The sequence below is a fragment of the Curtobacterium phoenicis genome (genome assembly GCF_047238015.1).
In the GTDB taxonomy this organism is placed as follows: domain Bacteria; phylum Actinomycetota; class Actinomycetes; order Actinomycetales; family Microbacteriaceae; genus Curtobacterium.
Genome location: NZ_JBDFLZ010000002.1, coordinates 1,537,894 through 1,651,323, shown reverse-complemented (window position 1 = coordinate 1,651,323; position 113,430 = coordinate 1,537,894). Strand labels below are relative to the sequence as shown.

The following is a 113,430-nucleotide window of genomic DNA, read 5'->3' as shown; positions in this document are numbered from 1 at the left end:
ATCCCATCGCGATGTGGCAGGCGTCCGAGAACGGGTTCGAGCCGCGCAGGCCGTTCGTGAGGGCGATCCAGGTGTGGCCGTAGAGCATGGCGCGGGCGGCCTCACGGGGCACGCCGACGCCCGTGACGGTCTCCTCGAGCGCGTCGTTGAGGAAGTCGCCGATCATGCAGGCGATGGTCTCGACGAGGGTCGGCTCGAGCACGGCGAGCTGCTTCACGGTGACCCAGTGCACCTGGATGACCGGCGCGTACATGGTCGCGATGACGGCCTCGGCGACGGCCTGCGCGCTGCCGTCCGCGTCACCGAGCGACTCCGAGGCGTCGAAGGCGGCGATGACCTCCTGCGGCGCGGCGATGCCGCCGAAGGTGTCGTCCCACTCCTCCTTCGTGGTGCGCTCGAGGAAGACCGACGGGTGGCACGGGTGCGCCACGGCGTAGTGGACGTCCTCACGCTTCGCGAGCAGACCCGCGTACGCGGCGGCGGGGTCGAGGGTCAGGATCGTCGCGCCGGACTTCATGACCGGGACGAGCTGCTCCGAGATGCTGCCGAGCAGGACGTCCGGGACCGCGAGGATGACGACGTCGGCGGCCTTCGCGGCGTCGAGGCTGTCCGTCAGCGACCGGCCGAGCGCCTGGATGCGCTCCTGACCGACGGGCGAGGCCTCGCTGTAGAGCGTCGTGTACTCGCTCTTCGCGAAGTTGTTCGAGACGCGGGTGCCCATCTTGCCGCCGGCACCGATCACGGCGACGGTGACGTCGGCCGTGCCGGACCCGGCAGCGACGGTGTGCGTGGTGGTGGCGGTGTCGGTCATGATTCCTTGCTCCTGATGTGGTCGATGGTGTGCTGGGTCCACTCCGCCTCGGTGCGGGTGGTGGTCTCTGCGGGGGTCTCGTCGCCCTGGGCCTGCGCTCCGGCCGTGGCGTCCTGCCACGGGAGCCAGAACTCGACCACGCGGTTGATCCCCCGGGTGTGCGGGTCGATGACGGCTCGGACGCCCTCGTAGTCGAGGAGCCCGGTGCCCGTGCGGACGCCCGTGTACTGGAAACCGACCCAGCCCGGCGAGCGGGTGAACGCGGCGTCCTTGACGTGCCAGTTGCGGACGTAGGGCGCCGTCAGCGCGACGACCTCCGCGGGCCGTTCGAGCCGCGCGACGGAGTTCGCGGGGTCGAGGCAGATCCCGAGGTGCTCGGAACCGATCGTCTCGACGACGCCGACAAGCTCCGCAGTCCCGACGACCTCGTACGTCTCGAGAGCGAGGGTCACGCCCGCCCGTTCGTACGCGGGCAGCGCGGTCCGCAGCCGCCGCTCCGTCTCGGCGGCGTCGGGCTGGTCGTCGCCGCTCGTCCACATGCTCCGCACGAGGGTCGCGCCGAGCTGTTCGGCGACGTGCAGGTACCGCGCGAGGTGGTCCGGGTGCGTGCCGCGGGTGCCGACCTCGAGCGTGAGGCCGAGGTCGTCGGCCAGGGTCCCGATCGCCGCGAGCCGCTCGTCGGACGCGGTGTCGAGCGGGAGGTGGTCGCAGATCTGGAACAGGTCGACGCCGTCGTGGGCGGCTGCGTCGCGCATCGCGTCGTCGAGCGACATCGGGTCCGGGACGCGGTCGGACATGCGCCAGAAGAAGGCGTAGGTGGACAGGCCGAGCAGGGACGTCATGCGCGCACCCCCTGCTCCTGCAGGGCGAGCACCTCGTCGAGGATGGTGGCGATCGCGGCCGGGTCGTGGGCGAACCGTCCGAGGAACAGCCCGCCGATCCGGCCCCGCCCCCGGGTCAACAGGCCCGGTCCGGCGCTGCCGCCGTAGATCACCGTGCTGCCGGCGAGCTCCGGCCGCGTCGTCAGGTGCTCCTCGATGCCCGCGAGGACCTCGACGATGTGCTCGTCCGGCGCGGGCGCCGGCGCACCGATCGCCCACACGGGTTCGTAGGCCACGATCAGCGGGCCGGCGAGACCGTCTGCGGTCGCGGCGGCCAGCGACCGGTCCAGCTGCGCGGTCACCTCCACGATCGCGTCCGCACTGGAGGCACGGTGCGGCTCCCCGACGCAGACCAGCGGCCGCAGGTGGTTGCGGTACGCCGCGTGCACCTTCCCCGCGACCTCGTCGTCGGTCTCGTGGAACAGGGAGCGCCGCTCGGCGTGCCCGATCTCGACGAGGTCGACCCCGATCTCACGCAGCTCGGCTCCGGAGACCTCCCCGGTGAACGCGCCCTCGTCCGCCCACGACAGGTCCTGCGCGCCGAGCAGCAACGGGGCGTCGCCGATGACCTGCCGCACGGGGACCAGCGCCGGGAACGTCGGGACGACGAACAGCTCGACCGCTCCCGACCGCACCCCAGAATGCGTTCGTGCGAGTTCCACGACCGCGGCCGTCCACTCGAGGGTCCGGGCATGCGAGAAGTAGGTCTTGAGCGACACCCCGACGAGCGTCACGGTGCGTCGGTCCCGACCGGGGCGGATCCGTCGTACTCGCAGATCGCGGCGACCTTCTCGGCGCTCGCGCTCGAGGTGTCGAAGGTGTAGCCGAGCCACTCCTTCGCCATGCGTCGCGCAACCTCGACGCCGACGACCCGCTGCCCCATGCAGAGCACCTGCGCGTCGTTCGAGAGGATCGAGCGCTCGACGCTGAAGGAGTCGTGCGCGGTGACCGCCCGGATGCCGGGGACCTTGTTGGCGGCGATCGCGACCCCGAGCCCCGTTCCGCAGATCAGGATCGCGCGGTCGGCCTCGCCGTTCGCCACGAGCCGGGCCGCGGCGACGGCCACGTGCGGGTAGGCGGTGTGGCCGTCCGCGTCCACCCCGACGTCGACCACGGACACGACTCGGGGGTCGGCCTCGAGGTCGCGCTTGATCGTCTCCTTGTACTCGAGGCCGGCGTCGTCGGAGCCGACGACGAGACGGAACTGCTGCGCGGGCTGCTCGGTGTCAGGCATGCTGCTCTTCCTTCTGCGGGGTGAGGGTCGCGAGGACCGCTGCGGTGATGAGGGCGAACGAGATCGCACCGGCGTCCGGCGTGCCGACCGCGTCCTCGCCGTGTGTGCGGGCACGGCCCTTGCGCGGGAGGAGGTCGGCGGTCGCGCTGGCGGCCGCGGTGGCCGCTGCCGAGGCGGCCGACCAGGCGGTGACGAGGTCGTCCCCCGCCGCGACACGCGTGGACAGGACGTCGTCGAAGGGCACCAGGGCGTCCACCATCGTCTTGTCACCGACGACGGCGCCGAAGGCCAGGACCGCCTCGGTCGCGGCGTTCACCGCGTCCCGGACGGTGGCCGGTGACGGACGCGACTCGTCCCCGATGACGCGGCCCAGTGCCTCCAGGGCGGCTCCCCAGATCGCGCCGGACGTGCCGCCGGCCTTGTCCGACCAGGCGTCCCCGGCGATCGCGAGGACGCTGCCGGCACCGGCGCCGCGCTCGACGGCGTCGTTCGCGGCGGCGGCCGCTGCGGTGGAGCCGCGTTGCATCCCGATGCCGTGGTCGCCGTCGCCGGCGACGGCGTCGATGCGGCCGAGTTCGTCGACGTGGTCGTCGACGGTCGCCCGGACCGCGTCGATCGCGCGGGCCACGACCGCCGCCGAGCGGCGGGACTCCTCGGAGCCGACTGTGACCGGGGCCTCGGTGCCGGCGACGATCTCCTGCTCGGACACCGGCTCAGCGGGCACGGCGCCGCCCTTCCGGTAGGCGGGACTGTCAGCGGGTGCTGCCCAGAGGTCCTCGAGTTCGTCGTCGAGCCAGAGGAGGGTCAGCGAGACGCCGGCCATGTCGAAGCTCGTGACGAGTTCGCCGACCTCGGGCTCCACCACGACCGCGCCGGCCGCCACGAGCAGCCGGACGACGCTGCCGAAGACGACGAACAGCTCCTCGTACTTGACGCTCCCGAGGCCGTTGAGGATCGGCACCACCCGGGCTCCGGACGGCTCGACACCGGTGGGGAGCTCGGCGAGCAGGCGTTCGACGAGCAGCTCCGCGAGACCGGCTGCGCTCGGGACGTCCGCCTCCGCGATGCCCCGCTCGCCGTGGATGCCCATGCCGATCGCCATCCGTCCCTCCGGCACCGTGAAGAGCGGCTCGTCGGCCCCCGGGAGCCCGCAACCGGAGAAGGCGACACCGAAGCTCCGCGTCCGGTCGTTCGCGCGCGCTGCGAGGGTGGCGACCGCGTCGAGATCGTCCCCTCGCTCGGCTGCGGCACCGGCGACCTTGAACACGCAGAGGTCGCCGGCGATCCCGCGACGCTCGTCCGCCCGGTCCGCCGGTGCGCTGGCGACGTCGTCGGTCACCCGGACGGTGCGGACGGGGACGCCGCGGGCCTCGAGGGTCCGGGCGGCGGCGTCGAAGTTGAGCACGTCGCCGGCGTAGTTGCCGTAGGAGAGGAGGACTCCCCCACCGTGGTCGACAGCGGCCGCCACCGAGGTGACCTGTTGGGCGCTCGGGCTGGCGAAGAGGTTCCCCATCGCCGCGCCCGCCGCGAGGCCGTGCCCCACGAGGCCGCCGAACGCCGGGTAGTGCCCGGAGCCACCGCCGACGACGAGGGCGACGGTGCCGTCAGGGCTCGTGGTGGCGCGGGCGACCCCGCCGTGCACCTTCCGGACGCGTGCGCGGTTCGCGGCGACGAACCCGTCGACCATCTCGTCGGCGAAGTCCGCCGGGTCGTTGTACAGCCGGGTCATGCGCGGGTCTCCGCCCGCTCGGCCTCGACCGTGCGGATGCTGCCGGTCAGCTCGCCCTTGCTGCGGCGGGCGAGCACGACCATGAGGACGCTCGAGAGCAACATGAAGAACCCGACCACGAACATCGGGAGCTGGTAGCCGCCGGTGACGTCCTTGAGCGCGCCCGTGATGTACGGCGCGGCGAACCCGCCGAGGTTGCCGAGCGTGTTGATGAGCGCGACGCCCGCAGCGGCCGCAGCACCCGACAGGAACCGGGTCGGCATGGTCCAGAAGTTCGGGAGGGCGGCGAAGATCGCGCACGCCGTGACCGCGATCACGGCGACGGTGGCCGCCGGCGAGTTCATGTAGAGCGCGACCGGGATCGACAGGCCACCGACGAGGGCAGGGACCGCGATGTGCCAGACCTGCACCCCGCGACGGAACGCGTCACGTGACCAGAAGTAGAGGACCACCGCGGCGGGGACGTACGGGATGGCCGTGATGAGGCCCTTCTGGAACAGGTCGAACGTGGTGCCGAACTGCTGCTGGAAGCCGTCGATGATGGTCGGGAGGAAGAAGCTCAGCGCGTAGAGGCCGTAGATGAAGCCGAAGTAGACGCCGGCGAGCATCCAGACCCGGCCGGAGCCGAACGCCGCCTTGAGACCGCCCTTCGCACCGTGCCCGTCCCGCTTGTCCTTGTTCTCCGTGGCGAGCGCACCCTCGAGCCAGGTCTTCTCGTCCTCGTCGAGCCACTTCGCCTGGGACGGCTTGTCCTTGAGCACGAAGAGGCACAGGACACCGACGACGATCGCCGGGATCGAGACGCAGAGGAACATGAAGCGCCAGCCCTCGAGGCCGCCGAGGACGCCTTCGTGGGTCATGAGCCAGCCGGCGAGCGGCGAGCCGATGACGCTGGTGAGCGGCTGCGCCAAGTAGAACAGCGCGAGCATCTTGCCGCGGTGGCGTGCCGGCACCCAGGTGGAGAGGAACAGGATCGCGCCCGGGAAGAACCCAGCCTCGGCGACACCGAGCAGGAAGCGCAGACCGACCAGCTGCGGGTAGTTCTGCACCCAGGTGAAGAGCAGCGACACGATGCCCCACGTGATCATGATGCGGGCGAGCCACACGCGCGCACCGAACTTGTGGAGCGCCAGGTTCGACGGGACCTCGAGCACGAGGTAGCCGATGAAGAAGACCCCGGAGGCGAAGCCGAACTGCGCTGCGGTCAGGCCGAGATCGGCTTCGAGGCCGTTCGGCGCGGCGAACGAGATCGCGGTGCGGTCGAGGAAGTTGATGAAGAACATCAGTGCCACGAAGGGCACGATGCGTGTCGCGATCTTGCGGATGGCCGAACGTTCGACCGCCGAGGTCGGGATGCCTCGGGTCGCGGGGATGTCCACGGTGACTCCTGCTCTGGGGGATGGTCCGGCGCCGCTGCGCGCCGGTTCCCGGGGGCGCTGCTGTGCGCCGGTACCGGTGGGCGCTGCTGCGCGCCGAGTCCAGTGTGAGCGCTCGACACAAACTTGTCAACCGGTTGACCGTTCGGTATCGCAATTGGCCCGGCGTGCGGGATCGGGCACCGGTTGACCGACCGGTACGCTCGCCCCATGCCCGCGTTCAGTGAGAACGACCCGCTCAACATCCGCCTCGAGCTCGAGTCGGTGCCGGCTGGGTCTCCCGCCTCCGAGGTGGCGCGGCAGCTCGTGTCCCTGCTCACCGCCGGTGACCTCGCTCCCGGGTCTCGACTCCCGTCCGAACGGATCCTCGCCGAGCGCCTCGGCGTCGGACGGTCCGCCGTACGGGAGGCCCTCGCCGCGCTCGAGATCCTCGGCATCGTGCAGATCCGACCCGGATCCGGCACGTACCTGCGCGGCGGGACCTCGGACCTGCTGCCGACGACGCTCTCGTGGGGGCTCATGCTCGCGTCGAACCGGACCCGGGAACTGCTCGAGGTGCGGTCGTCGCTCGAGCGCACGGCGGCGATCCTCGCGGCGCAGCGGGCGACTCCGGAGCAGCTCGACGAACTGCAGACCTACCTCGACCGCCAACAGGAGTCGCTCGACGACCCCGATGCGTTCATCGACGCCGACGTCCGGTTCCACGTCCTCATGGCCCGCGCCGCGGGGAACGACGTGCTCGCGGACCTGCTGCAGAGCCTCCGGTCGATGCTGAGCGTCTGGGTCGGTCGACGGGTCCGCACCCGGCAGGCGACCGAGGCCGCGTACGACGAGCACCGGGCGATCCTCGACGCACTCCGGGCCGGTGACGTCGCCGCGACGCAGCGGGCGATGGACGACCACATGGCGACGGCGAGCGCCCGCATCGAGAACGCCGAACCGCTCCCGGCGGAGGCCGACGCCGCCAACTGATCCGGTGCGAGCGCGTTGCCGGACCGGCAATGCCGCTTGCGTCCGACGCCGACCGTCCGGTGGAGTGCTCTCGTGCACCTCCACGACGACCCCACGACCGACACCGATGCCCGCTCCTGGTGGGAGGCCCGGTACGCCGAGCGCGACGGCATCTGGTCCGGCCGGGTCAACGCCGTGCTCGCCTCGGTCGCGGCGGAGCTCCCCGTCGGTCGTGCGCTCGACCTCGGCTGCGGTGAGGGCGGTGACGTCGTGTGGCTCGCCGAGCGAGGGTGGTCCGTGGTCGGGATCGACCTGTCGGTCACGGCGCTGAACCGGGCCTCGGCGGCGGCCGTCGCAGCAGGGGTCGACGAGCGGACGGCGTTCGTCGCGGCGGACCTCGCGTCGTGGGAGACCGGTGCGCGGTTCGACCTCGTGACGGCGTCGTTCCTGCAGTCCTGGCCGGTCGAGATCCCGAGGGCGGCGATCCTCCGGCGTGCGGCGGGGTTCGTGGCCGCGGGTGGACACCTGCTCGTCACCGCGCACGCCGCTCCCCCGCACGGTGACCTGCCCGAGGAGCTCCGGGGGTACCGGTTCCCGTCGCCGTCGGAGGACCTCGCGACACTCCGCCTCGACGACGGGTGGGAGGTGGTCGAGGCCGCCGAACGTCCGCGCACCACGACCACGTCCGACGGTCACGAGCACCACACGGCGGACAGCGTCGTGCTCGTCCGGCGCCGTCGCTGAGCGCGGGAGCGCACGACGGCGCGCCACACGGCACCAGGTACGACGCCGTGCGTCAGCGGGAGCGCCCCCACGTCAGCGTGGCAGCGGCACCTCCGCGGCGAAGGCCCGGACCACCCGGTCCACGACTTCCCGCGCCGGCGCGTCCCACACGGCCTGGTTGAAGATCTCCACCTCGACGTCCCCGGTCCACCCGGCCGCCGACACGGCAGCGGTCACCGGCCCGAAGTCGACGTGCCCGTCGCCCATCACGCCGCGGGAGAGCAGCGGGTCGGCGGCGATCGGGGTCGTCCAGTCGCACACCTGGAACGACGCGATCCGTCCGGCAGCCCCGGCCCGGGCGACGGACGTCTCGAGCGCCGGGTCCCACCAGACGTGGAACGTGTCGACGACGACGCCGACCGCTGCAGCGGGGAACGGCGCGGCCAGGTCGAGTGCCTGTGCGAGCGTCGACACCACCGCACGGTCGGCGCAGTACATCGGGTGCAGCGGCTCGACGGCGAGCCGCACGCCGGCGTCGAGGGCGTGTGGCACGAGGTCGGCGAGCGCGTCCGACACCCGGGAACGAGCGCCGACGAGGTCCTTCGACCCGTCCGGCAGGCCGCCGGCGACGAGCACGAGGACCGCCTCGGAACCGGGCGCGCCGGCGGCGGCGAGCGCCGCGGTCTCGTCGATCGCTCGGCGGTTGTCGTCGAGCGCGGCGGTCCGCGCGGGGCCGTCCGGCAGCGTGAAGAACCCGCCGCGGCAGTGCGACGACACCCGGAGTCCGGAGTCGGCCACCACGCGCACCGCGTCGTCGAGGCCGACGGCGGCGACCGGCTCACGCCAGGTGCCGATCGCGCCGACGCCGGCGGACGACACCACGTCGAGCGCCTCGCCGAGGCTCGCGTACTTGATGGTGGCCTGGTTGATCGAGAGCCGCGGGTGCGGAGCCGGCATCGACGCGGTGTCGAGGGCGTGCACGGCCGGGGCGAGGCGGCCCCCGGTCGTCACGCGACCACCCCAGCGAGGTGCGCTGCGTCGGGGGCCGAGCCGCGCCTCCCGGCCGTCGCCGGAGCCGCGACCCCTGCCAGGGCGAGGAGGTCGTGCCAGCGCTGCGCGGCGAGCGGCGGGTCCTCGAGGGCACCGCAGGCGTTCGCGAGCCGGACGGTCTCGGACAGGTGCGGAAGCGAGCGTCCCGCGTGCAGGCCGCCGACCATCGTGAACGCGGGCTGGTGCCCGTTCAACCAGGCGAGGAAGGCGATGCCGGTCTTGTAGTGCCACACGGGCGCGCTGAAGACGTGGCGCGAGAGCGCTTCGGTCGGGCCGAGCAGCTCGCGGAACGCCACCTCGTCGGGAAGCGCCTGGACGGCGGCGGAGGCGACGGGGCCGAGGGCCGCGAACGCTCCGAGCAGGGCGTCCGAGTGGTGCGCGCCGTCACCGGCGATGAGGTCCACGTAGTGGTGGTCGTCGCCCGTGTACATGCGGACACCCTCGGGGAGCCGCGCGCGGAGGTCGGTCTCGGCGCGGGCGTCGAGGAGGCTCATCTTGATGCCACTGACGCGGTCGCCGGCGTCGCCCATGATGTCGAGGACGGTGGCCGCGCCGCGGCTGTTCGCGGCGGCCACGCCACGGCTGTTCGCGGCGGCGACGCCGCTGCGTCCGTCCCGCGCGGTGGCTCCGGCTCCCGCGCCGAAGTAGCCGGCGAGCGCCGGGTCGAACGCCTCGCCGAGCCAGTGCAGGACGACCGGCGCGGATGCCCGTGCGAGGACCGCGGCGTATACGCGGCGGTAGGTCGCGGCGGGGTCCGGCTCGCTGCGGGCGAGGCGGGCGAGGTGGCGGCTGGCCATGAGGACGACCCCGGCACCGGCGTCCTCCGCGTCGTGCAGCTGGCGGACGTAGGCGTCGACGACCTCCTGCTCGCTGGCGGCGGTGTCCGGGAGGTCGTCGGTGTTCACCCCGACGACGAGCCGGCCGCCGACGGACCGCGCCTCGTAGGCGCTGCGGGTGATCAGCTCACGCGTCGCCGCCGGGTCGAGACCCATGTTGCGCTGCGCGGTGTCCATGGCGTCGGCCACTCCCAGTCCCCACGACCAGAGGTGGTGGCGGAAGGCGAGGGTGGCGTCCCAGTCGAGGTCGGCCGGTGCTCCCGGGGTGTTGTCCGCGGCGGTGCGCGGGACGACGTGCGCGGCGGCGTACGCGACGCGCTCGGTGAGCGGCGCCGCCGGCTTCGTGACGGCGAGCGGCTCGCGCAGCGGCTCGGTGGTGACGGTGCCGTCGTCGGCGAGGAGCGTCAGCCCGTCGGGGCGGGCACTCATGCGCTGACCGGTTCGACGTCGGCGGTCTGCGCTGCAGCGGCCTGCGCCGCGCCCCTCTCGGCATCGGCCTGGAGGCGCGGCTCGGCCCGGCTGCGCAGGCGCAGCTCCGGCAGGTCGATGCGTCGACCCTCGGCGCTGGACCGCAGACCGGCTTCGGCGAGCGCGACGCCGCGGGCACCGGAGAGGAGGTCGTAGCGGTGCGGGCGGCCGGCGACGAGGTCGCGGACGAAGTCCTCCCACTGGGCGCGGAAGCCGTTGCCGTACTCCTCGTCGGGGACCTCGAGCCACTGCTGGCGGTAGTCGCGGTCGTCGCGGAGGTCCGGGTTCCACACCGGCTTCGGGGTCGCGGTACGCGGTTGGATCCGGCATCCGAACAGCCCGACGACGGAGCTGCCGAGCGTGCCGTCGACCTGGAACTCCACGAGTTCGTCGCGGTCGACGCGGACGGCCCAGCTCGAGTTGATCTGCGCGGTGATGCCCCCGGCGAGGTCGAACACGCCGTACGCGGCGTCGTCGGCGGTCGCGGTGTACGGGTGGCCCTGCTCGTCGGACCGCTGCTCGATGTGCGTGACGGCTCGGGCGTAGACGGACTCGACCCGGCCGAACAGCTGCTCGAGGACGTAGTTCCAGTGCGGGAACATGTCGACGACGATGCCGCCGCCGTCCTCCTTGCGGTAGTTCCAGCTCGGGCGCTGCGCGGCCTGCCAGTCGCCCTCGAACACCCAGTACCCGAACTCACCCCGGACGCTGAGGACGCGGCCGAAGAACCCGGAGTCGAGCAGCCGGCGGAGCTTCCGGAGGCCCGGGAGGTAGAGCTTGTCGTGCACGACGCCGTTCGGGACGCCGGCGTCCGCGGCGGCCTGGGCGAGCTCGAGGGCCTCGGTGGAGGTCTCGGCGGTCGGCTTCTCGGTGTAGACGGCCTTGCCCGCGGCGATGGCCTTGCGGATGGCCCCGGCACGTGCGCTCGTGACGGCGAAGTCGGCGAACACGTCCCAGCGGGCGTCGGCGAGCGCGGCGTCGAGGTCGGTCGTCCAGTGCTCGAGGCCGTGCCGGGCGGCGATCTCCTCGAGCTTGGCGGCGTTGCGTCCGACCAGGAGCGGTTCGAGCTGGACGCGGGTGCCGTCGGGCAGGAGGACGCCGCCCTCGTCGCGGATGGCGAGCACCGAGCGGACGAGGTGTTGGCGGTACCCCATGCGTCCCGTGACGCCGTGCATGATGATGCCGATCGTGCGTGTGGTCATCGCGTGCTCCCTTGCTCGCCGTGGCCGCCTCCGTCGGTGTGGAAAGCGCTTGCCAGGCACCGTACACCACGGGGCGAGCGGTCCGCAGCCCCTCGGACACGGTTCGCACACGGGTGACTCGACCCCCGCCCGCCCGCGCTGAGGTTCCAAAATTTTGGACTCGCGGAGTCCTGAGCGGCGCTCCGCGGAACCTCGGCACCGAGCACGCGGCGTGTTGTGGAACCTGGACGTGCGGGCACCGGTGCGTCGCAGCCAGCGCACGGTCCAGCCGGGACCCTGCGGCCCGGCGCCGCACCGCGGGCTACCGGGCCGTGCTCGCGCGCAGCACGACCTGGCCGTCGACCGCGCCGCCCGCGTCCGTGCCGAGCGCCCGCCGGACCGCACGCGCGCCGATCTCCTCGAGCGGCAAGCGCACGGTGCTGAGCGCCGGGACGACGTCGGCGAGCATCCGGACGTCGTCGAACCCGGCGACGCCGACGTCCACGCCCGGGACGAGTCCGCGCTCCCGGATCGCCGCGAGCGCCCCGACGGCCATGAGGTCCGTCACCGCGAACACGCAGCGCGGCAGCGGTGCCGCTCCCCCGGCGGCGGCGTCGAGCAGGGTCTCCATCGCCCGGTGTCCGCCGTCGCGGGTGAAGGCCGACGGCACGACCCACTCGTCCGGCACCGAGAGTCCGTGCGCGGCGAGTCCGGCCACGAACCCCTCGTACCGTGCGTGCGCGGTGGCGAGCGTCGGGTCGCCGGCGAGGACGGCGAAGGTGTCGTGGCCCTGCTCGACGAGGGCGCCCGCGAGCGCGGCGGCTCCGCTGAGGTTGCGGATGACGAGTCCCTCGACGCCGGGGACGGACCCGCCGTCGAGGTCGGACACGAGGGCGGCGACCACGGCTCCCCCGGCGACGAGTGCCTGCACCGCGGCCCCGGTGTCGGTGGCTGCACCGAGCCTGCGGCTGACGGCGAGCACCACGGCCCGCGGGCGGAGGCCGGCGACGACCGCGAGGACGTCCTGCTCGCGCGAGGCGTCCCCGCCGGTGGAGGTGATCGTCACGACGAGCCCGGCCTCGTCGGCGGCCCGGATCGCTCCGGCGGCGATCGCGGCGAAGTACGGGTCGGCGATGTCACCGACGACGAGGGCGAGGGTCGTGGTGGTCCCGCGGGCGACCGCCTGGGCCTGCACGTTGGCGGTGTAGCGGAGCTCCTGCGCGGCGGCGTGCACGCGGTCGAGCGACTCCTGCCGGACCTTCCGCGCGCTGCCGTTGAGCGCTCGTGAGGCGGTGGCGAGCGACACGCCTGCGCGCTCGGCCACGTCTGCCAGGGTGACCGTGCTCCGCTCCGGCATGTCGTGCCTCCAGTCCGGACCGCGACAGCGGTCTGTGCGCGAGGATAGCGATTTCCGCCCTGCTCCGCGCCGTGCAGAGGCGCAGGTCGCGTTGTCATCACATGATTTAGGAAAGCGCTTGCCAAGCGGTTCCTCCTCGTGTAGACCTGTGGCACTCGGCCGAGACCCCCTGAACGCTCGCCCGCGGCGCACGCCGTGGTCCCGAACGAAAGCAGTGACGATGAAGTCCTCCAAGAGAATGCTCGCCCTCGCCGGCGGCATCGCCGCGCTCGCACTCCTGAGCGGCTGCGCGTCCGGCGGCTCCGGCTCGGACGGCGGGAAGGTCGACCAGCTCACCTTCTGGCTGTCGACCTCCACAGCGCAGGAGAAGGGGTACCAGGACCTCGCCGACTCCTACGAGAAGAAGACCGGCGTCTCGGTCAAGATCGTGAACCTGCCCTACGACGGCCTCCAGACCAAGCTCCGCGAGTCGGCGCAGGCGAACTCGCTCCCGGACGTCGTCCGCGCCGCGGGCATCGACCCGATCTGGACCGGCAAGACCGTGGACCTGTCGTCCATCGTCGACGACGGCGCGAACAAGATCGACCAGGACATCATCGCGAAGGAGAAGGACGGCAAGATCACCTCGATCCCGTCCGACGTCACCGCGGCCGGACTGTTCGTCAACAAGTCGCTGTTCGACAAGGCCGGGGTGTCCTACCCGACCGACCCGGCCAAGGCGTGGACGTGGGACGAGTTCCTGCAGAAGGCCGACCAGGTCAAGGCGAAGACCGGCGCGAAGTACGACCTCGTGTTCGACTCGTCGCCCTCGCGGCTCCGCGCGTACATGTTCACCAAGGGCACCGACTTCATGCAGCAGGAGAAGGACGGGTCCTTCCCGACCGACTCGAAGACCGTCAAGGCCCTGCAGGACTTCGCCGACATGAACGACGACAAGACCATGCCGAAGTCCGTGTGGACGAGTGGGCAGGACCCGAACGCGCTGTTCAAGAGCGGTCAGGTCGTCGCGTACTTCTCCGGCGTCTGGCAGTCCTCTGACTTCGCGTCGAACATCACCGACTTCGAGTGGGCGAGCGCAGCGACCCCGGCCGACCCGACCCACGCGACGGAGATCAACTACGGCGGCAACATCGTCGGGTTCGAGAACTCCGACACCAGGGGCGCGGCGGCGAAGAAGTTCATCGCCTACATGTACGACCCGACGAACTACGCGAAGCTCGTGACGACCAACGGGTTCCTCCCCGTCGAGTCCGGCCTCGACATCACGTACCCGTTCGAGTCGCAGGCGGCGAAGGACTCGTTCGCGCTCTACCAGAAGGAGATCGAGGCGGCGGCGCCGATCTCGAGCTCCTACGCGAAGGAGAGCGCCCGCTGGGGTGTCGAGGGCAAGGAGCTCGGCACCGACCCGACGACGACCGAGGTGGGCAAGCTCATCAACGGTCAGCAGTCGGCGAAGCAGACGCTCGAGACGATCACGAAGTACTACGAGGACCACGTCGGCTGACGGACCGGGCCGGGCGCGCGAGCGCCCGGCCCGTCCGCCTCCCCCACCCACACCCGACGAAGGAAGAGGACCACCGTGAGCACCCAGACCGCCGTCCCCCGCGCGGTGCCGTCGAGCGACACCGTCCGCCCGCCCGGCTCCGGCCGCCGGAGCCGCCGCCGCTCCGGCGTCCGCAAGCCCGTCCTCGCGCCGATCCTGTTCGTCAGCGTCAACGTCGTCCTGTTCGCGGTGTTCTTCGTCTGGCCGGCTGTGATCGGCCTGGGCTACTCGTTCACCGACTACAACGGCGTGGTCTCCCCGAACGTCATCGGACTGCAGAACTACGTCGAGCTCTTCCAGGACGACACCTTCTACGCAGCCCTCCTCCGCACCGTGCTCTACGCGGTGGTCGCGGTCCCGCTCGGCTTCGTGCTGTCGCTGTCGATGGCGCTCATGCTCACGAGCCCCGCTGCCAAGGGCAAGTCCGTCGCTCGCATCGTGTTCTTCGTCCCGTGGCTCATCTCCCCGATCGTCACCGGTGTCATCTGGCGGTGGATGTTCGGCGAGAACTTCGGCCTGGCGAACTTCGTCATCGAATCGCTCGGCGGCACGGCCGTCCCGTGGCAGTCGAACGCGGACCTCTCGTTGCTCGTCGTCGTGCTCGCGAGTGCGTGGGCGGGGTCGGCGTTCAACATGCTCCTGTTCGTGGCGGCGATCCGGAACGTCCCGAAGTCGTACTACGAGGCGGCAGCGCTCGACGGGGCCGGTGCCTGGCACCAGTTCCGCTCCATCACGCTGCCGAGCATCGCGCCGACGTCGTTCATCGTCGTGCTGCTGTCCTCCCTCGGCGCGTTCAAGGAGTTCGCGACGATCCAGGCCCTCAACGGCGGCGGGCCCGGGACCGACAACAACCTGCTCGTGCAGTACATCTACACGAACGGGTTCCAGAACGCCCACATCGGCTACGCTTCGGCGGCGTCGATGGTGCTCATGCTCATCCTCATGGCCATCGCCCTGATCCAGCTGGCCCTGAACCGTCGGACGGAGAAGCGCCGATGACCACGACCCTCCCCGGAGCCGGTGCGCCCGGCGCCGCGAACCCGGACGCCGCCCGACCGGACGCGGACGACGCGACCCGTGCGGCGACGACCGCGAACGGGCGAGCGGCCCGTCGGGCTGCCCGGCGCGCCGCGAAGCGCGGCGCCACCCGCGGCGGCTTCGACCAGGTGCCGAAGCCCAGGGCGATCGCGGTCAGCGCGCTCCTCTGGGTGTTCATCATCGGCTTCGGGTTCCCCGTGCTCTGGTTCGTCCTCAGCGCGTTCAAGCCCGGCGGTGAGCTGTTCTCCTACCCGCTGACGCTCTTCCCGAAGCAGTGGTCAGTGTCCGGTTTCGTCGAGGCGTGGCAGAGCTTCGACTTCGCCCGCTACTTCGGCAACACGATCGTCGTCGCCCTCGTCACGACGGTCCTGACGGTGTTCGCGAGCGCCGCCACGGGCTACGCGCTCGCGAAGTACGACAACCGGTGGCTGAAGGTGTTCTTCGTGTGCATCCTCGCGACGACCATGCTCCCCACCGAGGTCATCCTCGCGCCGACGTTCATCGTCATCCGCGACCTCGGCATGTACGACTCGCTGGCGGGCATCATCGTGCCGTCGATCATCACCGCGACCGGCATCTTCATGTTCCGACAGTTCTTCCTGACCGTGCCGGACGACCTCGTCGAGGCCGCCCGCATCGACGGCGCGAGCGAGTTCGGCATCTTCTTCCGGATCATGCTGCCGATCTCGCGCCCGATCATGCTGACGCTCGCGATCTTCTCGTTCCAGTGGCGCTGGAACGACTACATCTGGCCGCTCCTCGTGCTCAACGACCCGCACCAGTTCACGATCCAGATCGCCCTGCAGAGCATCGTCGGCGCCGAGAACGTCAACTGGACCGTGCTGCTCGGCGCGTCGGTGATCTCGATCCTGCCGCTGCTGCTCATCTACCTGGTGTTCCAGAAGTACGTGAACGGTGCGGACCTCAATGCGGGACTCAAGGACTGATGGGGTTCCTCGACGCGGTCGGTCCCGCCGCCGAGGCCGAGCTCGCCGCCTGGCGGGCGTCGCCCGGTGACCCGGCGGCGCTGTCGCACCGCGAACTGATGGCGCGTGCCCTCGCCTTCGTGGGCGCCCGGGTCCGGCACGATCGGCCGGGAGGCACGGCTCGCCTCATCGACGACGACCTCGCCACCGCGCACGGGTACGTCCGGCACCTCGCCGCGCGGCAGTCAGCCGGCGGGACGTTCGTCGGCGGCGACAACGTGCTGTCGCCGCCGGACTCCGCGTTCACGGTGAACGACGTGTGCGACGCCCTCGAGCTGCTCGCGCCGCTGCGCGACGGCGACCCCGCCGCCGAGGCCCTCGCCGTCGACCTCGACCGGATCGTCGAGCGGGCGACGCCGGCGCTCCTGTCCGGGGGCGTGCACACGCCGAACCACCGGTGGGAGATCAGCGCGGCGCTCGCCCGCACCCACCGCCTCCACCCCTCGGCCGCCCTCGTCGAGCGCATCCACGAGTGGCTCGCCGAGGGGCCGGACATCGACGCCGACGGGCTGTGGTCCGAGCGGAGCCCCAACTACGCCGCCGCGGTCTCGTGCCCGTCGTTCCTCGTGCTCGCGGACGTGCTCGACCGGCCGGCGCTCCTCGACCCGGTCCGCCGGTCGCTCGACGCCACCCTCGCGCTGCTGCTCCGCGACGACACCGTCGAGACTGTTCAGTCCCGCCGACAGGACCAGTCCGAGCCGTTCGGGATCGGGCCGTTCGCCCCGTTGCTCTGGCACGTCGCGGTGCTCGACCAGCGCGGTGACCTCGCCGCCGTGGCCGCCCGCGCCGCCGTCGCGCCGATGTGGCAGCCCGCGGTGACGGCAGCGCGCGCGATGACCGACCCGCTGCTCGCCGAACCGCTGCCCGCACCGTCGCCGCTCCCCCTCGGCACCACCGTGTTCGACGATGCCCGGCTCGTCCACGTCCGCGAGGAGCTCCGGGACGTGGTGCTCTTCGCCGGCTCCGACGTGCCGGCGCAGGGCCACGTGCGGTCCGGGCTCGCGAACAGCCCGACGTTCCTGCGCGTGCTGTCCGGCGACGCCGTGCTCTCCGACGTCCGGCTCTCGCGGGAGTTCTTCGGCCTCGGGCCGTTCCGGCCGACCTCGCTGGAGGCGCTCGGGGACGGTCGGTGGCGACTGAGCGAGACGGTGTCCGCCGGGTACCACCAACCGCTCGCGCCCGACGACCGCCGAGCGGACGGTGCCTACGCTCTCACCGACGAGGGTCGGTTCTCCGGGTCGATGGCGTTCGGCGCACGCGCGGTCCACACCGTGTCCCTCCGCACGGTCGTCACGATCGCCGTCGAGTCCGAGCGGGTGGTCCTCGACCTGCAGACCGACGGCGCCGACGTGCCGTGGTCGCTGCAGCTGACGTTCCGCGACGGGGGTACGGTGACCGGTGTGAGCACCGACGCCGCGACCGGGGAGACCGTCCTCGTCGCGGGTACCGGCTCCCACCGCGCCGGGGACTCGTCGATCACCTTCGGCCCCGGAGGCGGGACCGGCCACGAGCAGCCGGCGTTCTACGCGCCCGGGCAGGACTACGCGTTCCTCGGCGGCACCGATCGTCCCGGAGGGCAGCACGTCCACATCACGGGCCGCGCTCCCGGACGTGCTCGTGTCGTCATCAGCACGCCAGCCCCGACCCGTCCGGCGACCACCGACGTCGCGACCACCGACCACGCGACGGCCGCGACCCGGTGACCGTGACCCACGGCGGACCGCGACCGGCGGGACGGGCCGGTGACGGGCCTCCCGGCATCGTCCTGGTCGGCGCCCGCGGGTACGGACTGCACCACCGTGCGACGATCGACCGGATGGTCGCCGCCGGCCGGTGCGTCCTGACCGCCGTCGTCGACCCGACCCTCGGCACGGACACCGACGGCGGCGTGCCCGTCGTCACGGACGTCACCGCCGCACGGGCACACGGCGCGGTCGACGTCGTCGTGGTCGCCGCGCCGATCGGCGCGCACCTCCCGCTCGCACTGGCCGCCCTCGAGGCGGGCGCCGACGTCCTGCTCGAGAAGCCGCCCGTGACGACCCGCGCCGCCCTCGCCGACCTGCTCGACGCCGAACGGCGCACCGGGCGGGTCGTGCAGGTCGGGTTCCAGAGCCTCGGCTCGGCCGCGCTCCCGGCGCTCCGCGACGGATCGGTCGTGGGTGCAGTGCGGTCGGCCGCCGCGGTCGGGACGTGGACGCGCGACCAGGCCTACTGGTCGCGGTCGGGCTGGGCCGGCAGGCGACGCGTGGCCGGGGTCGACGTCCTCGACGGCGTCGTGACGAATCCGCTCGCGCACGCCGTCGCGACCGCGCTCGCGCTCGTCGGGTGTCGACGAGCCGCCGACGTCGCCCGGGTCGAGGTCGAGCTGTACCGCGCGAACGCGATCGAGGGCGACGACACCTCGACCGTCCGGGTCACGACGACCGCGGGACGCGAGGCCACCGCCGCCCTCACGCTGTGCGCGCCGACCGAGGTGCTCCCCACGGTCCGGGTCACCGGGGCGACCGGTCGGGCCGTCCTCGGCTACACGACCGACGACGTGACGGTCGACGGGACGACCACGACGTACGAGCGGACCGAACTGCTGGAGAACCTGCTCGACCACCGGGCCACCGGAACGCCGCTCCTCGTGCCGCTCGCCTCCACCGGGGCGTTCGTCGAGGTCCTCGAGGCCGTCCGCGCCGCCGAACCCGTGCAGATCGACCACCCGTGGGTCACGTGGGAGGGCGAGGGGCCGACGCGCCGACCGCTCGTCGCCGACGTCGAGGCCATCGTCGAGCGTGCGGCGGACCGACTCGCGCTGTTCTCGGAGGTCGGCGCACCGTGGGCGCACCCCGTGCACGACGACGTGCTCGCGACGCTCCGGATCGACGGCGCCACGGTCGCCACCGTCCTCGACGGCTCGGGGACGATCCCGACGTCGTCGCCTCGGCCGTACCTGCACCCGGTCCGGACCCGTGCCGGCGTGACCGTGTCGGCGCACCACCCCGGCGACCACGACTGGCACTGCGGTCTCGGGGTCGCGATCCCCGACGTCGACGGCGTGAACTGCTGGGGCGGCCGGACCTACGTGCACGGCGACGGGTACGTGTGGCGCGACGACCACGGCCGTGTCGACGTCGTGCACGCCGAGCAGCGTCCGGGGTGGCTCGGCCACGAGCTGATCTGGCGCGGCCCGGACGGCGCGGTCGTCCTGCACGAGCACCGTGTGCTGACCTGGGCGGCGCAGGAGGACGGGTGGTCGCTCGACTGGTCGTCGTCGTTCCGGGCACCGGGGTCCGCGCCGGTCCGGCTCGGCGGCCCCGGGTCGAACGGGCGCGTCGGAGCCGGGTACGGCGGGCTCTTCTGGCGGTTCCCGACCTGTGACCGGGTGTCCGTCCGGACGGCCGACGCCACCGGCGAGGACGCGGTGCACGGGTCCGTGGCGCCGTGGATCGAGTGGGCCGCGGACTTCGACGGCGGTCCGGCGACGATCCGGGTGACCGCACTCGACCACCACGACCCGTGGTTCGTCCGCGTCGCCGAGTACCCCGCGGTCGGGTCGGCCCTGGCCTGGCGCTCCCCCGTGACGGTTAGGCCGGACGTGCCGCTGGTGCGGTCGTTCCGGGCGTCGATCCGCGACGGGCGCTGATCCGGCCCTGACCGGGCGCGGCCGTCACGCTACGGTCGTGGGATGACCGATGCGCAGTGGGAGCACGACGTCGCCGAGACCTGGGCGACGGACCTCGACGACGAGCACCTGGTGGCGCGGATGACGTCCCTCGCAGCCGCGGCGCCGCACCCGGCACTCGGGGCGTTCGAACTCGGTGGCGCGTACGACTCCACCGGCCGCGAGGCCGAGGCCGACGAGCAGTACGCCGCCGCCACCGACGCCGGCCTCGCCCAGGTCGACCCCGACCGCGCGGCACGCATGGTGGTGCAGCACGCGTCGACCCTCCGGAACCTCGGCCGGGTCGACGAGGCGATCGCGATGCTCCAGCACGCACCGGAGCACCCGGCGATCGGGGCCGCGCCGAGGGTCTTCCTCGCGCTCGCGCTGCACAGTGCCGGACGGGTCGACGAGGCACTCCGGGTGGCGATCGAGGCCGTCGAGCCGACGCTGCCGCGCTACCACCGGTCGGTGCGGGCGTACGCGGAGGCGCTCACCGCCTGACGCGGATCAGCGGGGGCGGTCGAGGGGCAGGGCGTCGCTCGTGGTCCGCAACGACTCCTGGCGGAGTTCGAGCTGCGCCACGGCGAGCGCCGCGAGGTCGCGGAGGTTCGCCAGGTCGGCCTCGGTCGCCTCCCGCGGCTTCGCGTCGAGCACCGCGAGGGTCCCGATCGTCGTGCCGTCGTGCTTCACGAGCGGAACGCTCACGAAGAACCGGATGCCGAGCGGCCCGGTGACGAGCGGACTCTCCCGCATCTCCGGGTGGGTGGCGCCGTCGGGGATGACGACCGGTTCCGGCACCGGTGCGAAGCCGTTGCGGAAGCTGATCTTGCGCGCGGACGGGTCGACGCCGTCGGCGATCCACGACTGCGACCACTCGCGGTCCTCGTCGAGGACCTCGACGAGCGCGATGGGCGCGTCGAAGAGCCGGGCGGCCATCGCGGTGGTGCGGTGCAGGGCCTCTTCGGGGAGTTCGTCGAGCGTGGCCGGCCGGTCGGTCGGTCCCGCCGGCGCTGCCGGTCCCGCCGGTGCTGCCGGTCCCGCCGGTGCTGCCGCAGCGTGCGCACCGGATGGTGCGACGGCTGCCGGAGCCGACCCGCCGGCGGACGGGGGCTGGGTGCCCTTGTCGTGCGTACTGTCGGGCGTGAGCTGCGTGACGGGGGCGGTGGGTGCCTCCAGGCCGTCCGGGTCGACCACGTGGTCGGGTGCCGAGGTGTCGGCGATGACGACGTCGCGGAGCATCGCGACGAGCTCCGCTCCGAGCGGCCGGTCGGCCGGGTCCTGCGCGGTCATCGCGCGGAGCGCGTCCTTCCAGTGCTCGGGCAGCGGCTCGGGCACGACCGGGTCGCGGGACAGCCGGGCGATCGCCGACTCGACGACGGATCCGGGGAACTCGCGTCGGCGCGTGAAGCACTGCAGGAGGACGAGACCGAGCGAGTAGACGTCGCTCGCCGGTCCGACCTCACCACCGCGCGCCTGCTCGGGGCTGAGGTAGGCGGCGGTTCCGGTCGTGACGCCGTCGGCGGTGAGCCGTTCGGCGCCCTCGGCGATGGCGATGCCGAAGTCGGTGAGCCGGGCCCGCGCGCGGTCGGCGTCGTGGCCGTAGTCGACGAGCAGGATGTTCGAGGGCTTGATGTCGCGGTGCACGACCCCGTGCGCGTGGATGTAGTGCAGCGCCTCGGCCATGTCGAACCCGACCTCGGCGATGTGCCGGACGGCGAGCGGGCCGACCTTCAGCCGCGCCTCGAGGTCCTGCCCGACGACGAGCGACATCACGAGGAAGCGCTGCTGCGCGCCGTCGGCGTTGGTGAGGACACCGGCGTCGAGGAGGCCGACGAGGTTGTGGTGCTCGAGGGACGCCAGCACCCCGAGTTCTGCGTCCTGCCGGGCGATGTCGACGGAGCCCGAGTGGAACACCTTGACGGCGACCGGTCGGCGGAGGACCTCGTCGGTGGCCCGGTAGACGACGGACATGCCGCCCTGACCGATCACCCCTTCGACCCGGTACCGGCCGTCGAGGAGCGGCGCTGCGTCGTCGTGCGTCATGGGGTCCTCGTGCTCGGTGGGTCTGACGTTGCATCCTCCCATCCCTGCCGGTCCGGTGCCCGGAACGCTCCGCGCAGGTTCGCGCAGCGGATCGCGGCTCGGCCCGGGTGGCTTCGCGCAGCGGACCGTGCCGCGGCCCGCGCGGCTTCGCGCACCGGACCGTGCCGCGGGCCGCGCGGCGTAGCATCGCGGCATCGCAGGTCCGCCGAGGGAGTCGCCATGCCCGCACGGTTCGTGTACTGGATGAACGTGTCCGTCGACGGATTCATCGAGCGGGCGCCCGGTGAGCACGACGGCCCGGACGGCCCGGAGTGGGTGAGCATCGACGACGAGCTGCACCGCGAGTTCAACCGGCGTGCAGCAGCGATGGTGCTCTCGGTGGAGGGCCGGGTGGTGCGGGACATGATGGACCCGTACTGGCCGGACGCCCGCTCCGACGAGTCCCTGACCGAGGTCGAGCGCGAGTACGGCGAGATCTGGACCGCGCAGCCGAAGGTCCTCGTCTCGCGGACCCGGACGACCGCGGACCACGGCACGCGCGTGATCGGTTCGGACGGCCGGGCGATCGAGGAGCTCGCCCGCATCCGACAGGAAACCGAGGGCGATGTCGGGGTCGGTGGGGCGGACCTCGCCTCGCAGCTCTTCGATGCCGGGCTCATCGACGAGCTGATGCTGTTCACGCACCCCGCGGTGCTCGGCGGCGGACGGCCGCTGTTCGACCCGCCGCGGTCCGGCGAGCGGGCTCCGGTGCGGCTCGCGCTGCTCGAGGAGCAGCGGTTCACGAACGGTGTGGTCCTGCGGCGGTGGGATGTGCTGCGCGCGCGGTGACATGTTGTACACAGATCGCTGGCGATCGGTTGCCCCCCTTGCGATATCGTGTCTGCGAGCACGGAGGGGGTCCGCGTGGGGGATCTACAGGTCGACACGGCGTCACTCGATGCCCTGACACACGCCATGGCGCCGTTGCCGTGGTCAGTGCGCATGGACCGCTCGATCGCCGACCCGCGCGAGGACGCCCTCGGCTCTCCCATGGTCGCAGCTGCGCTCGGCGAGGCAGGGTCGACGATCACCGACCGCGGCGAGGTCCTCGCGGAGTCGCTGACGTCCATCGGGAAGTACCCCGCCCAGGTCGCGTTCCAGATCTCGTCGACCGAGGGTGAACTCGCGGCACAGCTGGACGGTCGCTGATGGCCTGGACGAACACGGATCCGGGGCAGGGCGATCCCGCTGCCGTCTCAGCGATCGCGGCATCTCGACGAGACAAGGCCGACGACCTCCGCGACACGGCACGATCGCTGCGTGTGCTGGCGCACGACGGTCAGACCGCTGACTGGCGGGGTCGCGCGAAGGAACCGTTCCAGGCGAACGTCGGCGCGTTCACCACTGATGTCGGCACCCTCGCCGTCGCTCTCGACGAGCAAGCGAGCGCTCTCGAGACCTACGCGACCGCACTGACCGCGATCCAGGAAGACCAGCGCGATCTCGAGACACGCCGCGCGTCCGCTGCCCAGGCGCTGACGGACGCGCAGGCAGCTGCGAGCAGTGCCAGGTCGGAGGCACAGGACGCCGCACGCTCGTCCGACAGCACACCCGAGCAGATCGCGAGCGCGAGCAGCATCGCGAACCGACGCGCCGACGACGTCAGCGACGCGGTGACCGAGGTCCGCAGCATCGACCTCGAGTGGGACGCGCTCGTCGAACGCCGCCGGGCAGCCGACCGCGCCTGCGCCGATGCGCTCGACGCCCGGGCTGCCAACGGCCTGCCGAAACGACTGACCGACTCGGACATCGCGAGTGCCACGCCGCTGACACTCCTGGCTCTGCTGCAGAGCATGAGCGCGGACGACGCCGCTGAGTTCCTCCGGAAGCACCCCGACGTGGCGGCCCGGATCGAGACCGCCGACCCGGGTGCCGTCCGCGCGTGGTGGGAATCCCTCGGGGCCGGTGACGACACACGCCTCTCGGCGGAGCAGTCGGCTCTGGTCGCTGCAGTCCCAGCGATCATCGGGGCGCTGAACGGCGTGCCGGCGCAGGCGCGGGTCGCCGCGAACCGGAGCCTCGCCGCCGACCGGCTCGAGGACGCGAAGGCTCGACTCGCCGCGCTGCAGCTCACCGAGGGCATCCTCGGGCAGGCGCTCGGCCACGGTACGAAGGCGAACCGTGACGAGATCGCCGCGCTGCAGCAGGAGATTGACTACCTCGAGGGCGTGGTCAAGCAACCCCCCGAGCACCAGCTGTACCTCTACGATCCGTCCCAGAAGCGGATCATCGAGATGTACGGCACGCCGGCGCCCGACACCAAGCACGTCATCACGTACGTGCCCGGGACGTTCAGCAACATGGAGGGGTTCTACAACGGCGGCATCCAACAGGTCGGCAAGTGGCTCCACGACAACATCACCGACGGAACGGTCGTCTTCGTCGCGAAGGACGGTGTGTTCCCCGGAGAGCAGACCGCAGGCGTCGGAGGCATCCAGGAGGCGAACGACCCCCAGTTCGCGCTCGGGCCGGCAGAGCGGCTTCGACAGCTCGCCGCCGGCATCAGCACGGATCCGAACATGACGAACGCCCTCACCACAGCCATCGGTCACAGCTGGGGAACGGCCAACATCACCACCTCGGAGACGCTCGGGGCCATGTACAACCAGGTGGACTCGCTCTCCGGCGCCGGCATGCCGCAGGACTGGAAGCCGAACGCCCTCACCGAGTACAAGGACTACTCCTACGTCGACATCTTGCAGGTCGGGCAGGCGACACGCCACGTGTGGGACGGCAACAATCCTCGCTGGAATCCGGCGTTCGAGCACGACGCCTATTACGGTCCGAAGCCGGACGACATCAACCCGTACGATTACGGGTACCTACTCGATGAACACAATCGGGTTGCACGCATCAATGACAACCGCGCTGTTCTCGACGACCTGAGATTGGACATCGCCCGATGAGCGCGAGAAACGTGGCAACACTCATGCTGAGTGCGACCCTTCTGCTCGCCCTCACTGCCTGCGCCGGAGGTCCCACCGTGTCTGAACAGCCGACATCAAACGCTTCGGTCGATCGTCAAGAGGCCGAGGAGCGGGTTTCAGACGTCCAACGCAGGATCATCGAGGCGTTCCCTTCTGGATCTGTGGCCGAGACCAAGACCGGGAGCTGGACGTTGTTGTCGTGTTCCGAGGGTGAGGTGCAATCCTCGATCGGCGCCGACCTGATCCTCGCCAAGTCCGTACCGGTGGACGCGACCTACAGCAGCATGATGCGCGGCCTCGAAGGTGATGGATACACGGCGGAGCGAGGGGAAACCTCACACGGACCACGCCTCGTCGTCACGGGGAAAAGGAACGATCAGTACTTCGTCTCGATCCTGAACGACACGAAGCGCGTCCAAATCTCTTCCTTCTCGCAATGTTTCCGCGGCACGCTCACCGACGGCTGACGTCTCAACCGGGGTCATGGGTGCGGATGGCCTCAATCATCGCGTTGAGCACGATGGCCGTGCTCCCGGTGGCTGCGTGCGCCGGTAACCCCGCCGGTGTAGCCCCCACCTCGAGGATGCCCATGCTCGAGACGCGCACCGACGCGGAGCACCACACTGCTGCCACGCAGCGTCAGATCATCGATGCCTTTCCGAGTGGTGCTGTCAGTGACACGAGCACAGGCGGCTGGGCCTTGCTCGACTGCTCGGAGAACGAGATACAGTCCTCGATCAGCGCGACCATGACACTCGCCCGGGCCGTCCCGATCGACGAGACCTACGACGCGATCACGCATGAAGTCGAGGCAGAGGGGTACCGAGGAGAACAGAGCACGACCGCACGCGGGACGCAGCTCGTCATCACGGGCGAGGCGAACGACCAGTACTTCGTCGCGATCGAGAACGACAAGAGACGCGTGCTGATCTCCTCCTTCTCGCAGTGCTTCCCGGGCTCGCTCGCCGATGGCTGACACGGCTCGACGACGTCGTCCGCGGGACCGGCTCGTGGCACTGCCCATCGCCGTCCTCTCGCTCGGGGTACTCGCGGCGTGCTCGGGAACGCACGGCTCAGAGCGGGACAGGGAGTCGACACCCCCGGACACCCGAGCGCAGGCGGAGGCTCGGACCGGAGCGCTCCAGCACCGCATCGTCGAGGCCTTCCCGGCCGGCTCGGTCGCGGAGGAGAACGACCGCCGATGGGTGCTGCTCTCGTGCTCGCAGGACGAGGTCCAGACCGCGGGAGGGGTCCACGTCACCCTCGCCACGCCGGTGGACGTCGACCAGACGTACGACGCGATCCTGCACGCGGTCGAGCCCGACGGCTACTCCCGTGCGCGTGACCGGACGCCGAAGGGAGCGGCGCGCCTGACCGTCACAGGCCCGGACGACGACCAGTACCTGGTCACGATCTACCGCGAGGACCGGGACGTCCGGATCTCGTCCTTCTCGCCGTGCTTCCCAGGGTCGCTCACGGACGGCTGACCAACGAGCGGCCGCCCGCGGAGGCCGGCGCCCGGCTGCGTGTCCCCGGTCAGCACGCACCCGCACGGCTCCGTGTGTGGATCCCGCGCAGGCTGTCCCCTCCTGCGCCGCCGGTCGGGCCGGCCGCAGTACGTTCGGCCCCGACCGCACGACGACGGGAGGTCCGACTGATGACCGTGCTGCTCCGGGACCGCCCCGGCGAGTGGACGTGGGCCCGGCGGAACGGCCTGTTCCTCGCGAACGCCACGGTGTTCCTGCTGTGCTTCGTCGGCATGGTGCTCGCGGGGTGGCGGGTGTCCGTGCACGACGCGCTCCTGCACGGTGCGGCCGTCGAGTCGCTCTGGGGGTTCCTCGCGAGCGGCGACTTCGCGGAGGCGACGTTCGAGAACTGGGAGAGCGAGTTCCTCCAGATGGGGTCGTACGTGGTGCTCACGACGTTCCTCTTCCAGAAGGGGTCGAGCGAGTCGAAGCCCCTCGACGGCGACGCGGACCAGGACGCCGATCCACGCGATCGGTCGGACGACCGCCGCGCTCCGTGGCCGGTCCGTCGCGGCGGGGTGGCGCTCGTGCTGTACGAAAACTCGCTGCTGCTCCTCTTCGCCGTGCTCTTCCTCGGCAGCGTCGTCGGGCACGTCATCGGCGGTGCCGCGGCCTACAACGAGGAGCAGGTCGAGCACGGCGGCTCGGTGGTGACCGCGTGGCAGTACCTGGGGACGTCCCAGTTCTGGTTCGAGTCGATGCAGAACTGGCAGTCCGAGTTCCTCGTGATCACCGTGATGGTGGTCGCGACGGTCTGGCTGCGCCAGCGGGGTTCGAGCCAGTCCAAGCCGGTGGCGGCACCGGACAGCGAGACCGGCGACTGAGACCCGACTCGGCCCGCGGGGCGGGTGGTCGAGCGGGCGCGCTGTGCCCCGCACGACCCCACCCCGTCAGTTCGCCAGCAGGAACGCCGCGAACCGGTCGATCGTCCGGAGCGCCGCCGGACTGCCCTCGTCGTTGAGGTGCCCGTGGAACGTCCCCGGCTCGACCGCGTACGTCACCGGGACGCCGGCGGCTCGGAGCTCCTCGGCGAAGGCCGCACCGCTCGCCCGCAGGTCGTCCCGCTCGGAGTCGACGATGCAGGTCGGCGGGAAGCCGGTGAGGTCCGCTCCACCGGCGAACACCCCGTCGGTGGCACCGGCTGCGTGGTTGGCGTTCATCCTGCTGACGGACTCGGGCGTGAACCGGCGAGCCGGATCGACACCCTCCATCGCCGCCGCGAGCTCGTCGGACAGCGGCGGCAGCTCCGCGTGCACGGTCGGGTACGCGAGCAGCACCTGCCGCGGCGCTGCCCCGTCGGCGACGAGCCGGAGCGCGGCCGAGGCGGTGATGGAGGCCCCCGCGCTCGCTCCCCCGATCGCCCAGTCCCGGCCGCCGGTGTCAAGGGACGCATCGGCGCGGACGGCGGCGAGGACGTGCCGCACCTCGTCCTGCGGCACCGGGAAGTGGACGCCGTCCGGGCGCTCGTCGCTCGGTGCGAGGCGGTACTCGACCTCGACGGTCGTGACGCCGCGGGCAGCGAGCTCACGGGCGGTCTGCACGGACTCGGGCATGTCGAGGTCGCCGAACATGAAGCCGCCACCGTGCGACCAGACGAGCGCGGCGCGCGCGGGGCCGTCGGTCGTGTGGACCCGGATGCGCAGCGGCCCGTGGGGTCCGTCGAGGGTGCGTTCGGTCGTCGTCATGTCGTGTCGTCCTCGTCACGTCGGGCCGCGGGTCGGCGGCGGTGCGTGCCGTCACGGTACCGGACGACGACGGCGCGCTGCGCCGGCAGCGGGCGGTCTGGAGGCGCGGTGCAGGTGAGCAGGTCCGCGCACCGGCACCGCGTACCGGCGCCGCGTACCGGCCTGGAGGCGCGGTGCAGGTGAGCAGGTCCGCGCACCGGCACCGCGCCTTCAGGCCGTCACGCCGCGACGCGGCCGCTGCGCGCCCGCAGCAGACCGGCGACGACGATGCCGGCCGCGAGCGCCGTCAGGAGGATCCCGGAGACCGTGAGCCCGTCCTGGAAGGCGGCGTGCCGAGCCGCGGACCACGCGCCGGCCGTGATGCTCCCGGGGACGAGCGCGGCGAGGACCGTCCCGACGACCGCGGTGCCGGCGCCGGTCGCGACCTCGCTCGACGTGTCGACCAGGGCCGCGCCGATCGAGGTCCGGTCCGCCGGGAGGCCGTGCAGGACGTCGTTGCCGGCGACCGCTCCGACGACCCGCATGCCCGCACCGACGAGGACGAGGGCGACCGCGATCCACGCGTACCCGGCACGGCCGCCGAGCGCTGCGACCGCGAGCCCCGCGACGATCGCGCTGGAGCTCGTCCATGCGGCGGTGCCGGTGCCCACCCGCTCGACGAAGGGGCCGACGAACCGTCCCCCGACGAGCAGGACGACGATCATCGGGAGCATCGCGATCGCGGCGATGGACGGCGCCCAGCCCCACACGAACTGGAGCTGCAGGGTCGTCAGGTAGGTGAGGCCGGACACCGCGAGGCCCGCGGCGGCCTTGTACGCCAGGCCGCTCGCGACCAGGGGCCGGGCGAGCAGGGCGAGGTCGAGGAGCGGACGGGCCGCCGCCCGCTCCCGCCACACGAACGTCCCCGCGGCGACGATCGTGGCGACGAGGGCTGCGCTGCCGACGGCGGGCCCGGCCTCGACGTACGCGGTCGGGGTGAGGAGTGCCCCGACGAGCGTGACGGTGCCGAGGACGGCTCCGCCGACGTCGATGCGGTCGGGGTGGAGGTCCTCCGTGCGGTCGGCCGCGATGCCCGCGCGGATCCCCACGATCGCGAGCAGGGCGACCGGCACGTCGACGAGCAGCAGGGCCTGCCACGGCACAACCGCGAGGGCGAAGCCGCCCACGGTCGGACCGACCGCGTAGCCCACGAGTCCGGCCGTCGAGATGACGGTGAGGGCGCGGATGCGGAGGTCCTGTCGGTCGAACAGGCGGAACGCGAGCGCCATCGATCCGGGCGTCGTCATCGCGGCGGCGAGGCCGGTGACCGCGCGGACGGCGATGAGTTCGGCAGGGGTCTGCACGAGGGCGGAGGCGGCGCTCGCGACGGCGAGCAGGACGAGTCCCGCGAGCATCACCCGGCGGCGGCCGAAGCGGTCGGCCACGGCGCCGAAGAGGAGCATGGTGGCGCCGAACACGACCGAGTAGGCGCTGGTCACCCACTGGAGGCCGACGGTCGAGGCGTGGAGTTCGCGGCCGATGGTCGGCAGGGCGACGGTGAGGACGGCGTTGTCGAGCATCTCGAACAGGAACACCGCGGACAGGCCGGCGAGGGCGAGCCAGGCGTCACGGAGGCGGGCGGGTGCAGTGGGCCCAGTGTGGGCGGTGATGGTGGACTCGGGTGTGCTGGACACCGGTACTCCTTCGTCGTGAAGAAGTAGCGGCCCGTTCGGTGCCGTGTCCGTGCGCCCTTCCGGGCGGTTTTCCCTCTGGGGCGAGTGTCACACGCCGCTCGCCCCGGCGCAACCTTGGGGTCAGCGCAGCCTCCGGGTCAGGGGGTCGTCGTGGACTCCTTGCTGAACTGCTGCACGAGCTCGCGCTTGAGCACCTTGCCGCTCGGCCCCAGCGGCAGTGCGTCGAGGACGTGCACCACGCGTGGGTACTTGTAGGCGGCGATCTCCGCGGCCACCATGTCGATCAGCTCCTGCGGCGTGACCGTCGCGCCGGCACGGAGCACGACCGCGGCCTCGACCTCTTGTCCGTGCTGCTCGTGCGGCGTGCCGAACACGGCGGCCATCGCGACGTCGGGGTGCCGGGCGAGGACCTCCTCGACCTGACGCGGGTACACGTTGTACCCGTTGCGGATGATCATGTCCTTCGTGCGGTCGACGATCGTCAGGTAGCCGTCGTCGTCCTTCGTGCCGAGGTCACCGGTCCGGAACCAGCCGTCGACGATCGCGGCCGCGGTGTCCTCCGGGCGGTCGAGGTAGCCGTTCATGAGGTTGTGGCCGCGGATGACGAGCTCACCGATCTGCCCGTGCGGGAGCATCACGATGCGGTCCTGCGTCTCCGGGTCGGCGATCTCCACGTCGACGCCCCACACCGGGGTGCCGATCGTGCCGGGCCGCGGTGTCGTCCCGACGTGGTTGAACGACGCGACCGGCGAGGTCTCGGTGAGGCCGTAGCCCTCGTGCACGGGGGCGTCGAACACCTGCTGGAACTTCTCGAGTACGGCGAGCGGCAGGGACGCCCCACCCGAGATCGCGTACCGGAGCGGCGGCCGGGCGTCGTTTCGGGTGGCAGCGTCCAGGAGCGCCATGTACATCGTCGGCACGCCCATGAACACCCCGGTCCGGTGCTCGACCATCGCCGCGAGGGCGCCGTCGCCGTCGAACTTCGGGAGCAGGACGATCGTCGCGCCGACGCGGAAGCCCGTGTTCATCGTGCAGGTCTGGCCGAACGTGTGGAACAGCGGGAGCGCGCCGAGCAGGACGTCGCCGCGGTGCAGGTCGAACGTGCTGAGCAGGTTCGTGTTCGCCTGCTCGAGCAGGGCGAAGTGCGAGCCCTCTGCGCCCTTCGGGTGGCCGGTGGTACCGCTCGTGTAGAGGATCGTGGCGGTGTCGAACGGGTCACGGGGGACGTAGGTGTCGAGCGGTTCGGCGGCCTGCGCGAGGTCCTCGAGCCGGTCGGGCGCGTCGGTCGCGGCCTGCGCGTCGGCTCCCGCGGCCGGCGGAGCCAGGACCGTGACGACGTCGACCCCGGCGAGGGCCGCACCCGCCGCACCCTCACCGAGGAGCGGTGCCGCGCACACGAGCAGCGAGACGTCGGCGTCGCGCAGCACGTACTCGATCTCGCCGCGCTTCAGGAGCGCGTGCACCGGGACGACGACGGCGCCGAGGGCGAGGGTGGCGTAGTAGACGCGGGGGAAGTCCTCGACGTTGGGGACGAGCATCGCGACCCGCGAGCCCTCCCGGATGCCACGGGCCCGGAGTGCGCCCGCGTACCCGAGCGTCTGCGACCACAGGTCGGCGTAGGTGGTGCGCCGGTCACCGACCACCACGGCGACGTCGTCCGGGAACCGGTGCGCCGACTCGGCGAGGATCGCGGCGACCGAGGCGGTGGCCTGGGAACGGCGGGGGCTGTGCTGGGTGTCGGTCATGCCGGTCTCTCATCTCCGTCGACGCAACGTGTGGCCCGATCCTACGGCCGCTGCTCGGGCGGTGTTCCGCTGCCGGCACCTCCGCGGGCGCGTCGCAGGGTCTCGCTCGGCGACTCGCCGAACCGCTCGGCGTAGTTCGCGGCGAAGCGGCCGAAGTGGCCGAACCGCCACCGTCGGGCGACGTCCCGGACGTGCGTGCCCGGCTCGGCGAAGCGCAGGTCCGTCCGCGCACCGTCGAGCCGTTCAGCCCGGAGCCGTTCCATCGGGGTCTCGTCGAACCGCCGGCGGAACGCGCTCTGCAGCCCGCGTTCGCTCAGCCCGACCGCGGCCGCGATGTCGCGCAGGACGATCGCGTCCGCGGCGTGCTCGTGCATCCAGTGCGCGGCACGCAGTGCGGCCGAGGGCGGTTCCTCCGCGTCCGGGGCGACCAGCGGGAACGCGTCGACGACCGATGCGGCGATCTCGGCGTTCAGGGCGTCGCGGCGGGCTCCGTCGACCTGCTCGTCGGTCAGCGCGGCGGCGCGGCTGCGGAGGATCGCGCGGAGGGGACCGAGCGCGGACGCGATGTCCGGCTGCTGGCCGAACACGAGCGGCCCGTGCACGACCTGGGCACGCCGGGCGAGCGCCTGACGGAGGATCCGGTCGGACAGGTGGAGCATCGTGATCTTGCGGGTGTCCGCGGTGAACCGGTACGGCACGGACGCCGACAGCACCACGGGGTGTCCGGGCTCGGCCGTGAGCACCGCACCGTCGGTGCAGTCCTCGATGGTGGCGGTGCCGTCACCGATCCAGAAGACGATGTGGTCCGGGCGGGGGTCGAGCCGGCCGGAGCGCGTGCCCTCGACCTCGGCGCCACGCATCGACACGTCGGCGTCCCCGGCTCCGACGTACGTGTAGGCCTCGAGCGCGCCGCCGACGCCGCCGACGATCCCGTACGTGCGGTCGATCTCGGGGCTGCGGTTCTCGCTGATGGTCTCGACGCGGAAGCGGCGGAAGGACTGTGTGCCCTCCTCCGGTGCGGTCGATCCCATGTGGGCATCATGGCAGGTCGTCCACCGTCGGAGCGAGCGACGCCCCGACGCGGCGCGCACGCCTCGGGACGGCGATGCGCACCGAACCCGTCGCGTGCAACCGGTTGGCGTGACGCTGCCCGCGGCGGCGGGAGGTGGTCGGCCGGACGCTTCCGGCGGGCCGGAACGCGACCGGGCGACGGACGGGAGGCCCGTGACCGCGCCGCCACGCGCCTCCCGTCCGTCTCCGCTCGCGTGCTCAGCCGCCGCGACGAGGTGACCCGACTGCCAGCGGCGGCCCGGACGGTAGCGTCGTCCTGTGCGCGTCGATCCTCCCGTCCCCCCGTTCGGCACCACGATCCCCGGCGTGGAGCACCGCTCGGTCGAGGCGGGCGGACTGCGCTGGCACCTCGTGACGGCCGGGCACGGCCCGACGGTCGTGCTCGCCGCCGGCTACCCACAGAGCTGGTGGGCCTGGCGTCACGTGATCCCCCTGCTCGCGCCGCACCACACGGTGATCGCGATCGACCTGCCGGGTCAGGGGGACTCCGACGCGTCCCCCGTCGGGTACGACTCGTGGACCGTCGCAGGACTCGTCACCGAGCTGCTCGACGCCCTCGGCCTCGAGCGGGTCACCTACGTCGGGCACGACGTCGGCGCCTGGGTCGGCTTCGCGCTCGGTCACCGCAGTCCGGAACGGCTCGACGCGCTCGCACTCGTCGACGGGAACATCGCCGGAGTCAACCTCGACCTCGACGACGACGGCGGGTACGGCGGATGGCACTTCGTCTTCCAGCGCGTTCCCGAGCTCCCCGAAGCCATGCTCGTCGGCCACGAACGCCGCGTCATCGAGTGGTTCTCGACACGCATGACCCGCCACCGGAACGATGTCGTACACACCGAGGCCGACCTCGACGAGTACGAACGCGCATACTCGCGGCCGTCATCGCTGCGGGGGATGCTCGAGTACTACCGGGCGGTCCCGGTGAACGCCGAGTCCGCGACGACGCACGCCGGTCCGCTGGGCATGCCGGTCCTCGCGATCGTCGGCGACCGATCGGGGTCGACCGAGCTCCCCGAGGCGTTGGCGAGCCGTGCTGCCGACCTGACCTCCGTGGTCCTCGCCGACACCGGGCACTACGTCCCGGAGGAACGGCCCACCGAGGTGGCCGCGGCGATCACGGCGCTCGTCGCCCGTGCATCCGCCCCCGGAGCGGCCTGACCGACCAGCACCGGCTCCGGGCCGACGGCGCGGACCTCGTCAGGACCACGGGTGCCGTCCAGGGCACGATGCGCGTCCGCCGGCTGGCCGGCCGACGCGCCGGATCACCCGCGCCGAGGAATCTGCCACCTACGGCGCCGGCGCCAACCGGTAGAGCACCTGCGGACGCCCCCGGCGCCCGTACCGGTGCGCGAGGTCGATGGCGCCCGTAGCGACCAGGTGGTCGAGGTACCGACGGGCAGTCGCCCGTGAGGTGCCGGTCGCGGCCGCGACCTCGTCGGCCGACAGCGCGACCGCGGGGTCGAGCGCCGCGACGACCCGTTCGAGTGTCGGGGCGCTCACGCCCTTGGGCAGCCGCTGCCCGGACGGGTCCGAGGTGGAACGCGCGGGGACGGCGACGCGCACCGAACCCGTGGCGAGCAACCGGTCGACGTCACCCTGGCCCATCGGCACGTCCCGGTGCGCGGTGTCCCGACCGCGACGCTCCGCGGCGTAGGTGCCCAGCCGGTCCTGCAGGGCCTCGCGGTCGAACGGCTTCATGAGGTACCCGACCGGGTGCGCTGCGAGCGCCTGTCGGACGGTGACCTGGTCGCGCGACGAGCTGACGACGAGGACGTCGGTGGCCTCGACACCGGCGAGACGCATGCGGTGCAGGACCTCGACACCGCTGATGTCGGGCAGGCGCATGTCGAGCAGCACGAGGTCGACGCCGTGCTCGACGTGGGCCAGTGCGGCGCTGCCGGAGGCCGCCGCACCCACGACCTCGAACCCCTCGGTCGCGGCGACCCACCGGACGTGCAGTGCGCGGGCACCGGCGTCGTCGTCGACGACGAGCACCCGGATCGGCGGCGTCACCTTCGCACCGCCATCTCGACGTCCAGCCGTGCCCCGCCGAGCGATGCCGAGCGCCCGACCACCACCGAGCCTCCGCGGTCGGTCGCGGTGCGTCGCACGACCGCGAGGCCGACGCCGCGCCCGAGGCCGGTGTCGTCGACCTTCGACGACCACCCGTGCCCGAGCACCCGGTGGGCGTCCGTCGGGTCGATGCCGGGGCCGTCGTCCTCGACGGAGACCGCCACCACGTCGCCCCGGGTGCCGATCGTGCAGCGCACCCGTGCCGCGCCGGCCTCGGCGGCGTTCCGGCACAGGTTCGCCACCACGAGCAGCACCTCGTCGTCGAGCACGACGTCGTCGGCGACCCGCAGCTCGAGCGTGGCTCCGTGCGCTTCCACCTCGGACCGCACCGCCTCGATCGTGGCGGTCGCCACGGCACCCCGTCGTGGAGACCCGGCACCGCCCCCGCTCGTCAGCCCGGGCGCCACCGCGTCGATGTAGGCGAGCGCGTCCGGACCGTCTCCGTGCGCCACGAGCCCGCGCACGACGTGCAGACGGGTCCCGAACTCGTGCGCCTGCTCGCGGAGCGCGTCGGTCGTCCGCCGCACCTGCCGGCTCTCCGCATCGACGGCGTCCGCGCGCCGCAGCCGTCGTGCGATCCCGAGCGAGAGCAGCACGCTCGCGAGCGTCGCCACGACGAGGGCGCCCGTGCTCCACGGCAGCAGCGCGCCGAACGCCCGTGCACGGTCGGCAGCGATCGTCGACTCGAGGACGCCGACCGCGACGACCCCGACCACCTCGCCGTCGTCGACGATCGGCACCTTCGCGCGCAGGGTCGGGCCGGACGGTCCCGTCTCGGTGCCGACGAACCGATCGCCCGCGAGCACGGGCGCGATCGTCGTCTCGACGAGCGCACCGCGCTCCGACGGGTCGGGGTGCGTGATGCGCACGCCCTCGTCGTCCGTGACCACGACGTAGGACACTCCCGAGGCACCCTCGACGAGGGAGGCGATCGGCTGCAGCGACGCCGTCGCCGATGCAAGACCGTCGGCATCGGCGAGCGCACCGGGAGCCCCGGTGTCGACGACCGACGCGACGGCGGCACGGACCTCCGGCAGGTCGGCGAGGTTCGACGCGACACCGGACACCTGGTCGACGACGGACGCGCGGATGCTCTGCTCCTGCACGGCCGCGGCGACCCCGGTGGTCACGCCCGTCGCGGCCAGCACGATGATGCTCGGCAGTGCGAGCACGGCGATGCGCCCGGGTCGGGTGACGGGCGGTCTGCGCACCGTGGTCCCCTCTCCGGTCGTCGTGAGCGTCAATGAGCACAACTCCGCCGCCCGATCCCGCTCCGGACGGTGGCTGCCATCGTACTTCTCGACCTGCGCCACGACGACGTGTGCAGGAGGGAGTCATCCATGACAGAGCAGTCAGCACCGGCGGTGCCCGGACGGCCACAGGGCCGCCGCGTCGTCGCCCGCGCGGTCGGCGCGGCCGTCGCGGCCGTCTCCATCGGTGTCGCGGCCTTCGGGTCCATCACCTCAGCCGCGGCCGGCGGCGACCCCACCACCTCGGTCACGATCGTCGCGCCCGCTGCCGCTGGCGGCGGGTGGGACGGTGTCGCGCGGTCGATGCAGCAGGCGCAGCGCGCGAACGGCATCGTGAACTCGGTGCAGGTCGTCAACATGCCGGGCGCCGGCGGCACGATCGCGCTCGGCAACGTCGCGCGGCTCGAGGGCCAGACGGACACGCTGCTCGTGGGCGGGACCGGCCTGCTCGCCGCCGAGGTCCAGTTCGGGTCCGCCGTGACCCACGACGACATCACGCCCCTCGCGGTCACCGTCGAGGAGTACGACGTCATCGTCGTCCCCGCCGACTCCCCCTACGAGACACTCGACGACCTCGTCGAGGCCTGGCGCGCGCGGCCCGGCTCCGTTCCGTGGACGGGCGGCGGCTCGTTCGACCAGCTCGTCGTCACCGATCTCGCCGTCTCGGCCGGGCTCGACCCGGCCGACACGAACTACATCCCCTCGGACGGCGGCGGCGAGGCCATCCAGGCACTGCTGAACGGCACCGCCGCGGCGGCCTCCGGCGGCTACCCCGACAACATCGACCAGATCGAGACGGGCCGCCTGCGGGCACTCGCACTCGTGGCGCAGCAGCCGGTCCAGGGCATCGACATCCCCACCGCGGTCGACCAGGGGTACGACGTGACGCTGACCAACTGGCGCATGATCGCCGCTCCGGGCGGACTCGACGAGACCGAACGGACGCAGCTCACGGGCATCGTACGCGACACCCTGCGGACGCCCGAGTGGCGCGACGCGATGGACCGGTACCACTGGACGGAGCGGATCATCACGGGCGACGACCTCGATGCGTTCATCGTCGAGGAACGGCAACGCATCCAGGGGCTCTACGAGGAGTTGGGCCGATGACGCGTCCGAGCAACCCCACGTCGTCGTCCGCGGTCGTCGGACAGCGTCTCACGCTCCGCGCCGACCCCGGCCGTGTCGCCGAGGTGGCGAAGGAGCTCACGACGCCGGCGCTCTTCACAACCTTCGCGGTGTACCTGATCGTCGGGATCGTGACGATGGAGGTGCCCGCCGGCACCGCGTTCCCGGGGCCCGCGGTGTTCCCCGGGCTCGTCGCCGCGGCACTCCTGCTGCTGGCGGGCCTGCTCGTCGTCCGGTCCGTCCGACAGCTGCGGCACGGCCCGGACGGAACCCGAGCCGCGGCGAGCGCAGCAGCACCCGCCGTGGCTGCACCGGCCCCGGCCGCGCCCGCCGCCGCCGGCCCGGCGGACACCGTCGTCGCCGAACAGGCGGAGCCGGAGCGGTCGGTCCGCGTCGACTGGCGCTCACTGGCCTGGGTCGTGGTGTCGTTCGCCGCGTTCGCGCTGCTGTTGGACGTGCTCGGCTGGATCGTCGGCGCCGGCCTGCTGTTCCTCGGCGTCGCCAAGGGCCTCGGCGCCCCCGGTTGGCTCCGCCCGCTCGTCGTCGGCCTGACCGTGGCAGCGCTCAGCTACATCGCCTTCGACATGGTGCTCGACCTGTCGCTGCCCTCGGGCATCGTCGGATGGAGGTTCTGACATGGACGTGCTCGGTCTCCTCGGCGAGGGCTTCGCCGGCGCGCTGACACCCGCCAACCTGCTCTGGGTCGTCGTCGGCTGCCTCCTCGGCACCGCCGTCGGCGTGCTCCCCGGACTCGGGTCGTCGATGGCGGTGGCGCTGCTCCTGCCCGTGACGTTCTCGCTCGACCCGACGGCGGCGTTCATCATGTTCGCCGGCGTCTACTTCGGTGGCCTCTTCGGCGACTCGACGATGGGCATCCTGATGAACACGCCGGGGCAGGCCTCGGCCATCGCGTCGACGTTCGAGGGCCACAGGATGGCGCTGAACGGTCGGGCGGCACAGGCGCTCGCGACCGCGGCGATCGGCGCGTTCGTCGGCGGCATGGTCGCGTCGGTCCTCGTCGTGTTCCTCGCACCGGCGCTCGCGACGTTCTCGTCGAGCTTCGGACCGGCCGAGTTCTTCGCGCTCGCGCTCTTCGCGTTCGTGACGACGTCGTCGGTCGTGACCGACGACCCGCTCAAGGGCCTCGGGTCGCTGTGCCTCGGCCTCGGCATCGCGGTGATCGGCGTCGACGGCATCTCCGGCGCGCCCCGCTTCACGATGGGTGTGCCGGAGCTGTTCGACGGCATCTCGCTCGTCACCGTGACCGTCGCGATCCTCGCGCTCGGCGAGGTCATCCACGTCGCCTGCCTCGCCCGGCACCTGCAGGACGGGAAGATGGTGCAGGCCACCGGCCGCCCGTGGCTGTCGCGCAGGGAGCTGCGCGAAGCGGCACCCGCCTGGCTGCGCGGCACCGTGATCGGGCTGCCGTTCGGCGTCGTCCCCGCCGGCGGCTCCGAGATCCCGACGTTCCTCGCGTTCGGCCTGGAGAAGCGGCTCGACGCGCGACGGAAGGACCCGCAGTTCGGACGCGGGGCGATCCGGGGCCTCGCCGCTCCCGAGGCGGCCGGCAACTCGACGACGGGGATGGCGATGGGCGCGCTGCTGTCACTCGGCCTCCCGGTGTCGGCGACCGCCGCGATCATGCTCGCCGCCTTCCGGCAGTACGGTCTGCAGCCCGGCCCGCTGCTGTTCGACCGGTCCCCCGACCTCGTCTGGGCGCTGCTCGCGTCGTTCTTCATCGCGATGGTGGTGCTGCTCATCATCAACCTGCCGTTCGCGATGCTCTGGGCGAAGCTGCTCCGCATCCCGCGGGCGTACCTCTACGCCGGTATCGCGGTGTTCTGCGGCCTCGGCATCTACGCCACGAGCGGCTCGGTGTTCGACCTGCTCATGCTGCTCGGCATCGGCATCGTCGGCTTCCTGATGCGGGCGCTCGACGTGCCGCTCGCACCGCTCGTGATCGGCATGGTGCTCGGCCCGCTCGCGGAGACCAGCCTGCGTGACGCGGCGCTGAGCGCCGACGGCGACTTCTCGGTGCTCGTCGCGGGGCCGATCCCGATCGTGCTGTACGCCGTGCTCGCCGTCGTCCTCGCGCTCACGGTGCGGAGCCGCGTCATCGCGCGACGCGCGCGATGACGGGAGGCAGCGGTCCGGTGACGTGGGCGGGCCGCCCTCCAGGACACGTGACCGGATGACGGACGGGAGGCTCGTGGCGGCGCCGTCAACAGCCCCCCGTCCCCCGGTGCGGCGCCCTGCGCTGGCACTCCCCCGTTGCTGCCGCCCGAAACGGGCTCGGTACCCGGCGGGCGACGTGCTCGGCGGACGCCAGCGGCCGAGCCCCGGCGAGAAGAGCCCCGGCGAGAAGAGCCCCGACGAGAAGAGCCCCGACGGGATCCCGTCGGGGCTCTTCGATGCGGTGCGGTGGGCTGTCTTAAGAACCTCCAGAGCCTTGAGGGGACGCGGGCGTCCGTCGGTCGATAGGAGCCCGTATCCCCTCACGCGCACCTCGCTATCCTCTGACGCAGGCGGCTAGACGGGCGAAGCGGCTCTGATCGGGCATTCCTTTGCGGGAGAACCGTGCTGCCACGCGCGGCACAGCAGCCTGCGACAGGCAACGGCTCACCGTGGGACCGTCAGTGTTCGGCCGCCGCGGTCGCCCACGAACCGGCGTCCGCAGTGGCGCGAATCGGCGCTCTCCCGATGACGTTCGACCGCCACCGTCAGTGATGCTCGCGAGCGTGCACCCCATGGGGGGCTGAGGCTGAGCACCCGTCACCTCTAAGCTCGCAATATGGGGTTCTCAGTGAAGATGGCGCCCGGCGTTCGAGTTCGAGTGTCAAGCCGTGGGGTGCGCACGAGTGTCGGTCCGCGCGCTGCGCGACTTCACATCGGCGCTGGGGCAACCAGGTTCTCCTCCGGTGTGGGGCCCGTGACGTACTCGACGAGTCTGGGGGTAGGGCGGCGCAGTTCCTCCGGGAGCTTGACGCGATCTGTTGCGGCTTCGAGTCGTGCCGAAGCTGCCGAACAGCTCGTGGATGTCTACACGCGGATCGCCGCCCTGCACCATGAGACGTTTCGGCCTGCCGCGCGCCTGACCGAACCGCCCGCAGCTCCCGTGTACGAGGCAGATATCCTGAAGCGAATGCAGAAGGAGAAGCTGAAGGGCGTCAGCGTGTTCGCGCGCGCACGCCGGCGAGAGGCTCTTGCCGACGCCGCGGTCGAATCTCAACACGAGGTCACCGTGCGCCGGAACGAGAACGAACGACAGCAGCGAGCACGCCAGGCGCAGCTCGACGACGATTGGGCCCGACTCGTCGACAATGACTCCCAAACGGTCATGGCCACCCTCGCCGCTGCGTTCGAAGACAACGATGCGACAGCGGCGCCCCTCGGCATCTCCGGCGACGAAGCGACTCTGGTCGTCATCGTGCCCGCGGCGTCAGGAATGCCGCAGAAGAAATCAGACGTCACCCCAACGGGTCGGCCAACGATCAAGGCAGTGCCGAAGAAGGAGGCTGCCAATTGGCACAAGATCGCGGTCGCAGGCTGCGTTCTTGTCACGATGAAAGAAGCGTTCGCGGTCGCGCCTGGCCTGCGGAGCGTGCGCATCGTCGCAACGACGATGCCGACGCCTGACGCATACGGGAATCGGAAGCCAGAAGTGCTCGTCGCCGCACAGTTCGAGCGGAGCCGGCTGGACGGGGTGAAGTGGACGTCGGTCGACTCCATTCGCATCCTGAACGACGTGAGCAGCGAGCTGCAGCTCAAACAGGTCGGAGTGACAAAGGCCCTCGCGCCACTGATGATGGACGATGAGCCAGACCTGCAGGCCCTTCTCGCGGTCATCGACTTCGAGGAGCTGGGCAAATGAGCACGGCCCGTCCGCAACAGGTCGAGCCCAACCGTGGCGCGTCCGCCTTCGACCTGGACCTTGACGAAGCCAACTCGGAGATTGATCGCGCACGAGTGTCCGCAGCCGCGGTGCCCGCATTCGACTCCTATGACGAGGAGCTGAGCGACGAGGCTGGAGAGGTTCACAAGAGCCTCGACGGCGATGAAGTCGTCGTGACGTGGGAGCCTCGCAGCAGCGGCGACCGAATCGAAATGATGCGATTCAACCCAACCACTCACCTCGCTCGGATCTTTCCCCGAGCACGCGGAGGGGCGCTATACGAGAACCCCTTCGAACGCGTGTCCGAGCTGCAGTTGTTTATGCCGAAGTGGATGGACACGCCCCCGACTGAAGTAAGCGATCTCAACTTCCTCGTCCGCCTGCAGGGTCTGCCGCGCGGATTCAACCCCGTATTCGTGTATGGCCTCGGCATTAGCCGCCCCTACCGAGGGATCATTCAAGAAATCGAAACGGAATCTGCCTGCACCGTGGTGCGTCTCACCCTCGACGGTTCCGAAGGCGCGCATGGTGAACGATTCGACATCACGGTGGACCGATTCGAACGTTTCCGACAGGCGGTCGAACGAACGAAAGGTCGCGCGGCGACTGCGGCGAACCGCGTCATCGAAGCGGAGCAGCGTAACTCCGTCAACGATCTCTTCGGGAAGGTCGCCGCCACACCCAAGTTCGGGAACAATCCGACCATTCGCGCGTTCACCGAGGAGGCGGCAACAGGTTACGTCACCAACGCCGCTGATAGGTCTGCGCTCGTCGACGAGGTTGCCCGCCAAGCACCCGCCGTCGCACAGGAGAATCCCGAACGCTTCGGGAAGCTGCGCGAAGACATCGAGCTGGTGTCCCTCGAGACCCTCATCGAGCAGTACGGGAGGGGACTGACGGGCGCACGAGCGAAGGACGAAGCGCACTGGCAATCGTTCTTCATGACGAACCCGTTCTCACTGCAGCAGATCTTCTCCGCTCCGATCCTCATCGTCGGCGAGCAAATCCACGTGCAAGGAACGAATCCTCTCGGTGGCGAGAGCCGAATCACAGACTTCCTCTGCGTGAACGCCGTGACCCGCTCAGCGATCGCGGTCGAGATTAAGACGCCTGCCACGAAGCTGATGACAGCGACGCAATACCGCGGGGAGGGCGCTGCGCGCGTCTACCCGACGCACAAGGAGCTCAGCGGAGCAGTCGCGCAGGTGCAAGCGCAGATGGAATCCGTGATGCATGAGCTCAAGGATCATCCGAGTTTCGGCGCAATCGACAAGTGGCACGTGAGCGGTGCAGTCGTGATTGGAACGGTCAGCTCCCTGAGTTCCGAGCAGAATGAATCCTTCCTCCGGTTCCGGGAGGGCCTCGGAAAGGTTCAAGTCATAGGATTCGACGAGATCAGTGAACGACTCAAGCATCTACACACGCTTCTCTCAGACCCTGGCGCACGCAGCACAGCGTCGTAGCTGGCCAAGCCGTGACCGATGCATCATCCGGAGAATCGCGCTTTGAGCGCCGCGCTCGTCATCGTGTGGAACGTCGGACGCGCGTTCGCCCCCGAACCAGGGTTCCCGCGGCTCATGCCTCCCCTCGCCATTCGAGGGGAGGCTGCGGCACGCTCTGAGGCTGGAATGTCCGAGGCCGCAGGTATTCTGTTGCTGTGACAAACGCGGCAACCCCTTCGACTCCGAGCATGCTTGCGTCCGGACCGGATGACGGAGTTCCGACTCTCTCAACCCTCTCTGCCACTTATGAACCGCAGCACCATCAGCTCTACTACGACTTGCTCAACTCCGCGATCGAGCATCCGTCAAGCCGGAACATTGCGCTCACGGGCCCGTACGGTTCGGGCAAGAGCAGCGTGCTCGAGAAGCTCCGAGTCGACCACACCGACCGCATCGTCAGTATTTCGCTTTCCACGATCGCTCCTGACCTTTCCGATGAGAGCGACGAGCCCACGGTCTCCGCCAGATCGAACCTGATTCAGAAAGAGATAGTCAAGCAACTGCTGTACCGGCTCGCTCCTCAGCGTGTCCCCCGCTCCCGCTTCCGACGTGCAACAGTGCAGCCGCACCTGCTCGACTTCCTGAAAGCGACCGTCGTCGGCGGAGTCATCTTCCTCATCGCCGAGGTTCTCGGACTGGTCAGCACGGTGGCGGCGATGCTCGCGCCGGCGAACAGTATCCTCGCAGCCGCCGTAGCACGTGGGGTCATCGCAGCGTTCTGCATCGGCGCGACCTGGATCGTCTTCCGAGTAGCCCAGGCCCGGCCGCATCTTGATGCCGCATTGCGAGCCGGTCCCGCCACTGTCAACCTCTCCCGCACCTCGAACTACTTCGATGAGTACCTCGATGAAATCGTCTACTTCTTCGAATCCAGCAAACGCGATATCGTTGTCATTGAAGACATCGACCGCTTCGATGACGCTCGAGTATTCGACACGTTTCGAGCATTGAACAACCTTCTCAACGAGTCCGAACAAATCGGCAGGCGCATCGTTTTCGTGTATGCGATCCGGGACAGCATCTTCGAAACTATCGGCACCAGCGCCGCCCCGACCGGAACAAGAAGCGAAACGCATTCAGATGCAAAAGACCGGGCCGTGGCAACACTGGAACACGCAAGCCGGACGAAGTTCTTCGATGCCATCATTCCAATCGTGCCGTTCGTCAGCGGCGACAACGCACGTGATGTCATGACCGACGCGATGACCAGCCCCGACTTCGCCATCAACCCGGCACTCATCCGCGTCGCCGCCCGCCACGTCCCCGACATGCGCCTAATACGCAATCTGAGGAACGAGTTCGAGGTGTACCGCCGCCGTCTGATTCTCACTCCGGATCGCTTGCCGGGAATTGACGACGACCTCGTCTTCGCAATCGTAGTTTTCAAAAACACACATGCATCCGATTTCGAGGCCATTCAGAAAAAGGCAAGCAGTCTTGACACCCTGTACGCGGTATGGCGAGAACTCGTTCGACAAAACGTCCGCAAGCAGACAACGGTGATCAACAACCTGCGAAATCGGCAACGGAACGGGCCGCAGACCAGAGTCGTCGAACGCCTCGCACAAAAGTACGAAGAATTCATCGATGACCTTACCTCATCGGCCAATGTCGACGGCGGCCGCTACACAACGACAGTCGAGTCGGTTGGCCCGCTGACGACCGGTACCATTCTCGATGCAGCCGCATGGAGGGAGCTCACCTCCGGAACACCACAGAGGGTGACTCTCCGGAGTTCAAGAACAGGTTGGACCATCGACCTGCAATTCACAGCGGACCAATTGAGGAGCCGTCTGGGGCTGAACGTCGACCCCGACGCGGGAGTCAATGACGAGACGCTTGAGCAGTACCGCGCCGCGGAAGCGGACCTTGAGTTCCTCCACCACCACACCTGGGAGCAACTCAGCGCCCGGGATGACCTCACAGTCGACCTTTCCGCGCTCAAAATGGTACCCGCGGGCGCCAATGACCTCGGTCCGATGAGCTTCCGAACTGCCGTCAACACCATCCTCGAGTCTGAACTCGCAAAGGAACTCGTTCAACGTGGCTTCATCGATTCACACTTCGCGTTGTACTCCTCCACGTTCTACGGCGGTCACGTCAGCCAAGATGCTATGGAGTACATCCGCCGGAGCATCGAGCCCGGCGAGTCGGACGCATCTTTCTCGCTTCTACCAGAAGACGTGCGCCAAATCCTCACCGAGCAGGACGCCACGGACAGCGATACGGCAGAGTTCTTCACCGACCCGAGCGTTTTCAACGTCAGCATCGTCAACTACTTGATCGAGCATCGCGAGGGCGCGGCTCGCACCGTTGCTCGTCGCCTCGCCCGAGCACAGGACGTCGAACTCGACTTCTTGGAAACGTATATCCGCGAAGGACAGAAACCTGATCGGCTTCTCGAACTGATGACGCCGGAGTGGTCGAACGCTTTGAACTTCGTAGCGAGATCGGGATCGATCCGTACCGAGGACCGCATCCCTTACATCAACATCGTCCTCGCGAACGCTACCGTCGAGACAACGGGCCTCGATGAGCACACCGCCGCGGTCATCAGCGACGCTTACAGCTCCATGTCCTCCATCACGCATCCATCGAATGCGGCCGCGGCACACACGGTGCTGACACTGCTCGACCGCGCTCACATTCGGTTGACAACTCTGAAGCCGCTATCCAAGACAGCCCGCCGCGAGGCGCTTCGGCTCCGCATGTTCCCGCTCACTCCCCAGAACCTTCGTCTCCTGCACCCTGAGGGCCCAATCGGTCTCGACACACTTCGAGCTGACGAAGATCTCTACCGCTACGTGTTGGACAACCTTGACACCTACCTTGACATTGCCCACAGTCGCCGCCGAGAAATCGGCGCGGTGGCGAGCAGCCAGAACTTCATCGCAGTCCTGACAGATCTCTCTCCGATGGCTAGCGTTGAGCAACTCAATCGGACTGTCGCGTCCACGCCGAGGGCCTTCACTGTCGACTCGCTGGCCGCTGTGCCCGCAAACTCATGGCCCGCGCTGGCCCACCATCGACGCATCCCTCCGACTTACACGAACGTGCGCAGCTACATCGACGAGCACGGCCTCGACCATCATCTTGGGCGGATCTTCGGACGGCGCCGAGTCGTCATCGACGGTCTGAAACAAGATCGAGCAGAGCGGTCGGCGCTCGCGATCGAGCTCATCAACGCGGCAACGGCGATTCCGTCAACCGCACTTCGTGTCGCGCTCGCGAAAAGTCTGAAGCCCGACCTGCTTGCACCCGTTGACGTCCAGCCAGAGCCAGGAGACCTCGTCGCCCGCCTCCTGAGCAATAAGCTTCTTCCCGACACCGCCGCGACCTTCGAACCGCGGCTGATGACCGACTGGGCCACACTCGAGGCGACCATGGCGAAATCAAAGGAACTTGCATCCTTTATCACCCCCGAGATCCTGCCGACCGAGCGCGTTGCCCCCGCGCTCCGGAGCCCTGCCGTCCCGTTTGAAACGAAGCAGGCGGTAGTCAAGGCCCTACCGGACTGGCTGAGCGCAGCCAAGCCAAGACACGCGGAAGACATTGCGCGCGCTCTACAGGAACACAGTTGGAGATTGCCGCCCAACCTCATCCTTGCCCTACAGACCGCGGGCACCTCGACGCAGAGCCTGATGCCGATCATCGCTCAAAGCGAGGACAAGGTCGACATTGACGACCTCCGCGAAGTCCTCCGAGGGTTCGGCGCCAACTGGACACGGGTCGCGGATGGAGGTCGCGGTCGACCCACCTTCGAAGTCACGGAACCCAACCGACAGGTGCTGCAACGTCTGGTAGGCAGAACTATCAAAGCGGTCGAAGACCAAGCATTCAAGTCTGGGCCGCTGCTCGTCGCACCGCTGCGTTAACCCCTCTGGGGGTCCTCGATCGCGTCAGATTACGGCTTCGGTGTCCGCTTCCCCTCTGGTCCGAGCTTCGCACAGCTATCGGCCTCACTCCTCGGCCCGTCGACTGTTGGCTGAGACGCTCACCGTCGACAGCGGTCCTTGGACGCTAGCCGCCCGTCAGTCATCTGAAAATTCACTGCGCCGGCGCCGGCGCGTTCGCGGGCCGCGAGCCGCGAGCCGCGGTCAATAAGTCGGGTGCCGCTCGGTGATACACGAGAGGCACAGTGCGAGGTAGTCGGCGGCGTAGCTTGACCATCGGGCGCTGTAGTCGATGGTGTCGCTGAGGACGTCGTCTCCGGTGTCGAGGAAGACGAGGCCGTTACCGAGCGCCTCACTGAGGCAAGCGCGCATGGAACGCTTGAGGTGTCGCCATTCACGTGGGAGCCGGACCTTCGTCGCGTCCAGGCTGCGGTACGCGATCGGGATGCGCTCGACCCAGAATGCGGTGTCGCGGCGGTCGCGCAGGTGATGCAGCTGCTCGACCATCGGTACCATCCACGCGAGAAGTTCAGCTGCCGCCGCTCGTCGGCGTTGTCGTTCGTCGTCTTGTCGCCGCTGGGTGCTTCCGAAAGCGCCGTCGATGAGGGGACCGATGGTTGCGCCGATGATGTCGGTCATGAAAGCAATCTCCAGGACGCATCCGACATCCAGCTCGAACCGTTCGCAGGAGCCCCTTGCTGCTGCCAGCCGGAGCCATCTAGACGTGGATCGATGGGAACACGACGAAGCCCTCCCGGTTCGGGAGGGCTTCGTCGTGTTCGGTCTGTGTCGACTACAAGGCGGTGGTTGGGAGCGGGCGCCGGGTGACCCGCCTGTTCGCGCCGGGGCTCAGGGCGTTCCCGTTGCGGTACTGCTTGACCCGGTGTCGGCGGAGCTCGACCTGGTCGGCCGACATGACGTGGGTGGCGTCGAAGGCAGCAGCCGCGTGGCTGTGCATTGCGGGAGCGTAGAAGTGGCCGTCTCGCTGGCGTGCGGGCGACCGTGTTGCGGCGGCGGCGACTTCCAGGTGTCGCGCGGTGTGGTCGACTCGGTGCCACTCGGCAAGAGTGGTCAGGATTGCCTGGCTGATGCTCCGCGAGCGGCCCGCTGCGTCGTGGCTCTGGTTCGGCTTGCGGGAGTTCGTGGCGGCGACCGCCGCCTTGAGGCTGTTGCTGAAGGGGGTCTTGGCGTTGTCGTTGCTCATGGTTGTTCCTTCGGGGATGTTCTGGTGTGGACGGCGGGTATGACTAGGCGGTTGTGGTGGCGGGCGACCCGGAGCGGTCGGGCGTGGACGGTGTGAGGGGCCAGCCGATGGTGAGAGTTTCGTTCTCTTCCCCGGATCTCGGGAAGCGCCGGTAGTAGGGGGCTCCGTTCCGGTTGCGCGGTCGGGTGTGCTGAGGCGCGTCGGGTTCGCGGAACGTGGCGAGGTCCTCCCAAGCTGTGGTTCCCCAGCGTCGGATCGCGAGTTCCAGCGAGCCGCCGGTGAGCAGGCCCGCCCGAAGTCCAGCGAGCGTCTGACGCTTCTCGGCCACGGTGTGTGCGTCGATGGTGGCGTGCCAGTGCTGGTCGCGCAGGGCCCCTACAGGCATGCCGAGCTGATGGGCGACCTCGAGTTCATCGGCTTCCAGGACGAGGTTCGCTGCGGCGGTGCGCGCCTCATAGACCTCATACATCGGTGCAAGACGCGCCGCCGTCGCCCGGAACGAGGCAGCACTCGGGACCGGAAGCGGGATCGGGCGGTAGGAGCGGACGAAGGCGAAGAGGTCGCCGACTGCCGCGGTGTTCTTTGTTGCGGCGCGGTACTGCTTGCGGGCGTCGGGCTGCTCGTGGAGGTCGATCCACTTGGTGATGAGGTTCCGCGGAATCGTGTCGGCGTATGCGTCGAGGGGGCGGAGCTCGGGGAGGGTGTGGCGGTGTGCTCGGCGGTTGGTGCAGTCGGTGATGACGGCCATGATTTTTCTCCTTCTGGTTCGTGGCTGGCGTGTATGGCGTGCCGTGATGGTGGGCGAGCACGGCTGCTGTCCCGCACCGGCGATCTCTCGACATGGATCTACTGCGGTGCGCGGATGGCGCTTGTGCTCGCCCGTTCCGTTGGGCTTGGTGTCTCTATGCCGGCTCGTTCCGGCCAGCTGGAGTGGAGCTGTCTTGCAGGGCAAGCGAGCGGTTATCCGTGTGCTGTCCGAGGACCGGATAAGGGTGTGGTCTCGTCGTGACGTGTGCTGCGGTGTGGTGCTCGCCTGCCGTGTGGTCGGCTTCGAGGGCTCTATGCCGGCTCGTTCGGGCCAGCTGGGAGTCGCGCGCTTAGGCGTCTGCGGTGGCGTGTGCGTGGAAGGTCATGAGGTTCTTCCAGGTGCCGCCCCACTGGTCCTCGGCGGCCCGGTACTGCTGGAGGGTGGCGCCCCCGGCGCGCAGGAGTGAGAGCAGCCGCCGTCCCGCCTCGACGATGTTCGGGTCGTCGCCCCAGTGCTGTTGACGGAGCGCAGCGACGTCGTTGAACCCGGCCTCCGCGGCGGCTGCGGCTTCGTCGCGGTCGTACTGGAGAAGGAAGTGCTGCTCGGCGCAGCGCTGGAAGTCCGGGTCGGTGCGGAGCTTGCGGATGGTGGCGATCTGGAACGCGAACACGTCCGGCTCGTCCAAGAGCGGCTCGACGCCGTAGTGGGCTCGGAACTGCCGCGTGCCGTTCGGGCCGGCGAGGAGGTGGTCGTAGAGCTTATCGATCCCGCGGCCGTCGAGGTCGAGCCAGGCGAGGACGATCTGCATCTCGCGGCGGCGCTCGGTGCGGTTGTGGTTCTGGTGGGAAGCCATGGTGTGGCCCTTTCATACGAGGGTGGTCGGCACCGGTTCGTGGTGCGCTCCCCCTCTGTGCACGCTGCCGACGGACAGCTGTGATCGGAGATCTGGGATCCCTGATCCACAGCGCTCACCCGGTGCGCTGATCAGGGCTTCCTCGTGTTCTGCGGTCAAGCGAGAGACGAGCCGCAGCCGGTTCCCGCAACCGCAAGCGCGGCGGACGGCCTTTCGAGCCCGCCTTGACGGTCGGCGGCGGCATAGAGGCGGCTCCGTCATCGCAAGGAGTTTCTCTTGGACCACATCACTGCCACCCGTCTGGCCCGCTGCGACGCGTTCATCGCCGCTGCGGACGATGAGCACGGCGGCCGCTACGACTACTCGCTGCTGCCCGACGAGTTCGTCAACGTCAAGACACGGGTGCGGATCATCTGCCCGGAGCACGGTGTCTTCCGGATGGCGCCGCAGGACCACAAGGCGAAAACGGTGAAGGGCCGAGTGATTTCTGGGCAGGGCTGCCACGACTGCTCCACGCGTCGCGGACCGGCCGCGCGCCGCTTGCAACTCTTCCTCGACCGAGCGCGCGAGGTTCACGGGTCCCGGTATGACTACCGGAACGTCGAGTTCGTCGACCAGCGGACCAGCATCCGCATCCGCTGCTTCGAGCACGGGGCCTTCAGCGTCATGCCGAAGAACCACCTCGCTGGCGAGCAGTGTGGGAGGTGCGGGGCCAGGGCGCGAGCAGAGTCCCTCCGCCAAGTCGACAACGCCGGCCAGTTCGGTGACCCCCGCCGCATCGCCCTCGACAAGAAGCGCGCCGGTACCGAGCGACGGAACGAGAAGAAGCGTCTGGAGCGCGAGGCAGCAGCGTCGTTGCACGCTGTCTGACTTTTCCTGTTCCTGGCCTCGAGCGGCTCGAACCCCTGGCTCTCACGGTTGCTTCGTCCCTACCGTCGAAATCGTCCACCCCAACTCCAACGCTGCTGCTAGCAGCGAAGCGGCTGCCCCTGCTGAGTTGCGGGGTGGGCGAGCGAGAAGGAGCCGTATGCCGAACGCCGAGAACGACCCGCGCCGCCGTGCGCGGCAACTCGCCGCCATCAGCGGCATGGCCCGCATCCCGCTCGCGGACCTGCGCGACCAGAGTCCCCCGAACCTTCAGGCCCTCTACGCCGAATTGGAAGACGACCAGGCACTGATCCCGGGCCTGAAGATGGGGCTCGGCGCCCTCACCGTCCAGCGTTGGGATCCCGCCTACGCGGCCAACGGTTGGACCCTCTACGGAGCGGAACTCACCCTCGACATGGGTCACCCATTCGGGTCGATGTTCTACCGCAACGAGGCCGACGACCGGGTGCTGCGGGTCGGGGTGAAGTGGCATCCGCCGGTGCAGCAACTCGAGTTCCCCGCTCTGCACCCGTCGAAGCCGGAGCTGGCCTCCGACTGCACCGACGACGAGGTCGCGGCGGTGGTGCTGGATGCGCGGAGTCGGATAGGGACTCTTGTCGCGGTCAACGCGCAGATCGGGTCATTCGTCGCCACGACGGAGTCAGAAGACGCGATCCTCGATGCGTCTGGGCTCGGACTCGAGCGGCTATCCGAAGGCGACCCGAGGCTCGCCGGCCGTAATGCGCCCCGGCCGTCGAGGCCGGGCGAGGGCGGCGCTGATGGGTGATCGGCAGTGGGTGCAGGACATCCGGAACCAGCAGACGATTCTGTCGTTGCCGTTCGGGCTCGGGTGGACGATCGACATCACGCAGACGTTGGTCGCGCTCGAGGCGGCGGGGATGCCCGCTCGTGTGGAGGCGTTCGACCGGCTCCGGTTCGAGGACGGCCGGTCCGGATTCCTGTCCACCCCGAATCCGACCGCGACGATCAACGACGACGGCACCCCCGCGGAACGGACCGAAGACCTGATCGTCATCCCCGGCGGGTCGGAAGGCGGCGTCCTCTCGCTCGCCCGCCGATACCCGGACCTAGTGTTCGTGAACGGGAAACGGCGACGCGTCTGGGCCGACGGCAAGCAGTTGTACGGGTCGTCGATGGATCGGGACGCGACACCGGGGTGGCGGACCGTGTTCGCTATCGCCCGCACCATCGCACTGCACGGCGGCGGCACACGCGCTATCGCGGACCGCATCGGCATCCCACTCGACGAGGTGCGTGCCGCGATGCCCGCTCTCGGGGCAAACGTCTTTCACACACCGATCGGGTGGGAAGCAGCCGACCGGCCTGCGCTGGTCGACTGGGCTTTGGCGGCGTACCCGGGTTACGGCGGAATCCGGACCTGTTGGCGCCGCGACACCAGCATCGACGAGCAGGCGGACCAACTGATTGCGCTGGGTGGGGTGATGTCGGATCGGTGGGCCGCGCACCAGTCCGGCGTCATTGTCCCGCCGAACCGGCTGACGGCGTTCTTCGCCCACCACCCCGACATGACCGCGCTCGGCTACGAGCCCACCACAGTAGACGAGGCGACGGTGTCGGTCGCCATTCCGCAGGACACCACCATCCTCAGCGCTGAGGGGTGCTGCACGGACGACTTCATCACCGCACACGTCCTCTACGAGGACAGCTGGGTGGCCGCGAACACAGATGCAGTGAACGGGCTGCGGCAACTGCTGCACTTCCAGTCCGACCTCGCCCACGACCTCCGCTGGCACCCCAACAGCGGTGAGGGCGGGGTGAGCTGATGCTGCAGCTGCTATCGCTGACGCTGGCGTACGACGACACCCGGTTCTTCGGCTCCGTCATGTTCACCAACCCCGACCACCCGAACCACAAGCCCGCCACGGTCCTCATCGACCACGCCGACGAACCGCCGTGGTTCCGCCTGACGAACGTTGACCCGGACGGGCACGCTCCGTCGGTGCCGGCGATGGTCGAGGCGGACCGCATCATGCGGTTCCTCCTCCGCTACACACCCGACCGCATCGGTCGAACCCCCGCTGACTTCCCGCAGCTCTGACCTGCCCTGCTCACGCCTGACTCTTTGGAGGTAGTTGCTGATGATGCGTCTGGTGTCCATGCACCTGTCGAACGACCGGATCCTCTGGGGGCACGTCCTCCTCGAGGACACCGAGAACCCGGACGCGCACCTGGCGCAGATCCTCGTCCGCCCAATCGACAAGGAGCCCGGGTACGAGCTCTACGACAGAACCAACACGGTCCTGTCGGACCTTTCGGTGCCGGCGGTGCGGGAAGCGAACCGCATCGTGCAGACCCTCCTCATCCCCGCCTCCGAGATCGCGCGACGGGAGAAAGCCGTCCGGGCGGTCATCCACTCCGGCTACCTGGAAGGGTTCCCGGACGACATGCCATGGCAGTCCCAGCTATGGATGTACGCCCGCGGTGAAGTCACCCGCGAACAACTCTCCGCATACGCCGACGAAGGCCGACAGATCCCCCGCCAACCCGAACACTCCGCCGTCGGCCCGGCGGACGTGCCCGAAGACTGGTGGCGGGCAACGCAAGCCCGGATCCGCCGGAACCTCCTCGACACAACCCTCACCGAGGCGGAAGTCGCAGCCGCCCTGCAGATCAGCATCGACGAGGTCGGGGAGCTGTTCGAAGCGTGCCGGCTGACGAGTTTCGACCTCGACGGTGAAGAACGCATCCCCGACTGGCAACTCGTCAAGCCCGCGCTCCCCGAGTTCGGTGACCCGTCCTCGCTGCTGCCCGGCCTTGACGTCCTCTACGCGGCAGCACCGCAACCGCTCCTCGACGCTGCCGCGATGACGGAGTTCATGACCACACCCCTCGACTTTCTCACCGTCGACGAGCGGGTCCTGACGCCGTTGGACTGGATGCGGGAAGGTCGACCGTTGACGACGATCATCGCCCTGTTCCGGGGACGACGGTGGCGGCCGTGACCCGCCGGCCGGACCTGTTCCTCCTCAACGTCGCCTACGACGCCACCGGCGTGCACGGGCACGTGTTCTTCCGCGACCCACCCAGCAGCGAACTCCGGCAAGTCATCATCCGCAGCACCAACACCGGCAACATCTGCGAACCAGCGCACGGCGACCCCCGCACCGGTTGGGAGCCATTCCTCGAGGAGACCCGCTGGCTCGTCGCCCTCACCCGACCCGACACCCCAGACGAGGCCAGCTGATGGGCCCGAGGCTTGAATGGGTGACCGCCGCATACGCCGGCCGACCGCAGATCACGCTGCCGTACGGACTCGGTGACAGCACCGACCTCACCAACACGCTCGCCGTCCTGAAGCTCGCAGGGCTTCGCGCGGTCGTGGAGTCGCACGACACGATCCGCCTCGCCGACGGCCGCCGCGCACGCTTCCCCACGCTCACTCAACGCCCCCGCGACGACGACCCGACTGATGCGGAACTGCTCCTGCTGGCACCACGCACCGTGACCGCGACGCAGATCGCGCTCGCGGAGCAGACCGAGACGGTGCTGCTGGTCGACGTCGACCGGCGCCGAGTCTGGGCCGACGGGAAGCAGGTCCTTGGCGTGCACGACCGGTGGAAGGATGCCGCACCCATCTACGTCACGTTCGCCGTCGCCCGGATGCTGGCCGTCAACGGGTCCACGTTCGATGGCCTCGTGCGGGCAGGTCTCACTCCCGGGCAGGTGGATGACGCGCTCGCACGCCTCGGAAAGCGCGTGCACCGCACTGACATCGGGTGGGAGTCACGGCAAGTCGGAGGCCTCGTGGACTTCGCCATCGCCTGCTACCCCGGACCAGGCGGCGTTCGGACACGTTGGACGTCCGACCTGCCGCTGGCTGAGCAGGCGGAAAGGCTCATCGCAGCTGGCTGCCGCATCTCCGGCCGCGCCATCTCCGACCGGCCCGGCTACCCCGCCATCAGCAAACGCGAGATGCCGTATCGGCTCGTTGCGTTCACCGAGGAGGAGGTCGAGCTGGCTGCCCTCGGCTTCACGCCCGACACGATCGGCTTCGCAGGCACCGAACTCATCCGGCCCGCCGACCCCACGATCTTCCTCACCGCAGCCGCCGCCGGGTACACAGACCGCACCGACGACATCATCACCGCCAACACGCTCCTCCGTACCGACTACCGCAACGCCGACGACGCAGCATCGCTACAAGAAGTACGCGACCGGCTGCAGTTCCTCGCCGACACCGGATACGACCTCCGCCACAACCTGCCCAACTGACGGCGAAAGCTCGATCAGACCTGAGTCGCACCAGCCTGCCTTCGGTGCTTCACCGAACTGCGCCACACCCAAGCAGCCAGCTTCGTCTCGCCGCGACCTGCTTCCACCCAAACCGCGTCTCGGGTCAAGCGGTACGCCCGGGCGTCACTTCGACGAATCAGCCGGTCGGGCAACTGGAACCACGCATGCACCGGCAACGGCTCCGGAAGCTCGCGCACCTCCGTGCCGCGAGCATCCTCCTCGAGCGAGAACGGCGAGCCGGGCACCCAACGATCCGAACGACGACGACCCATGACCGCGACAGTAGAAGCCGGCACCGACGTTCGCATACGGGGTCCTCACCGAGAACATCATCGGACTAGTCATGTGAGACAGAAGCGGTTGCGGTGATAGCAGGTCACGCTGGCGCGTCCGTTCAAGGACCGGCTATCGGACACCGAATCGGGCCCAGGAGTCGGCGGGGAGCTCGGGCCGGTCCGGGACGGCTCGGTCCTCGAACGTGCACGTGGAGTCGAGTTCGGTCGCGACCCTGCGCCAGAATCTGGTTGCCACCTCGTTGCGGTCCTGGTAGGCCACCGCCCATCTCCCCGGGTGCGCCGCGGTCAGTTCCCTCACGGCGGCGCGACCGATGTGAGCGCGGCGCGCTCCATGTGCGATGAAGAAGCTGCTGATGACGTGCTCCTCTTCGTCCAGCGCGCGGAGGACCGCGAGTCCGACCGGGTGCGGTCCGAGGTGCAGGAGATGTGCCGACCATCCTGGCTCTGAGAGGCCGGCGTCGAGTCGTTCTTGGCGGAAGCGTCCGCGCTCGTCGGGGAGCGCGCCGGTGAACGCGGACATCTCGTGTCGGAACATGGTCCAGAGCTGTTCGAGCTGGGGCCGGTGCTGTTCGTCGGCGGTCGTGATGGTCAGGGGTGTTGGGGTGCTCATACAAGAAAACCTCCGCCGTGGTCGGCGGAGGTTTCGTTGTTGACAGTCTATCGCCCCGTCCGGCTCTCTATGGTCATCCGGACGGACGAGAGCGGAGCCGACCTCGGGGCAGCTCCGCTCTCAGTCTCATGTGCACTTGCTGACGGCGGACTCCTTCATTCATGCCGTGATGTCGAGCGGCTGCGTCGGAGGCTGGGTCAACGCATCAGGCCTGATCGGCTCTCCCTGTGCCGACGTCACTGGTTGCCACCGGCGACGACAGCGACGCTGCTGCCGCTCTGGCCCGCGAGGGAGGACGTCCGGCATGCGTCCGGGTCCTGCGTGGGATCGAGAGCGCTTCGGAGCAGTTCCTTCGCGCGCTGATACCGACTCCGCGCGGTGGAGGCAGGGACGCCGATGACCCGTGCCGCGTCGGCGATCGTGAACCCGTCCCAATGCACGAGTCGGACCAGCTCAGCCATGTCCGGCTCGAGTCGTGCAACGGCGTCCCGGACGGCGGTGTGTTCGTCGGCCGGTGGTGCTGTGGCCGGCATGAGAGCCGCGTGCCCGCGGAGGCGATCAGCTAGCGCCCACCTCCGGCGTACGCCCCGAGCATGATTGAGCACGACGACGCGGGCGATGCCGAACAGCCACATGCGGGTCCCCTCGGCATCGTCGGGCAGGTCGTCGACCCGGCGCCATGCGACGACGAAGGTCTCACCCAACAGATCGGGTGCCTCGTCGGCGTCCGTGCGTCGCCGCAGGTAGGACAAGAGGTCAACTGCGCTGTTTTCCAGGGCCGCTCGCAGGGAACGCTCTCGGCTTCCGATCATGAGGCAGCCTGCTCGCAGAGGATTGACTCGTTTGCGGTGTAGTCGTGGCCCCCGTCGAACGCAGCGGCCTCCTTGTTGATGGCGTCTCGGACGGCGGCCGATACTGCTGCGGCGTACACGTCATCCGCGGTCGGACCGGACGCCGTCGCGGGGACGTCTTCGAGGGAACCCGCGGGCGTGACGGCGACGTAGGAGACGCTGGTGTCGCGTTGGCGGACTTCCGCGATGGAGGCCTGTACGTCGGCCTGGTTCACGAGGTTGAGGACTCGGAGGTGGCGTGCGAAGTCGCTGTCGTTTGCCGGGTCGGTCCGTGTCACGGCGCCGTTGCCGTCGATGCTCTTGATCTCGTAGACGGCGACTCGGGCTTCGCAGGTGCGGCCGCTCGGCAAGGTGAATGGGTACGCGATGTCAGGGTCCTGGGCCCACGGTTCCCAGTTGAAGACTGTTGCCGCGACGGCGGTCCCGGCGCCGCTGGCCAGCAGCGCCGCGAGGACAGCGGTCGCGGCGATACCGAGACGTCGGCGCTTCGGGCGTGAGGCGGCACGGGCTTTGGCGGCCATGACGGCGAGGTCGCGGCGCAGCGCCGGGCTCGCGGTCGTCTCCTCGGGTGCGCTGGCGTCGAGGAGCACATCAAGGTGATCAGGGGTGCGGGTCATCGTTCCTCCAAGGTGGGTTCACCCTGTACATGTCCGGCGCGTGGAGAAACGTCCACGGCCGAAGTAGCGATGACGAGGGAGCGTCGGCGCCGACGTCTGCCAGCCGAGTGGCAATACCACCAGATCGACGACCGACATGGCGAAAATGCTATCCAGCAGCCATCGTCCGAGAGCCGATTGGCTGGCGGTCGACCTGCGCGAGCCAGTCGCGGATCAGGGCGGCGGTGATCCCGGGGTGCTCGAGGTGCACGTTGTGTCCAGCACCGTCGAGGACGACGAAGCTCCCTCGCGGGTAGTGGTCCCGGAGCGCGAGCCCGTCCTCGTAGCCGACGACGTCGTCCTGCCGACCGAACACGTGCAGGGCCGGAGCGGTGAACGGTTCCGGGTGCCGCTCCTCCGGAACGGCGTCCAGCGCGTAGTCGGCCGAGATGCGGTCCATCACCGCAGTGTCAGCGCCACGGAGACCGGGCAGCACGTACCGCTCGAACGCTGCGAACGCGGCCGCGTCCTGGATGACGCTGACCTCCTCGAACGCTTCTCGCGCGTCCCCGGCGGCTTCAAGGACGGACGATTCGGTGTGCAGCACGATGCGCTCGGGGACGGCCCTGTCTGCGTGTGCCGCATGCACGACACCCGCCAGGGTCGCGACGCCGAGCACTTGGTCTCGGCGTTCGTGGGCGACGTGTCGGGCGATCATGCCGCCGAAGGAGTTCCCGATGACGGCGAAGGGCTCGTCGCCGAGGTGGTCGTCGATCTCGACGAGTACCTCGTCGGCCACGTCGACCGCGCTCATCGCGGTCGCCGTCACCGCAGCGGCCTCGGCCCACGGCAGGTCGAGGAACACCATCCGCCAAGGCAGATCCTGCACTGCATCCGCCAGCGGCAGCATGATCCGGTGGTCCACCCCGAAGCCGTGGAGAGCGACAAGCGGACGACCAGAACCAAGAACCTGCGCGATCACCCAGCAACCCTATGAGCAAACCCGTACCGGAAGCCGATGGGCTATCGGGGTGGACCCCTAGGGCGTGTTGATCAAGAGGTTCCGCTCCTCGGTGGGTGAGTCTTGAACGGTGACGCGACAGGAGATCTCTGACGAGGTGTGGGCCGTGATGGAGCCGTTGATGCCGACGGTGACCGGTCGGTCGCGGCCGTGGACGGATCACCGGCTCGCTATCGAGGGGATGGCGTGGAAGTACCGGACCGGTGCGCCGTGGCGTGACGTTCCGGAACGGTTCGGGAAGTGGAACTCGATCTACAAGCGGTTCAACCGGTGGGCCGGGGACGGCACCTGGCAGAAGCTGCTCACCGAGGTGCAGAAGCAGGCCGACGCCGCTGGGGAAATCGACTGGGTCGTCTCGATCGACTCCACGATCGCGCGCGTGCATCAGCACGGCGCGACCCTCGCCCGGGACACAGGGGGCTGTGCCGAATCACAAGAATCCGTGGTCCGAGCCGCCTGATCACGGGATCGGACGCTCCCGCGGCGGGCTGACGACCAAACTGCACCTGGTCTGCGACGGCCGCGGCCGGCCGCTGAGCATGATGATCACCGCCGGGAACATCAACGACACCACGATGATGAGCGCGGTGCTGGAGAACATCCGCGTTCCCCGCGACGGGAAGGGCCGCCCCCGCACCCGCCCCGACCGGGTGCTCGCCGACAAGGGGTACCCCTCAAGGGCGAACCGCGCCTGGCTCCGCGACCGGAGGATCGCGGCGACCATCCCCGAGCGGGACGACCAGATCGCGCACCGCCGCAAGAAGCCGGGCCGGCCGATCGCTTTCGGCGACAAGCAGAAGGAACGCTACAAGGGACGCAACGTCGTAGAACGCTGCTTCAACCGTCTCAAGCAGTGGCGCGGCATCGCGATGCGCTCGGACAAACTCGCCCGCAACTACCGAGCCGCCGTCAGCCTCGCCGCGGCGCTGATCTGGATCAAGACCGATCTCCGCCGAGCGCTTCGCGCTCCTGCAGCGTGCGCTCAAGCTGTCCCACCGTCGGCGCACCCGCAAAGCCGCGCTCGGTCAGATAGACCCTGCACGCCAAGTCGGCAGTGTTCCCCTGGGACGGGAACAAGTCCTGACCGTCCAGAAGAATCGTGGGCGAGCCCGCGAAACCAGAGCTCACCGCCTCAGCCTCGGTGCGGATCAACACGAACTCCACCGGAACATCGCCCCGTCCGATCGAGTCGAGCACCAGCCGTACTCGATCGCCCGCCTCCTGCCAATTCGGGCAATCCTCGATATGCAGCACCTGGATCTTCATACGCCCATTCTCCCGCGCAACTCGCGGCGGCTGGCCACCCCGCACCTTCTTGATCAACACGCCCTAGGGCGTGTTGATCAAGAGGTTCCGCTCCTCGGTGGGTGAGTCTTGAACGGTGACGCGACAGGAGATCTCTGACGAGGTGTGGGCCGTGATGGAGCCGTTGATGCCGACGGTGACCGGTCGGTCGCGGCCGTGGACGGATCACCGGCTCGCTATCGAGGGGATGGCGTGGAAGTACCGGACCGGTGCGCCGTGGCGTGACGTTCCGGAACGGTTCGGGAAGTGGAACTCGATCTACAAGCGGTTCAACCGGTGGGCCGGGGACGGCACCTGGCAGAAGCTGCTCACCGAGGTGCAGAAGCAGGCCGACGCCGCTGGGGAAATCGACTGGGTCGTCTCGATCGACTCCACGATCGCGCGCGTGCATCAGCACGGCGCGACCCTCGCCCGGGACACAGGGGGCTGTGCCGAATCACAAGAATCCGTGGTCCGAGCCGCCTGATCACGGGATCGGACGCTCCCGCGGCGGGCTGACGACCAAACTGCACCTGGTCTGCGACGGCCGCGGCCGGCCGCTGAGCATGATGATCACCGCCGGGAACATCAACGACACCACGATGATGAGCGCGGTGCTGGAGAACATCCGCGTTCCCCGCGACGGGAAGGGCCGCCCCCGCACCCGCCCCGACCGGGTGCTCGCCGACAAGGGGTACCCCTCAAGGGCGAACCGCGCCTGGCTCCGCGACCGGAGGATCGCGGCGACCATCCCCGAGCGGGACGACCAGATCGCGCACCGCCGCAAGAAGCCGGGCCGGCCGATCGCTTTCGGCGACAAGCAGAAGGAACGCTACAAGGGACGCAACGTCGTAGAACGCTGCTTCAACCGTCTCAAGCAGTGGCGCGGCATCGCGATGCGCTCGGACAAACTCGCCCGCAACTACCGAGCCGCCGTCAGCCTCGCCGCGGCGCTGATCTGGATCAAGACCGATCTCCGCCGAGCGCTTCGCGCTCCTGCAGCGTGCGCTCAAGCTGTCCCACCGTCGGCGCACCCGCAAAGCCGCGCTCGGTCAGATAGACCCTGCACGCCAAGTCGGCAGTGTTCCCCTGGGACGGGAACAAGTCCTGACCGTCCAGAAGAATCGTGGGCGAGCCCGCGAAACCAGAGCTCACCGCCTCAGCCTCGGTGCGGATCAACACGAACTCCACCGGAACATCGCCCCGTCCGATCGAGTCGAGCACCAGCCGTACTCGATCGCCCGCCTCCTGCCAATTCGGGCAATCCTCGATATGCAGCACCTGGATCTTCATACGCCCATTCTCCCGCGCAACTCGCGGCGGCTGGCCACCCCGCACCTTCTTGATCAACACGCCCTAGCTCGATGGCATGACAATCGCTGTCAGCCCACTCCAATCGGGCTCGTAGTCCGCCTCGATCAGTGCACGAGTCTCGGCGTAGAACTCCGCGACTTGCAACGTCAGAGCTGGCTCCGGGGCGGTAGACAACAGCGCGAGCGCCTCCGCAGCCCACGTCGTGGGAATCCTCGTCGTGCTGGCCGAGATCTACCTCATTCTCGGACACAAAAACAACGGGGGGCTCCTGCCATCGGCAGGAGCCCCCCGCGTCCGTTGAGACGCCTGTTGCTACGCCGCGCGTCGCGGCTCGATCCGCCACTCGCGCGTCGGCAACCCGTCGACGAACTGCCACTCCTGGCGGCAGATGTCGCACCCGAACCAGTGGTCGTGTTCACGGAAGCCTGGCGTGTTCTCGTGTTCCTCGATGATCGTGTCGCGGCCGCAGGGGCATCGATACGTGTACCGCTCGGTGTCACCCGACCCAGCACCCCACCCGTCGTGATCGTCGCGGCTGCTGGAGATCAGTTCGGTACGGATACCCGTGGAGTCCGGAGAGGTTCGAGCCCAGTCGACGATCGCCTCCCGAGCTGCGTCGAGAAATGCCTCGTCCGCGTTGAGGGCGCGCAGGATGCCGATGAGGTGCTCCGGCTGCTGAGCAACGCCGTGATCACCGTCGCGGAAGCCGGCAGCGTAGTCGTCGGCCAGACGTGCCCGGGAACCAATGTCGCCAGGGCCGGCTTGTGCGACGAGCCACTCATGGAACGGGCTCGTTCGGGATGCTGCGTTCTCGTCGACGCCATCCCATCGGCCCGGCGCCGTTTTCGAGTCACGCCACTCAGTCAGAGCGCCCTGCAGGAACGTGTAGCCCGGGGGACGGTGGTGGTGCGCGCGGATGCTGTCGCGCTGCCCACCGGAGCTTCGCCGCATCCGCCGTGCGTAGTCGACTTGTTCAGAGGGGAGCCCGAAATCTGCGTTCGGGTCGTCGGCGTCCGTGGTGTGCCCGCGGACGGGGATCCCGACTGCTGCCGCTGCCCAGATCGTTGTTCCGTTGGAGACGTATGAAAAGTCCGGCAAGTACTCGCCGAGGAACTCTTCCACCGTGTGCTTCAGGCCGTAGCTGCCAGCGTCGCTGTTCGGTGCGTCCGTTGCGCTGAACGCCCGGAGTACCTCCGCAGCGAGCACGACACTCAGATAGTCATGCTCGCTCGACAGCTCGAGCGGAGACTGATCAGCTGACCGGAGACCGTTCCGCCCCAGATGGGTGATCCGCTCATCCGCCCCGGCCGCATCTGTCGAGAGTGCCGGATGCGCGGTCAACACGCGGATGATGTCTCGGGTACAGATCCGTTCACCCAGGATGCCCTGCGCGAGCGGATGTTCCACCGCTCGGAGAGCCTGCGTGTACTTCATCCCAGAGAACTTCTGGAGGGCACGAGCGTCGCGTTCGATCTCGCGAGGACGTGCGGGGATGTTGTTCGTGTCGGACACTTCAATCGCCTTCTGCGCCGATACTCGCGCCCCACGTCCGCAGAGCCAGCGTCACAGGAGAGAGATCTCGACAAAAAGGGCACTGCTACTGGAACCCGTACCACGGTTGTCCATCGAGGCCGGAAGCACGTGGGGCTTCAGACACGGAGACGAGCGGTCCAGACCGCTGCGATGTGAGGATACTACACCAAATCCGCGGTGTGGGCGTCCGAAGGTGGATGTGAGATGCTTCGGCCGGCTACGCCGAGGCGGCGCTTAGTCTCCGAATGTGGACTCCTCGACAGTGTTGCCTATCGTGACCGTCGCTGTCTCCGCGGCGTTGTCGTACGTCTTCGCGCGTCTTGGAGCTAGTGGCGAGGGCAAGCAGCAACACGCGCGTTGGCTTCGCGAGCAGCGGTTCGACGCATGCAAAACGTTCCTGGCGACGGCTGACAAGTGGGCGACCCGGGCTAAGGGGCCCGAGGTTGATGCTGAGTGGGAACCTGGGCACGATTTCTATGACGAGATGACGGCCGCGGAAAGCGCGGTGGAACTGCTTGCGCCTGATGACGTAGTCGCCGCTATGGATCCGATCCGGTCGGCTGTGCTGAGGCTGCAGCAGGTTCGCGATGCCGGAGCGCCGAGCGCGTCGGAGGACTACGGGAGGCATCAGCGCGCGTTCGTCGGAGCAGCCCAACCGCACCGTCAACCCCGCAAGCGGCTTGGGTAGTTCCGGCAGGGGATCGGCTATCGGACGTTCTGTTTATCGGTCCCACGTGGACGTCGCGACGCCATGAGGGTGACCGCGCCGGCAAGGAACACGGAGCCTTCGGCTGCGATCCAGGTTGCTCGCCAGTCGGTCTCCGGAGACAGGACCGAGCGACCGGACTGAGACTCGAACTCGCACGCAGTACCGAGCGGGACGAGGGTCCTGTGGGCTGTCCGAATGCCCTCCGGAGGGAAGCCGTCCGGCGCTTGTCGCGATTGGCAAGCGGCGACACCGACGCCTTGGTGCAGGTCGCTTCCGTAGGCGCAGATGAGTGCGAGGACGAGCAGTGTGGCACCGGTCGCGCCGAGCAAGAGCGTGCGGCCCCGGCGTGACGAGCGCCGCCTCGGTGCTGCTCGCTCATCCACAACGGCACTCTAGGGCGCGGACAACGTGCCCGTACCGATGATCGATCGACTACGGGACCCTCACTGTGCAGAGGAGCTTGCTACCGTCACTGCATGACCACCCCTCTCGAGATCGAGCTCGCAGCGCACATCGCGGAACGGTTCCCGCAGAGCGTGCCGGGAGGTTCCGTGTACGGCTCGGTGGATGCGGTCATGGTCGGTTCAGATTTGCATGGCCTGGCTCTGAAGGTCGTTCAAAAGAACCCTCTCGACGACCTCGAACTTCAGCAACTGATGGACATGATCTCGGGTCTCGCATCGTCGATGTGGGCGTTCCCGCTCCGCGCTCGGCCGTACTACGCGCGATTGCTCCTCCTCGCGACTTTGATTTTCGACAGCAGCGTCCCAGACGACTTCGAGGCCTGACGTCATACAGCCGACGTTGGCATTGACGAGCCACCGATCATCTCTCGCACCGCATCACGGATCGAAGCAAGGACCCGTTCTTGCATCGACCCTTCGTGTAAAGCGTTGAGATGCGCGTCGTCGGGATCGAGGTCAACGACGGGCACTTACGTCCGATGATCGATCGGCTACCGAGACTGCCGATTGTTGTTCATCCGAAGAGGATGAACCCGTTGAACACGCCGCCCGCGAGACCTGCGAGCGTGGCCACGATCGCGGGGAGCAGTCCGAACGCTCCGACAGCGGTCGCTATCCATGACGGCGCGAGGGCCCACCCGCGTCCTCGACGGAGCAGAACAGCAACGAGTCCGAGCAGCAGGATGGTCAACGCGACGGGGAGCGCTGTGGCGAGCATGATCGCAATCTGCAGATCGACAATAGCCACGTCTGGAGGCGGATCAGCCAGCGGGTCGGGATTCGTCGACGCAGTCAACGCGGCCTGCCATGCGAGGTGCACTGGAGCCGCGTGGGCGAAGACAGCGACCGTCGCTGCTACCCAACCCGTGAGGAGGGCGAGAGCCACTGTGCCAGGAACCCATGCCAACCATCATTGCCGCCCCATGGTCCTCAGCTTCGCGCATGCTGGCAGGAAGACTGCTCCGAGCCAAGTGTCGTGCGCGCAGTCGCGGCCGCTCAAGGTGAGCTGCCGTCCCTTGGCTCAACGCCCGCTGCGGGATTGGCAAGTGAGACGTTGTGATGCCCGGTGAGAGTCCTCCACACTGGTCTGGTGGTGAGCATCCGGGGGGCACGTGTTGATGACGCCGAAAGGGTCGGACTGTTTCAGACGCTGATGTGGGAGCAGACCTACCGTGGCATCGTCCCGGACTCTTTCTTAGACGCCCGGTCTCTCCGTCCGGCGACGGATCGCTGGGCAGAGCGCATCGGCACCGGCAGTCGAATCGTGTTCGTTGCAGAGTCGCCCGAGCAACAAGTCATTGGTGTCGCGAGCACGAGCCGCAGTTCCGGCGACTCGAGCAGATTGCCGACCCTGAAGCTATCGACGTTGTACGTAGATCACGAGGCCCAGGGCACGGGGGTTGCCTCAAGCCTCCTGAATGCTGCGCTCAACGAAGAGGATGCTCACCTCCTCGTGTTCTCGTTCAACGAGCGCGCTCAACGCTTCTACGCCAAACACGGCTTCCAGCGCCGAGGAGATCGACAGATCGATCCAGGGACTGGGCTCTACGAAGAACGCTGGGTGCGAGAGACGAGGAGACTGTCTCGGTAAACGGTCGCGCGCTCGAAAGGGTGGCGCCCTGCCGCCGGCCCGAATGGGGATCGTCTTCTTCGACATTGACGACACACTGGCCCGCACCATGTCGAGGGTTCACTGCCTGCCTCGACGCTTCGATCATCAGACGGAACTCGACGCGGCCGAGCATTGTCCGTCACCACGAAGACAGTTCACCTTCTCACTGTCCGCACCGGCAGCTCACGAGTGCGCTGCTGCCCCCCCCCCCCCGGGCCATGCCACAAATGGACCGATGAGCACACAGTCCAGCGATTCGCCATCCTGTTCGACACAGCCGCGGCAACAACCTCATTCTCATCCGGCCCATGCACACCTCCGTGGAGAGCGAGAACGCGATGGATGCGCGACAGGTGTCGCCTAGACTGGTCCCATGACGAGGATCACCACCCCCTTCGACGCTTCATCCATCGCGGCCGAGGTTCTTCAAGGGGTCGATCTGCGCGGCGTTCGTATTCTGGTCACCGGCGGGGCATCTGGGATCGGCGCGGCCACGACTGAGGCACTGGTACGTGCGGGCGCTTCGGTTGTGATCGCGGTCCGGAACCTGACGCAGGGTCTCACGGCTGTCGAACGGCTCCGGTCGATTATCGACTGCGCGGATGTCCACGCTCGATCGCTTGATCTTGCGGACCAGGATTCGGTCGCGACGTTCCTTGCCGAATGGGCTGGCCCGCTGCACGTCGTCATCGGGAACGCCGGCGTCATGGCGACCCCGGAGATCCGAACGAACGAGGGCTGGGAGCTGCAGTTCGCTACGAACCATCTAGGGCACCATGCGCTCATCACCGGCCTGCGCGACGCTCTCACCGCTGGCGCGGCTGATCGGGGCGAATTCTCGCGAGTCGTGATCGTGAGCTCCGCAGGACACCACACCTCGGGCATCAACTTCGATGACGTGATGTTCGAGCGCCGTCCGTATGATCCATGGGTAGCGTACGGGCAGTCGAAAACGGCCAACGCGCTTTTCGCGGTTGAGGCGTCCTGCCGCTGGCGCGAGGACGCGATCGTCGCGAACGCTGCGCATCCCGGAAGCATCCTCACCGACCTCTCGCGCCATCTGTCTCATGAGCAGGCGCTCGCGATCGGCATCGTTCGCGCGGACGGGACACCCGCCGAGGGATTCAAAACACCGGAACAAGGGGCCGCGACGTCGGTCCTCCTCGCCGCATCGCCGAGCGTTGACGGCGTCAGCGGGCGCTACTTCGAGGACTGCGCCGAAGCGATCCCCGCGACGGACGATGTACCCCTCGTTGGCGTCCAACCATGGGCCCAGGATCCCATCGCTGCAAAACGACTCTGGGATTTCAGCGAGGCGCTCCTCACCACGAGCTGAATGCGTTTCGCTCGTCGGTCTTCCTGCGGACGCCGGCGAGGCTAGCGGCGACGACCGCGAGCGAGATGCCGACCATCTCACTGGCCGATCCTATTCAGGACGTGGTGGAGCGGGTAGGTTCTGGCACACCGATCCAGCACCGTACGAGGAGGACACGATGGCAGCCACCGACAATGCGCAGTTCGTCCGCGAGTTCTACGAGCAGGCGTTCAACGCCGGTGAACCGGAAGCAGCGGCCGCGCGGGCACTCGGCGACACCTACACGCAGCACAACCCACAGGCCGGTGACGGCCCGGACGCGTTCGTCGGGTACGTCCACTGGCTCCGCGGACAGTTCCCCGGCCTGCACCTGGACATCAAGCGGACCATCGCCGAGGGCGACCTCGTCGTCACCCACAGCAACCTGCATCTGGTGCCGGGCGACCGCGGCATGGCGGTGGCCGACTTCTGGCGACTCGACGGGGGCCGGATCGTCGAGCACTGGGACGTCATCCAGGAGGTCCCCGAGGAAGCAGCGAACACCAACACGATGTTCTGACCTCGCCGCGTCAAGAGCGGCCGCGGAGGACGAGCTCGGGTCGGGTCCTCCGCGGTTCGCGGCTCATCCCTGGATGATGACCTCGTGGTCGTCGTGCTTCGTCACGAGGTCCCAGTAGCGGGGTGCGATCTGCTCGGCGGTCAGGCTGGAGACGCCCTCCGGGGCCTGGTCGGTGATCCAGACGCCGATCGCGACGTGTGCGATGTGCACGCCGCTTTCGTCAGCCTCGAGCGCGGTACCGAGGTTCACGGCCCAGTTGCGCAGTGCGGCGCCGCCGGCGGTGACGTTGCCGAACATCGGCACCGGGTAGACCGATCCCGCGCCGGTGGTGACGATGATGGTCCCGGCGCTGGCTTCGAGCATGGCGGGCAGGACGGTCGCGGTCGCAGTCATGGCGCCGTAGAGGGAGTACTCGACCTGCGGTTGCACGTTCTCCGGAGTGGCCTGCCGGACGTCGACGGGCGCGGTGGCGCCCGAGGTCGCGTCGGCCGGGGAGTACTCGAGGACGTCGATGCTGCCGAAGCGCTCCTTCGCCGCTTCGAGGGCTGCGATGAGCGAGGGACGGTCGAGGACGTCCGCAGCGAAGCCGGCGGCGGTGACGCCCTCCGCTGCGAGTGTCTCGGTGAGGTTGTCGAGCTTGTGCTGGGTGCGCGCGATCAGGGCGACGGCGTATCCCTGGGCGCCGAACGTGCGGGCGATGGCGAGTCCGAGGCCGGGGCCGGCTCCGATGATGGCGATGGTGGGCATGAGGCTTCTTCCTGAAGTGACGCTTGGTCAGCGGCGGCGCTGTGCCGGGTCGGTCAGCGCCGGGATCTCGGTGAGGTAGTCCGCGGGGAGGGTCTCCGTGCCGGGGTCTGCCACGGCGTCGATCGCGTCGAGGACGTCGTGCGTGAGGGTGTGCTCGGCTGCGGCGATGAGGTCGTCGAGCTGTTCCGGCGTGCGCGGCCCGACGATGACGGCGGTGACCGCGGGGTGGCTGCGGACGAACGCGGTCGCGAGGTGCGGCAAGCTCAGCCCAGCCTGCGACGCGATGTCCTGAAGCTGCTCGACGAGGTGCCAGCGTTCGGCGTTGCCGGGCGCGGTGCGGTCGAACATGCCGGGGCTGAGCCGGGCGCGACTGTTCTCGGCGAGGTCACGGCCGCTGAGCCACCCGTTCGCGAGCGGGCTGAAGGTCAGCACCCCCATGTCGTACCGGCGTGCGGTGGGCAGGACGGACGCTTCGACGCGGCGGTTCAGGATCGAGTAGCGGGCTTGTTCGGTGGTGAAGCGGGCGTGGGCGCGTCGGTCGGCGACCCACTGCGCTTCGACGATCTTCTCCGCCGGGAACATCGAGTGCCCGAACGCGCGGATCAGCCCCTCTCGTTTCAGGTCCGACAGTGCCCCGAGGGTCTCGTCGAGGTCGGTGTTCCAGTCGTACCTGTGCAGCTGGTACAGGTCGATGTGGTCAGTACCGAGGCGCTGCAGGCTCGCTTCGACGGCCGTGCGGATCCACCGCGGGGATGCGCCGCGCTGGTTCGGGTCCTGGACGTCGGGCAGGCCGAACTTCGTCGCCAGGACGACCTCGTCGCGGCGGTCGCGGATCGCGGCGCCGATGAGGCGTTCGGAGTCGCCGTTGCCGTACCGGTCGGCGGTGTCGATGAGGTTGATGCCGGCATCGATCGCGGTGTGGATCATCCGGGTGACCTCGGCGCGGTCGGTGTTGCCGAAGCCGCCGAAGTTCATCGTGCCGAGGGCTGTCGTGGAGACCGAGATGCCGGTCGCTCCGAGGTACCTGCGTTCCATGGTGTCTTCCTCTTCGTCAGTCGTTGTCGCTCGTGGGGGTCGGGAGGGCGCAGGCGCCACCGGAATCGGCATCGCAGAACGCGGCCCCGGCATCACCGACCAGCTGCAGCGCCGGCACCGGGTCGCCGGTCACCGTGTCGGTCATGCGACACCTGCGGGTGCTTCGGCGGCGGCGTCGAGGGCCTGCGCGTATCCGGCGACGGATTGCGCGCCGGATGCGGCGAACCGGCTGTCGAAGACGACGAAGGGGACACCCTGCACACCGAGCGCGCGGCCCTCGGCGATGTCGGCGCGGACGGCGTCGCCGTACTCGTTCCCGGCGAGGACGTCGCGGACACGGTCGGCCGAGAGTCCCACCTCGGCGGCGGCCTCGGCGAGGGCGTCCTCGTCGAACGGGTTCAGCTCGCCAGCGAAGAACCGGTCCTGGACGAGGGTGGAGAACGCCAACCCGAGCCCCCGTTCATCGGCGTGGTGGACGACGCGGTGGAAGTCGAACGTGTTCGCGTTCAACCGGTCGAGTGCGAACGGCAGGCCCTCGCTCTGCGCGACTGCCTGGATCTGTCGTTCTGCGCGGAGGACGACCTCGGCGTTCCCGCCGTGCGAGCGGATGAAGGCGCTCTCGATCGTCTCCGGCGTGTGCGGGGCGCCGGGGTTGAGTTCGAAGGAGCGCAGGCGGAGTCGGAACCGGTCACGGTCTGGGCGTGCGGCGATGGCCTCCTGGAGTCGGTGCTTGCCGACGTAGCACCAGGGACAGCCTAGGTCGGCCCACACCTCGATCGTGATCGGCCGGGCTGTGCCGGACGGGGTTGCTTCGGTCATCTCGTTCACCTCACTACTAGTGCGTAATGAGATCATCGGCCGAAGGATCGGGCCGTACAAAAGGCACCTTGAAGTGCGTCCGCTGCGACCCACGGGGGGTCGGCCGCGTGACCGTGCTCAGTCCGTGAAGCGGCCGTCGTCCTGGGGGGACCGAGCGCGGCCGACTCCGATCTTGTCGTTGAGTGCCCGGTTCGTCGCGACCGTGGTGTGGTTCTCCGCCGCCCACCGCGACAGCTGCAGCACCGCACGCTGCAGCGACCGGCCGAGCTCGGTGACCTCGTACTCCACCCTCGGCGGCATCTCCGCGTACGCCTGCCGACCCACGAGACCGTCACGCTCGAGCGCCTTGAGGGTGACCGTCAGCATCCGCTGCGAGATCCCCGGGATACTCGCCTGCAGATCCGAGTACCGCAGCGCCCTGTCACCCAGGGTGCTCAGCACCAGCACAGTCCACTTGTCACCGATCCGGTCGAGGACTTCGCGGATGAACGCACTGTCCTCCGGCCACGAGGTGCACGGTCCGACCACCACCCGCTCCGCGGCCATCTGTCCTGCCACACTGCGTTCCACTGCCATGACTGCCTCCTCGATCAGCGCCACCGTAACCACATGCGAACGCGGTTTCAGGCACATCGGACGCACTTTGAAGTGCCTTTTGTGGGCGAACGCTTCCGCACACATCATGTTTATACGCACTGGGAGTGAGGCAAGGACGGATCGTTCTACTGCTCGCAGTCGGTCAGCCCAGCAGCTCACCCTTGGAAGGAACCTTCTTGTCCACCCTCCTCGTCCTCGGCGGCAGCGGCCGCACCGGCATCCACGTCCTCCGACAAGCCGTCGACCGCGGACACCGCGTGCGCGCACTCGTCCGGAACCCCGACGCCGTCGACGTTCCAGCCGGTGTGGAGCTCGTCACCGGGACCCCGGCGAAGATCGACGACATCCGCCGCGCGGCGAAAGGGGCAGACGCGGTGGTGAGCGCACTGAACAACTCCCGTGCCAGCGACAACCCGTGGGCCAAGCCCGTCAGCCCGCCCACGTTCATGACCGACGCGACCCGCGACATCCTCACGGTCATGCAGGAGCAGAGCATCCGCCGCATCGCGGTCGCTTCCACGCAGGGCGCCGGGAACTCCTGGACGACCCTCAACCCGCTCTTCAAAGCACTCATCAAGGCCTCCGGGATCCGGCACGGGTACGCCGACCACCACGGCGTCGACGCTCTCGTGCATGCTTCCGAACTCGACTGGGTCCTCGTCCGTTCCGTCGCGCTGACCGACAAGACCCCGAACGGCCCCCTCCGGGCGGCTCTCGCCGGTGCGGAGAAGCCGGGCATGAGCGTCAGCCGGGCCGAGGTCGCCCGCTTCCTCCTCGACAGCGTCGACGACGACACCTGGCTTCGCCAGGCACCCGTCATCTGGAACGACCGCGCTCCACGTCGCTAGCCCCCTCCGCAACCACCGACACACCTGCATCGACCCCTCAGGAGCACATCGTGATCATCGCGTTCTGGATCATCGGCGGCCTCACCGCACTGGCCTTCCTCGCAGCCGGCCTCATGAAAGCCACCCGTCCCAAGCCCGCCCTCGCCGGCACCATGGCCTGGGTCGAGGACTACAGCGGCGGCGCCGTGAAAGCCATCGGCATCGTCGAGATCCTCGGCGCACTCGGCATCATCCTTCCCGCACTCACCGGCATCGCCGTCATCCTCAGCCCGATCGCCGCGATCTGCCTGGTCGTCGTGATGGTCGCCGCCGCCATCGTGCACGTCCGCCGCCATGAATCACCAGTCCCCCCGATCGTCCTCGCGGTCCTCGCCGCAGCCACTGCCGCCCTCGGCTCCGCAGCGCTCTAACCCACACCGGATCGCAAGAGTCATGATGCGTGCCGCGCAGATCACCCGGTTCGGCGGTTCCGACGTCCTCACGCTGGTCAACGTCGACACCCCCGCACCCGAAGCAGGTGAAGTCCGGGTCGCGGTCGGGGCGACCAGTGTCAACAGTTACGACACGATGCTCCGCGCCGGCAAGCTCACGATCGTCTCCGGACGCAAGTTCCCCATCGGGATCGGTCTGGACTTCGTCGGTACGGTTGACGCAGTCGGTGACGGCGTCACCGGGTTCCAGGTCGGGGACCGTGTCTGGGGGCAACTCCACCCGCAGCAGAAGCACCGGCTCGGCAGCGCAGCGGAGTACGTCGTCGCCGCCGCGGACCGGCTCGCTGCCGCCCCGACGTCCGTGTCAGATGCTGGAGCCGCATCGCTCGTCGTCGCCGGCGTCACCGCGCAACTCGCCCTGGACACGGTCCGTATCATGCCCGGGCAGCGCCTCCTCGTGCGTGGCGCCGCTGGCGGCGTCGGCACCGCCGTAGTCCAACTCGACCACCACGCCGGTGCGACCGTCACAGCGATCGCCAGCGCCCGAACGGCCGACACCGTCGCGGCGCTCGGCGCGGACACAGTCCTCGACCGCGCATCAGCGACCTCGAATGCCGTCGGATTGTTCGATGCGATCATCGACCTCGTCGGCAGCGAACTCCTCTCCTGGCACAGAGCTCTCGCTCCCTCCGGCCGCATGGTCACCGCCGCCCTCACGGGGGCTGCGATCACCGCAATCGGCCTCTCCGTCATCCACGGAGCCCGCCGCATCCGGACCTTCAACGCCAACCCCACGACCAAGATGCTCGAAGCGTTGACTGCGAGCGTTGATCGGGGAAACCTCCGCCCCGTGATCGCTTCCGAACATCCCCTCGTTCGCATCCGCGCCGCGCACCACGCATTCGAAGCCGGGGGCGTCGTCGGCAAGCACATCGTCACGATCGCCCACTGACAGCACCAGCCCCTCACTCTTCGTTGAGGCTCGCGCGAGACGCCTCAGCATCCAACCGGGTATCAAGACCGCCTACGCCCCAGCCTTGCCTCTCTCGCGACGCCTCCTGTATGAGCCCGTGGAGGGATCGCCTATCGGACAGCCGCGAAGGCGTCGATGGCCTCCTGAGCGAGTCGCATTTCCTCTGGGCCGCCGTGCCCTTCGGACTCGACGATTGTGAGCTTGCTGCCGGGCCATGCTCGGTGCAGTAGCCAGGGTGTGACGGCGGGGCCGCTGATGTCGTGGCGGCCGTGGACGAGCACGCCTGGTGTACCGGCGAGCTCGCCGGCACGGCTGATGATCTCGTCTTCGCCGAGGAAGCAGTCGTTGGACCAGTAGTGCGTGACGAGGGTCGCGAAGTTCTCGCGGACCCGAAGGTCCTCGTGCACCGGCCCTGGCTTCCAGTTCGGGTCGAGTGACACGTGGGTCGACTCCCAGGCGTCCCACCGTTGGGCGGTTGCCGAGCGGACGGTCGGGTCAGGGTCGCGGAGCAGTCCGGCGTAGTGGTCGACGACCCGGACGCCGGCGGGGCGCCCCTCGGTGAGCCGGGCCCATGCCTCCGGGAACACGGCGCCGACGCCCTCGGTGATCCAGTCGATCTCGCGGCGGGCGCCGGTGGTGACGGCGACTAGTACCAGTTCGGTGACCCGGGTCGGGTGGGCGAGCGCGTAGGCGAGTGCGAGCGTGCTGCCCCAGGAGACTCCGTGCACCAGCCATGCCTCGATGCCGAGGTGCTCGCGGAGGGCTTCGACGTCGGCGATCAGCTCCTGCATGGTGTGGTGTTCGAGTGATGCGAGGTCGTCGACGGCCCATGGGCTGCTTCGTCCGCAGCCGCGCTGGTCGAGTCCGACGATCCGGTACCGGTCGGGGTCGAAGCGTCGTCGGTAGCCTCCGGCACCCAGCCCGGAACCCGGTCCGCCGTGCAGGTACAACGCCGGACGGCCGTCGGGGTTGCCGGAGGTCTCCCAGTACAGACGTGCCCCGTCAGGTCGCTCGAGCTGTCCTGACCGTGAGGGTTCGAGGGGCGGGTGCACATCCGTAGCCTACGAGCCACGTCGTGCGGAGCGGGATCGTCAACCGGGCGTCGTGCCACTACCTTGCTAGGGTTGACACATGCTCATCAGCGGCAGGAAGTTTCTGGACACCCTGGCGCTCGGCATCGGCGCATCAGCTCTCGCAGGCTGCTCGATCACTCCGGATTCGATCTGCCCTGACTACGACCAGTCGAATCCCGTCTCGATCCACGTCCCGGAGTCGTCGGGTGAGGTGCACGCCGTCGCACTGTGCGCGGGCTCTGAATGCACTCCGACGATCGACGAATCGACGAGGACGCGGAACGGCGAAGCGTGGGTGGTGACATTCGACAGCACACCTGTTGGTCCCGGACGGATCGCGCTGTTCGACGCAGGCGGGCTCCGCCTGCACGAAGAACCCGTCGACCTGCAATGGACTGATGTCCGGTTCGGAGCAGATCTGCAGTGCCGGTCTGGCGGTCGTGCAGACGTGTGGGTGGAGGGCTGACCCTTCTGCATCTGTGTCACGCCCCTCACCCCGTTCCGATAGGCGGTCGACTACCGTACGGGGCTGCCGCGCTGCTGACGCCGTACGGTTCGGGGATCGGCTGAAGGACAACTCGCCACGGCCCGTCGCCGCGGCCGAGAGCGTGATTGGGCAGCCCGACTCGGGCGGCGAGATCTCTACCCGTCAGTCGGTGCGTGCGCTGCGCCACGGTTGTTGAGTGGCAGCAACATGACATCGCTCCCGCCGATGGGCAGGAAGCCGGCTCGAGCCCAGTGCTTTCGAAGAGCTTCCTGCTTCGCCGTGTCGACGAAGAGACGGCCGGAGTCGTCACCGGAGATACTCGCAGGGGTCAACGCGACGATGTCGCTGCGAAGGATGTGGCCGACGCCCTGCACAAGTGCGTGGCTGATTCGTGACCCTCGGTGCTCCTTCGGAACGGAAACGAAATCGATGATGGTGAGGCTGTCCGCGAAGGCCGCATCCTCGTCGACTTCCGCGAGAGCACCGCGGTCGAGGAAAGCCGACGCGATGGCCGCGAGATCCCCGCTCTCGGCATCGAGTGAGTCGAACCAGTCCACGTCGTTGAGATCAACCCGTACGAGGGTCGCGCTGGCAACCACTTGACTGGCGTCGGTCTCCTCATAGTCTTCGTCGAAGTGGCGTTGAGTGAGTTGAGCCGACCAGCTCTCTGCGGACAGCTGCCTGTCTCGACTGTCGAAATGTAGATCCAGCGCGCGGTCGACGCCGATGACGTCTTCGATGCTCTCCAAGCGAGGGTTCCTTCCCGTGAATCGACAGCCCTTCTGCCGGTGCGGAGGGGGCGAGCGCGGCATAAGTACCGTCAGTGTGACCATCCTGTCCCGGCGGGACCGGCCTGCGCTATGAAGTGGTCGTGCCCGAGAGTGCGTCGCCGCCCGCCGAGCAGTCGTCGCGTGCGATAGCCGGTCGCCAACCGAACCGGCATCGGACACCTCATGCAGCGGGAGACGCGGTACGAGAGTCGTCTCACATACCTAGTCCGTTGATCGTCGCGCTGACCGGGCGCTATCCGGACAAGCGGCCCGACACAGTGTGCGGTCGTTCCTGGCTCTCGCGAGGAACGTATTGACCTCGTCCACGCTCCCTCATCTACTCGACTCACAACACCCTGAACTGTGCTGATAGGAGGCGTGCACGCCGCTCGGCGGGCAGGGTGCCTGCTCGGTCCGATGCGCGCTGGTGTGCAACCCAGCGCGCGATGCTCGCCTCCTGGGGGTCGGGCGATCGTCGACGAGGAGGCCGCTGCTCTCGGTTCCAGAATGCTTGATGCTGCTCGAGCCAGGCATCCCAGCGATCATTCTGCGGCTCCCATTGAAAGCCCGGGAGGGCTTCGAGGCGTGCGCGTTGGTACTCGACCATCGCCGCGCGCGTCGAGGGGCGCCGCTGGTACGCGAGTTGATCAACAAGTTGCTGCTCAGGCGTTCGAGGCCGAGGTCGCGTAGCGCTCGCCTGTGGTAACCGCCCGTGAGATCTGGTGAACCCGTCGAGCTCGTGGGCCATCGTGATCCAGCGTCGCACGTGCGATTCGGCGCTTTCGCCCCGCTGGACGTCGGCAAGGTAGTAGTCCACGCTTCGCCGCTGATCCGCGGTGAGTTCGACTGCGGGTAGGGCGGCGAATGCTCTCCATCGGGCGTGCAGTTGCTCGAGCGCGCTGTGGTGTTCCGGCACGGGGTTCCTTCCCGAGGCCGGAGGTCGGCCTCGGGACGCCTATGCGCGGACGGCTCGCGATTTGTGTTGCCACCCCGTTGGACGCGGATCCGAGGCCAGAAACAGGACGACTTCCGTCGTCGAGATCACTACCGTTCCGCAGGTCGCACCACGAAAGGGCTACATATCGTGACTTCGGACTCCTCGTCGTCCTCGACCTACACACCGTTGCTCGCATTGCCGTGGTGGGATCGGATCGGCCCATTTCTCACCGCGCTTGTGGACGACGTCAGCACTGAGCTCGGTGTCGAGCCTCGGTCGCTGTATCCGTTCCTCACGCCGTTCGTGCTGTGGTGCTGGCAGACAAAGGCGCTCGACCTGGACCGGCAGAAGATGTTCCGTCGCAGCCGCATCGAGAGCTTCGTCATCAATGGCATGCCGGGGATGAGCCGAGGCACGAAGAACACGGTGCGTGGCAAGCTGCTCCGCGTCAGCGAAGCCGTAGTCACCGAGGTACCGACGACGCCGTTACGTGGCATTGGCAGGTCAACACCGACCCCGCCCTACGACGCCAAGCAGCGGGCGGAGCTGTACTCTTGGGCCAGGACACGCGGGACCGCTACTGCTCGCCGAGACGCAGACGTTCTGCTCGCTCTCGGATTCGGCGCTGGACTTCCGACGCGTGAACTACTGGCGGTGCGACTTCAAGACGTCACGCTCGATGGCAGCGCCGTTCGAGTGCGGGACTCCCGCCGGCGGACAGTCCCCATCGAGGACGATTGGCAGCCGGTCCTCCGTCGAGCCATCGAGACTCTCGACCACGACGACTGGGTCTTCCGAGCCGGACGTCACTCGGCGGCATCTGGCCAAGTCGCCGACTTCGTCCGCCGGACCGCCACAGACCTCGACATCCGGCCCGCACGGATGCGCTCCACGTGGCTGTGCGGACGACTCGCCAAGAACACGCCCGTCGACACACTGCTCCTGGAGTCAGGTGTTCAGACGTACGCCTCGCTCGACCGCTACCGGATGTTCCTTCCCCTGCACTAGCGGGAACCGGGCCCTTCCGATGGCCCAGGTCCGGAAGTCCCAGCTGGTCTGGACCGGCCCGCATAGGGGCCCACGTGATCAAGAACACGACCAAGTCCCCGGCCCCGCGCTCGCCCCGACTGCAGCCGCCCATCGCCCCGACCGACGTTGCCATGGCGAACAAGATCGACGACGCCATCGAGAACTACATGCCCATCATCAACCGTGCCGCCTACGCAACCACAGGACCGCTCGTACGCGAGGTGGTCCGTACCGTGGCGCCGACCACGTACGCGAATACCCGGCGGCTGCTGTCGATGGTGGCGGGGCTGGTGTCGTGGCGTTGGATGCACACCGGCTGCGAGCTGACCCCCGAGCGTGTATTCCGCGACTCCACCATCTCGCTGTACGTCAACACCGTCCTCAAGAGCCACTCCGCCGTGTACCGCTTCGACACCACCCGACACCTCGGCGCGGTCACAACCCTGCTCACCGGAGAGCGCACCAGGCGCCTCGCACCGCCGGCATCGCGGCGCTTGGCGCCCTACACGAGCGCGGAGATGGCTCAGCTGCACTCGTGGCAGATCGCCCTCTCCACCGCGCAGGCGCGACGCAACGGCGCGGCCCTCCTCGCGCTCGGTGCCGGGGCCGGCCTTTCCCCGGCCGAGATCATCGCTGTACGCACCAGCGACATCGTCGTCGACGGTGATCGGCGTTGGGTCACCGTGCGCGGCGCTTCTGAGCGCAGCGTCCCGGTGAGCGCGAAGTGGATCCGCACGCTCGACCAGGCGCTTACGACTGACGAGAAGTTCCTCTTCCACGGCTACGAGTTCGAGGAGTACGCCCCGCGTCCGATCCAGTCATTCATCAGCGCACACCCGGGACCCGTGCGGCTGACCCCGACTCGTCTCCGCTCCGGATGGATCGTCAGCCTCCTCAACGCGAACGTTCCGCTTGACGTCATCGCGGAAGTCGCCGGCTTCACCTCACTCGCCTCGATCACCGACTACTACGCCCACGCATCCTCGACAAACATCGCCGATCACCTCGACACCATCACGGGCATCGCGGGAGCCTCTCGATGAGCGGTCACGGCATCAGCAACGGTGAGGCGATGCGCTTCTTCGAGACAGACGGCCGCAAGAGCGCGCCGGTGCAGGAAACCTCGGTCTACGACATCGCGAAAGAAAAGACCTTCTCGAAGATCCGCCTCCGCGACAACGAGATTGCAGACACCCGCTCTGGTTTCTCCGTCTTCAACCGAAAGACAGTCAAGCTCGCCAAAGCTCGACTCAAGGCCACCGGGGTCATGGACGCCTACGCCATCTGGCGCCATGAAGAGGGTTTCCGGGAGTCGAACGGTGGCGCCCCCGCGCTCATCTCCGTCGAAAACCTGCTCATCGGGTGGATGCTCGTGACCACTGCGGGTCAGCCTCAGCTGATCCTCCAGATCGGGTCCGTCTTCTACGGCATGCTCACCGACGGAGCACGCGAAGAACTCGGCCTTCCCAAGCCGAACAGCAAGAAGTCGCTCACGAAGGTCGAGAACTGGCAGCAGAACGTCGGCAACGCCCACCGACGCTTCATCGCGATCGTCGACCCCCACCTCGGAGAAGACCGCTACACGGCGAAGACCGTCGAGGAGAACGCCGCGACGATGGAGAACCTCGACAAGGAGCGGGAAGCCACTGGCATGGCGCGCCTCGCTGAGTTCATGACCCGGTTCCTCACCATGTCGTTCTACCTCCAGCCTCGCGCCATTCGCAACGCGCCCGAGCGCAAGGAGGTTGACGTCAGCTTCGACGGCACCCACATGACTTCCCCTCTGACGACGGGCATGTCGCACAACAAGGACAAGATTGCCAAGCGTGTTGAGAAGGACCGTGTACTAGCAGCGGCCGGTAAGCCCCGCTCGGGGCCGGTGTCGCCGTTCGCAGCGTGGAAGGTCACCGAGACCTCGAAGCGCATCGACGCTCCCCCAGGTCAGATGGCGCAGTACGAGACTGAGGAGGAATACCTCTGGGGGTGGAACGCCACACTCGCGCGCCGAGTGTTCCTCAAGCCGAACGACCGGTGCAAGGCTCCGCAGCTCATCCTCGGCGCTACCTTGAGCATCCCGGGCAGCGGCAATGTCGAAGCCGCCGCGTTCGTCCTCGAGCAGATCGTCCGCGCCGGACACCTGCCTGGCATCGCGGACGCCGACATGGAGTACTTCGCCAACGCAAAGCCAGAGCGGCTCTACGACCCGGTTCGAGCACTCGGCTGGGAAGCGAGCACTGAGTGGCGCGACGACCGTCTCGGGCCTCGAGGCGGGTACGCCGGCGCGATCTTCATCGAAAGCGCTGCCTACTGCCCCGCAATGCTCATGTCGCTCCAGATGGCCAGTAAGCACGTCAAGGACGGCGAGATCGATGAGATCACGTACCGTGCTCGCATCGATGAGCGCGAGAAGTGGGAGGTCCGACCGAAGGCACGCCCGAACCCGGACGGCAGCGTCACCATGATGTGCCCCGCATCCGGTGACAGCCCCCGCATCAAGTGCCCGCTCAAGAAGGCCCGAGCACGGGTATCCGAAGCAAAACTGCTGACGATGGACGAGGTGGACCCGAGCGAACCCGGTTACCCCGTCGGCGACGACCTTCCCCTCATCTGCTGCCAGGACTCCGTCAAGTTCCCGAAGGAGCACCTCCCGCCGCTCACCCAAGCCCTGCGATACAAGTCCCGCGAGTGGACCGACTTCCACGGATACGCGCGCAACCTCATCGAGAACGGAAACTCGATGCTCAAGGCTCCGAAGTACGGGTCCCTGCACGACCACCTCAACAGGCAGTCCCGCGGCTTCGCATCCGGCTACGTCTTCCTGACGTTCCTGCTCGTCGCGCTCAACATCAAGCAGATCTGCGACTTCCTGAAGGCGAAGGAGATCGAAGACCACCGAGCAGCCGAGAACCGTCCCCCTCGCAAACCGCCGATCCAACGGCGCAGAGACCGCGAGTTCTTCAACGAGTACACCGGCACCCTTCCGGGTGGAGCGCCGGACATCGAGGTCCGCCAGAAGCGAGCCAAAGCACGACGGGACAAGGCGGCGGCGGTAGCTGCCACGAGAGCGGCCGCCACGAAGACCAGTCGATCCAAGCGAGCGAAGGCGGGAGCCGAGATCGCCTGAACCCGGAAGCCCAGGAGAACAAGGAGAGGCCCGCAGCCACAAAGCTGCGGGCCTCTCCTCGTTGTTGAGTTCTTAAGACAGTTCTTAAGACGCCCCTGCGGTCGGGCTGACAGGATTTGAACCTGCGACCCCTTGACCCCCAGTCAAGTGCGCTACCAAGCTGCGCCACAGCCCGCGAGGCCCGACGAGCGGACCCCACTGCCCCGTCCGGAGCAGCCCGACCAGCATAGCGGACGCCGGACCCTCCCCGTGCACAGCGCATGGAGACGACCCTCGTAGGGTGTCCGGATGCCCACCCGCACCACCCGTCTCGCCATCGCCCTGACGACCGCCGGACTGCTGCTCGGAGCCGCGGGCTGCACGGGAGCCGGGCCGGACACGCCCCGTGCCACGCTCGCCGCTGCAGCGTCGGACACGGTGACGGTCGTCGACCAGGCAGACGCTGCCGAACGGTCGGTCCGGGCGAGTCGCGCCCTCTTCGCGTCTGCGCCGGGTGCCGTGGTCGCACCGGCCGACGACGCGAGTGCGGTCGCGGCGGCAGCGAAGGCGGCGGAACGCGCGCACGTGCCTGTTCTCGTGACCGACGGCGACGGCGACGACAGCCGCGCGGCGCGCGACGTCACCCGAGAGCTCGACCGCCTCGGCGCCCGCTGGTACCAGGCCGAGGGCGGCGTGACCCTCGACGCGGACGTCGAGCAGCGGGAGGCGCCGGAGGGGACGCGCGCTCCGGGGTCGACCCGTGCCTCCAGGCCGGCAACGGTCGTCGTGGCGGACCGCAGCGCGGACGCGGCGGCCGTCGCGACCGCACGCGCTGCCGGTGCACGCGTCGTGGCGATGCCCGACGGCGTCAGCGACCCGGCGGCCGCGCCCGACGTGGTGACGGCGCTGCACGAGCGGAAGGGCCACCCCACCGTGCTCGTGGGGACGACGTTCGACGCGCTGGCGGACCCGGACTGGACGGTGCGCGCCGCGGAGAGCGGCTGGCAGCTGCCGCACGGCGGCCAGCGCCCGTTCGACGGTCACCGGTACGTCGCCCTGTACGGCGCACCCGGTGCGCCGGTGCTCGGCGTCCTCGGTGAGCAGGACCCGGAGGCGACGGTCGCGCGGGCGGAACGGCTCGCCCACCGCTACGACGACGTGTCGGACGAGCCGGTCACGCCCGCGATGGAGGTCATCGCGACCGTGGCGGCTGGTGACGCCGGCTCGGACGGCGACTACTCGAGCGAGCTGCCGGAGTCGACGCTCGAGCCCTACGTGGACGCCGCGCACGACGCGGGGATGCCGGTGATCCTCGACCTCCAGCCCGGCCGGTCAGACTTCCTCGCCCAGGCGAAGCGGTACGAGTCGCTGCTGTCGAAGCCGGGCGTGTGGCTCGCGCTCGACCCGGAGTGGCGCCTCGGGAAGGACCAGGTGCCGTTGCGCCAGATCGGCACCGTGAGCGCCGACGAGGTGAACCGCGTGTCCGACTGGCTCGCCGACCTCGTACGGTCGAAGGGGCTGCCGCCGAAGGCGTTCGTGCTCCACCAGTTCCGCTCGACGATGATCCAGGACCGCTCCTCGCTGGAGCAGCACCCGGAGCTCGACGTGCTCATCCACGTCGACGGGCAGGGGTCGCAGCCGGAGAAGCAGGCGACGTGGAAGGCGCTGCACCAGGGCGCTCCGGCGGGCGTGCACTGGGGATGGAAGAACTTCATCGACGAGGACCACCCCATGCTGTCGCCCGAGCAGACGATGCGCGAGGTGCTGCCGAGTCCGGCGCTCATCACCTACCAGTGAGGGTCGCTGTGGACAGCGGCCGGTCCTGCACAGCCGGGAGGCGCGGGTCGGGTTCCGTCGGACGCTCCTGACACGATGGGGTCATGGAAACCCCCACCCCGGCTCCGACCGTCGACCCGTCCGGTGCTGGTGGTGCGCTGCCCGTCGGCATCGCTCCGCCGTCGGCGGAGATCGCCGCCGAGGCACAGCAGGCGCTCGCTGCGCTCACGGGCCGCCCCGACGCGGTGTTCCACCCCGGACAGCTCGAAGCGATCTCGGCGCTCGTGGAGCACCGGCAGCGTGCTCTCGTCGTGCAGCGCACCGGGTGGGGGAAGTCCGCCGTGTACTTCCTGGCGACGCTCCTCCTCCGGCGACGCGGCGGCGGGCCGACCGTGCTCGTTTCGCCGCTCCTCGCCCTCATGCGCGACCAGGTGGCGGCCGCCGCACGCGCCGGGGTGCGGGCGGTGTCGATCAACTCCGCGAACGCGCACGAGTGGGGCGAGACACAGGCGGCGCTCGCCCGTGACGAGGTCGACGTGCTGCTCGTCTCCCCCGAGCGGCTCAACAACCCACGCTTCCGCGACGAACAGCTGCCGACGCTGATCGCCCGCATGGGCATGCTCGTGGTGGACGAGGCGCACTGCATCTCCGACTGGGGCCACGACTTCCGCCCGGACTACCGGCGGCTCGCGGAGCTCATCCGGTCGCTGCCGCACGGCGTGCCGGTGCTCGCCACGACCGCCACCGCGAACGAGCGCGTGGTCGAGGACGTCGCCGAGCAGTTGACGGCCGGCCCGGACGACCCCGTGTTCACGATCCGTGGGTCGCTCGCGCGGGCGTCGCTCCGGCTCGGGGTGCTCACCCTGCCGGACGCCCGGCAACGGCTCGGCTGGCTGCTCGCGCACCTCGGCGACCTGCCCGGCAGCGGCATCATCTACACGCTGACGGTCTCCGCTGCCGAGGACATCGCGCGGCTCCTCCGTGAGAACGGGTACGCCGTCCGCGCGTACACGGGTCGCACCGACACCGAGGAACGCGAACAGCTCGAGCAGCAGCTCAAGGGCAACGAGCTGAAGGCCCTCGTGGCGACGAGTGCGCTCGGGATGGGGTTCGACAAGCCCGACCTCGGGTTCGTCGTGCACGTCGGGGCGCCGTCCTCCCCGGTCGCGTACTACCAGCAGATCGGCCGCGCCGGGCGTGCGACGGACAACGCCGACGTGCTGCTCCTGCCCGGTCGCGAGGACACCGAGATCTGGCAGTACTTCGCGAGCGCCTCGATGCCGACCGAGGCCCGGGCAGCGGCGGTGCTCGACGCGCTGTCCGCGTCCGGATCGGCGCTCTCGACCGTCGCGCTCGAGGGGCTGGTCGACATCAAGCGATCGACGCTCGAACTCCTGCTCAAGGTCCTCGACGTCGACGGCGCCGTGCAGCGCGTCACCGGCGGCTGGGTCGCGACGGGGCAGCGGTGGGAGTACGACGCTCCGCGGTACGAGCGTGTGGCCGCGGCCCGTGCTGCCGAGGCCGCCTCGATGCTCGCGTACGAGTCCACGTCGGCGTGCCGGATGCAGCTCCTGCAGCAGGACCTCGACGACCCGTCCGCCGAGCCCTGCGGCCGCTGCGACAACTGCGCGGGCGTCTGGTACCCGGCCGACGTGTCGTCCTCCGACGCATCGGGCGCGGCCGCGGCGCTCGACAAGGTCGGGGTCGAGATCGCGCCGCGCGCCCAGTGGCCGTCGGGCATGAGCGCGCTCGGCGTCCCCGTCCGCGGGAAGATCGGCGCCGACGAACTCGTCGAGGCCGGTCGCGCCGTGGCCCGGCTCACCGACCTCGGGTGGGGTGGTCCGCTGCGGGCACTCTTCGCCGCCACGACGCCCGACGGGCCGGTCTCGAAGGAGCTCGTCGACGGGTGCGTCCGCGCGCTCAAGGACTGGCCGTGGGCCGAGCGCCCCACCGGGGTGGTCGCCATGTCCTCCCGGTCGCGGTCGGCGCTCGTCGCCTCGCTCGCGCAGGCGTTGTCGTCGATCGGACGCCTGCAGTTCCTCGGCACGCTCGACCGGTCGGGTGGGACGCCGCGGGGCGACGGCGCGACGAACAGCGCCTACCGGCTCTCCGGCGTCTGGGACACGTACGCCGTCGGTCCGGAACTGGCGGCCGCCCTGCAGTCGCACCAGGGGCCGGTGTTGCTCGTGGACGACCTCGTGGACAGCCGGTGGACGATGACGGTCGCAGGGCGGGAGCTCCGACGGGCCGGAGCGTCGGCCGTGCTGCCGTTCGCGCTGGCGACGGTGGCCTGACGCTCCGGCGATCCCGCCGCATGCCGGATCGCGCCGGCTGCCGCCGCGAAGGGACGCTGCGCCGGCTGCGCGCGCCGCTCCCGGTCAGGCGGCGCCGAGCGCTTCCAGCTCCGCCACGGCGTCCGGCGGCAGGTCGAACCCTGCCGAGGCGATGTTTTCGTGCAGGTGTTCCACCGACGACGTCCCCGGGATGAGCAGGATGTTCGGCGACCGCTTCAGCAGCCACGAGAGCGCCACTGTCAGCCTCGACACGTGCAACCGGTCCGCGACCCGGTCGAGCGTGGCGTAGTCGATCGGCGAGAACCCGCCGAGCGGGAAGTACGGCACGTAGGCGATGCCCTGCTCCGCCGTCGCCTCGACCAGTGCCTCGTCCTCCCGTCGCGCCACGTTGAACATGTTCTGCACGCACACCACCGGCGCGATGCCCTGCGCTTCCGCGAGCTGCTCTGCGGTCACCGTCGAGACACCGAGGTGCCGGATGATTCCCTGCTGCTGCAGGTCGGCGAGCGCTTCGAACTGCGGCGCGAGGCTGCCCGGTTCCGGTGCGTCGAAGCCGCCCACCCGGAGGTTCACGACCTCGAGCTGCTCGAGCCCGAGCGTCCGGAGGTTGTCGTGCACCTGCTCGACGAGTTGCTCGGGCTCCCGTGCCTGCGGCCACCGCCCCTTGTCGTCCCGCCGAGTACCGACCTTCGTCACGATGTGCAGCCCCGCGGGGTACGGGTGCAGGGCCTCGCGGATGAGTTCGTTCGTGACGTGCGGGCCGTAGAAGTCCGCCGTGTCGATGTGGGTGATGCCGGCGTCGACCACGGCGCGGAGGACCCGGATCGCTTCGTCGCGGTCCTTCGGCGGGCCGAAGACGTTCGGGCCGGCGAGCTGCATCGCGCCGTACCCGAACCGGGTGAGCTCGAGTTCGTCGGCGAGGCGGTAGGTCCCGCCGGGGAGCGAAGGGGCGTCGTCGTCGGTCATGCACCGAGGATGCGCCGTCCGGCCGCGGACGAGCCGAGGCTGCGCGTCCCCCGACCGCCCGGGCGGACCCAGGCACCCAGACGGGCCGGGCATCCGGCCGGGCCGGGCCCCGGCCGGGCCGCGCATCCGGCCGGGCCGGGCCCCGGCCGGGCCGCGCATCCGGCCGGACCGCGCATCCGGCCGGGCCGCGCATCCGGGCAGCCCGGGCTCCGGGCGGTCCCGGGCCCACGGGCGGCCCGGGCAACCGGGCGGGCTCGGGTATCCGCAGCGGAGCGGGCCGCACCATGGGGTCGGACAGCGCGCGGAGCTCCTCGTGCGCGGCGCGACCACCGGCGGACGGGAGGCGCGGTGCCGGCCCGCACCGCGCCTCCAGGCTGGCTCCTGGTCACCTCGTCAGGCTGCGCCGATCGCGTCCAGCTCGGCCACGGCGTCCTCGGGCAGGACGAACCCCGCTGACGCGACGTTGTCCCGCAGGTGCGCGACCGACGACGTGCCCGGGATCAGGAGCAGGTTCGGCGAGCGCTGCAGCAGCCACGACAGCGCCACCGTGAGGCGGGACACACCGAGGCGGTCGGCGACCGCGTCGAGCGCGCCCGACTGGATCGGCGAGAACCCGCCGAGCGGGAAGTACGGGACGTAGGCGATGCCCTGCGCGGCGGCGGCGTCCACGAGGGCGTCGTCCTCGCGGCGGGCGACGTTGTACATGTTCTGCACGCAGACGACGGGGGCGATCGTCTGCGCCTCGGCGAGCTGCTCGGCGTTCACCGTCGAGAGTCCGAGGTGCCGGATGAGTCCCTGCTGCTGCAGTTCGGCGAGCGCCTCGAACTGCGGCGCGATGCTGCCGGGTTCCGGCGCGTCGAAGCCGCCCATCCGGAGGTTCACCACGTCGAGCTGGTCGAGCCCGAGGTTTCGGAGGTTGTCGTGCACCTGCTCGACGAGCTCGTGTGGCTCGCGGGCGTGCGGCCAGTTCCCGTCGGCGTCGCGGCGGGCGCCGACCTTCGTCACGAGGTGCAGGTCGGCGGGGTAGGGGTGCAGGGCCTCGCGGATGATCTCGTTCGTGACGTGCGGACCGTAGAAGTCGGAGGTGTCGATGTGGGTGATCCCGAGCTCGACGACCGTGCGGAGGACCCGGACGGCCTCGTCGCGGTCGGCGGGCGGGCCGAAGACACCGGGTCCGGCGAGCTGCATGGCGCCGTACCCGACACGGGTGAGTTCGAGGTCGTCGGCGAGTCGGTAGGTGCCGCCGGGGAGGGTCGTGTTCGTCATGGACACCACGATGCGCGCATGCCGGTCCGGCCGGCAGTCCCCCGGCGTCCCTGGGACCACGGGGACCAGGATCCTGCTGGCGGCGTGGCCGTAGCATCGGGCCGTGGACGACAACACCCTCGGCGAGTACCTCCGGGCACGGCGTGCGCTCGTGCGCCCCGAGGATGCGGGCATCCGGGTGACCGGGGTGCGGCGGACGCCGGGGCTCCGCCGTGAGGAGGTCGCGACGCTCGCGGGCATCAGCGCCGACTACTACCTGCGGCTGGAGCAGGGACGGGACCGCAACCCGTCGGTGCAGGTCCTGGACGCGTTGGCGCGGGTGTTCGGCCTCGACGGGGTGGCCCGCGACTACCTGCACGGGTTGGCGGGGGCGTCGCCGGCACCACGGCGTCGAGCGGCCCGCGCGGAGCGGGTGCCCACCGGGACGCTGCAGCTGCTCGACGTCATCGGTCTCCCCGCTTTCGTCGAGGACCGCGCCTTCGACGTCCTCGCCGCGAACGCCCTCGCCACTGAGCTCGCGCCCGGTCTGCGGGCGGGCGCGAACCGGCTCCGCACGATGTTCCTCGACGACGCGGAGACCGCACGGTACCCGGACTGGCAGGACCAGATGGCGGGGATGGTCGCGGCCTTCCGGGCGTCCATCGGAACTGACGTGCAGGATCCTGCCGTCACGGCGCTCGTCGGCGAGCTGTCCCTCGGCAGCGAGGACTTCCGCAGTCTGTGGGCACGGCACGACGTCCGGCCACTGAGCGGTGCCGCGGTGCGCATGTGGCACCCGGAGGTCGGCGCACTGGAGCTGCGTCGGGAGAAGCTCGGCATCGGTGGCACGGACGGGCAGCTCCTCGTGGTGCACCACGCGGAACCCGGGTCGGCCTCGGCGCAGGGGCTGGCGGTGTTGGCGTCGCTCGCGGCGTCGCGGGCGGCGTCCGGGTTCGAGGAGCTGGCGACCGGCGGTCCCGAGGACTGACCGTCAGGCGCCCTCCCGCCGTACGGGCTTCGGGAACGTCGACCGCATGTGGTCCGAGGTGAGCACGTCCCCGATCCCGATCATCAGCAGCGAGAACACGATCTGTTCGACGACCATCCAGAACGGGTAGAGCCCGGGGATCGCCGCGACGACGAGCGTCACGATCGGGAAGATCCGGCTGAACAACCGCAACCGCTGGTAGGCCCAGTAGTACCCGAGCTGCGCCCGCCACGCGAACACGTAGAGCGTCAGCGTGATGAGCAGCACGACGGTCGCACGGAACCACACCGCCCACGGCACGGTCTGGCCCGCGCGGGTCAGCAGGACGGCGACGACGATCGCGGTGAGCCCGACGACCGTCTCGGCGACGAGCAGCCAACGGATCCAGCGGAACGAGCGCACGGTGTCGGGGTGCTCGAGCATGTCCTCGCGGATGACGTACCCGGCCTGCCGACCACCGGCGAGGCGGTCGAGCCGCAGGCGGCACCACAGCCGGTCGGCGGCGGCGCCGAGGCCGTTGCTCTGGAGGGTCACCAGACCATGGTGCCGCATCCGACGGGGCGGTCGTGCACTGCGCCTCCCGTCAGGTGTGTGGGGTGACGGCCGGGAGGCACGGTGCACGACCGCCATCCTGCGCGCGCCCGCCACGGGTCGCCCCGGGCGGCGGGCGCCCGCGCGTCAGACCGGGAGCAGCGTGGCCGTCGCGACCGTGCGGCCCTGCGCGTCCCAGAGTTCGAGCGTGGTGACCGGATCGGGCAGCTGCTCGGCGTCCGCCGCCGTGAGGACGAACCCCACGCCCCGCACGCCCGACGTGACACTGCCCAGTTCGACGACGGTACGGTCGTCCTCGGTGAGCACGGCCCTGGTCGCGGTCCGAGGGAGCCGCGCGGCGCCGACGACGGTCACGGTCAGCGTGTCGCCGTCGGAGGCGAGCACCGTGGCGTGGCCGATCCGTCGACCGTCGGGGGTCCGGAGGGTCCCCGCGACCGGCGGCACGCGGCGCCACCACGGAGCGGTGCCGGGCCCGTGGTCTGTTGCCTCTTGCTCGGCCTGGCCGCCCCCGGACGCGCCCCCGCTGGACGCCGTGCCGCCGAGTCCGTTCGTCGGACGGAGCCACGCCGGCCCCGGCGACCTGATGGGTGCACCGGTCGTCGTGGTGGTCTCCGCCTTCGAGCCGTCGGGAGCCGCGCCGTCGTGGCGCATGATCCCGAGGCCGAGCGCGGTCAGCACGACGGCAGCCACAGCCGCTCCCCCGATCAGGAACCTCCGCCCGCGCCTCATCGGGCGCGGGGGCGACGGGGGCGCTGTCGGCGGTCCGGGACGATCACGCTCCCATGGTGCCGCATGCGTCCGGGAGACGAACCCCGATCGACGGGCACACCGGCGCCGCGTCGACGTCAGGGTCACTCCGTGAGGAAGAGTGCCGCACCCCCGATGACCCGGTCGTCGGTCTCGGGGTCATCGGAGCCACGCAGGAGGACGAGGGAGCGCACGTCGGCCGGCAGCCGCGTCGACGCCGGCACGTCGACGACCACGGTCGGCGCCACCTCCACCGTACCGACGTCGACCGGCTCACCGCGCTGCGCCCAGTACCCGCGGCGTTCTCCGACGACCTGCCCGGCCGAGAGCAGCACGCGCACCGATCCGATGTCCACCGGACCCTCGACGCTCGGCCACGCGACGTCGAAGTGGTCGATCGTGATCCGGAGGCCGCCGGCCCCGTGTCGTGTGATCGACACGTGCCCGGCGGCGTAGCGGTCGATGGGGATGAGGTCGCCGGCCACGGGCGGGACGCGCTCCGCCCACGGGGCGGTCGGGTCGACGCCGGCGCCGGCCGGGGTCCGTGCCACCCCCGGCGTCGCCCCGAGGGTGCCCGGAGCGGGTGGACGTGACGACACCACGGCCCAGGACACCCCGCCGACCACGAGCACGGCGACGCCCGCCGTCGCGAGCACCCGCTTCGGGGTGACGCGTCGACGGGCGTCGTCGGACACGAGCGGTCTCGGCTACCGCTTGCGGCGCTCGCGCACCCGCATGTTGACGTTGATCGGCGTGCCCTCGAAGCCCCAGACCTCGCGGAGGCGCCGGGTGATGAACCGGCGGTACTGCGGGTCGAGGAAGCCGGTCGTGAACAGGACGAACGTCGGCGGCTGGCTCGACGCCTGCGTGCCGAACAGGATGCGGGGCTGCTTGCCGCCGCGGACCGGGTGCGGGTGCTCCTGCACGAGCTCGGCGATGAACGCGTTGACCTTGCCCGTCGGGATGCGGGTGTCCCACGAGTCGAGGGCGGTCTCGAGCGCCGGGACGAGCTTCTCGAGGTGACGGCCGGTGCGCGCCGAGATGTTCACGCGCGGCGCCCAGGCGACGTGCGCCAGGTCCTGCTCGATCTCACGCTCGAGGTAGCGGCGGCGGTCGTCGTCGAGCAGGTCCCACTTGTTGTACGCGAGGACCAGGGCGCGGCCGGACTCGAGCACGAGGTCGATGATGCGGAGGTCCTGCACGGAGATCGGCTCGGTGACGTCGAGGACGACGACGGCGACCTCGGCCTTCTCGAGCGCCGCGGTGGTACGGAGCGAGGCGTAGAAGTCGGCGCCCTGCTGCAGGTGCACGCGCTTCCGGATCCCGGCGGTGTCGACGAAGCGCCAGACACGTCCGCCGAGCTCGACCTGCTCGTCCACCGGGTCACGGGTCGTGCCGGAGAGCTCGTTGACGACGACGCGCTCCTCGCCAGCGGCCTTGTTGAGCAGGGAGCTCTTGCCGACGTTGGGGCGACCGAGGATGGCGACGCGACGGGGCCCGCCGACCTCCTGCTTGGCGACCGCCGAGGTGTCCGGCAGGGTCTTCACGATGAGGTCGAGCAGGTCGGCGACCCCGCGGCCGTGCAGTGCGGAGACGGGGTGCGGCTCGCCGAGCCCGAGGTTCCAGAGCTCGTAGGCGTCGAGGTCGCGGCGGTCGTCGTCCGACTTGTTCGCGACGACGATGACCGGACGGTCGGTGCCGCGGAGCATCTTCACGACGTGCTCGTCGGTCGCGGTGATGCCGACCGTGACGTCGACGACGAAGAGCACGGCGTCGGCGAGGTCGATGGCGACCTCTGCCTGCGCGGCGACGGAGGCGTTGATGCCCTTCGCGTCGGGCTCCCAGCCGCCGGTGTCGACGAGCGTGAACCGCTTGTCGTTCCACTCCGCCTTGTAGCTCACGCGGTCGCGGGTGACACCGGGGACGTCCTGCACGACGGCTTCACGACGGCCGAGGATGCGGTTGACGAGCGCCGACTTCCCGACGTTCGGCCGGCCGACGATCGCGAGCACCGGCAGGGCCGGGAGGAAGTACGTACCGTCCTCGCCGATCTGCCCCGCGTCGAGGAGCGCGAGGTCCTCGTCGTCGAGCTCGTAGTCCTCGAGGCCGGCGCGGAGCGCGGTCGTGCGCTGCTCCGCCTCGGTCTCGTCGAGGTCGGCGAGCCGCTCGCCGAGGGCGGCGTCGTACTCGGGGAACTCGTCGTTCGCCGGGTTGTCGTTGTCCAGCTGGGCCATGGTGTGGGTTCCTCGCGTGCGGCCCGGTGGCCGCGGGTGATCAGTTCGTGGCCGTGCTTCGGGCCAGCTCGACGACCGCCTGCACGGTCTGGTCGAAGTCGAGGTCGGTGGAGTCGAGCGTCGTGACGCCGTCCGCGGCGTTCATGAAGTCGACGACCTTCGCGTCCGCGGCGTCTCGACGGGCGAGTGCTGCGGAGGTCTCGGCGGCCGACTGGGTCGTGACCTCGGCCGAGCGCCTGGCCATCCTAACCGACTCGTCCGCCGTGAGCAGGATCCGGACCTCGGCGTCGGGTGCGACGACCGTGGTGATGTCCCGCCCCTCCGTGATGATGCCCTGCGCGTCGGTGCGGCGCATGACCTGTCGGAAGAGCTGCACGAGCCGCTGCCGGACCTCGGGGAGCTTCGCGATGTGGGCAACCGCGGCCGTGACCTCGGGCGTCCGGATCGCGTCCGTGACGTCGGTGCCGTTCACCCGGACGAAGTAGTCGTCGGGATCGGTGCCGATGTCGTAGTCGAAGGTGTCCCAGCTGGCGAGGACGGCTGCGGCGTCGTCGAGGTCCACCTGCTGCTGCAGGGCGTGCCACGCCAGCGCACGGTACGCCGCGCCGGTGTCCTGGTAGCCGAAGCCGAGCGCGCGGGCAGCTGCCCGCGACACGCTCGACTTGCCGCTGCCCGCGGGACCGTCGACCGCCACGACGAACTTGGCGACGAAGGCACCGTCCGGCAGTCCGGCGGGGACCGGCGCGCTCGTGGAGCCCGGTTCGCCCCCACCCTGGCCGTCGAGGCCGCCGGCGACGTCGCCGCCGCTCAGCGGTCCGGGCTGGTCGCCCGGCGTCGGGAGCCCGGACTCGGGTCCGTCGGGGCCACCGGTCACTCCGGAGTCCTGCACCGCTCGGTTCGTGTCGTCGTTCAGGCCCATGCTGCTGCGATCCTCCATCCGCGACCCTCGAGTTCCTCGACGAGTCGCTGTTCCTGCTCGGGTACGACCGACACCTCGACGATGCCGATCTGCGCGCCCGGTGAGTGCTCGAGGCGCATGTCCTCGAGGTTGATGCCGATCTCCCCGATGAACGTGAGGAGCGCGGCGATCTGCCCCGGGGTGTCGTCGACGAGGACGACCACCTGGGCGAAGCGCTTGGTGGTGCCGTGCTTGCCCGGGAGCCGCTCGACACCGCGGTTGCCGGCGGCGATCGTCTCGGCGAGCGTGCGCGGCGAGCCGGACGCGTGCGGGTCGTCGAGCGCGGCGAGCACCCGGTCGAGGTCGTCGCGGAGGTCGGCGAGCACCGGCCGGATCCGTTCCGCGTTCGCCCCGATGATCTGGACCCACAGCCCGGGGTCGCTCGCGGCGATCCGGGTGACGTCGCGCACCCCGCCACCCGCCAGGCCGAGCGAGCCGTCGGGAGCGTCGCGGAGCCGTGCTGCCATCAGCGTCGACACGAGTTGCGGCGTGTGGGACACGTACGCCACCGCGAGGTCGTGCGACTCCGGGTCCATCGGCACCACCGTCGCTCCGAGGTCGAGCGCGAGGTCCTCGACCACCGCGGCCTGCTGGTACGTGATGTCGTCGTGGCCGGCGATCACCCACGGCTGCCCGACGAACAGGTCGGCGCGGGCCGCGGTCGGGCCGCTGCGTTCACGACCCGCCATCGGGTGCGAGCCGATGTACCGGGAGACGTCGGCGCCTGCTGCCCGGAGTGCCGCGAGCGGCCCGGACTTCACGCTCGCGACGTCCGTCACCACAGCGCTCGGGAAGGCGGCGAGCTCGCGGGCGACGACGGTCGCGACGACGTCCGGCGGTACCGCCACGACCACGAGCTCCGGATCGTCCTCGTCCGTCGGTCGGCGTCCGGCGCCGTAGTCCACGGCGAGCGCCAACGCGGCGGGCGACACGTCGTCGAGGACGACGTCGACACCCTTCTCGCGCAGGGCCAGGCCGATCGATGCGCCGAGGAGGCCCGCTCCGACGACGCGCACGGGCCCCCGGAGCCGCCGGTCGATGTCCGGTTCGGCGAGCGGGGCGTGGGCGTCGGTCACCCCGCAAGCCTACCGACGCCTCAGTCCGTGGACTCCTCGTGCGCGTCGCTCCGCGGAGAACCCGACGCGTCCCGCGCGATGGCGAGCAGCTTGCCGAGTTCGACCGTCGACAGCTCGCGCGTCTTGCCGATCGGCAGGCTCCCGAGCTGGAGCGGACCGAACGACCGCCGGACGAGGTCGAGCACCGGGTGCCCGACCTCGTCGAGCATGCGGCGGACGATCCGGTTGCGACCGGAGTGCAGCGTGATCTCGACGAGCGACTCCCCGCGGGACGACTCGAGCAGCCGCACCTTGTCCGCGGCGATCGGCCCGTCCTCGAGCTCCACGCCGTCGAGCAGTCGCTGCACGGTCGCGGGGTTCACGTTGCCGTGCACCTTCGCGATGTACGTCTTCGTCACGCCGAACGACGGGTGCGCCAGCACGTGCGCGAGGTCACCGTCGTTCGTCAGGACGAGCAGCCCCGAGGTCTCCGCGTCGAGCCGACCGACGTTGAACAGCCGTTCCTCGTACCGGTCCACGAACTCGGACAGGTCGCGCCGTCCGCGCTCGTCCTGCAGGCTCGACACGATGCCGACCGGCTTGTTCAGGACGACGTACCGCCGGGAGGTGTCGACCTGCACCGGCACCCCGTCGACCGCGATGGCGTCGGACTCCGGGTCGACCCGGCGCCCGAGGGCCTCGACGACCTCCCCGTTCACCGTCACCCGCCCCTCCACGATCAGGTTCTCCGCGACGCGGCGAGATGCCACGCCCGCAGCGGCGATCACCTTCTGCAGGCGCTCACCGTCGGCCTGGAGGCTCGGCTCGGCCCCGGCGGTCGCCGTCCCGCCCGCGGCGTCCCAGTCCGGGATGATCGGGCGCTCGGGCGTGCCCTCGAGCGGTTGACCGTGCTCGTCGCGAGCGCCCTCGGGCTGCGGGGTCGTGTTCCGGTCGCTCCGCGGACCGCCGGTGCGCCGTACGTCGGGACGCTGCCCGGCACCGCGCGGCCGGTCGCCGTTGCGCGCCGTGGTGGTGCCGCCGACGTAGCGGCGACCGTTGTGCCACACCGTGCTGGGCCGGCCGTCCGGGGAGCGACGGTCCTCGCGGGCGGGTTCGCGGCGCCGGTCGTCGTCGCGGCGGGACGCACCCCGACGGTCGTCACGCCCGCGGTACCCACCACCGGACGCGCCCCGGTCGTCACGGCCGCGGTACCCGCCGCCCGTCGCACCACGATCGTCACGGCCGCGGTACCCGCCGCCCGTCGCACCACGATCGTCACGGCCGCGGTACCCGCCGCCCGTCACACCTCGATCGTCACGGCCGCGGTACCCGCCGCCCGTCGCACCTCGATCGTCGCGCCCCCGGTACCCACCATCGGACGCACCCCGGTCGTCGCGCCCGCGGTACCCCCCTCGATCATCGTCTCGTCCGCGGTACCCACCGCCCTGCCGGTCGGAAGACCCTCGGTACCCACCGCGGTCGTCCTCGCGGCGGACGAACCCGCCGCGATCGCCCTGCCGACGGTCGTCGTCACGGCTCACGAACCGACCGCGGTCGCCGCCGGACCGCTCGTCCCGGCCGCGGTACCCGCCACCGGACGCGCCTCGGTCGTCACGGCCGCGGTACCCGCCACCGGACGCGCCTCGGTCGTCACGGCCGCGGTACCCGCCGCCCGACGACGGCCGGTCGTCCCGGCGCTCGTACCCACCACGGCCACCGCGGTCTCCGCGGTCGTCGCGACCGCGGTACCCACCGCGATCTCCGCGGTCGTCGCGACCGCGGTACCCACCGCGATCTCCGCGGTCGTCGCGACCGCGGTACCCACCGCGGTCGCCGCGCTCGTCACGACCCCGCTCGTCGCGGCCCTCGCCGCCGAACCGGCCACCTGCCCGGCCGGAGCCGGCGTTGCGGTCGCGTGACGCGCCTCCAGTCCGACCCGACCCGCCCCGCGGGCCGCCTCGTCGTTCTTCCTCATGCGCGGCCATCGGGGATCCCTTCGTTCTGCCCGAAGCCGTCCGCACCGTCGTCCAGGAGTGGCGAGATGAGCGGCAGCTCGTCGAGCGAGTTGATGCCGAGCTGCTGCAGGAGCAGGTCGGACGTGACGTAGTTGATGGCGCCGGTCTCCGCGTCCGTGAACGACTCCTCGATGAGGCCGCGCGCGACGAGCGTCCGGACGACCCCGTCGACGTTCACCGCCCGGATCGACGCGATCTGTGAGCGGGTGATCGGCTGCTTGTAGGCGACCACCGCGAGGGTCTCCAGCGCCGCCTGGGACAACCGGGAGGGGCGCTCCGCCTCGACGAACTGCTCGACGACGTCGTCGAGCTCCTGGCGGACGTAGAACCGCCAGCCGCCGCCGACCTCGCGGAGCTCGAAGCCGCGGCGGACGGTCCCGTCGACGCCGTCGAAGTCGGCGACGAGTCGCTCGATCGCCTGCCGGACCGCCGGAACGGGAGCGCCGACGGCTGCGGCGAGGGAGACGAGCGACTGGGGCTCGTCGGCGATCATGAGGATCGCCTCGAGCTGGCGGTCGATCGACGGGGTCTGCAAGGCGCGCTCGTGCATGTCGTGCTCGATGGCCCGGGCGTCGGCCATCTCCTCGGCGCCACCGGGCTCGGCGCTGGACGAGTCGTGCGCGTGGCCGTGCGCGTCATCCGTCATAGTCGGCTCCCAGGTTGGCGAGGCTCTCGTCGGACCAGTCCTCGGCGGTCCACCGCAGCAGCAGTTCCCCGAGCGGTTCGTCCTGCTCGAACGTGATCGACGCGTTGCGGTACAGCTCGAGGATCGCGAGGAAACGAGCCACCACGATACCCGTCTCGTGGACGCCGGCGACCAGCTCGCGGAACGAGACGTCCTCATCGGCACGCGTGCGGAGGATCGACACCACGATCGCGGCCTGCTCCCGGATGCTGACCAGCGGCGCGTGCAGGTGGTCGAGCCCGACGGTCGGGATCTCCCGCGGTGCGAACGCCAGGGTCGCGAGCGCGGCGAAGTCCTGCCGCGACAGCGTCCAGACGAGCTCGGGGGTCCGGGCACGGAAGCGCTCCTCGAGTCGGACGCTGCGGACGTGCCGACGTGACTCCTCGGACCACCGCGACCCGAACCAGTCCGCCGCCTGCTTGAACGCCCGGTACTGCAGGAGTCGGGCGAAGAGGAGGTCACGGGCTTCCAGGAGTGCCACGTCCTCGGCGTCGACGAGCTCCCCCTGGGGCAGCAGCCCGGCGATCTTCAGGTCGAGCAGGGTGGCCGCGACGACGAGGAACTCGCTGGCCTCGTCCAGCTCGTCGGCGGACTCGGCCTGCCGGACGTACGCGATGAACTCCCCCGTCACGGCGCCGAGCGACACCTCGGTGATGTCGAGCTCGTGCTTGGTGATGAGCGACAGGAGCAGGTCGAACGGGCCGTCGAAGTTCGACAGGCGGACGCGGAAGCCCGGCGCGGTCTGGGTGCCCGCCGGCGCGTCGTGTGTCGCCGTGGACGCGACGGCGCTCAGGTCGGGGTGCTCCTGATCAGGCGACGGCGCCACGCTCGACGAGCTCCCGTGCGAGCTGCCGGTACGCGTGCGCGGCGGCGTGGTCGGGCGCGGTCTGCGTGATCGGACGCGCCGACACCGTGGCGTCCGGGAACTTCACCGTTCGGCCGATGACGGTGTCGAGCACGCGGTCGTCGAAGGTGTCGACGACACGCTCCATCACCTCGCGCGAGTGCAGCGTCCGCGAGTCGTACATCGTCGCGAGGATGCCGTCGAGGGTCAGCGCCGGGTTGAGCCGGTCACGCACCTTGTCGATCGTCTCGATGAGGAGCGCGACGCCACGGAGCGCGAAGAACTCGCACTCGAGCGGGATGAGCACCCCGTGCGCCGCCGTCAGCGCGTTCACGGTGAGCAGGCCGAGCGACGGCTGGCAGTCCACGAGGATGACGTCGTAGTCGTTCGCGACCTTCCGGAGCACGCTCGCGAGGATCTGCTCACGCGCGACCTCGTTCACGAGGTGCACCTCGGCTGCGGAGAGGTCGATGTTCGCCGGGATGACGTCGAGGTAGGGGGTGTTCGTCGGCTGGATGACCTCGCGCGGGTCCTTCACGGCGCCCATGAGGAGGTCGTAGACCGTCGGGATGTCGTGCGTGCGGACCCCGAGCCCGGCGGACAGGGCACCCTGCGGGTCGAAGTCGACCGCGAGGACCTTGCGCCCGTACTCGGCGAGCGCCGCCCCGAGGTTGATCGACGTCGTGGTCTTGCCGACGCCGCCCTTCTGGTTGCACAGCGCGATGATGCGAGCCGGCCCGTGCTGGTCGAGCTCTTCCGGGATCGCGAACTGCCGGACGGGTCGCCCCGTCGGACCGAAGGTGGTCTCGCCGGCTCCGGGCTTCGTCAACGGGTTCGTGCTCACGGCCCCATGCTACCGGCGACGGGGTCCGCGCCCCGGCTGCACCGCCGGAGGACCGGGCTGGATCACCAGAGGCGCGCTGCGCCGTCCGGACCCGCCCTGCGGGCGCGCACCGTGCCTCCTGGCCGACCGCGGACCGCACCGAGTGCGGGCGGCGACCCGACCTGGAGGCCCGGATCACGCCGGGCGGATCGCCACCCGCATGCTGTCCACCCGGTCCGCGATGACCGGGTCCGCGGACCACCGCGCCTGCAACCGCCCGACGAGCGCCTGGACCGCGGCCTGGTCGAGGCCGGGGTGGAGCGCGAGGCCGACCGTGAGCTCCGCGCCCTGGAAGCGGCCGAGCGGGTCACCGGGTGCGAGCTCGACGCGCGCGACGGCACGCTCCCCCGTGATCGAGTCGGCGAAGGCGCGCGCGACCGCGGGGTCCTCGAAGCACGGCGTCCACGGGAGGTCCTGACCGAGTGCCCACACGGCGGGGCGGCGCAGCACGAACTCGGTCGGCGCGGTGGGGTCGAGCACGACGAGCTGGGTGTCCTCGCTCGCGGCCGCCATCGCCACACGGCGGGACTCGACCGGGACCGGACGGGCCGTCGGGTCCCACGAGCGCATCGCGTCGACGGACGTGAAGGCCGGCATCACGGCACGACCGTCGGGACCCGCGACGGTGACGATGGAGAGCTCCTGCGTCTTGTCGACGAGTTTGCCGGCCTCGGTGTGGCCGACGTCCCCGGCTTCGGCGACGAGGGGGATGAGGAGCCGGGCAGCCCGCAGCGCGTCCACGACCGCCGATTGGGAGGCACCGTCGGCCACCGCGCGGATCGCCGAGACGAGCGCCGGGTCGGCGAGGCCGTCGTCGTCCTCGAAGGCGGTGTCGTGGTGGTCGAACGTCCGGCCCGCCCAAGGGTTGCCGGCCGAGTCGGCGGCGCCCCCGGGGGTGTGGGCGTCGTCCGACGCAGGCTTGCCGGCAGCGCCGTTCCCGTCGGCGCTGCCGCCGTCCTCGGGGTCCGGGCCGGTGCCGCGGCCGTTCGAGATGCCCGACACGTCGACTACGCCGAGGCGATCTCGAGCGCGGCCGGGAGCGTGAACGCCCCGGAGTAGAGCGCCTTGCCGATGATCGCACCCTCGAGACCGTGCGGCACGAGCGCCCGCAGCGCGACGAGGTCGTCGAGGGTCGAGATGCCACCGGACGCGACCACGGGCTTGTCCGTGCGCTCGCACACCTGGCGGAGGAGGTCGACGTTCGGGCCCTGCAGCGTGCCGTCCTTCGTGACGTCGGTCACGACGTACCGGGCGCAGCCAGCGGCCTCCAGTCGGTCGAGGACCTCCCACAGGTCGCCCGCGTCCTCGGTCCAGCCGCGGCTCGCGAGGGTGGTGCCGCGGACGTCGAGGCCGACCGCGATCTGGTCGCCGTACTGTCCGATGACGCGGTCCGCCCACTCCGGGTCCTCGAGCGCCGCCGTACCGAGGTTCACCCGTGCAGCACCGGTCGCGAGCGCCGCCTCGAGCGAAGCGTCGTCACGGATGCCGCCGGAGAGCTCGACCGCGACGCCCTCGACCTCACGGACGGCGCGGGCGATGACCTCGCGGTTGTCGCCGCGACCGAACGCGGCGTCGAGGTCGACGAGGTGGATCCACTCGGCACCCTGGTCACGCCACGTGCGCGCAGCGGTGACGGGGTCACCGTAGGAGGTCTCGCTCCCCGCCTCGCCCTGGGTCAGGCGCACGGCCTGGCCGTCGACGACGTCCACGGCAGGGAGGAGGACGAGGGGCTGGGATGCGGTGCGGTCGGTCATGGTCCTGTCCGGGTCGTGGTCTCGTGATCGTGCGTGGTCGTCGGCGTGGTCTCGTGATCGTGCGTGCTCGTCGGCGTCGCGACGTGCCTGCTCGTCGCGTCGCGACGTGCCTGCTCGTCGCGTCGCGTCAGAGGGCCTGGACCCAGTTGCGGAGCAGCTGGATGCCGGCCTCGCCGGACTTCTCCGGGTGGAACTGGGTCGCGGTGAGCGGGCCGTTCTCCACCGCGGCGACGAACCGCTGCCCGTGCTCCGCCCACGTGAGCTTCGGCTGCCGGAACGGGCCGTAGGCCTCGAGCGGGAAGTCCGTCACACCGTACGAGTGCACGAAGTAGAACCGCTCGTCGCGCAGACCGTCGAACAGCACCGAGTCCTCGGGCGCCTCGACCGTGTTCCACCCCATGTGCGGCAGGACCTCGGCCCGGATCTCCTCGACGGTACCGGGCCACTGCGCGAGACCCTTGACGTCGACGCCGCGCTCGACGCCGCGCGAGAACAGCACCTGCATGCCGACGCAGATGCCGAGCACCGGTCGGCCGCCGGCCAGGCGGTGGTCCACGATCTCACCGCCACGGACGGACTCGAGCTGGTCGACCACGGCGCCGAACGCTCCTACGCCCGGCACGAGCAGCCCGTCGGCCTCGAGTGCGGTGCGCTTGTCGGCGCTCAGCGTGACCTCGGCGCCCGCGCGCTCGAGGGCCTTGGCCGCCGAGTGGACGTTGCCCGAGCCGTAGTCGAGGACGACGACGTTCGGCTTCGCGGTCACAGGGTGCCCTTCGTGCTCGGGATGCCGTCGACGCGGTGGTCGAGTTCGACGGCCCCGCGCATCGCGCGGGCGAACGCCTTGAACTCGGCCTCGGCGATGTGGTGCGGATCACGCCCGCCGAGGACCCGGACGTGCACCGTGATGCCGGCGTTGAACGTGATCGCCTCGAAGACGTGGCGGACGAGCGATCCGGTGAAGTGGCCGCCGATCCGGTGGAACGCGAACCCCTCGGGCTCGCCGGTGTGCACGAGGAACGGCCGACCGGACACGTCGACGACGGCCTGCGCGAGGGCCTCGTCGAGCGGCACGAGCGCGTCGCCGTAGCGGCCGATGCCGGAGCGGTCGCCGAGGGCCTGACGGAGCGCCTGTCCGAGCACGATGCCGGTGTCCTCGACGGTGTGGTGGGCGTCGATGTCGGTGTCACCGGTCGAGCGCACGCGGAGGTCGATCAGGGAGTGCTTGCTGAACGCCGTGAGCATGTGGTCGAAGAACGGCACGCTCGTCGAGATGTCGGAGGAGCCGGTGCCGTCGAGGTCGAGCTCCAGCTCGATGCTCGACTCGCTCGTGCTCCGGCTGATCGAGGCGGTGCGGGCGGTCATGCGTCAAGCCTAACCGGGGGCTGGACCGCGGCCACGCGGCGCATGGCGTCGAGGAAGGCGGTCGTCTCCTCTGCCGTCCCGGCGCTGACCCGGAGGTGGTTCGGGATGCCGAGGTCGCGAACGATGACGTCCTCGTCGAGCAGCGCCTCGAACGCGGCGTGCGGGTCCGCGACGCCACCGAACAGCACGAAGTTCGACCACGACTCGTAGGTGCGGTACCCCATCGCCTGCAGCTCGGTGATCATCCGGTCACGCTGCTGCTTGATGTCGTCGACCATCGCGAGCATCGCCGGCGCGTGCCGGAGCGCTGCCACCGCCGCCGCCTGGGTGAGGGCGGACAGGTGGTACGGGAGGCGGACGAGCCGGATCGCGTCGATGACCGCCGGGTGCGCCGCGAGGTAGCCGACCCGCGCGCCCGCGAACGCGAACGCCTTGCTCATGGTGCGCGACACGACGAGCCGCTCACGACCGGGCAGGAGCGTGAGGGCGCTCGGGGCGTCGTCGGGCATGAACTCGGCGTACGCCTCGTCCACCATGACGATGCCGTCGGTCGCGTCGTACGCGGCCGCGATCGTCTCGATGGGCAGGGGCGTACCCGTCGGGTTGTTCGGGCCGCACAGGAACACGATGTCCGGCTGGTGCGCGGCGATCGCGGCGGTGACGGTCTCGGGCGAGATGCCGAACTCCGCGTCGCGCTCGGCCGGGATCCACCGCGTGCCGGTGCCGGACGCCAGGATCGAGTGCATCGAGTACGTGGGCGGGAACCCGAGGACGCTCCGCCCCGGGCCGCCGAAGGCCTGGAGGAGCTGCTGCAGCACCTCGTTCGAGCCGTTCGCCGCCCAGAGCTGCTCGGGCGTCAGCAGCGCGTCACCCTCGAGCCCCTCGTTGAGGTAGTCCGTCAGCGAGCGACGGAGCTCGGTGAACTCACGGTCGGGGTAGCGGTTGACCGTGGCGAGCGCCTGCCGGACCGACTCGACGATGTCGTCGGCGACCTCGGCTGGAACGGGATGCGTGTTCTCGTTGACGTTCAGCTGGACGCGCACGTGCTTCTGCGGAGCGCCGTACGGGCTCTGACCGCGCAGGTCGTCTCGGATCGGGAGGTCTTCGAGCGTGAATGCCACCGATCCATCGTAGGCCGCGCGGGCTGCACCGAGACCGGCCGTCCGGACGGTCACGGTGCGGGCGACCGGACGGTCACGGTGCGGGCGGCCGGACGGTCACGGGAGCGGACGTCCGGACGGTCACGGGAGCGGCTCCCCGTCTGCGCTGACCACACACACGAGGCGGTCGAGCGGCACCCAGACCGCGTCGGTCGGTCAGTGGGCGTCGACGTACTTCGCGGGGATCGCGATCGTCTCGCCGGCCTGCAGCCCCGCGCCGTCCAGCGCGTTCAGGCTCACCACGTCCTGCACGAAGTCACGCGGGTCGGCGTTCGGAGCGGTCTCCTCCGCCAGCTGCCACAGCGTCTCGCCGGGCTGGATCGTCACGGTCTCGAAGTGCGCCGACCCGGAACCCGAGGCGTCACCAGCCGAAGCACGCCCCCCGTTGAGGACGGCGAGCGCGACGATCAGCAGGATCGGGAGCGCGGCCAGGGTCGTGAACACGATCCGCCCGCGACGCGTCAGGCGCAGGCGCGTACGCACGGCGGGAGCAGCGTGACGCTGGGTCTCAGCGATGGCGATGGTGCTCATGTCGTTCTTGCCTTCCCGTTCGGTGATCCGAAGTCGTGTACCGAACATAGTTTCGAACCCGTGGATGCACAAGTCCCCAGGGAGGATTTCTGCGGGGTTTTCTCGCGACACGCTCGAACGAATGTTTGTCCGGGCATCGGCGGTCGGATACTGTTTCGACCGACTGGGACAAGTCAAGCGGGGACCACCGACATTCCCGCCGAACCGCGTCCCGCAGCGACGAAGGGTGAGACGACGTGGCGGACGAACTGCGCGGACAGAAGCCGCTGACGCCGAAGCAGCAGGCCATCCTCGACGCCATCCGCGCGTCGATCGCCAGCCGGGGCTACCCGCCGAGCATGCGTGAGATCGGTGACGCGGCCGGCCTCTCCTCGCTCTCGAGCGTCTCGCACCAGCTCGGACAGCTCGAGCTGGGCGGTTGGATCCGCCGCGACCCGAACCGCCCCCGCGCGCTCGAGGTGCTCGTCGACGAACCCAGTGCCGACGCCGACGGTCCCGACGTCGACGCCACCACCCTCGTCCCGCTCGTCGGCCGCATCGCAGCGGGTGTGCCGATCACGGCCGAGCAGCACGTCGACGAGATCATCCCGCTCCCCCGCCAGCTGGTCGGCACGGGCGACCTCTTCATGCTCAAGGTCGTCGGGGAGTCGATGATCGACGCGGCCATCTGCGACGGCGACTGGGTGGTCGTCCGGTCACAGCAGACCGCGGAGAACGGTGACGTCGTCGCGGCGATGCTCGACGAGGAAGCCACGGTCAAGGTCTTCCGGCAGCGGGACGGTCACACGTGGCTGCTCCCCCGGAACTCCGCGTTCGAACCGATCCTCGGCGACGCCGCCACCGTGCTCGGCAAGGTCGTCGCGGTCCTCCGCTCGATCTGACGCACCGCGTCGACGCCACCGCGCGCTGCCCGCGAGCCGGGGCGGCTGCGAAACCACGAAACCGACATGGAACCAGTCCCTGAGGCTGGTTCCATGTCGGTTTCGTGGTTCGGAGCAGTGGTGAGGGATCCGCCGGACGCGAGCTGCGCCTCCAGGCCGGACCGCGTCAGCGCGTCAGCGCTTCAGCGCGTCAGCGCGTCAGGACGCGACGGGCGTGACCACGAAGGGGTCGAGCTCCGCGACCTGCCGCTGGAACACCCGCACCTGCAACCGCGTGCCGTCCTCCACGTAGTCGACCGACTCGACCGCACCCGCATCGTGCAACGAGGACACGAGGTCCCCGCGGTCGTAGGGGATCACCACGGTGAGCGACACGTCGGGCTCGGGCAGGCGGTCCTCGATCGCGGCGAGCAGCTCCGGGATGCCCTCGCCCGTCCGGGCGGACACGAAGACGGCGTCCGGCACGAGCCCGCGGAGCACGAGCCGCTGCGACTCGTCGATCAGGTCCGCCTTGTTGAACGCGACGATCTCGGGGATCTCGCGCGCGCCGACGTCGCCGATGACCTCGCGGACCGTGGCCAGCTGCGCAGCGGGGTCGGGGTGCGAACCGTCGACCACGTGCACGATGACGTCGGCCTCGCCGACCTCCTCGAGGGTGGAGCGGAACGCCTCGACCAGCTGGTGCGGGAGGTTCCGCACGAAACCGACGGTGTCGACGAAGGTGAACTCGCGTCCCTTGGCGGAGTTGGTGCGCCGGACGGTCGCGTCGAGGGTGGCGAACAGCTGGTTCTGGACGAGAACGCCGGCGCTCGTCAGCCGGTTGAGCAGCGACGACTTCCCGGCGTTGGTGTAGCCGGCGATCGCGACGCTCGGGACGTCGTTGCGGTGTCGGTCGGCACGCTTGGCCTCACGCGCGGGGCGGAACCCGGCGATCTGCCGACGGAGCTTCGACATCCGGGTGTGGATGCGACGGCGGTCGAGCTCGATCTTCGTCTCACCGGGGCCGCGGGAACCCATGCCCGCACCGCCGGACACCTGTCCACCGGCCTGACGGGACATCGACTCACCCCAACCGCGGAGCCTTGGGAGGAGGTACTGCAGCTGCGCGAGTTCGACCTGCGCCTTGCCCTCGCGGGTCTTGGCGTGCTGGCTGAAGATGTCGAGGATCACGGCCGTCCGGTCGATCACCTTCACCTTGACGACGTCCTCGAGCGCACGACGCTGGGAGGGCGCGAGCTCGGTGTCCGCGATCACGGTGTCGGCGCCGGTGGCCTTGACGATCATCGCCAGTTCCTCGGCCTTGCCCTTGCCGAGGTAGGTCGCGGGGTCCGGCGTCGGTCGGCGCTGCAGGAGCCCGTCGAGCACGACCGCGCCGGCGGTCTCGGCGAGGGCGGCGAGCTCGCGGAGGGAGTTCTCGGCGTCCTGCGCGTCGCCCTGGGGGTACACGCCGATGAGGACGACCTGCTCGAGCCGGAGCTGCCGGTACTCGACCTCGGTGACGTCCTGGAGTTCGGTGGAGAGGCCCGTGACACGGCGGAGGGCCGCACGGTCCTCGCGGTCGTACTGGTCGCCGTCGCCCGTCCAGCCGTGGTCGTCCACGGAGCGGGTCTGGATCGCCTGGGCAGGGGCGAAGATCGATGAGGTGGCGCGCTGGTCGGCGTTGCGCAGCACGCGCTCGACGACACCGTCGGCGCTGTCGTCGTGGGACTGGTGGTTCTGCTGAGGGGTATCCGTCATCCTGTCCACAGGGTACCGCCGCCACGCCCGGGACACACGGGTGAGACGCTACGGTTCATCCATGGCGAACGACCACTACTTCTCCGCCAACCCTTCGTCGGAGGTCCGCGAGCGCCAGGTGCACGTCACGCTCGCTGGTCGAGCCCTCACCCTCACGACCGCCGCGGGGGTGTTCAGCCCCGACGGGGTCGACCGCGGCACGAAGGTGCTGCTCGGTTCCGTGCCGCCACCGTCCGCCGACGGCGCACTCCTCGACATCGGGTGCGGATGGGGGCCGATCGCGATCACGATGGCGCTCGAGTCGCCCGAGGCGCAGGTCTGGGGGGTCGACGTCAACGAACGGGTCCTCGGTCTCGCCCGCGCGAACGCGACGACCGCCGGGGCGACGAACGTCACGGTGGCGCTCCCGGACGAGGTCCCCGCCGACCTCCGGTTCCGCACCATCTGGTCGAACCCGCCGATCCGTGTCGGCAAGGACGAACTCCACGGCATCCTGCTGACGTGGCTCCCCCGCCTCGAGGTCGGCGGTGAGGCCTGGCTGGTCGTCTCGAAGGACCTCGGCGGCGACTCGCTCCAGCGCTGGATGCGCGACGCGCTCGGGTCCGACTACACGGTGTCGCGGGCGTCGACCGACAAGGGGTTCCGGGTCATCCGCGTGCACCGCGGCGCGTAGCGCGCCGTCCGCGCGTCGCGGCGGGCGCGCCGCGCGATCCGGACCGGAGGCGCGTCGGGCGTCGCCGACGTCGGCCGCGGGATCCGGACTGGAGGCACACCGGGCGTCACCGACGTCGGTCCCGGACCACGGGCCTCCAGGCTGCGGCGGGGCCGGCCGTCGACCACGGCCGCGCACACGTCACGGTCGTCGCGTGGCGTCGCGTCGAGTGGCGTCGCGTCGCGTCGCGTGGCGTCGCGTCGCGTGGCGTCGCGTCGCGTGGCGTCGCGTGGCGTCGCGTCGCGTGGCGTCGCGTCGCGTGGCGTCGCGTGGCGCTCAGTCGGCCACCCGACGAACCACGGAACCGACATCGAACCGCCCCCTCCGCCTGGTTCGACGTCGGAACCCTGGTTCATCAGTGCGCTGTGTCCCGCGCCCGCCCGTCAAACCGTCAGGTCGCCCGAGAACACCAGCTCGGCAGGGCCGGACAGCGCGACGTGCTCGCCGTCCTCCGCCGCGAACATGCGCACGGTCACGACTCCCCCGGGCACCCGCACCCGCCAGGTGTCCGGCGCGCCGGAGCCGACCCAGTGCCGCGTGGCGAGGGCAGCCGCGACCGCCCCGGTCCCGCACGACAGCGTCTCGCCGCTCCCACGCTCGTGCACCCGCATCGTGATCTCGCCCACGCCGTCGTTGATGAGCGGTTCCCCCGGCAGGACGAACTCGACGTTCGCACCGGACGCCGGCGCGGGATCGAGCACCGGCACGTAGGTGAGGTCGAGGTCGGCGAGCTCGTCCTCGGTCGCGACGGCGACCACGACGTGCGGGTTCCCCACGTCGATGCCGAGGCCCGGCCGGGCCCCGTCGAGGTTCTTCGCCCGCACGAGCACGTCACCGGCGCCGCCGCCCTCGATCCCGAGCGCCCAGCGTCCGAGGTCGGCCTGGAACCCGTTCGTCGTCCGCTGGACGTCCACCAGCCCCTTGCGGCTGCCGACCGTCAGGGTCTCACCGGGCGCGAGGTCGACCAGCCCGGACTCGGTCAGGTACCGCGCGAACACCCGGATGCCGTTGCCGCACATCTCCGCGACCGAGCCGTCGGCGTTGTGGTAGTCCATGAACCAGACCGCTTCGGGTTCGACCGCGACGAGCGCGCGTCCCTCCGGCAGGGCCTCGGAGCGCACGGCACGGATCACGCCGTCCCCGCCGACACCGAAGCGACGGTCCGCGATCGCGCGGATGCGCTCGGGGGTGAGGTCGACGACGGCGTCGGGGTCGGCGAACAGGACGAAGTCGTTGCCGGTCCCCTGGCCCTTCGTGAAGTGCAGCTCGGTCACGCCACGATCCTACGGGCCAGCGCCGACAGGTCGGTCCGGTCGGCCCCGGTGACGTCGAGGTCCTCCGCGTCGGCGTACCGCTTGAACCAGGCGACCTGCCGACGGGCGTACTTGCGCGTCGCGAGGCTCGTCGCCTCGACCGCCTCCGCGACGCTCGCATCGCCGCGGAGCACGTCGAGCGCCTGCGAGTAGCCGATCGCACGGGAGGCGGTCCGGCCCCGTTCGAGCCCCGCGCCGCGCAGGCGCTCGACCTCGTCGACCAGCCCGGCGTCGAACATGCGCTGGGCCCGCGCCTGCAACGCGTCGACCAGGTGGGCGCGGTCACGACGCAGGTGCAGGATCCGTGCGGGGCGCCAGACGCGTGGCGCGGCCGGGAGGCTCGGGGTGACGATCTCGGACCGGCTCGCGATCTCGAGTGCGCGGATCAGGCGCCGCGGGTTGCGGGCGTCGATGGTCGCCGCCGCGTGCGGGTCGAGACCCCGGAGGCGTTCGAGCAGGATGCCCGGTCCGAGCTCCTCGTGCTCCCGTTCGAGCCGCGCGCGGAGTTCGGGGTCGGTGCCCGGGAAGTCGAGGTCGAACAGCACCGCGGACACGTACAGGCCGCTCCCACCGGTCAGGACGGCGACGCCACCGTCGCGCTGGATGCGTTCGACGTCACGACGGGCATCCCGCTGGTACGCGGCGACGCTCGCCTCGTCCGTGACGTCGAGCACGTCCAACTGCCGGTGCGGGACACCGTGGCGTTCCTCGGGCGTGAGCTTGGCCGTGCCGATGTCCATGCCCCGGTAGAGCTGCATGGCGTCCGCGTTGACGACCTCGGCCGGACGGCCGGTGGCGCGGACACGGTCGGCGATCGCCACGGCGAGGTCGGACTTGCCGGTGCCCGTCGCCCCCACGACCGCGATCAGGTCGTCCGCGGCGCTCGGGCCCGCGGTGGGGTCCGAGCCCGCCGTCGGAGGGTACTCGGCGTCAGCGGCCGACACGGAGTGACGGCAGTCCGAGCGACACCGGGCGGGGGCCGTCGCCGGGCGTGGACGGCGACGGGACACCGCAGCTCTCGGCCTGCGCGCGGTCCCATGCGTCACCGGCCCGCGTCCGTCGGATGCGCAGCGGCCCGTCGTTGTCGGCGATCAGGAAGTGCGGCGCGGCGCGCGTGACCTCGACCGTGACGACGTCGCCGGGGCGCGGCACGTCCGAGCCGATCGGCACGGAGAAGTGCACGAGGCGGGAGTCCTCCGCGCGACCGGACAGCCGGTGCGTCTCGTCGTCCTTCTTGCCCTCGCCGGTGGCGACGAGGACCTCGACGCTCCGGCCGACCTGCGCGGCGTTCTCCTCGGCGGTGATGCGTTCCTGCAGCGCGATGAGGCGCTCGTACCGCTCCTGCACGACCTCCTTGGGGAGCTGATCGGCCATCGTCGCGGCCGGTGTCCCGGGGCGGATCGAGTACTGGAACGTGAACGCGGAGGCGAAGCGCGAGGCCTCCACGACGCGGAGGGTGTCCTCGAAGTCGTCGTCGGTCTCGCCCGGGAACCCGACGATGATGTCCGTCGAGATCGCCGCGTGTGGGATCTTCGCGCGGACGCGGTCGAGGATGCCGAGGAACCGCTCACTCCGGTAGCTCCGCCGCATCGCCTTGAGGATGCGGTCGGACCCGGACTGCAGCGGCATGTGGAGCTGCGGCATGACGTTCGGCGTCTCGGCCATCGCGTCGATGACGTCGTCGGTGAAGGCGGCCGGGTGCGGGCTCGTGAACCGGATGCGCTCGAGGCCCTCGATCGCGCCGGCGGCCCGGAGGAGCTTCCCGAACGCCTGCCGGTCACCGAACTCGACTCCGTAGGAGTTCACGTTCTGCCCGAGCAGCGTGACCTCGATCGCGCCGTCGTCGACGAGGGCCTGGATCTCGGCGAGGACGTCGCCCGGGCGGCGGTCCTTCTCCTTGCCACGGAGGGACGGGACGATGCAGAACGTGCAGGTGTTGTTGCACCCGACGGAGATCGACACCCAGCCGCTGTACGTCGAGTCGCGCTTCGTCGGCAGCGTCGAGGGGAAGACGTCGAGGGACTCGAGGATCTCGATCTGCGCCTCGTCGTTGTGTCGGGCCCGCTCGAGGAGCGTCGGCAGCGACCCCATGTTGTGCGTCCCGAAGACGACGTCCACCCACGGCGCCTTCTCGAGGATGACGTTCTTGTCCTTCTGCGCCAGGCACCCGCCGACCGCGATCTGCATGCCCGGGTGCTCTCGCTTCACGCCCGCGAGGTGGCCGAGGTTCCCGTACAGCCGGTTGTCGGCGTTCTCGCGGACGGCGCAGGTGTTGATGACGACCACGTCCGCTTGCTCGCCGTCCGCGGCGACGTACCCGGCGGCACGGAGCGATCCGCTCAGCCGCTCCGAGTCGTGCACGTTCATCTGGCACCCGTAGGTGCGGACTTCGTAGGTGCGGGGGCGCGCTTCGACGGTGGCCATGATCCTCCCAGTGTAGGTCGCTCCCCGCCCGCGCCGGGGTCGGGACAGCGGGCCATCCGCCGAGCGACGCCGGCGGTGGTGCTACTCGAACCGGACCGTGCCGCCGCCGGTGGTCGGACGCCGGGCGGATCCGTCGAGTGCCCGCTCGACCGCGATCCGCACGACGCCCGATCCGTAGCCCTTCCGCATGAGGAAGCCGGACAGTCGGCGCTCGGCGGTCGCACGGTCGAGTCCGCGCAGCTGCCCTGCACGCTTCGCCGCGAGGTCGAGCGCCCGCACGAACTCGTCGTCCTGGTCGTCCGCCGCAGCGTCGAGGGCGGCATCGATCGCCACCTGCTCGATGCCGCGTCGGCGGAGTTCGGCCACGACTCCCTGACGACCGAGGCCCTTGCGCTCGTGGAGCCGGTCGACGAGCTCGGTCGCGAGCGCCACGTCGTCGAGGAGCCCGACGCGCGTGAGCCGCCCGATCTCACCCTCGACGACATCCGGGTCGAGGTCGTGCTGGGTCAGGGTCTTCCGCATCTCGGACGTGCTCAGCCCACGACGACCGAGGGCTCGCATGCTGAACCGCTCGGCGTCCGCACGCTGCTCGTCGAGCGGCCGTGGGACGTCTTCGGGATCGAGCTCGTCGCCACCCAGGATCGCGAACACCGAGGCGGTCGGGGCATCGGCCTCGGCATCGTGTTCGTACCCACCACGCTCCGCCCGGGTGCTCCGTCCACTGGTGTCACCGACGACCGGGGACACCCACTCCGCCTGCGCCTGTGCGCCGCGAAGCGCTGTCGGCAGCGGGACCGGGGCGTCGGCATCGGCAGCGGCATCGGCAGTCGGCAGCCGGACCGCGGCGCCGGCAGTCGCTGACTGATCACGCGCATCCGCGTCCGTCTCGAGCGCTGGGTCGGGTGCCTGACCCCGCGTGGCACCCCGACGCGACCTCGCACCGAACAGGTCGGTGACCGGCGCGAGGTCGTCGTCGCCCCGAGGCGCGCGGCCGTCCGGGGAGGTCACGCGCCCTTGCGCTCGGCGAGCTTCGGCGCGATCGAGTCGACCGGTGCCTCAGCCGCAGCGTCCTTCGCCCCACCGACACCGAGCTTCGCGAGGATCTTCCCCTCGATCTCGGCGGCGATCTCCGGGTTCTGGATGAGGAACGAACGCGAGTTCTCCTTGCCCTGCCCGAGCTGGTCGCCGTCGTAGGTGTACCAGGCGCCGGACTTCTTCACGATGCCGTGGTCGACGCCGAAGTCGAGCAGCGAGCCCTCGCGCGAGATGCCCACGCCGTAGAGGATGTCGAACTCGGCCTGCTTGAAGGGCGGCGCCATCTTGTTCTTGACGACCTTGACCCGCGTACGGTTGCCGACGGCGTCGGTGCCGCTCTTGAGCGTCTCGATGCGCCGGATGTCCAGGCGGACCGACGCGTAGAACTTGAGCGCCTTGCCGCCGGCGGTGGTCTCCGGGCTGCCGAAGAACACACCGATCTTCTCGCGCAGCTGGTTGATGAAGATCATCGTCGTCTGGGTCTGGTTGAGCCCACCGGCGAGCTTGCGGAGCGCCTGCGACATGAGGCGGGCCTGCAGACCGACGTGCGAGTCACCCATCTCGCCCTCGATCTCGGCGCGGGGCACGAGCGCAGCCACGGAGTCGACGACGATGAGGTCGATCGACCCGGACCGAACGAGCATGTCCGCGATCTCGAGTGCCTGCTCACCGGTGTCGGGCTGCGAGACGAGGAGGGCGTCGATGTCGACACCGAGCTTCTTGGCGTACTCGGGGTCCAGCGCGTGCTCGGCATCGATGAACGCTGCGATGCCGCCGTTCCGCTGCGCGTTCGCGATCGCGTGCAGGGTGAGGGTCGTCTTACCGGACGACTCCGGACCGTAGATCTCGATGATGCGGCCGCGCGGAAGCCCTCCGATGCCGAGCGCGACGTCGAGGGCGACCGAACCGGTCGGGATGATGGAGACCGGCGCGCGCTCGTCCGAGCCGAGGCGCATGACCGTGCCCTTGCCGAACTGACGGTCGATCTGGGCGAGAGCGGTCTCGAGGGCCTTCTCGCGGTCCTGGGGTGAGGGCATGGTGCGCTTCCTTCGTGCTCGATGTCTGCTGCCTGTAGGCTGTCGCGCCACCCCGGCCGGTGCTGCAAGGCCGGTGCTTCTGCGACAAGGCGTCGGGCCTGTCCCGATGTCGATCAACCTACGGCGGGCCACCGACATCGCTGCCGACGCTCGCGCGCTCCGTGGAAGGAACACCCGGACGAGTCCGATGTGCAGGAAGCTACCACCGGTAGAACACGTGTTCGAGCGACACGCCGAACAGAGTTTCGGGTGGTCCGTCACTCCTTCGGCTCGGCCAGGCCCTTGCCGTGCCGGCGGTCGAGCGGCACGTCCTGCGAGTCGCAGAGCGCTTCCCAGACCGTGCGGGCATCCACGCCCGCTCGCAGCGCCTCGGCGGCCGAGCGCCCTCCGATCGCCTCGAGCACGACGTCTCGGGTGACGACTGCGCCGTAGGCCTCGCCGAACACCTGGTCGACGGCTCGCCAGAACTCACTCACACGCACTCGACCACCATAACGACGTGTTGTCGGGGTTCCACGACTCGCCGACCGTTGCACGCCGAGGTTCCACGTGCAGGGCCGTGACGGCGCGAGATGCCGGAATTTCGGAACCCCGACCGGGGGCGCCCGGACGCAGGACACCCCCGCCGGCGGACCGGCGGGGGTGTTCGTGGGCAGTGCGGGTCAGCGCACCGCGAGGTCGTTGTCGAACTCGGCGACGAGCTCGTCGGGCAGCGTGTCGGGGACCGGCGTGAGCCCCTCGACGACGGCGAGACGGTCGCCCACTTCACGCATGATCGTGGAGATGGGCGTGTCGAGCGCGTCGGCGACCGAAGCGAGGATCTCGGAGCTGGCTTCCTTCTGCCCGCGCTCCACCTCGCTGAGGTACCCGAGAGCGACACTGGCCTTGGACGCGACCTGACGGAGGGTCCGGCCCTTCTGCAAGCGGAAGTCCCGAAGGACGTCGCCGATTTCCTGACGAACGAGAACCATGAGATCTCCTCCTTCCTGTCGTCTCCGGCCCGCTCGATCGGGTTGATCGGGATCGGGTCCGGCAACAGTAGCGTTGCCGGTTGCAGCATGCTAGCCACTGGGGCTGCGGTCCTGCTGGAGATTGCGTCAGATGTAACCCAGTGGAAACGGGGCCTATTCCCCCGCGGTGGGGAGAGCGCCGTCCGTCACGGAGGACATCCGTGCCAGGAGTTCGGAGACGGTCGCGTGCCGGATTGCCTCGCGATCGCCGTCGAGGTGGAGTTCCCAGGCGGTCGCCCCGTGCGCGGAGGCGATCCCGACGAACACGGTGCCGACGGGCTTGCCGTCCTGCGGGTCCGGCCCGGCGACACCGGTGGTGCTGATCCCCCACGTCGCGGGTTCACCGTCGACCGACAGCGCCGACCGGACACCGGAGGCCATCTGCCGAGCGACCTCGGGATCGACGGCGCCCCGGTCGGCGAGGAGTCCCGCGTCGACCCCGAGGACCGAGTGCTTCACGGGCGTCGCGTACGCCACGACGCCGCCCCGCACGACCGCGCTCGCACCCGGGACGCCGACGAGGGCAGCGACGACGAGCCCGCCGGTCAGCGACTCCGCGACCGCGACGGATTCACCGCTGGCCGTGAGCGCGGCGACCACCGCACGCGCGGCGACCGCGGCGTCGGGCGCGTCGGTGGGCTCCGACGTCACGCCGCGGTCCGGTTGTGCTTCCACGCCTGCCACAGGTAGTCGATCCCGCTGAGGACCGTCGCGAGGAACGCCGCGGTCATGAGGATGCCGTTCACCCAGTGCGCCCAGTCGCCGACGACCTGCCACCACGGGAAGAGGGCCAGTGTGATCGCGACGGCCTGCAGGACGGTCTTGATCTTCCCGCCGCGGCTCGCCGGGATCACACGGTCGGACAGCACGGCGAACCGGAACACCGTGATCCCGATCTCGCGCACCATGATGAGGACCGTCACGTACCAGGGCAGCTCACCGAGGATCGAGAGGGCGACGAGCGCCCCGCCGATGAGCACCTTGTCGGCGATCGGGTCGACGAGCTTGCCGAAGTCGGTGACGAGGTTCTGCCGCCGGGCGATGATGCCGTCGGCGCTGTCGGTGACGATCGCGACGACGAAGAGCACCGCCGCCCAGATCCGCACCGAGGTGTCCTGTCCGGCGTCCGCGAGCAGCAGGACGAAGAACAGCGGCGCCATCAGGATGCGCACCACCGTGATGATGTTCGCGACGTTGGCCGTCGACGCGGGGCCGTCCCCCTTGCGGATCAGCCGCCCGCGCCACGGGAACTGCGCCGCACTGTGCGTGCCCTCGGTGCTGGTCATCGCACTCACTCCCTGCCGGTCAGTCCCCACGCGTCCTCGTCCGGTCCGTCGTCTTCCTCAGGGTACCCGCGCGTCATGTCCGCCACCGGGTCGTCCCCGTAGCGGTCCCCGTCGCCGGCGTCCGGAGCGGACGCGACCGGTGCCGCGGCCACCGGAGCGGTGGGCGCAGCGGCGGCCGCGGGCGGTTCCTCGCCACGGAGCTTCGCCAGGACGCCCGGCAGCTGGTCCGGCGTCACGAGGACGTCACGGGCCTTGGAGCCCTCCGACGGGCCGACGATGTCGCGCGACTCCATGAGGTCCATGAGGCGCCCGGCCTTGGCGAACCCGACGCGGAGCTTGCGCTGCAGCATCGACGTCGAGCCGAACTGCGTCGACACGACCTGCTCGACCGCCGCGAGGAGCAGCTCGAGGTCATCGCCGATGTCCGCGTCGATCTCCTTGCGTTCGACGACGGCCTGGACGTCCTGGCGGTACTCGGGACGGGCCTGCCGGGTGACGTGCTGGACGACCTCGGCGACCTCGCTCTCCTGCACCCAGGCACCCTGCACGCGGAGGGCCTTCGACGAGCCCATCGGCAGGAAGAGCGCGTCGCCCTGACCGATCAGCTTGTCGGCGCCGGGCTGGTCGAGGATGACGCGGGAGTCGGTGACGCTCGTGACGGCGAACGCCACGCGGGACGGCACGTTCGCCTTGATCAGGCCGGTGATGACGTCGACCGAG

114 protein-coding genes and 1 tRNA gene (2 of these 115 cut by a window edge) are annotated in these 113,430 nt (G+C 70.0%); 51 read left to right on the top strand and 64 right to left on the bottom strand.

Going from position 1 to position 113,430, the window contains the following annotated elements; all coding sequences use genetic code 11:
• The 6 genes in view from ABC270_RS08105 to ABC270_RS08080 are tightly spaced (each overlapping or abutting the next) and all read right to left on the bottom strand, a layout consistent with a single transcriptional unit that may run on beyond the window.
• Positions 1 to 811, bottom strand: the 5' portion of a protein-coding gene (locus ABC270_RS08105; RefSeq protein WP_412880310.1) for a phosphogluconate dehydrogenase C-terminal domain-containing protein. Its footprint begins 107 nt before the window's first position; only the first 811 of its 918 coding nucleotides appear in the window; its start codon is at positions 809 to 811; the stop codon falls past the left edge of the window.
• Positions 808 to 1,653 (bottom strand): sugar phosphate isomerase/epimerase family protein, encoded by an 846-nt coding sequence (locus ABC270_RS08100; protein WP_412880309.1) that lies wholly within the window; start codon positions 1,651 to 1,653, stop codon positions 808 to 810. Before ABC270_RS08100 ends, ABC270_RS08105 begins: the two co-directional genes overlap by 4 nt.
• On the bottom strand, positions 1,650 to 2,426 hold the full coding sequence (locus ABC270_RS08095; protein WP_412880308.1) for a triose-phosphate isomerase family protein: 777 nt from the start codon (positions 2,424 to 2,426) through the stop codon (positions 1,650 to 1,652). Before ABC270_RS08095 ends, ABC270_RS08100 begins: the two co-directional genes overlap by 4 nt.
• The gene (locus ABC270_RS08090; protein WP_412880307.1) at positions 2,423 to 2,926 is read right to left on the bottom strand and encodes a ribose-5-phosphate isomerase; all 504 of its coding nucleotides are present in this window, start codon (positions 2,924 to 2,926) and stop codon (positions 2,423 to 2,425) included. Before ABC270_RS08090 ends, ABC270_RS08095 begins: the two co-directional genes overlap by 4 nt.
• Positions 2,919 to 4,655: a dihydroxyacetone kinase family protein gene (locus ABC270_RS08085; RefSeq protein ID WP_412880306.1), complete on the bottom strand. Its 1,737-nt coding sequence runs from the start codon at positions 4,653 to 4,655 to the stop codon at positions 2,919 to 2,921. The genes ABC270_RS08090 and ABC270_RS08085 overlap by 8 nt, the downstream gene beginning before the upstream one ends.
• Positions 4,652 to 6,034 (bottom strand): MFS transporter, encoded by a 1,383-nt coding sequence (locus ABC270_RS08080; RefSeq protein ID WP_412880305.1) that lies wholly within the window; start codon positions 6,032 to 6,034, stop codon positions 4,652 to 4,654. Before ABC270_RS08080 ends, ABC270_RS08085 begins: the two co-directional genes overlap by 4 nt.
• A 207-nt stretch (positions 6,035 to 6,241) precedes the next feature.
• On the opposite strand from ABC270_RS08080, the gene ABC270_RS08075 reads away from it, so the two are divergent.
• Together ABC270_RS08075 and ABC270_RS08070 are read left to right on the top strand one after the other, a co-directional pair.
• On the top strand, positions 6,242 to 7,003 hold the full coding sequence (locus tag ABC270_RS08075; protein WP_412880304.1) for a FadR/GntR family transcriptional regulator: 762 nt from the start codon (positions 6,242 to 6,244) through the stop codon (positions 7,001 to 7,003).
• 72 nt (positions 7,004 to 7,075) lie between these two features.
• Positions 7,076 to 7,726: a class I SAM-dependent methyltransferase gene (locus ABC270_RS08070; protein ID WP_412880303.1), complete on the top strand. Its 651-nt coding sequence runs from the start codon at positions 7,076 to 7,078 to the stop codon at positions 7,724 to 7,726.
• 72 nt (positions 7,727 to 7,798) lie between these two features.
• Here the strand turns inward: ABC270_RS08070 and ABC270_RS08065 are convergent, their stop codons facing one another.
• The 4 genes from ABC270_RS08065 to ABC270_RS08050 form a co-directional block, all read right to left on the bottom strand.
• On the bottom strand, positions 7,799 to 8,662 hold the full coding sequence (locus ABC270_RS08065) for a sugar phosphate isomerase/epimerase family protein (protein ID WP_412882058.1): 864 nt from the start codon (positions 8,660 to 8,662) through the stop codon (positions 7,799 to 7,801).
• 50 nt (positions 8,663 to 8,712) lie between these two features.
• Positions 8,713 to 10,020 (bottom strand): DUF993 family protein, encoded by a 1,308-nt coding sequence (locus ABC270_RS08060; RefSeq protein WP_412880302.1) that lies wholly within the window; start codon positions 10,018 to 10,020, stop codon positions 8,713 to 8,715.
• Complete coding sequence (locus tag ABC270_RS08055; RefSeq protein WP_412880301.1) at positions 10,017 to 11,261, bottom strand: Gfo/Idh/MocA family protein; 1,245 nt, start codon at positions 11,259 to 11,261, stop codon at positions 10,017 to 10,019. Before ABC270_RS08055 ends, ABC270_RS08060 begins: the two co-directional genes overlap by 4 nt.
• 301 nt (positions 11,262 to 11,562) lie before the next feature.
• On the bottom strand, positions 11,563 to 12,564 hold the full coding sequence (locus ABC270_RS08050) for a LacI family DNA-binding transcriptional regulator (RefSeq protein WP_412880300.1): 1,002 nt from the start codon (positions 12,562 to 12,564) through the stop codon (positions 11,563 to 11,565).
• Positions 12,565 to 12,817: 253 nt separating this feature from the next.
• Between ABC270_RS08050 and ABC270_RS08045 the strand changes: the two genes are divergently transcribed.
• From ABC270_RS08045 to ABC270_RS08020, 6 genes are all read left to right on the top strand, one after another.
• The gene (locus ABC270_RS08045; protein ID WP_412880299.1) at positions 12,818 to 14,101 is read left to right on the top strand and encodes an extracellular solute-binding protein; all 1,284 of its coding nucleotides are present in this window, start codon (positions 12,818 to 12,820) and stop codon (positions 14,099 to 14,101) included.
• Between the two features lie 75 nt (positions 14,102 to 14,176).
• Positions 14,177 to 15,139: a carbohydrate ABC transporter permease gene (locus tag ABC270_RS08040; protein WP_412880298.1), complete on the top strand. Its 963-nt coding sequence runs from the start codon at positions 14,177 to 14,179 to the stop codon at positions 15,137 to 15,139.
• A complete protein-coding gene (locus ABC270_RS08035; RefSeq protein ID WP_412880297.1) occupies positions 15,136 to 16,125 on the top strand; it encodes a carbohydrate ABC transporter permease in 990 nt (329 codons plus the stop codon). The genes ABC270_RS08040 and ABC270_RS08035 overlap by 4 nt, the downstream gene beginning before the upstream one ends.
• A complete protein-coding gene (locus tag ABC270_RS08030) occupies positions 16,125 to 17,867 on the top strand; it encodes a hypothetical protein (RefSeq protein ID WP_412880296.1) in 1,743 nt (580 codons plus the stop codon). The genes ABC270_RS08035 and ABC270_RS08030 overlap by 1 nt, the downstream gene beginning before the upstream one ends.
• Complete coding sequence (locus ABC270_RS08025) at positions 17,864 to 19,795, top strand: DUF6807 family protein (RefSeq protein ID WP_412880295.1); 1,932 nt, start codon at positions 17,864 to 17,866, stop codon at positions 19,793 to 19,795. Before ABC270_RS08030 ends, ABC270_RS08025 begins: the two co-directional genes overlap by 4 nt.
• Positions 19,796 to 19,837: 42 nt before the next feature.
• Positions 19,838 to 20,317, top strand: a complete 480-nt coding sequence (locus ABC270_RS08020; RefSeq protein WP_412880294.1) for a tetratricopeptide repeat protein — start codon at positions 19,838 to 19,840, stop codon at positions 20,315 to 20,317.
• Between the two features lie 6 nt (positions 20,318 to 20,323).
• Here ABC270_RS08020 and ABC270_RS08015 read toward each other — a convergent pair whose 3' ends face one another.
• On the bottom strand, positions 20,324 to 21,859 hold the full coding sequence (locus ABC270_RS08015) for a protein kinase domain-containing protein (protein WP_412880293.1): 1,536 nt from the start codon (positions 21,857 to 21,859) through the stop codon (positions 20,324 to 20,326).
• Positions 21,860 to 22,078: 219 nt separating this feature from the next.
• Between ABC270_RS08015 and ABC270_RS08010 the strand changes: the two genes are divergently transcribed.
• The 7 genes from ABC270_RS08010 (at position 22,079) to ABC270_RS07980 (ending at position 27,175) form a co-directional block, all read left to right on the top strand.
• Positions 22,079 to 22,687, top strand: a complete 609-nt coding sequence (locus ABC270_RS08010) for a dihydrofolate reductase family protein (protein ID WP_412880292.1) — start codon at positions 22,079 to 22,081, stop codon at positions 22,685 to 22,687.
• A gap of 75 nt (positions 22,688 to 22,762) precedes the next feature.
• Entirely contained in the window at positions 22,763 to 23,047 is a 285-nt protein-coding gene (locus ABC270_RS08005; RefSeq protein WP_412880291.1) for a hypothetical protein, read from the top strand.
• Positions 23,047 to 24,804, top strand: a complete 1,758-nt coding sequence (locus tag ABC270_RS08000) for a hypothetical protein (protein ID WP_412880290.1) — start codon at positions 23,047 to 23,049, stop codon at positions 24,802 to 24,804. Before ABC270_RS08005 ends, ABC270_RS08000 begins: the two co-directional genes overlap by 1 nt.
• Before the next feature lie 11 nt (positions 24,805 to 24,815).
• The gene (locus ABC270_RS07995; RefSeq protein ID WP_412880289.1) at positions 24,816 to 25,292 is read left to right on the top strand and encodes a hypothetical protein; all 477 of its coding nucleotides are present in this window, start codon (positions 24,816 to 24,818) and stop codon (positions 25,290 to 25,292) included.
• A gap of 122 nt (positions 25,293 to 25,414) precedes the next feature.
• Complete coding sequence (locus tag ABC270_RS07990; protein ID WP_412880288.1) at positions 25,415 to 25,801, top strand: hypothetical protein; 387 nt, start codon at positions 25,415 to 25,417, stop codon at positions 25,799 to 25,801.
• Between the two features lie 34 nt (positions 25,802 to 25,835).
• Positions 25,836 to 26,312, top strand: coding sequence for a hypothetical protein (locus ABC270_RS07985; RefSeq protein ID WP_412880287.1), 477 nt, complete (start codon positions 25,836 to 25,838; stop codon positions 26,310 to 26,312).
• Positions 26,313 to 26,482: 170 nt separating this feature from the next.
• Positions 26,483 to 27,175: a DUF6766 family protein gene (locus tag ABC270_RS07980; RefSeq protein WP_412880286.1), complete on the top strand. Its 693-nt coding sequence runs from the start codon at positions 26,483 to 26,485 to the stop codon at positions 27,173 to 27,175.
• Between the two features lie 66 nt (positions 27,176 to 27,241).
• Here the strand turns inward: ABC270_RS07980 and ABC270_RS07975 are convergent, their stop codons facing one another.
• The 4 genes from ABC270_RS07975 to ABC270_RS07960 form a co-directional block, all read right to left on the bottom strand.
• Positions 27,242 to 28,036: an alpha/beta hydrolase gene (locus ABC270_RS07975; protein WP_412880285.1), complete on the bottom strand. Its 795-nt coding sequence runs from the start codon at positions 28,034 to 28,036 to the stop codon at positions 27,242 to 27,244.
• Positions 28,037 to 28,254: 218 nt separating this feature from the next.
• Complete coding sequence (locus ABC270_RS07970) at positions 28,255 to 29,709, bottom strand: MFS transporter (RefSeq protein ID WP_412880284.1); 1,455 nt, start codon at positions 29,707 to 29,709, stop codon at positions 28,255 to 28,257.
• A gap of 137 nt (positions 29,710 to 29,846) precedes the next feature.
• The gene (locus tag ABC270_RS07965; RefSeq protein ID WP_412880283.1) at positions 29,847 to 31,454 is read right to left on the bottom strand and encodes a long-chain-fatty-acid--CoA ligase; all 1,608 of its coding nucleotides are present in this window, start codon (positions 31,452 to 31,454) and stop codon (positions 29,847 to 29,849) included.
• A 41-nt stretch (positions 31,455 to 31,495) separates the two neighbouring features.
• Complete coding sequence (locus tag ABC270_RS07960; RefSeq protein ID WP_412880282.1) at positions 31,496 to 32,485, bottom strand: helix-turn-helix transcriptional regulator; 990 nt, start codon at positions 32,483 to 32,485, stop codon at positions 31,496 to 31,498.
• Between the two features lie 298 nt (positions 32,486 to 32,783).
• Here ABC270_RS07960 and ABC270_RS07955 point away from each other — a divergent pair, with 298 nt between their 5' ends.
• Positions 32,784 to 33,686, top strand: a complete 903-nt coding sequence (locus tag ABC270_RS07955; RefSeq protein WP_412880281.1) for an alpha/beta fold hydrolase — start codon at positions 32,784 to 32,786, stop codon at positions 33,684 to 33,686.
• 129 nt (positions 33,687 to 33,815) lie between these two features.
• Here ABC270_RS07955 and ABC270_RS07950 read toward each other — a convergent pair whose 3' ends face one another.
• Both ABC270_RS07950 and ABC270_RS07945 read right to left on the bottom strand, forming a co-directional pair.
• Complete coding sequence (locus ABC270_RS07950) at positions 33,816 to 34,541, bottom strand: response regulator (protein ID WP_412880280.1); 726 nt, start codon at positions 34,539 to 34,541, stop codon at positions 33,816 to 33,818.
• The gene (locus ABC270_RS07945; RefSeq protein WP_412880279.1) at positions 34,538 to 35,812 is read right to left on the bottom strand and encodes an ATP-binding protein; all 1,275 of its coding nucleotides are present in this window, start codon (positions 35,810 to 35,812) and stop codon (positions 34,538 to 34,540) included. The genes ABC270_RS07950 and ABC270_RS07945 overlap by 4 nt, the downstream gene beginning before the upstream one ends.
• A 129-nt stretch (positions 35,813 to 35,941) precedes the next feature.
• On the opposite strand from ABC270_RS07945, the gene ABC270_RS07940 reads away from it, so the two are divergent.
• The 6 genes from ABC270_RS07940 to ABC270_RS07915 all read left to right on the top strand — a co-directional run bounded on the left by ABC270_RS07940 (position 35,942) and on the right by ABC270_RS07915 (position 46,248).
• Positions 35,942 to 36,961, top strand: coding sequence for a tripartite tricarboxylate transporter substrate binding protein (locus ABC270_RS07940; protein WP_412880278.1), 1,020 nt, complete (start codon positions 35,942 to 35,944; stop codon positions 36,959 to 36,961).
• Positions 36,958 to 37,614 carry a tripartite tricarboxylate transporter TctB family protein gene (locus tag ABC270_RS07935; RefSeq protein WP_412880277.1) on the top strand — a complete coding sequence of 219 codons (657 nt, stop codon included), beginning with the start codon at positions 36,958 to 36,960 and terminating at the stop codon, positions 37,612 to 37,614. The genes ABC270_RS07940 and ABC270_RS07935 overlap by 4 nt, the downstream gene beginning before the upstream one ends.
• A gap of 1 nt (position 37,615) precedes the next feature.
• The gene (locus ABC270_RS07930) at positions 37,616 to 39,115 is read left to right on the top strand and encodes a tripartite tricarboxylate transporter permease (protein ID WP_412880276.1); all 1,500 of its coding nucleotides are present in this window, start codon (positions 37,616 to 37,618) and stop codon (positions 39,113 to 39,115) included.
• 1,006 nt (positions 39,116 to 40,121) lie between these two features.
• Positions 40,122 to 40,850: a hypothetical protein gene (locus ABC270_RS07925; protein WP_412880275.1), complete on the top strand. Its 729-nt coding sequence runs from the start codon at positions 40,122 to 40,124 to the stop codon at positions 40,848 to 40,850.
• Positions 40,847 to 42,334, top strand: a complete 1,488-nt coding sequence (locus ABC270_RS07920) for a Shedu anti-phage system protein SduA domain-containing protein (RefSeq protein WP_412880274.1) — start codon at positions 40,847 to 40,849, stop codon at positions 42,332 to 42,334. The genes ABC270_RS07925 and ABC270_RS07920 overlap by 4 nt, the downstream gene beginning before the upstream one ends.
• Positions 42,335 to 42,561: 227 nt before the next feature.
• Positions 42,562 to 46,248, top strand: a complete 3,687-nt coding sequence (locus tag ABC270_RS07915; RefSeq protein ID WP_412880273.1) for a YobI family P-loop NTPase — start codon at positions 42,562 to 42,564, stop codon at positions 46,246 to 46,248.
• Positions 46,249 to 46,470: 222 nt separating this feature from the next.
• On the opposite strand, the gene ABC270_RS07910 is transcribed toward ABC270_RS07915, so the two are convergent.
• The 4 genes from ABC270_RS07910 to ABC270_RS07895 form a co-directional block, all read right to left on the bottom strand.
• Positions 46,471 to 46,905, bottom strand: coding sequence for a hypothetical protein (locus ABC270_RS07910; protein ID WP_412880272.1), 435 nt, complete (start codon positions 46,903 to 46,905; stop codon positions 46,471 to 46,473).
• Positions 46,906 to 47,059: 154 nt separating this feature from the next.
• Positions 47,060 to 47,470 carry a hypothetical protein gene (locus tag ABC270_RS07905; RefSeq protein ID WP_412880271.1) on the bottom strand — a complete coding sequence of 137 codons (411 nt, stop codon included), beginning with the start codon at positions 47,468 to 47,470 and terminating at the stop codon, positions 47,060 to 47,062.
• A 43-nt stretch (positions 47,471 to 47,513) separates the two neighbouring features.
• Entirely contained in the window at positions 47,514 to 48,218 is a 705-nt protein-coding gene (locus ABC270_RS07900; RefSeq protein WP_412880270.1) for a hypothetical protein, read from the bottom strand.
• Positions 48,219 to 48,567: 349 nt separating this feature from the next.
• The gene (locus ABC270_RS07895; RefSeq protein WP_412880269.1) at positions 48,568 to 49,071 is read right to left on the bottom strand and encodes a hypothetical protein; all 504 of its coding nucleotides are present in this window, start codon (positions 49,069 to 49,071) and stop codon (positions 48,568 to 48,570) included.
• A gap of 276 nt (positions 49,072 to 49,347) precedes the next feature.
• Here ABC270_RS07895 and ABC270_RS07890 point away from each other — a divergent pair, with 276 nt between their 5' ends.
• From ABC270_RS07890 to ABC270_RS07860, 7 genes are all read left to right on the top strand, one after another.
• On the top strand, positions 49,348 to 49,941 hold the full coding sequence (locus ABC270_RS07890; protein WP_412880268.1) for a DUF723 domain-containing protein: 594 nt from the start codon (positions 49,348 to 49,350) through the stop codon (positions 49,939 to 49,941).
• Between the two features lie 157 nt (positions 49,942 to 50,098).
• A complete protein-coding gene (locus ABC270_RS07885) occupies positions 50,099 to 50,725 on the top strand; it encodes a hypothetical protein (RefSeq protein ID WP_412880267.1) in 627 nt (208 codons plus the stop codon).
• Positions 50,726 to 50,735: 10 nt separating this feature from the next.
• Positions 50,736 to 51,743 carry a hypothetical protein gene (locus tag ABC270_RS07880; RefSeq protein WP_412880266.1) on the top strand — a complete coding sequence of 336 codons (1,008 nt, stop codon included), beginning with the start codon at positions 50,736 to 50,738 and terminating at the stop codon, positions 51,741 to 51,743.
• Positions 51,743 to 52,018, top strand: coding sequence for a hypothetical protein (locus ABC270_RS07875; RefSeq protein WP_412880265.1), 276 nt, complete (start codon positions 51,743 to 51,745; stop codon positions 52,016 to 52,018). Before ABC270_RS07880 ends, ABC270_RS07875 begins: the two co-directional genes overlap by 1 nt.
• Before the next feature lie 52 nt (positions 52,019 to 52,070).
• A complete protein-coding gene (locus tag ABC270_RS07870; RefSeq protein ID WP_412880264.1) occupies positions 52,071 to 52,922 on the top strand; it encodes an antitoxin VbhA family protein in 852 nt (283 codons plus the stop codon).
• A complete protein-coding gene (locus tag ABC270_RS07865; protein ID WP_412880263.1) occupies positions 52,919 to 53,164 on the top strand; it encodes a hypothetical protein in 246 nt (81 codons plus the stop codon). The genes ABC270_RS07870 and ABC270_RS07865 overlap by 4 nt, the downstream gene beginning before the upstream one ends.
• A gap of 134 nt (positions 53,165 to 53,298) precedes the next feature.
• Positions 53,299 to 54,192, top strand: coding sequence for a hypothetical protein (locus ABC270_RS07860; protein ID WP_412880262.1), 894 nt, complete (start codon positions 53,299 to 53,301; stop codon positions 54,190 to 54,192).
• A 426-nt stretch (positions 54,193 to 54,618) separates the two neighbouring features.
• Here the strand turns inward: ABC270_RS07860 and ABC270_RS07855 are convergent, their stop codons facing one another.
• The 4 genes from ABC270_RS07855 to ABC270_RS07840 all read right to left on the bottom strand — a co-directional run bounded on the left by ABC270_RS07855 (position 54,619) and on the right by ABC270_RS07840 (position 57,548).
• Entirely contained in the window at positions 54,619 to 55,119 is a 501-nt protein-coding gene (locus tag ABC270_RS07855) for a GNAT family N-acetyltransferase (protein ID WP_412880261.1), read from the bottom strand.
• A gap of 236 nt (positions 55,120 to 55,355) precedes the next feature.
• Positions 55,356 to 55,931, bottom strand: coding sequence for an RNA polymerase sigma factor (locus ABC270_RS07850; protein WP_412880260.1), 576 nt, complete (start codon positions 55,929 to 55,931; stop codon positions 55,356 to 55,358).
• Positions 55,928 to 56,560, bottom strand: a complete 633-nt coding sequence (locus ABC270_RS07845; RefSeq protein ID WP_412880259.1) for a hypothetical protein — start codon at positions 56,558 to 56,560, stop codon at positions 55,928 to 55,930. The genes ABC270_RS07850 and ABC270_RS07845 overlap by 4 nt, the downstream gene beginning before the upstream one ends.
• 175 nt (positions 56,561 to 56,735) lie before the next feature.
• Positions 56,736 to 57,548 carry an alpha/beta fold hydrolase gene (locus ABC270_RS07840; RefSeq protein ID WP_412880258.1) on the bottom strand — a complete coding sequence of 271 codons (813 nt, stop codon included), beginning with the start codon at positions 57,546 to 57,548 and terminating at the stop codon, positions 56,736 to 56,738.
• A 109-nt stretch (positions 57,549 to 57,657) separates the two neighbouring features.
• Between ABC270_RS07840 and ABC270_RS07835 the strand changes: the two genes are divergently transcribed.
• The 4 genes from ABC270_RS07835 to ABC270_RS07820 all read left to right on the top strand — a co-directional run bounded on the left by ABC270_RS07835 (position 57,658) and on the right by ABC270_RS07820 (position 60,217).
• Complete coding sequence (locus ABC270_RS07835) at positions 57,658 to 58,047, top strand: IS5 family transposase (protein ID WP_007929259.1); 390 nt, start codon at positions 57,658 to 57,660, stop codon at positions 58,045 to 58,047.
• Entirely contained in the window at positions 58,010 to 58,906 is an 897-nt protein-coding gene (locus ABC270_RS07830) for an IS5 family transposase (RefSeq protein WP_374109597.1), read from the top strand. The genes ABC270_RS07835 and ABC270_RS07830 overlap by 38 nt, the downstream gene beginning before the upstream one ends.
• A 62-nt stretch (positions 58,907 to 58,968) precedes the next feature.
• Entirely contained in the window at positions 58,969 to 59,358 is a 390-nt protein-coding gene (locus ABC270_RS07825; RefSeq protein WP_007929259.1) for an IS5 family transposase, read from the top strand.
• Positions 59,321 to 60,217: an IS5 family transposase gene (locus tag ABC270_RS07820; protein ID WP_374109597.1), complete on the top strand. Its 897-nt coding sequence runs from the start codon at positions 59,321 to 59,323 to the stop codon at positions 60,215 to 60,217. The genes ABC270_RS07825 and ABC270_RS07820 overlap by 38 nt, the downstream gene beginning before the upstream one ends.
• A 280-nt stretch (positions 60,218 to 60,497) precedes the next feature.
• Here the strand turns inward: ABC270_RS07820 and ABC270_RS07815 are convergent, their stop codons facing one another.
• Positions 60,498 to 61,697 (bottom strand): hypothetical protein, encoded by a 1,200-nt coding sequence (locus ABC270_RS07815; protein WP_412880257.1) that lies wholly within the window; start codon positions 61,695 to 61,697, stop codon positions 60,498 to 60,500.
• Between the two features lie 268 nt (positions 61,698 to 61,965).
• Between ABC270_RS07815 and ABC270_RS07810 the strand changes: the two genes are divergently transcribed.
• Positions 61,966 to 62,406, top strand: coding sequence for a hypothetical protein (locus tag ABC270_RS07810; RefSeq protein WP_412880256.1), 441 nt, complete (start codon positions 61,966 to 61,968; stop codon positions 62,404 to 62,406).
• A gap of 497 nt (positions 62,407 to 62,903) precedes the next feature.
• Complete coding sequence (locus ABC270_RS07805; RefSeq protein WP_412880255.1) at positions 62,904 to 63,215, top strand: hypothetical protein; 312 nt, start codon at positions 62,904 to 62,906, stop codon at positions 63,213 to 63,215.
• A 190-nt stretch (positions 63,216 to 63,405) separates the two neighbouring features.
• Here ABC270_RS07805 and ABC270_RS07800 read toward each other — a convergent pair whose 3' ends face one another.
• Positions 63,406 to 63,777 carry a hypothetical protein gene (locus ABC270_RS07800; RefSeq protein ID WP_412880254.1) on the bottom strand — a complete coding sequence of 124 codons (372 nt, stop codon included), beginning with the start codon at positions 63,775 to 63,777 and terminating at the stop codon, positions 63,406 to 63,408.
• Between the two features lie 204 nt (positions 63,778 to 63,981).
• Between ABC270_RS07800 and ABC270_RS07795 the strand changes: the two genes are divergently transcribed.
• The 3 genes from ABC270_RS07795 (at position 63,982) to ABC270_RS07785 (ending at position 66,377) form a co-directional block, all read left to right on the top strand.
• Entirely contained in the window at positions 63,982 to 64,482 is a 501-nt protein-coding gene (locus tag ABC270_RS07795) for a GNAT family N-acetyltransferase (RefSeq protein ID WP_412880253.1), read from the top strand.
• 394 nt (positions 64,483 to 64,876) lie between these two features.
• A complete protein-coding gene (locus ABC270_RS07790) occupies positions 64,877 to 65,839 on the top strand; it encodes an SDR family NAD(P)-dependent oxidoreductase (RefSeq protein WP_412880252.1) in 963 nt (320 codons plus the stop codon).
• Between the two features lie 157 nt (positions 65,840 to 65,996).
• Positions 65,997 to 66,377: a nuclear transport factor 2 family protein gene (locus ABC270_RS07785; RefSeq protein WP_412880251.1), complete on the top strand. Its 381-nt coding sequence runs from the start codon at positions 65,997 to 65,999 to the stop codon at positions 66,375 to 66,377.
• Between the two features lie 63 nt (positions 66,378 to 66,440).
• On the opposite strand, the gene ABC270_RS07780 is transcribed toward ABC270_RS07785, so the two are convergent.
• The 5 genes from ABC270_RS07780 to ABC270_RS07760 all read right to left on the bottom strand — a co-directional run bounded on the left by ABC270_RS07780 (position 66,441) and on the right by ABC270_RS07760 (position 69,554).
• Positions 66,441 to 67,124 carry an SDR family NAD(P)-dependent oxidoreductase gene (locus tag ABC270_RS07780; protein WP_412880250.1) on the bottom strand — a complete coding sequence of 228 codons (684 nt, stop codon included), beginning with the start codon at positions 67,122 to 67,124 and terminating at the stop codon, positions 66,441 to 66,443.
• A 27-nt stretch (positions 67,125 to 67,151) separates the two neighbouring features.
• Positions 67,152 to 68,159 (bottom strand): aldo/keto reductase, encoded by a 1,008-nt coding sequence (locus ABC270_RS07775; RefSeq protein ID WP_412880249.1) that lies wholly within the window; start codon positions 68,157 to 68,159, stop codon positions 67,152 to 67,154.
• A 16-nt stretch (positions 68,160 to 68,175) separates the two neighbouring features.
• Positions 68,176 to 68,304, bottom strand: coding sequence for a hypothetical protein (locus tag ABC270_RS07770; protein WP_412880248.1), 129 nt, complete (start codon positions 68,302 to 68,304; stop codon positions 68,176 to 68,178).
• Positions 68,301 to 68,978 carry a DsbA family oxidoreductase gene (locus tag ABC270_RS07765; protein ID WP_412880247.1) on the bottom strand — a complete coding sequence of 226 codons (678 nt, stop codon included), beginning with the start codon at positions 68,976 to 68,978 and terminating at the stop codon, positions 68,301 to 68,303. The genes ABC270_RS07770 and ABC270_RS07765 overlap by 4 nt, the downstream gene beginning before the upstream one ends.
• A gap of 117 nt (positions 68,979 to 69,095) precedes the next feature.
• The gene (locus ABC270_RS07760; protein WP_412880246.1) at positions 69,096 to 69,554 is read right to left on the bottom strand and encodes a winged helix-turn-helix transcriptional regulator; all 459 of its coding nucleotides are present in this window, start codon (positions 69,552 to 69,554) and stop codon (positions 69,096 to 69,098) included.
• Positions 69,555 to 69,751: 197 nt separating this feature from the next.
• Between ABC270_RS07760 and ABC270_RS07755 the strand changes: the two genes are divergently transcribed.
• Genes ABC270_RS07755 through ABC270_RS07745 form a run of 3 tightly spaced genes read left to right on the top strand, consistent with a single transcriptional unit; the run spans position 69,752 to position 71,806 of the window.
• A complete protein-coding gene (locus tag ABC270_RS07755) occupies positions 69,752 to 70,423 on the top strand; it encodes an NAD(P)-dependent oxidoreductase (RefSeq protein ID WP_412880245.1) in 672 nt (223 codons plus the stop codon).
• Positions 70,424 to 70,473: 50 nt separating this feature from the next.
• Positions 70,474 to 70,833: a DoxX family protein gene (locus ABC270_RS07750; protein ID WP_412880244.1), complete on the top strand. Its 360-nt coding sequence runs from the start codon at positions 70,474 to 70,476 to the stop codon at positions 70,831 to 70,833.
• A 25-nt stretch (positions 70,834 to 70,858) separates the two neighbouring features.
• Positions 70,859 to 71,806, top strand: a complete 948-nt coding sequence (locus ABC270_RS07745) for a quinone oxidoreductase family protein (RefSeq protein WP_412880243.1) — start codon at positions 70,859 to 70,861, stop codon at positions 71,804 to 71,806.
• 131 nt (positions 71,807 to 71,937) lie between these two features.
• Here the strand turns inward: ABC270_RS07745 and pip are convergent, their stop codons facing one another.
• Positions 71,938 to 72,879 (bottom strand): prolyl aminopeptidase, encoded by a 942-nt coding sequence (gene pip, locus ABC270_RS07740; protein WP_412880242.1) that lies wholly within the window; start codon positions 72,877 to 72,879, stop codon positions 71,938 to 71,940.
• Between the two features lie 79 nt (positions 72,880 to 72,958).
• Between pip and ABC270_RS07735 the strand changes: the two genes are divergently transcribed.
• On the top strand, positions 72,959 to 73,366 hold the full coding sequence (locus ABC270_RS07735; RefSeq protein ID WP_412880241.1) for a hypothetical protein: 408 nt from the start codon (positions 72,959 to 72,961) through the stop codon (positions 73,364 to 73,366).
• Between the two features lie 176 nt (positions 73,367 to 73,542).
• Here ABC270_RS07735 and ABC270_RS07730 read toward each other — a convergent pair whose 3' ends face one another.
• On the bottom strand, positions 73,543 to 74,136 hold the full coding sequence (locus ABC270_RS07730) for a hypothetical protein (RefSeq protein ID WP_412880240.1): 594 nt from the start codon (positions 74,134 to 74,136) through the stop codon (positions 73,543 to 73,545).
• A gap of 1,105 nt (positions 74,137 to 75,241) precedes the next feature.
• On the opposite strand from ABC270_RS07730, the gene ABC270_RS07725 reads away from it, so the two are divergent.
• The 3 genes from ABC270_RS07725 to ABC270_RS07715 all read left to right on the top strand — a co-directional run bounded on the left by ABC270_RS07725 (position 75,242) and on the right by ABC270_RS07715 (position 79,247).
• On the top strand, positions 75,242 to 76,102 hold the full coding sequence (locus tag ABC270_RS07725) for a hypothetical protein (RefSeq protein ID WP_412880239.1): 861 nt from the start codon (positions 75,242 to 75,244) through the stop codon (positions 76,100 to 76,102).
• A gap of 74 nt (positions 76,103 to 76,176) precedes the next feature.
• Complete coding sequence (locus ABC270_RS07720; RefSeq protein WP_412880238.1) at positions 76,177 to 77,166, top strand: tyrosine-type recombinase/integrase; 990 nt, start codon at positions 76,177 to 76,179, stop codon at positions 77,164 to 77,166.
• A gap of 29 nt (positions 77,167 to 77,195) precedes the next feature.
• The gene (locus tag ABC270_RS07715) at positions 77,196 to 79,247 is read left to right on the top strand and encodes a hypothetical protein (RefSeq protein ID WP_412880237.1); all 2,052 of its coding nucleotides are present in this window, start codon (positions 77,196 to 77,198) and stop codon (positions 79,245 to 79,247) included.
• A gap of 101 nt (positions 79,248 to 79,348) precedes the next feature.
• On the opposite strand, the gene ABC270_RS07710 is transcribed toward ABC270_RS07715, so the two are convergent.
• A tRNA-Pro gene (locus tag ABC270_RS07710) sits at positions 79,349 to 79,422 on the bottom strand.
• A 113-nt stretch (positions 79,423 to 79,535) separates the two neighbouring features.
• Here ABC270_RS07710 and ABC270_RS07705 point away from each other — a divergent pair.
• Positions 79,536 to 81,023 (top strand): hypothetical protein, encoded by a 1,488-nt coding sequence (locus ABC270_RS07705; RefSeq protein ID WP_412880236.1) that lies wholly within the window; start codon positions 79,536 to 79,538, stop codon positions 81,021 to 81,023.
• Positions 81,024 to 81,106: 83 nt separating this feature from the next.
• Positions 81,107 to 83,296: a RecQ family ATP-dependent DNA helicase gene (locus tag ABC270_RS07700; RefSeq protein ID WP_412880235.1), complete on the top strand. Its 2,190-nt coding sequence runs from the start codon at positions 81,107 to 81,109 to the stop codon at positions 83,294 to 83,296.
• A gap of 84 nt (positions 83,297 to 83,380) precedes the next feature.
• On the opposite strand, the gene ABC270_RS07695 is transcribed toward ABC270_RS07700, so the two are convergent.
• Together ABC270_RS07695 and ABC270_RS07690 are read right to left on the bottom strand one after the other, a co-directional pair.
• The gene (locus tag ABC270_RS07695) at positions 83,381 to 84,262 is read right to left on the bottom strand and encodes an oxidoreductase (protein WP_412880234.1); all 882 of its coding nucleotides are present in this window, start codon (positions 84,260 to 84,262) and stop codon (positions 83,381 to 83,383) included.
• Positions 84,263 to 84,655: 393 nt separating this feature from the next.
• The gene (locus tag ABC270_RS07690) at positions 84,656 to 85,528 is read right to left on the bottom strand and encodes an oxidoreductase (RefSeq protein WP_412880233.1); all 873 of its coding nucleotides are present in this window, start codon (positions 85,526 to 85,528) and stop codon (positions 84,656 to 84,658) included.
• A gap of 103 nt (positions 85,529 to 85,631) precedes the next feature.
• Here ABC270_RS07690 and ABC270_RS07685 point away from each other — a divergent pair, with 103 nt between their 5' ends.
• Positions 85,632 to 86,495: a helix-turn-helix domain-containing protein gene (locus ABC270_RS07685; RefSeq protein WP_412880232.1), complete on the top strand. Its 864-nt coding sequence runs from the start codon at positions 85,632 to 85,634 to the stop codon at positions 86,493 to 86,495.
• Positions 86,496 to 86,498: 3 nt separating this feature from the next.
• Here the strand turns inward: ABC270_RS07685 and ABC270_RS07680 are convergent, their stop codons facing one another.
• From ABC270_RS07680 to ABC270_RS07650, 7 genes are all read right to left on the bottom strand, one after another.
• A complete protein-coding gene (locus ABC270_RS07680) occupies positions 86,499 to 87,029 on the bottom strand; it encodes a hypothetical protein (protein WP_412880231.1) in 531 nt (176 codons plus the stop codon).
• A 144-nt stretch (positions 87,030 to 87,173) separates the two neighbouring features.
• Positions 87,174 to 87,737: a hypothetical protein gene (locus ABC270_RS07675; RefSeq protein ID WP_412880230.1), complete on the bottom strand. Its 564-nt coding sequence runs from the start codon at positions 87,735 to 87,737 to the stop codon at positions 87,174 to 87,176.
• A 161-nt stretch (positions 87,738 to 87,898) separates the two neighbouring features.
• Positions 87,899 to 88,489: a hypothetical protein gene (locus tag ABC270_RS07670; protein WP_412880229.1), complete on the bottom strand. Its 591-nt coding sequence runs from the start codon at positions 88,487 to 88,489 to the stop codon at positions 87,899 to 87,901.
• Between the two features lie 12 nt (positions 88,490 to 88,501).
• The gene (gene der, locus ABC270_RS07665) at positions 88,502 to 90,028 is read right to left on the bottom strand and encodes a ribosome biogenesis GTPase Der (RefSeq protein ID WP_412880228.1); all 1,527 of its coding nucleotides are present in this window, start codon (positions 90,026 to 90,028) and stop codon (positions 88,502 to 88,504) included.
• Positions 90,029 to 90,068: 40 nt separating this feature from the next.
• Positions 90,069 to 90,755: a (d)CMP kinase gene (gene cmk / locus ABC270_RS07660; protein ID WP_412882057.1), complete on the bottom strand. Its 687-nt coding sequence runs from the start codon at positions 90,753 to 90,755 to the stop codon at positions 90,069 to 90,071.
• Positions 90,756 to 90,937: 182 nt separating this feature from the next.
• Entirely contained in the window at positions 90,938 to 92,062 is a 1,125-nt protein-coding gene (locus ABC270_RS07655; protein WP_412880227.1) for a prephenate dehydrogenase, read from the bottom strand.
• Between the two features lie 20 nt (positions 92,063 to 92,082).
• Positions 92,083 to 92,838, bottom strand: coding sequence for a pseudouridine synthase (locus ABC270_RS07650; RefSeq protein WP_412882056.1), 756 nt, complete (start codon positions 92,836 to 92,838; stop codon positions 92,083 to 92,085).
• 261 nt (positions 92,839 to 93,099) lie between these two features.
• Between ABC270_RS07650 and ABC270_RS07645 the strand changes: the two genes are divergently transcribed.
• A complete protein-coding gene (locus ABC270_RS07645) occupies positions 93,100 to 93,960 on the top strand; it encodes a hypothetical protein (protein ID WP_412880226.1) in 861 nt (286 codons plus the stop codon).
• Between the two features lie 52 nt (positions 93,961 to 94,012).
• Here the strand turns inward: ABC270_RS07645 and scpB are convergent, their stop codons facing one another.
• The 9 genes from scpB to ABC270_RS07600 all read right to left on the bottom strand — a co-directional run bounded on the left by scpB (position 94,013) and on the right by ABC270_RS07600 (position 101,275).
• Complete coding sequence (gene scpB, locus ABC270_RS07640) at positions 94,013 to 94,606, bottom strand: SMC-Scp complex subunit ScpB (protein WP_412882055.1); 594 nt, start codon at positions 94,604 to 94,606, stop codon at positions 94,013 to 94,015.
• A gap of 85 nt (positions 94,607 to 94,691) precedes the next feature.
• On the bottom strand, positions 94,692 to 95,567 hold the full coding sequence (locus ABC270_RS07635) for a segregation and condensation protein A (protein ID WP_412880225.1): 876 nt from the start codon (positions 95,565 to 95,567) through the stop codon (positions 94,692 to 94,694).
• On the bottom strand, positions 95,551 to 96,429 hold the full coding sequence (locus ABC270_RS07630; protein ID WP_412880224.1) for a ParA family protein: 879 nt from the start codon (positions 96,427 to 96,429) through the stop codon (positions 95,551 to 95,553). Before ABC270_RS07630 ends, ABC270_RS07635 begins: the two co-directional genes overlap by 17 nt.
• A gap of 174 nt (positions 96,430 to 96,603) precedes the next feature.
• Positions 96,604 to 97,470 carry an SseB family protein gene (locus tag ABC270_RS07625; RefSeq protein WP_412880223.1) on the bottom strand — a complete coding sequence of 289 codons (867 nt, stop codon included), beginning with the start codon at positions 97,468 to 97,470 and terminating at the stop codon, positions 96,604 to 96,606.
• A gap of 5 nt (positions 97,471 to 97,475) precedes the next feature.
• On the bottom strand, positions 97,476 to 98,222 hold the full coding sequence (gene priA, locus ABC270_RS07620; RefSeq protein WP_412880222.1) for a bifunctional 1-(5-phosphoribosyl)-5-((5-phosphoribosylamino)methylideneamino)imidazole-4-carboxamide isomerase/phosphoribosylanthranilate isomerase PriA: 747 nt from the start codon (positions 98,220 to 98,222) through the stop codon (positions 97,476 to 97,478).
• Between the two features lie 127 nt (positions 98,223 to 98,349).
• Positions 98,350 to 98,985 carry an imidazole glycerol phosphate synthase subunit HisH gene (hisH, locus tag ABC270_RS07615; RefSeq protein ID WP_412880221.1) on the bottom strand — a complete coding sequence of 212 codons (636 nt, stop codon included), beginning with the start codon at positions 98,983 to 98,985 and terminating at the stop codon, positions 98,350 to 98,352.
• Positions 98,982 to 99,584, bottom strand: coding sequence for an imidazoleglycerol-phosphate dehydratase HisB (gene hisB / locus ABC270_RS07610; protein WP_412880220.1), 603 nt, complete (start codon positions 99,582 to 99,584; stop codon positions 98,982 to 98,984). The genes hisH and hisB overlap by 4 nt, the downstream gene beginning before the upstream one ends.
• Positions 99,581 to 100,705, bottom strand: coding sequence for a histidinol-phosphate transaminase (locus ABC270_RS07605; protein WP_412880219.1), 1,125 nt, complete (start codon positions 100,703 to 100,705; stop codon positions 99,581 to 99,583). Before ABC270_RS07605 ends, hisB begins: the two co-directional genes overlap by 4 nt.
• 195 nt (positions 100,706 to 100,900) lie before the next feature.
• The gene (locus tag ABC270_RS07600) at positions 100,901 to 101,275 is read right to left on the bottom strand and encodes a LysM peptidoglycan-binding domain-containing protein (RefSeq protein WP_412880218.1); all 375 of its coding nucleotides are present in this window, start codon (positions 101,273 to 101,275) and stop codon (positions 100,901 to 100,903) included.
• Positions 101,276 to 101,511: 236 nt separating this feature from the next.
• On the opposite strand from ABC270_RS07600, the gene lexA reads away from it, so the two are divergent.
• Positions 101,512 to 102,156, top strand: coding sequence for a transcriptional repressor LexA (gene lexA / locus ABC270_RS07595; RefSeq protein ID WP_058725107.1), 645 nt, complete (start codon positions 101,512 to 101,514; stop codon positions 102,154 to 102,156).
• 198 nt (positions 102,157 to 102,354) lie between these two features.
• On the opposite strand, the gene hflX is transcribed toward lexA, so the two are convergent.
• Positions 102,355 to 103,893: a GTPase HflX gene (gene hflX / locus ABC270_RS07590; RefSeq protein ID WP_412880217.1), complete on the bottom strand. Its 1,539-nt coding sequence runs from the start codon at positions 103,891 to 103,893 to the stop codon at positions 102,355 to 102,357.
• A 61-nt stretch (positions 103,894 to 103,954) separates the two neighbouring features.
• Between hflX and ABC270_RS07585 the strand changes: the two genes are divergently transcribed.
• Positions 103,955 to 104,566, top strand: a complete 612-nt coding sequence (locus ABC270_RS07585; protein ID WP_412880216.1) for a class I SAM-dependent methyltransferase — start codon at positions 103,955 to 103,957, stop codon at positions 104,564 to 104,566.
• Positions 104,567 to 104,988: 422 nt separating this feature from the next.
• Here ABC270_RS07585 and dapF read toward each other — a convergent pair whose 3' ends face one another.
• The 10 genes from dapF to ABC270_RS07535 all read right to left on the bottom strand — a co-directional run.
• The gene (gene dapF / locus ABC270_RS07580; protein WP_412880215.1) at positions 104,989 to 105,879 is read right to left on the bottom strand and encodes a diaminopimelate epimerase; all 891 of its coding nucleotides are present in this window, start codon (positions 105,877 to 105,879) and stop codon (positions 104,989 to 104,991) included.
• A complete protein-coding gene (gene miaA, locus ABC270_RS07575) occupies positions 105,876 to 106,862 on the bottom strand; it encodes a tRNA (adenosine(37)-N6)-dimethylallyltransferase MiaA (protein ID WP_412880214.1) in 987 nt (328 codons plus the stop codon). The genes dapF and miaA overlap by 4 nt, the downstream gene beginning before the upstream one ends.
• A complete protein-coding gene (miaB, locus tag ABC270_RS07570) occupies positions 106,849 to 108,342 on the bottom strand; it encodes a tRNA (N6-isopentenyl adenosine(37)-C2)-methylthiotransferase MiaB (RefSeq protein ID WP_412880213.1) in 1,494 nt (497 codons plus the stop codon). Before miaB ends, miaA begins: the two co-directional genes overlap by 14 nt.
• Positions 108,343 to 108,423: 81 nt before the next feature.
• A complete protein-coding gene (locus tag ABC270_RS07565) occupies positions 108,424 to 109,350 on the bottom strand; it encodes a regulatory protein RecX (RefSeq protein ID WP_412880212.1) in 927 nt (308 codons plus the stop codon).
• Positions 109,347 to 110,414: a recombinase RecA gene (recA, locus tag ABC270_RS07560; RefSeq protein WP_412880211.1), complete on the bottom strand. Its 1,068-nt coding sequence runs from the start codon at positions 110,412 to 110,414 to the stop codon at positions 109,347 to 109,349. Before recA ends, ABC270_RS07565 begins: the two co-directional genes overlap by 4 nt.
• Before the next feature lie 257 nt (positions 110,415 to 110,671).
• Complete coding sequence (locus tag ABC270_RS07555; RefSeq protein ID WP_412880210.1) at positions 110,672 to 110,896, bottom strand: DUF3046 domain-containing protein; 225 nt, start codon at positions 110,894 to 110,896, stop codon at positions 110,672 to 110,674.
• Between the two features lie 180 nt (positions 110,897 to 111,076).
• Entirely contained in the window at positions 111,077 to 111,385 is a 309-nt protein-coding gene (locus ABC270_RS07550) for a helix-turn-helix domain-containing protein (protein ID WP_058725115.1), read from the bottom strand.
• Between the two features lie 153 nt (positions 111,386 to 111,538).
• A complete protein-coding gene (locus ABC270_RS07545) occupies positions 111,539 to 112,075 on the bottom strand; it encodes a CinA family protein (RefSeq protein ID WP_412880209.1) in 537 nt (178 codons plus the stop codon).
• The gene (pgsA, locus tag ABC270_RS07540; RefSeq protein ID WP_412880208.1) at positions 112,072 to 112,710 is read right to left on the bottom strand and encodes a CDP-diacylglycerol--glycerol-3-phosphate 3-phosphatidyltransferase; all 639 of its coding nucleotides are present in this window, start codon (positions 112,708 to 112,710) and stop codon (positions 112,072 to 112,074) included. The genes ABC270_RS07545 and pgsA overlap by 4 nt, the downstream gene beginning before the upstream one ends.
• A 5-nt stretch (positions 112,711 to 112,715) precedes the next feature.
• Positions 112,716 to 113,430, bottom strand: the end of a protein-coding gene (locus ABC270_RS07535; RefSeq protein WP_412880207.1) for an FtsK/SpoIIIE family DNA translocase. Its footprint extends 2,213 nt past the window's final position; only the last 715 of its 2,928 coding nucleotides appear in the window; the start codon falls outside the window, past its right edge — the gene reads right to left on this strand; the stop codon is at positions 112,716 to 112,718.

Excerpts from the sequence above, each read along its gene's own strand:
- ABC270_RS07760 (WP_412880246.1), bottom strand. The coding sequence starts at position 69,554 with ATGGCAGTGGAACGCAGTGTGGCAGGACAGATGGCCGCGGAGCGGGTG.
- ABC270_RS07735 (WP_412880241.1), top strand. The coding sequence starts at position 72,959 with ATGCTCATCAGCGGCAGGAAGTTTCTGGACACCCTGGCGCTCGGCATC.
- ABC270_RS08090 (WP_412880307.1), bottom strand. The coding sequence starts at position 2,926 with ATGCCTGACACCGAGCAGCCCGCGCAGCAGTTCCGTCTCGTCGTCGGC.
- ABC270_RS07940 (WP_412880278.1), top strand. The coding sequence starts at position 35,942 with ATGACAGAGCAGTCAGCACCGGCGGTGCCCGGACGGCCACAGGGCCGC.
- ABC270_RS08000 (WP_412880290.1), top strand. The coding sequence starts at position 23,047 with ATGGCCTGGACGAACACGGATCCGGGGCAGGGCGATCCCGCTGCCGTC.
- ABC270_RS07885 (WP_412880267.1), top strand. The coding sequence starts at position 50,099 with ATGCCGAACGCCGAGAACGACCCGCGCCGCCGTGCGCGGCAACTCGCC.
- ABC270_RS07790 (WP_412880252.1), top strand. The coding sequence starts at position 64,877 with ATGACGAGGATCACCACCCCCTTCGACGCTTCATCCATCGCGGCCGAG.
- ABC270_RS07805 (WP_412880255.1), top strand. The coding sequence starts at position 62,904 with ATGACCACCCCTCTCGAGATCGAGCTCGCAGCGCACATCGCGGAACGG.
- ABC270_RS07935 (WP_412880277.1), top strand. The coding sequence starts at position 36,958 with ATGACGCGTCCGAGCAACCCCACGTCGTCGTCCGCGGTCGTCGGACAG.
- ABC270_RS07925 (WP_412880275.1), top strand. The coding sequence starts at position 40,122 with ATGCAGAAGGAGAAGCTGAAGGGCGTCAGCGTGTTCGCGCGCGCACGC.
- ABC270_RS07875 (WP_412880265.1), top strand. The coding sequence starts at position 51,743 with ATGCTGCAGCTGCTATCGCTGACGCTGGCGTACGACGACACCCGGTTC.
- ABC270_RS08065 (WP_412882058.1), bottom strand. The coding sequence starts at position 8,662 with ATGCCGGCTCCGCACCCGCGGCTCTCGATCAACCAGGCCACCATCAAG.
- ABC270_RS07770 (WP_412880248.1), bottom strand. The coding sequence starts at position 68,304 with ATGACCGACACGGTGACCGGCGACCCGGTGCCGGCGCTGCAGCTGGTC.
- ABC270_RS07785 (WP_412880251.1), top strand. The coding sequence starts at position 65,997 with ATGGCAGCCACCGACAATGCGCAGTTCGTCCGCGAGTTCTACGAGCAG.
- ABC270_RS07850 (WP_412880260.1), bottom strand. The coding sequence starts at position 55,931 with ATGATCGGAAGCCGAGAGCGTTCCCTGCGAGCGGCCCTGGAAAACAGC.
- priA (WP_412880222.1), bottom strand. The coding sequence starts at position 98,222 with ATGACCGACCGCACCGCATCCCAGCCCCTCGTCCTCCTCCCTGCCGTG.
- ABC270_RS07715 (WP_412880237.1), top strand. The coding sequence starts at position 77,196 with ATGCGCTTCTTCGAGACAGACGGCCGCAAGAGCGCGCCGGTGCAGGAA.
- ABC270_RS07780 (WP_412880250.1), bottom strand. The coding sequence starts at position 67,124 with ATGCCCACCATCGCCATCATCGGAGCCGGCCCCGGCCTCGGACTCGCC.
- ABC270_RS07695 (WP_412880234.1), bottom strand. The coding sequence starts at position 84,262 with ATGACCGACGACGACGCCCCTTCGCTCCCCGGCGGGACCTACCGCCTC.
- miaB (WP_412880213.1), bottom strand. The coding sequence starts at position 108,342 with ATGGCCACCGTCGAAGCGCGCCCCCGCACCTACGAAGTCCGCACCTAC.
- ABC270_RS07905 (WP_412880271.1), bottom strand. The coding sequence starts at position 47,470 with ATGAGCAACGACAACGCCAAGACCCCCTTCAGCAACAGCCTCAAGGCG.
- ABC270_RS07910 (WP_412880272.1), bottom strand. The coding sequence starts at position 46,905 with ATGACCGACATCATCGGCGCAACCATCGGTCCCCTCATCGACGGCGCT.
- ABC270_RS07705 (WP_412880236.1), top strand. The coding sequence starts at position 79,536 with ATGCCCACCCGCACCACCCGTCTCGCCATCGCCCTGACGACCGCCGGA.
- ABC270_RS07900 (WP_412880270.1), bottom strand. The coding sequence starts at position 48,218 with ATGGCCGTCATCACCGACTGCACCAACCGCCGAGCACACCGCCACACC.
- ABC270_RS07690 (WP_412880233.1), bottom strand. The coding sequence starts at position 85,528 with ATGACGAACACGACCCTCCCCGGCGGCACCTACCGACTCGCCGACGAC.
- ABC270_RS07775 (WP_412880249.1), bottom strand. The coding sequence starts at position 68,159 with ATGGAACGCAGGTACCTCGGAGCGACCGGCATCTCGGTCTCCACGACA.
- ABC270_RS07765 (WP_412880247.1), bottom strand. The coding sequence starts at position 68,978 with ATGACCGAAGCAACCCCGTCCGGCACAGCCCGGCCGATCACGATCGAG.
- ABC270_RS07600 (WP_412880218.1), bottom strand. The coding sequence starts at position 101,275 with ATGAGCACCATCGCCATCGCTGAGACCCAGCGTCACGCTGCTCCCGCC.
- ABC270_RS07965 (WP_412880283.1), bottom strand. The coding sequence starts at position 31,454 with ATGACCGACACCCAGCACAGCCCCCGCCGTTCCCAGGCCACCGCCTCG.
- ABC270_RS08060 (WP_412880302.1), bottom strand. The coding sequence starts at position 10,020 with ATGAGTGCCCGCCCCGACGGGCTGACGCTCCTCGCCGACGACGGCACC.
- der (WP_412880228.1), bottom strand. The coding sequence starts at position 90,028 with ATGGCCCAGCTGGACAACGACAACCCGGCGAACGACGAGTTCCCCGAG.
- ABC270_RS07550 (WP_058725115.1), bottom strand. The coding sequence starts at position 111,385 with ATGGTTCTCGTTCGTCAGGAAATCGGCGACGTCCTTCGGGACTTCCGC.
- ABC270_RS08055 (WP_412880301.1), bottom strand. The coding sequence starts at position 11,261 with ATGACCACACGCACGATCGGCATCATCATGCACGGCGTCACGGGACGC.
- scpB (WP_412882055.1), bottom strand. The coding sequence starts at position 94,606 with ATGCACGAGCGCGCCTTGCAGACCCCGTCGATCGACCGCCAGCTCGAG.
- pgsA (WP_412880208.1), bottom strand. The coding sequence starts at position 112,710 with ATGACCAGCACCGAGGGCACGCACAGTGCGGCGCAGTTCCCGTGGCGC.
- ABC270_RS08045 (WP_412880299.1), top strand. The coding sequence starts at position 12,818 with ATGAAGTCCTCCAAGAGAATGCTCGCCCTCGCCGGCGGCATCGCCGCG.
- ABC270_RS08020 (WP_412880294.1), top strand. The coding sequence starts at position 19,838 with ATGACCGATGCGCAGTGGGAGCACGACGTCGCCGAGACCTGGGCGACG.
- ABC270_RS08015 (WP_412880293.1), bottom strand. The coding sequence starts at position 21,859 with ATGACGCACGACGACGCAGCGCCGCTCCTCGACGGCCGGTACCGGGTC.
- ABC270_RS07585 (WP_412880216.1), top strand. The coding sequence starts at position 103,955 with ATGGCGAACGACCACTACTTCTCCGCCAACCCTTCGTCGGAGGTCCGC.
- ABC270_RS07920 (WP_412880274.1), top strand. The coding sequence starts at position 40,847 with ATGAGCACGGCCCGTCCGCAACAGGTCGAGCCCAACCGTGGCGCGTCC.
- ABC270_RS07855 (WP_412880261.1), bottom strand. The coding sequence starts at position 55,119 with ATGAGCACCCCAACACCCCTGACCATCACGACCGCCGACGAACAGCAC.
- ABC270_RS08075 (WP_412880304.1), top strand. The coding sequence starts at position 6,242 with ATGCCCGCGTTCAGTGAGAACGACCCGCTCAACATCCGCCTCGAGCTC.
- ABC270_RS08010 (WP_412880292.1), top strand. The coding sequence starts at position 22,079 with ATGCCCGCACGGTTCGTGTACTGGATGAACGTGTCCGTCGACGGATTC.
- ABC270_RS07930 (WP_412880276.1), top strand. The coding sequence starts at position 37,616 with ATGGACGTGCTCGGTCTCCTCGGCGAGGGCTTCGCCGGCGCGCTGACA.
- ABC270_RS08085 (WP_412880306.1), bottom strand. The coding sequence starts at position 4,655 with ATGACCCGGCTGTACAACGACCCGGCGGACTTCGCCGACGAGATGGTC.
- recA (WP_412880211.1), bottom strand. The coding sequence starts at position 110,414 with ATGCCCTCACCCCAGGACCGCGAGAAGGCCCTCGAGACCGCTCTCGCC.
- ABC270_RS07960 (WP_412880282.1), bottom strand. The coding sequence starts at position 32,485 with ATGGGATCGACCGCACCGGAGGAGGGCACACAGTCCTTCCGCCGCTTC.
- ABC270_RS07745 (WP_412880243.1), top strand. The coding sequence starts at position 70,859 with ATGCGTGCCGCGCAGATCACCCGGTTCGGCGGTTCCGACGTCCTCACG.
- ABC270_RS07895 (WP_412880269.1), bottom strand. The coding sequence starts at position 49,071 with ATGGCTTCCCACCAGAACCACAACCGCACCGAGCGCCGCCGCGAGATG.
- ABC270_RS08100 (WP_412880309.1), bottom strand. The coding sequence starts at position 1,653 with ATGACGTCCCTGCTCGGCCTGTCCACCTACGCCTTCTTCTGGCGCATG.
- ABC270_RS07700 (WP_412880235.1), top strand. The coding sequence starts at position 81,107 with ATGGAAACCCCCACCCCGGCTCCGACCGTCGACCCGTCCGGTGCTGGT.
- ABC270_RS08030 (WP_412880296.1), top strand. The coding sequence starts at position 16,125 with ATGGGGTTCCTCGACGCGGTCGGTCCCGCCGCCGAGGCCGAGCTCGCC.
- ABC270_RS07980 (WP_412880286.1), top strand. The coding sequence starts at position 26,483 with ATGACCGTGCTGCTCCGGGACCGCCCCGGCGAGTGGACGTGGGCCCGG.
- ABC270_RS07975 (WP_412880285.1), bottom strand. The coding sequence starts at position 28,036 with ATGACGACGACCGAACGCACCCTCGACGGACCCCACGGGCCGCTGCGC.
- ABC270_RS08035 (WP_412880297.1), top strand. The coding sequence starts at position 15,136 with ATGACCACGACCCTCCCCGGAGCCGGTGCGCCCGGCGCCGCGAACCCG.
- hisB (WP_412880220.1), bottom strand. The coding sequence starts at position 99,584 with ATGACCGCCCGCACCGCCTCGATCAGCCGGAGCACGAGCGAGTCGAGC.
- hflX (WP_412880217.1), bottom strand. The coding sequence starts at position 103,893 with ATGACGGATACCCCTCAGCAGAACCACCAGTCCCACGACGACAGCGCC.
- ABC270_RS07990 (WP_412880288.1), top strand. The coding sequence starts at position 25,415 with ATGCTCGAGACGCGCACCGACGCGGAGCACCACACTGCTGCCACGCAG.
- ABC270_RS07915 (WP_412880273.1), top strand. The coding sequence starts at position 42,562 with ATGCTTGCGTCCGGACCGGATGACGGAGTTCCGACTCTCTCAACCCTC.